A 114,333-nucleotide genomic window follows, 5' to 3' on the forward strand; every position below is an offset into this window, starting at 1 on the left:
GGCCGCGCCGGCGCCATCGGCCTCGTGCTGCGCGGCGCCGATGAGCTTGGGCCCCATATGTCCGAATTCCTCTCCGGCCTTGGCGGCCGCATGGCGACGCAGGATATCGACATCGTCGTCACCACGGTCGCCTCGCATCAGGAAGAGCTCGCCGCCTATCGCCGCCTTGCCGCCAGCCAGCGCGTCGACGCCATGATTCTGCATTCGCCCACCCTCAAGGACGAGCGGGCCGAACTCTTGCTGGATTTGAAAATCCCCTTCGTCCTGCATGGCCGCACCAATGTCACCCGGCCCGTCGCCTGGCTGGACATCGACAATACCGGCGCCCTCGAGCGCGCCACCAGCCACCTGCTCGATCTCGGCCACCGCCGCATCGCACTCTTGAACGGCATCAAGGGCCGCACCTTCGCCGAGCACCGCGAACTGGGCTACATGGCCGCCCTCTCTGCCCGCGGCGTGCCCTTCGATCCCGCACTGATGGGCAATTCGGCCTTCACCGACGAAGTCGCCTTCCGCCTGGCCCAGTCCATGCTCGAACTCCGCCCCCGCCCCACGGCCTTCCTCGCCGGCTCGATGATGACGGCCCTCGGCGTCTTCCGCGCCATCCGCCAGGCCGGCATGCAATTGGGCACCGACGTCTCCATGATCGCCCACGACGACGTCTTCCCCTATCTCAACGCCGACAACATGTACCCCACCATGTCGACGACCCGCTCCTCCATCCGCCAGGCCGGCGAACGCATGGCCGAACTCCTATTGCAAATGCTCGGCGGCAAGCTGGTCGCCGACATCCACGAACTCTGGCCCGTAGAACTGGTCCTGCGCGAAAGCTCCGGCCCCGCGCCGCTGTTCTAGGTCGCACCTCTTGACCTCTCCCGCCTGCGGGAGAGGGGGACCACGCACAGCGTGGTGGAGAGGGGAGCAACACGCACCGGAGCCAAGCTTGCCCCCTGAATCAAACTTTCACGCTCCGAGCCTAAACCCTTTCATCCGCTCATAAAACGGCCGCGCTTCATCCGCGATCTCAGCAAGCCATCCCGGCAGCGGCCCGATCTCGTCCGGCGGCGAAAATCCGCTGCTGTTGTAGACCGCATTGTACCAGTGCGGCCCCCAGACCCCATCCTGCGCGTGCGCCCCCCCGGGCCAATGCAGCATCGCCGGGTCCCAACTGAGCTCCACCGCCGCACAAAGCGCCGACAGCGTCCCCTCCGGATTCCGCCGGATATCATCACTGTCCACGACCACCGGCGCCGTGCCTGTCCGCTGCGCCACGCGGTCGAACAGCATGGCCTGCCCCTCAAACCCGATATCGGCCAGCGTCACGCTTTCCCGTTTCTGCGCATAGGAGGCCAGGACCCGCTCCGGCGAGCGCAGCAGGAACACATTGGTGACCTCATCCATCCAGTCGAGCGGAAAGCCCTCAACCATATGGTGGCTCATATGCTTCTGATACCAGACGTTCTTCCCGCCCGGCACCGGCCCCATGATCTGCCGCACCACTTCATCCGCATCCTGCGGCTGCGACGCCATTACCGCCTCGCGCATCGGGTGATCCAGCCCCGTCGCCTTGAGATAAGCGGCATAAAACGGCTCGTCGCTGACGAAACAATCCGCCCGCGAGGAAAAGCTGCGCATCATCGCCGTGGAGAGGTTCCGCGGCCCCGACCACATGGCGATCCGCCTCACTTCGCTCATGGCCTAAAAGTCTCCGCCTCGATCAGCTCGCGATAGAGCCCGGCCAACCGCGCCGTCATTTCCCCCGGGATCGGTCCGGGCCCCTTGAGCGGATGCCCCATCCGGCGTCCATCGACCTCACGCACGGAAGTCAGCCCCGCAAAGGTGCCCGTGACAAAAGCCTCATCCGCCCCATAGACATCAGTGAGCGAAAAATTCTTTTGCCGCACAGTGATCCCCGCCGCCTCGGCAACCCGAATGATATTCCCCCGCGTAATCCCGCCGAGACAGTAGTCGCCGGTCGAGGTCCACACCTCACCCCGCCGCACGATGAAGAAATGCGTCGAATTGCACGTCGCGACGAACCCCTGCGGGTCCAGCATCAGCGCCTCATCAGCACCAGCCTTGGCCGCCTGGATACACGCCTGAATGCAATTGAGTTTCGAGTGCGAATTGAGCTTCTGATCCTGCATGTCCGGCGCCGTGCGACGGATCGTCGACGTGAACAGCGAAATTCCGTCGGGCTTTGGCGACGGCGCCTTGTATTCGGGAATGATGACAATGGTCGCATCGCCAATCGTCACCCGCGGATCCTGATACGGCGTCGCCTTGATCCCGCGCGTCACCATCAGGCGGATGTGCACGCCGTCGGTCATGCCATTGGCCGCCAGACAATCGAAAATCCGCTTCACCAGCACGTCCGGTGTCAACCCAACGGAAAAATCGAGCGTCTTCGCACCCTCATAAAGCCGCTCCAGATGTGCCCAGAGAAACGGAATGCCACCCTCGTGCAGCCGCAACCCTTCCCACACGCCATCGCCTAAGACGAACCCTGAATCGAAGACCGACACCACCGCCTTGTCGCGCGGCATCAGCTGGTCATTGACGGCAATAAGAATGGAAGCATTGCGCGGATCGTCCGCATAGGCATGGACGCCATAGGCCATGAGGGTAGGCTTTCTCTTGATTAGACGCGGCGAAACCATCTCCTCTCACCGCCGCAAAGTCGAGGCCCACAGAAATTTTTGACCATCTGGACGAAACTGTCACAATTGGGCAATCTCCCTCCGCGGCTGGGAGGACGCGAGCAGATGGGCAAATAGGCGCAATATACTGAGGTTGCGGCAAGTAACGCCCGCTCGCGGGCGACTCCGAGCCGTCATTCAACTGTCATTGCACTGTCATGTCGCCCCTCTACTCCCTCGCCCGTTCGCAGCGGCTATCCCCCTCGGGAAAGCCCGCGACTGCTCATTCAGGGAGACAAAGAATGACGTTCAAGTCTGCGCTGACCACCTCGGTTTCGCTTCTCACCGTGCTCAGCTTCGCGGCTCCGACTTTCGCCCAGACCGATCTGGCAGCGCTTTACGAAGCCGCCAAGACCGAAGGCCAGCTTACCGTGATCGCCCTGCCCCATTCCTGGTGCAACTATGGCGGCGTGATCGAAGGTTTCAAGGCTGCCTATCCGGGCATCACCGTCAATGAACTGAACCCCGACGCCGGTTCGGCCGACGAGCTCGAAGCCGTCCGTGCCAACAAGGGCAATACCGGCCCGCAGGCTCCGGACGTTCTCGATATCGGTCTCGCCTTTGGCCCGCAGGCCAAGGACGAAGGCCTGTTGCAGGCTTACAAGGTCTCGACCTGGGACGAAATCCCGGACGACGCCAAGGACGCTGACGGCTTCTGGTACGGCGACTACTACGGCGTGCTGGCTTTCGGCATCAACAAGGACATCATCACCGGCGACAACCCGGCTTCCTGGGCTGACCTGAACAAGGACGAGTTCGCCAACTCCGTCGCTCTGGCTGGCGATCCGCGTACCGCCAACAACGCCATCATGTCCGTGTTCGCCGCTGGTCTCTCGACCGGTGCCGCTCAGGACGCCGCTGCCCAGGCTGGCCTCGACTACTTCAAGGCTCTCAACGACAAGGGCAATTTCGTCCCCGTCGACGCTGAAGCCGCTGCCATCGCCCAGGGCACGACCCCGATCGCCATCAACTGGGACTACAACCTGCTCGCCGCTCGCGACAACCTCAACGGCAACCCGCCGATCGAAGTCGTCGTTCCGTCCGACGGCGTTGTGGCTGGCGTCTACGTCCAGGCTATCTCGGCCTTCGCACCCCACCCGAACGCTGCCAAGCTCTGGATGGAATACCTCTATTCCGACGAAGGTCAGCTCGGCTGGCTCGCTGGCTACTGCCACCCGATCCGCTTCAACGCCCTCGCCGAAGCCGGCAAGCTCCCGGCCGACCTGATGGCCAAGCTCCCGGCCGCCGAGAACTATGCCAAGGCCGTGTTCCCCTCGATCGAAGAGCAGAACGCCAACAAGGCCACCATCACCGGCGGCTGGGACTCCACCGTCGGCGCTTCGGTTCAGTAACCAAATCAGACCCCCGGGTTCGCCCGGGGGTCACCCCAGTAGACCTCATCCTGAGCCTGTCGAAGGACGAGGTCGTGGCGTTATGACCGCCACACTGCCACGACCTCGTGGTTCGACAGGCTCACCATGAGGTCTACTCTCATAATGACCGACACAGCAGCCAAACCCCACCGCCGCATCCCCTGGGACAGCCTCGCGGTTCTCCCCTTCGTCATCTTCGCGGTAATGTTCCTCTTCCTGCCCACCCTCTCGCTGATGGGCGCCGCCTTCACCGACCGTACCGGCAATTTCACCTTCGAGAACATCGCCGGCCTCTTCACCGACCAGATCCTGGCTGCCTACTGGATTTCGATCCGGATTTCTGGCGCCTCCGCCATTCTCGGCGCCCTGATCGGCCTGGCGCTCACGCTCGCCATTATCCGCGGAAAACTGCCACAGGGCCTGCGCTCCGCCGTCATGACCTTTTCGGGCGTCGCCTCCAATTTCGCCGGCGTCCCCCTCGCCTTCGCCTTCATCGCGACCCTCGGGCGCCTCGGCCTCGTTACCATCATCCTCAAAACCGTTTTCGGTTTTGACATGTACCGCTCGGGCTTCAACCTCTTCTCCTTCTGGGGCCTGACGCTCACCTATCTCTACTTCCAGATTCCCTTGATGGTCCTAACCATCGCCCCGGCGATCGACGGCCTCAAGAAAGAGTGGAACGAAGCCGCCCAGACCCTTGGCGCCAATACCTCGCAGTTCTGGCGCTATATCGGCTTCCCCATCCTCTGGCCCTCCGTCCTCGGCACCCTGTCGCTGCTCTTCGCCAACGCCTTCGGCGCCATCGCCACCGCCTGGGCGCTGACCGGCTCGAACCTCAACATCGTGACCGTGCTGCTCTACAACCAGATCCGCGGCGATGCCCTGCAGAACCCGGGCCTCGGCGCCGCGCTTGCTCTTGGCATGATCGTCATCACCTCGCTCGCCAACGTCATTTACCTGATCGTTGCGGCTCGCGCTGAAAGGTGGATGAAATGAAATCGCAAAAATTCTGGGCCTGGCTGGTCTTCATCCTCGGCGGCGCCTATTTCATCGTCCCGCTCGCCGCCACTTTCGAATTCTCCCTGCGCATGCGCCGCGGCGAATATTCGTTCGACGCCTATGCCTCGGTCTTCGCCGATCCCTACTTTGCCTCGAGCTTCACCTACTCGGTGATCGTCGGCCTCTTCACCATCGTCGTCGGCATCCTCGTCGTCGTTCCGGCGGTCTATTTCGTCCGCCTGCGCATGCCCTGGCTCAGGCCATTCATGGAATTCGTCACCCTCCTGCCGCTGGTCATCCCCGCGCTGGTGCTCGTCTATGGCTATATCCGCCTCTACGGCTCCTCGTCGTTGATCCCCTTCACCGGCTCCGTCCTCGGCACCGACATCCTCCTCACCTGCGCCTATGTCACCCTGGCCCTGCCCTACATGTACCGGGCCGTGGACAACGGCATGCGCACCATCGACATCGGCACCCTCACCGAAGCCGCCCAGATCGCCGGCGCCAATCAGCTCCAGATCATCGGCCAGATCATCCTGCCGAACATTCTCATCGCCATCCTCTCCGGCGCCTTCCTGACCTTCGCCATCGTCATCGGCGAGTTCACCATTGCGAGCCTGCTCAACCGGCCGGCCTTCGGCCCCTACCTCGTCGGCATCGGCACCAACCGTGCCTATGAGCCCGCCGCGCTCGCCATCATCTCCTTCATCATCACCTGGGGCGCCATGGGCATGATCAACGTGCTCGGCCGCTTCGCCCCCCGCACTTCCGCCAGGACCGATTGACCATGGCCGCCTTCCTCGAAGTTTCGAACCTCGTCAAATCCTTCGGCACCAATACGGTCGTGAAGGGCGTCAACTTCGCTTTCGAAAAGGGAGAATTCATCTCGCTCCTCGGCCCCTCGGGCTGTGGCAAGACCACGATCCTCAGAATGATCGCCGGTTTCGAGCGCCCCACCTCAGGCTCAATCCGCGTCGATGGCGAAGACCTCACGCACCTGAAACCCAACCAGCGCAAGCTCGGCATGGTCTTCCAGGCCTATGCCCTCTTCCCCAATCTCACCGTCGGCGACAACATCGCCTTCGGCCTCAAGATCGCCGGCATGCCCGCTGAACAGCGCCGCGCCCGCGTCGAGGAAATGCTCAAACTCATCGGCCTCCCCGGCTTTGAAAAGCGTTTCCCCTATGAAATGTCCGGCGGCCAGCAGCAGCGCGTCGCCCTCGCCCGCGCCATCGCCCCAAAACCGCGCCTCCTTCTCCTCGACGAACCCCTCTCCGCCCTCGACGCCAAAATCCGCGTCTCCCTCCGCGAAGAAATCCGCGCCATCCAGCAGGACCTCGGCATCACCACCGTCTTCGTCACCCACGATCAGGAAGAGGCCATGTCCATTTCCGATCGCATCGTGGTCATGAACGCGGGCAATCTCGACCAGATGGGCTCCCCCCACGAGATCTATAACCGCCCCTCGACCCGCTTCGTCGCGACCTTCGTCGGCCAGCTCAACACGCTTCCCGAAGCAACCTTCGGCCCCAGCCGCGCCATCCGCCCGGAACTGATCTCGCTCGCCCCGCGCCCCGAAACCGACACGACCCTCACCGGCACCATTTCCGATGTCGGCTTCCTCGGCTCCGTCGTCCGCCTCCGCGTCGACGTCGCCGGCACCCCGATCAACATCGACACCTTCAACATCAACACCGCCACCCCACCCCAGCGCGGCGACACCGTCACGCTGCACCTGGCCGCCAAAGATGTGCTGACGCTAGGGGCGTAGCTGCACGACCCACGCGGCGCCCCAACCACCAAACCTCATCCTCGGGCTCGACCCGAGGACCCTTCACTTGGCGGTGCCACAACAAGTACGGAGCCCTCGGGTCGAGCCCGAGGGCGACGACCTCGGAAGAACGCGCCCGCGTCGCCACCTCCCCAAATACCCTTTGACCAGCCCCCCGCCCCGGCCCATTCTCCCGCCAACACAACGGGGAATCGCGCCATGGACAACACCTTCGTCACCACCGAATGGCTCGCCGCCCACCTGAGCGATCTCAATCTCGTCGTGGTCGACGCGAGCTGGCACCTCCCCAACGCGTCCCGCAACGCCCAGGCCGAATATCTTGCCGGTCACATTCCCGGCGCCGTCTTCTTCGATATCGACGGCATTGCCGACACGACGACCAACCTGCCCCACATGCTGCCCTCCCCGGCCGATTTCGCCCACATGGTCGGCGCCCTCGGCATCGGCAGCGACATGACCGTGGTCATCTATGACGAACTCGGCCTCTTCAGCGCCCCCCGCGTCTGGTGGACCTTCAGAACCTTCGGCGCCGAAAAGGTGCACATTCTCTCCGGCGGCGGCCCAAAGTGGCGCGCCGAACGCCGCCCCCTCGAAGCCGGCCTCGTCACCAAGCGCGCCGCCAACTTCGACGTCAAATTCCACCCCAGCAGCGTCGCCGATTTCGACCTCGTCCGCGCCCGCAGCCAGGACGAAGCCGCGCAAATCCTCGACGCTCGCCCGGCCCAGCGTTTCCACGCCGAAGTCCCCGAACCCCGCCCCGGCCTCCGCGCCGGTCATATCCCCAATAGCCGCAATATCCCGGTGAGCCTGCTTTCCGAAAACGGCGTCCTCAAATCCCCCGAAGCATTGGCCGCCATCTTCGCCGAGCGCGGCGTGGACCTTTCAAAGCCCATCATCACCTCCTGCGGCTCCGGCGTCACCGCCTCGACCCTCGCCCTCGCGCTCGACCAGGTCGGCGCCAGGACCGTCGCCGTCTATGACGGCTCCTGGTCCGAATGGGGCGCAAGGCCGGATGCCGAAGTCGAGAGCTGATCCCCAGCGGATCGACAGAGCCGCATATTCCTTTTCGATCGTCATTGCCCGGCTTGTCCGGGCAATCCATCTCGCCCCGGCATGGACCGCCCGGACAAGTCGGGCGGTTACGCGGAGGCGGGAATCCCGTCTCAAGACCAAAGCTGTCTCGTCCTGCGGGTCCCACTCCCTCACATTCCCGCAATCTTACCAGATTTTAATGTAGCCAAACGGCGCAAGCTGTTACGCTCACTTCGATTTTGCGCGCCCCCCGCATTTGAGGTTTTCTTTTGATCCGGCAGCTTGTTGCCTCTATCGCGGTTATCGCCGCGGCCGCCTTTGCCTGGCTCTATTTTGCGCCCGGTGCGCCCCAGGTCTTGACCAATGCCGGCATCGTCCTGCCCTTCGGCCCGCAAGCTGAAGCCGCGTCGGCTCCCGCGCCCCAGGCTGGCGGGCCGGGACAGCGCCCGGGCGGCCAGGTCAACGGTGGTCCGCAGGCATCCGGCGGCCCCGGCGGCGGCGGTCCCGGTGGCGGCCGCCCTGGCGGCTTCGGCGCTCGCACCACCAATGTCATCACCTCAGGCGTCACCCTCGCCCGCATCAACGACACGCTCGCCGCCATAGGCGAAGGCACGCCCGTACGCTCCGTCACCGTCGCCGCTACCTCCGGCGGCGAGCTGACCGAAGTGCTGGTCCGCCCCGGCCAGATCGTAGAGGCCGGCGCCACGATTGCGCGCTTCGATTCAGCCGCCGAGCAGATCGAATACGACCGCGCCCAGCTCGCCCTCGAAGACGCTCGCGCCACCCTCACCCGCACCGAAGGCCTCGCCAGCAACAACGTCGTCGCCGGCACCGCCCTGACGGCCGCCCAGCTCAGCGCCGCCAATGCCGAACTCGCCCTGCGCAACGCCGAAATGGCCCTGGCCCGCCGCACCATAGATAGCCCCATCGGCGGCAAGGTCGGCCTCATCCGCGTCACCCCCGGCAATTACGTGCCCGCCCAGACCACCGTTACCTCCATCGATGACACCTCCTCCATCCTCATCGATTTCTGGGTGCCCGAGCGCTACGCCGCCCAGATCGAGCCCGGCATGGCCGTCACGGTCAACGCCATCGCCCTCCCCGGCCAGACCTTTGGCGGCGACATTTCTGCCATCGATACCCGCATCGATCCGGCCAGCCGCACCCTGCAGGTCCAGGCTGAAATCCCCAATCCCGAAGGCGTGCTGCGCGCCGGCATGAGCTTTACCGTCTCCCTCGCCTTCCCCGGCGAGGAATATCCGGCGGTCAATCCGCTCGCCATCCTCTGGTCGGCAGAGGGCTCCTATGTCTGGAAATATCTCGACGGCAAGGCCACCCGCGTCATGGCCGAGATCATCCAGCGCAATAGCGACGGCGTCCTCGTGCGCGGCGACCTCAAGCCGGGCGATGCCATCATCACCGAAGGCATCCTGCAGCTCAGCGAAGGTGCCACCGTCAACCTGCTCGAAGGCCCAGACGGCACCGGAACCACCCCATCGCAACCTTCAGTCGCGACCAACTAGGGAGGCGCTGCCATGTCCATTGCCAGCAAGAACGAACGGGGCGGCGCATTGGCAACGCTCTTCGTCCGCCGCCCGGTCATGGCCGTGGTCATCAACGCCCTCATCCTGGTGGCCGGCCTCGCCGCACTTCTCGGCATCGAGGTGCGCGAACTTCCCCGCGTCGAAAGCCCGGTCCTTTCCGTCTCCACCAGCTTCACCGGCGCCGCCGCCGAAACCGTCGACCGCGAGGTGACGGCCATCGTCGAAGGCGCCGTCGCCCGCGTTCAGGGCGTCACGGCCATCTCCTCCAGCTCATCCGTCGGCCAGAGCCGCGTCACGCTGGAATTCTCCGAAAGCACCAATCTCGATATCGCCACCTCCGACGTGCGCGATGCCCTCAGCCGCGTCACCCGCCAATTGCCCGACAGCGTCGAAGCCCCCACCATCTTCAAGGCCGATAGCGATGCCCAGCCGATCATGCAGCTCGCCGTCACCTCGGACAGCCTCAGCATTGCCGACCTAAGCGAACTGGTCGATGGCATCGTCACCGAGCGCCTCGCCGCCGTCGAAGGGGTTGCCGAAGTGCAGGTCTATGGCACCCGCACCTCCTCCTTCGAAGTCGATATCGATCCGGTAAAACTCGCCAGCCACGGCCTCACCGTTGCCGATATCCGCAACGCCCTCTCCACCATCGCCTTTGATTCCCCCGCCGGCTCGATCAACGGCCCCAACCAGAACATTTCCGTCCGGGCCATTTCCGAAATCACCGAACCCAGCGATTTCGAAGAGATCATCATCAATGGCCGCACGCGCCTCGGCGATGTCGCCAGCGTCGTCTTCGACGCCGCCGCCAGCACCTCCTCCATCCGCGCCGATAGCCGTCCCGCCATCGGTCTCGGCATCGTCCGTCAGGCCCAGTCCAATTCCGTCTCGATCTCCCACGCTGTCCACGCCGCGGTAGAGAGCCTCAACGACACCCTGCCCGAAGGTGTCACTGTCAAGATTTCCAGCGACGAAGCCGTCTTCATCGAAGGCGCCCTGCATGAGGTCGAAATCGCCCTCGTCGTCGCTCTCGTCGTCGTCATCGGCATCATCTATCTCTTCCTGCTCGATTGGCGGGCCATTATCGTCCCCGCCATTTCCATGCCCATCGCCCTCCTCGGCGCCGTCGCCGGCATGTATCTCGCCGGCTTCTCGCTCAACATCATCACCCTGCTCGCGCTTGTCCTCGCCACCGGCCTCGTGGTCGATGACGCCATCGTGGTTCTCGAAAACATCATGCGCCGCAAGCATATGGGCGCTGGCCCCCGCGCCGCGGCCGTGCTCGGCACTCAGGAAGTCTTCTTCGCCGTTATTGCCACGACGCTTACCCTCGTCGCTGTCTTCGTGCCGCTGAGCTTCCTCGACGGCCAGACCGGCCGCCTCTTCCGCGAATTCGGCTTCACGCTCGCCATCGCCGTGCTGCTCTCGGCCGTTGTTGCCCTCTCCATGGGACCCATGGTCGCCTCGCGCCTCCTCAAGAACGACCACAAGGAACATGCCGGCGGCCCCTTCGGCGCCATCGGCCGCTTCTTCGCCGCCCTCTACCGCGTCACCCTGCGCGTCGCCCTGCGCAATCCCGTGGTCGTCATTCTCCTGGCCCTGCTCTTTGCCGGCTCCGCCTATTACGTCTATGGCGGTCTCCGTCAGGAGATCACCCCCTCCGAAGACCGCTCGGCCATCAACCTGCGCATCAATGCCCCCAATACGGCCAGCCTCGATTTCGTCCGCACCCGCCTCGGCCAGGTCGAATCCATGCTACAGCCCTATGTCGACAGCGGCGAAGTGCGCTCCGTCTTCGTGCTCTCCGGCTGGGGCAATGGCGGCTCCATCACGCTCACCCTCGCCCCCTGGGGCGAGCGCACCCGCAGCCAGCAACAGATCGCCTCCGAAATCGGCGCCCTCATGGCCCAGGTCCCCGGTGTCCGCGCCAATGTCGGCCAGGGCAACAGCCTCGGCATTCGCGGCGGCGGCTCCGGCCTGCAATTCGCCGTGGCCGGTTCCGACTACACCATCCTCGCCGAGACCGCCGACACCATCTCCAAGGCCCTCGAAGCCGATGGCCGCTTCGGCCGCGTCTCGGTCAATTTCGACACCAGCCAACCCCAGCTAACCCTCACTGTCGACCGCGCCCGCGCCGCCTCCCTGGGCATCGACATCAATGGCCTCGCCCCCACCATGCAGGCCATGATCGACGGTTCCGATGTCGGCACCATCTTCATCAACGACGAGAGCTATTCGATCCGCATGCTCTCGACCTCCAATCCGGTCAACGATCCGCGCGATCTCGAAACCCTTTTCGTCCGCACCGGCGACGGCCGCTACGTCCCCATGTCCACCATCGCCACCATCGAGGAAGCCCCGGTCCCGCCCTCGCTCCGCCGCGAACAGCAACGCCGCGCCGTCACGGTCACCGCCAGCCTCGAAGATGGCCTTGCCCTTGGCGACGCCTTCAACGAACTGCAAAAGATCGCCGCTCCGCTCCTCCCCCAGGGCACCTCCATCCTGCCGCTCGCCGAAGCCAAAACCATCGGCGAAGCCAACAACGCCCTCTTCCTCACCTTCGGCTTCGCCCTGGTGATTATCCTCCTCGTCCTCGCCGCCCAGTTCGAAAGTTTCTGGAGCGCCATCATTGTCATGGCCACCGTACCCTTCGGCGTCGCGGCCGGCCTCTGGGCCATCCTCCTCACCGGCGGGAGTCTGAACATCTTCTCCCAGATCGGCCTCGTCCTCGTCGTCGGCATCATGGCCAAGAACGGCATTCTCATCGTCGAATTCGCCAATCAGCTCCGCGATCGCGGCCTCTCCGTGGCCGAAGCCATCGAGCAGGCCTCCAATATCCGCCTGCGCCCCGTTCTGATGACCATGATCGCCACCATCCTCGGCGGCGTCCCCCTGGTCCTCGCCTCCGGTGCCGGCGCCGAAGCCCGCGCAGCGCTGGGCTGGGTCATGGTCGGCGGCCTCGGCTTCGCGGCCATCGCCACCCTTTACCTCACCCCCGTCGCCTATCTCCTCCTCGCCCGCTTCTCGACGCCCAAGGCCGAGGAAGAAGCCAAGCTCGAGCGCGAACTGGACAATTTGGAAACAAAGGCCGAGCCGGCGGAATAAGCTCCGCCGCCACACCCCCGATTGTCACCCTCTGATCCGTCCTGCATGGCAAACCGCTGGAGTGGAGCGGTTTGAGCTGAAGAGGCCATGAGAGCTATGCTCTTATGGCCCCGGCGAAAGCCGGCGCCCATCCTCCGATGCCTCCCGCGCCCGCAACTGCGCCAGATAATCCCGCAGCAAAGCCACCCGCTTTGGCCGAAAGCTCTCCGCCCTCACCTCGGCCCACATAATCCGATCCCCGCGAAAAATCCGAAAATCCTGCCTTAGGCAACACCAGGCCAGCACCGACAGCGTCCGCTCGGTATAGACGATCGCCAGCGGCCAGATCGTCCGCTCCGTCTCCGCCCCATGCTGATCCACATAGCCGATGGCAACCGCCCGCTCCCGCCATGCCGCCTCGCGCAATTTCTCGAGATCAATGCCGAGCGGCGCCCGCTTCTGCGGCCGGTAGACCAGCGACACGGCATGCATCGCCTGCTGCTCCGCCTCGTCAGGCAGCGTCGCCGCAATCTTGGCCAATGCCGAAACCGCCGCGCCCGCCAGCGCCGCATCCCCCATGCCGCGCACTTCCGCCAGCCCCAGCACCAGCGCCTCGATCTCCGCCCGCGTCAGCGTTTGCGGCGGCAGGGCAAAATCCTCCACCAGCCGATAGCCATAACCCCGCTCGCCCTCGATCCGCGCCCCTGCCGCCCGCAGGCTGTCGATGTCGCGATAAAGCGAGCGCAGCGACACGCCCGTCTCCTCCGCCAGCCGTCTGGCGGTCAGCGGCGCGGGCAATACGCGCATCGCCTGCAACAGGCGCAAAAGTCGGTCGGATCGAGCCATGTCCAACTGTCGAAAACTGGCAGTTGCCCCTCGCTACACCACTCCCTGTCAACCGACAAGCAGGAGCCTCAAATGAGCATCGAAACCACGACCCACCTCAATTTCCGCGGCCAGGCCCGTGCCGCCCTCGCCTTCTATCAGTCCGTCTTCGGCGGCCAGCTCACCGCCGTCACCTATAGCGATGCCCACGCCGCCGAGACCCCTGCCGAAGCCGACAACATCCTTTGGGGCCAGGTCGCCTCACCCGAGGGTTTCCGCGTCATGGCCTATGACGTTCGCTCCAGCCAGCCCTACAATCCCGGCGAAAACGCCGTCTTCGTCTCGGTGCGCGGCAAGTCGGCCGATGAACTCTCCGCCTATTGGGCCAGGTTGATCGAGGGCTCCACCATCATTGTCCCCCTCGCCGCCTCGCCCTGGTCCCCGCTCTACGGCATGGTCCGCGATCGCTTCGGCGTCACTTTCGTCCTCGACCTCGCCGTCGAATACACAACCGACTGATCGGGAACGGCGACAGGCCCGCCGCGTTCAGCCAGGAACCCACAAGGAGTTGACCATGCTGGACCACACGGGCCTTGTCGTCACCGACCTCGCAAAGGCGCGCCGCTTCTACGACGCCATCGCCGCAGCGCTGGGCCTCCAGACCATCAGCAACAGCGAAGAAAGCTTCCTCTTCGGCAAGAGCAAGGAAGAACCGATCCCCTATCTCTGGATCGGCACCACCCGCCCCTCCTATTGGGTAGAGGGCTCCCGCCCCGGCATCAACCAGATGCACGTGGCCTTCCGCGCCGAAAACAAAGCCATGGTCGAAGCCTTCTACAAAGCCGCCCTCGAAAACGGCGGCACCGACAACGGCGCCCCCGGCCCCCGCGATGGCGTCCCCGACTACTACGGCGCCTTCGTCCTCGATCCCGACGGCAACAACATAGAAGCCTGCGCCCGCGGCGAGGCGTCGAAGTAGACGCCTAAAAACAAAAAGGGCCGCCGGATCTCTCCGGCGGCCCCAAATCCTTCAGCGTGAAAACTTACGCCGACCGGTTCTTGTTATAAAGATCGAAGAACACGGCCGCGAGCAGCACGACGCCCTTGATCATCTGCTGCCAATCGATGTTGACGCCCATGATCGACATGCCGTTGTTCATCACACCCATGATGAAGGCGCCGATCACGGCACCCGCCACCTGGCCGACACCGCCCAGCGCCGAAGCGCCGCCGATGAACACGGCCGCGATCACGTCGAGTTCGAGGCCCTGGCCGGCCTTCGGGGTCGCCGAGTTGAGGCGCGCCGCATAGATCATGCCGGCAAGCGCTGCCAGCGCACCCATGATGGCGAAGATGTAGAAGGTCGTGCGTTCGGTCTTCACGCCCGAAAGGGCCGCCGCCTTGAGATTGCCGCCGAGAGCATAGATGCGGCGGCCAAAGGTCATGCGCTTGGTGAGGAACACGAAGCCGGCAATCAGCACGCCCATCACGACGAGCACGTTCGGCAGGCCGCGATAGGAAGCGAGCATATAGGCAAAGAAGATGACCAGCGCCGCGATGACGAGGTTCTTCACGACGAAGAGGCTGAACGGCTCAACGTCATAGCCGCGAGCACGACGACGGGCACGGGTGCGGATCGAGAAGAACACCGCAGCGACAACCGCCAGAATTGCAATGACCATGGTGGTCGTGTGCAGCGTAACGTTCTGGCCGTTTTCAGCGAGCCACGGCATCGTCGTCGGCCCGATCACGTCGGGGATGAAGCCTGCGGACAGCAGCTGGAATTCAGCCGGGAACGGACCAACCGACTTGCCGGCGAGAATGGCAAGCGACAGACCCTTGAAGATGAGCATGCCGGCCAGCGTCACGATGAACGCCGGAACGCGGTGATAGGCGATGATATAGCCCTGCGCCGCGCCCACCGCCGCACCGACAACCAGACAGATGGCACCGGCAACGATCGGATTGGCCAGGAAAGCCAGCTCCGGCGGGAACTTCCAGCCCACCATCAGCATGGCGGCGAGAGCGCCGACGAAGCCGGAAACCGAGCCGACCGAAAGGTCGATATGCCCGGCAACGATCACCAGCAGCATGCCCAGCGCCATCACGATGATGTAGCTGTTCTGCAGGATGATGTTGGTCAGGTTCACCGGCTTGAACAGCACGCCATTGGTGAAATACTGGAAAAACAGCATGATGAGGATGAGCGCGAGCAGAAGCCCATAGTCGCGCATATTGGCCTGCAAGGCGCCGAAAAAGCTCAGTTCCTTGGGTTTGGCCTGATCGGCCGGAGCGCCGGTCGGTGCAGTTTGAACGGTCATGATGCCTTTCCTTCAGCGCGCACGATGGAGCGCATGATCTTTTCCTGGCTCGCCTCGCTGGTGGGCATTTCGCCCACGATGCGGCCTTCATTCATAACGTAGAGACGGTCGGTAATGCCGAGCAGTTCGGGCATTTCCGAAGAGATCACGATGATCGCCTTACCCTGGGCGGCGAGCTGGTTGATGATCGTGTAGATTTCATACTTGGCGCCCACGTCGATGCCGCGTGTCGGCTCGTCGAGAACAAGCACATCCGGATCGGCATAGAGCCACTTGGAGAGAACGACCTTCTGCTGGTTGCCGCCCGAAAGGTTGCCAGTCACCTGATAGACGCTCGAAGAACGGATATTCGTCTTTTTGCGATAGTCATTGGCCACGTCGAGCTCGGCCAGATCGTCGATCACGCCCCAACGCGAAATGCCCGGCAGGTTTGCCAGCGTCACATTGTGCTTGATGTGGTCGATGAGGTTGAGCCCGTAGTGCTTGCGGTCTTCCGTGGCATAGGCGATGCCAGCGCGAATGGCCTTCTCGACACTCGATGTGTCGACCTTCTGGCCATTCATGAACACTTCGCCGGAAATCTTCTGGCCATAGGACTTGCCGAAAAGGCTCATGGCGAATTCGGTGCGACCCGACCCCATCAGCCCGGCAATACCCAGAACTTCGCCCTTGCGCAGCGTCACGTCGATATTCTTGATCACCTGACGGTCGCGATGCTGCGGGTGATAGACCGACCAGTTCTTCACTTCGAGAATGGTCTCGCCGATTTTCGGCTCGCGGCTCGGATAGCGGTCTTCCAGCGAACGACCGACCATCGAGGTGATGATGCGATCTTCGGTGATCTCATTGGTGTCCATCGTTTCGATGGTGCGGCCGTCGCGGATCACGGTCACGCGGTCGGCAATGCGGGAGATCTCGTTCAGCTTGTGGCTGATGATGATCGAGGTGATCCCCTGCTTCTTGAATTCAAGCAGCAGTTCGAGCAGCGCCTGGCTGTCTTTCTCGGAAAGCGATGCGGTCGGCTCGTCGAGAATGAGCAGTTGCACCTGCTTGGAGAGCGCCTTCGAGATCTCGACAAGCTGCTGCTTTCCGAGGCCGATATTGGTCACCAGCGTGTCCGGGTCTTCGCTGAGGCCAACCATGGCCAGGAGCTTGCGCGCGCCGTCGCGCGTCTCGTCCCAGTCGATCACGCCATTCTTGGCCTGCTCGTTGCCGAGGAAAATGTTTTCGGCGATCGAGAGCAGCGGCACCAGGGCGAGTTCCTGGTGGATGATCACGATGCCCTTGTGTTCGCTGTCGCGAATGGAGCGGAAGTGCTGCTCTTCGCCGTTGTAGACGATCTGGCCCTCATAGGAGCCGGAGGGATAAACGCCGCTCAACACCTTCATGAGGGTGGATTTGCCGGCGCCGTTTTCGCCGCAAATGGCGTGAATCTCGCCTTCCCGCACGTCAAGATTGACGTCAGACAGCGCTTTCACGCCGGGAAAGGTCTTGGTGATGCTGCGCATCTCAAGAATGGTCTTGGTCATACTGGGCCCTGTACTTAGCGAGCAGGCCACCCAAAGGTTACCCACCCTCGATTGTCACCCCGGCTTTAGGCCGGGGCCCATCTTGAGATCTCGGGATGGCCGCGGCCTAAAGCCAGGTGACATCCATTGGTTTGGGCATCCAAAACAGCGCATACCCAATAACCGCGCCTAAAATCTCGAAAGGGCCCCGCGTCGCCGCGGAGCCCCCAAACTTGCGAAGCCCGAGGCTTACTGGATGTCTTCGGCCTTGAGGTAGCCCGAGTCGATCACGAGAGCCTGGTAGTTGGTGGCATCGACTTCATACGGGGTCAGCAGGATCGACGGCACAACCTTGACGCCATTGTCATAGGTGGTGGTGTCGAGGCCTTCCGGCGTGCCGCCCGAAACCAGCGTGTCGACGAGGTCGGCAGTGGTCTTGGCCAGTTCGCGGGTGTCCTTGTAGATGGTCGAGTACTGTTCGCCAGCAACGATCGCCTTCACCGACGGAGCTTCAGCGTCCTGGCCGGAGATGACAGGCCACGGCAGGTCAGCCGAGCCATAACCAACGCCGCGGAGCGACGAGATGATGCCGCGCGAGAGGCCGTCATAGGGAGCCAGAACGCCCTGAACGGTCGAGCCGTCCGAGTAGTTGGCAGAGAGAATGTTGTCCATGCGAGCCTGGGCAACTGCGCCGTCCCAACGAAGGGTACCGACGGTGTCCATGCCCTGCTGGCCGGACTTCACGACGATGTCGCCAGCGTCGATCATGGGCTGCAGAACCGACATTGCGCCGTCATAGAAGAAGAAGGCGTTGTTGTCGTCCGGCGAACCGCCAAACAGTTCGACGTTCCACGGCTTCACGTCCGGGAAGCGTTCCTTGAGGCCCTTCACGATGGAATTGGCCTGGAGCACGCCGACCTGGAAGTTGTCGAAGGTGGTGTAGAGGTCAACATTCGGCGTGTCGCGGATCAGGCGGTCATAGGCGACAACCTTGATGCCGGCATCGGCAGCCTGCTGCAGAACGGCCGACAGCGTGGTGCCGTCGATCGAGCCGATCACGAGAGCCTTGACGCCCTTGGTGACCATGTTTTCGATCTGGGCAAGCTGGTTCGGGATGTCGTCTTCAGCAAACTGCAGGTCGACGGTGTAGCCCTTGGCTTCGAGAGCCGTCTTCAGTTCGTTGCCGTCCGAGATCCAACGGAGCGACGACTGAGTCGGCATTGCAATGCCGATCTGGCCCTTGTCCTGGGCGTAGGCAACGGTCGCGGCGGTGGCCATCAGGGCACCGGCAGCAAACAGCGTCGCAATTGATTTCAGAACCTTCACGTCTCGACTCCCTTAGATTTTTCGAGGTGATTGATGTGTTCGTCGTGGTTTCCGCCGATCAGGCCAATTGGTTCCTGCATCCAGTCCGGGCGAGGCGAGCCTACCCGAAAAAGGGCGCTCTACTCTGCCCGCCGGCCTGGCGCCGGCAGCTTTCGATGGAACTGCATGATGTCCTCCTGCGTGACGGCTTGAATGCCGCCTTGGCCCTCTCGGGATCCACGGCCCGCAAACTAGGATAATCAGATATGCGTGTAAAGCAGGGCAAAGTGGTGGAAGGTTATTTTTTCGATTGTCGAAGATATAAACTTGCGCGTAGAAGGCCCACTTTCAGGCGGTTGCTGTCCGGTGCGACAGTCGCTAACCTTGAGGAATACGAGGAAACCACCTCGCCAATATGAACCGGAAAACGGTCGGCGAGAGTCAAAGGTATCTGATACCTCGGGAGGAGTTGTGGTGAGTTTGAGTGGAGACGCGCGCTCCGATCACGGCAGTGCTGCAAGCGCTGTGGCCGACGATCTGGCGCAACTGATCCTTGGTGAGCTGGCACCGGGCCAAAGCCTCCCCAGCGAGGCCGATTTGGCAGAGCGTTATTCGGTCAGCCGGCTGACCATTCGCGAGGCCGTAAAACTCCTTGCCGGCCGGGGCCTTTTGGAGCTCGCCCGGGGTCGCCGCGCTATGGTGCGCGAACCCGATGGCTCCGCCTTCACCGACTTCCTGACCTCCATCGTAAGGACCGATCCCAAGGGCCTCTTCGACCTCGTTGAGGTACGTTTGTCATTGGAAGTGCAATCGGCCACCCTCGCTGCCAAAAGAGCGAACCGGGCCGGTATCATCGCCATCGAAAATGCCCTCCAGGGCATGCGCGACTCGATCGGTGATTCCACCGACTTCGCAGACGCCGCCGCCGAAGCCAACTTCCACTCTTTCGACTTCGGCTTCCACGAGGCCGTCGCCCTCGCCAGCGGTAACCGTGTTCTCGGATATCTCTTCGAAGCCATGGCCGTACCGCTGCGCGAAGGATTCTTCATCAGCCAGCGCGGCCATGCCGATCGCGGCCACACCCCGCATGACACCATCGCCGCCCACCAGCGCATTCTCGATTGCATCCGAGAGGGCAATGGCAGGGCCGCCGCCGAGGCCATGCGCATGCACTTGCGCGATACCGAACGCGACATTCGCATGGCCGTAACAAAAATGGCCCAGTCACCCGTTCGAAGCTAACAGTCTGCTAGCGAACTCACCGCCTATCCAAGCCCCTGAATCACCGCTAAGCTCCCTTTCGGGAAGCTGAATATCTGTGGCCATGGAGCGAGCGACGCGTTCGAATGTCGATCAAAGCCGCAATCTATCACCGGACCCATTACAAGTATGATCGCCCCGTTATCCTCGGTCCGCAGATCATCCGGTTGCAGCCGGCGCCCCACTCCAAGACCAAGGTCCTGAGCCATTCGCTCCGCGTCGCGCCGGATCTGCACTTCGTCAATACGCAGCAGGACCCATACGGTAACTTCCTGACCCGATTCGTTTTTCCGGAGCCCGTTACCGAGCTGAAGATCGAAGTCGACCTCATCGCCGACATGACGGTCTACAACCCCTTCGACTTTTTCGTCGAAGAATCGGCCGAGACCTGGCCCTTCGAATATCCCGAAGACATCCGCGCCGACCTCTCGATCTACCGCGTCCCGGAAAAACTTACTCCCGCCCTCCAAACCTTCCTCGATACTATCGACCGGCGTCCACGCAATACCGTGACCTTCGTCACCGAGCTCAACGCGACGCTCCAGCAGAAAATCAACTACATCGTCCGAATGGAGCCCGGCGTCTGGGCGCCCGAGGAAACCCTGACCAATGGTCAAGGTTCATGCCGCGACTCAAGCTGGCTTCTCGTTAACATATTGAGAAACCTGGGCTTTGCGGCGCGCTTCGTCTCCGGCTACCTGATCCAGCTCAAGCCAGACCTCGTCTCGCTCGACGGCCCCGCCGGCACCGACCACGATTTCACCGATCTTCACGCCTGGTGCGAAGTCTACCTCCCCGGCGCCGGCTGGGTCGGCCTCGACCCCACCTCCGGCCTCCTCACCGGCGAGAGCCACGTCCCCCTCGCCGCCACCCCGCATTACCGAAACGCGGCCCCGATTTCCGGCCTAGCCTCCTACGCAGAAGTCGATTTCAACTTCGACATGACGGTCACGCGCGTCGCCGAGCACCCGCGCATCACCAAACCTTTCTCGGACGAAAGCTGGAACCGTCTCAATAGTTTAGGTCACGAAGTCGATTCTATCCTGAAGGCTGAAGACGTCCGCCTGACCATGGGCGGCGAGCCCACTTTCGTCTCCATCGACGACTTTGAAGCCGACGAATGGAATGCCGGCGCGGTCGGCCCCACCAAGCGCCGCCTCGCCGACGACCTGATCCGCCGCCTCCGCTCCCGCTTCGCCCCGCAAGGCATGCTGCATTACGGCCAGGGCAAATGGTACCCTGGCGAAACCCTGCCCCGCTGGACCTTTTCCCTTTACTGGCGCCTCGACGGCAAGCCAGTCTGGCGCGACGAAAAACTCATTGCCCGAGAAGGCGTTAAGACCACCGCCTCGCACGACGATGCCCGCAAATTCCTCGAAAGCTTCGCCCGCAATCTCGGCCTCACCGGCGACACCATCGACGAAGCCTATGAAGACCCCGGTGAATGGCTCCTCAAGGAAGCCAAGCTCCCCGACAACGTCGACCCCGCCAATTCCGAACTCACCGACCCCGAAGCCCGCTCGCGCATCGCCCGCGTCTTCGAGCGCGGCCTCACCAATCCCACCGGCTATGTCCTCCCCGTCCAGCGCTGGAACGCCGCCGCATCCAGTCCCTGGCTGACTGAAAAGTGGAAGACCCGCCGCGGCAAACTCTTCCTCGCGCCTGGCGATAGCCCTGCCGGCTACCGCCTGCCCCTTGCCTCGCTGAAGCACTTGAGGCCGACATCCTATCCCCACGTGGTCCCGCTCGATCCCGGAGCGCCCCGCGTGCCTTTGCCCGATCCGGAGGAACTGCTTTTCCGTGAGAAAGCCGACGCCCGCCCGCAGGCAGCCTCGTCTTTCACCGCCGCGAGCGAACAGCAAGACCGCACCGAGCAGGTCATCAGCGAGATAGAAGGTGAGGTGCGCACTGCCGTCACCGCCGAGATTCGCGACCACCGCCTCTGCGTCTTCCTGCCCCCAGTCGAGCGCCTCGAAGACTATCTCGAACTCATCGCCGCCACCGAAGCCGCCGCGAAGGAAATCGGCCAGCCCGTCCACCTCGAAGGCTACGCGCCGCCACACGATTCCCGCCTCAACGTCATCCGCGTCGCCCCCGATCCGGGCGTGATTGAGGTCAACATTCACCCGGCCTCAAGCTGGGACGATTGCGTCGCCACCACCGCGGCGATTTACGAAGAAGCCCGTCAAAGCCGCCTCGGCGCCGACAAATTCATGCTCGACGGCAAGCACACCGGCACCGGTGGCGGCAATCACGTCGTCGTCGGCGGCGCCACACCGAGCGACAGCCCCTTCCTCCGCCGTCCGGACCTATTGAAGTCGCTAATCCTCCACTGGCAGCGCCATCCCTCGATGAGCTACCTGTTCTCCGGCCTCTTCATCGGCCCCACAAGCCAGGCGCCGCGCTTCGACGAAGCCCGCCACGACAGCCTCTACGAACTCGAAATCGCCATGGCGCAGGTCTTCGCACCTGGCCAGGGCCTGCCGCCCCTGCCCTGGCTCGTCGACCGCTTGTTCCGCAATCTTCTTACCGACGTCACCGGCAATACCCACCGCTCGGAAATCTGCATCGACAAGCTCTATTCGCCCGACGGCCCCACAGGCAGGCTCGGTCTCGTCGAATTCCGCGGCTTCGAAATGCCGCCCAATGCCCGCATGAGCCTGGCCCAGCAATTGCTGGTCCGTGCCCTCATCGCCCGCTATTGGCGCGAGCCAGCCCAAGGCGATCTCGTCCGGTGGGGCACCACCCTCCACGATCGCTTCATGCTGCCCCACTTCGTCTGGCAGGATTTTCTGGGCGTCCTCGCCGACCTAGGTCGCTCCGGCTTCGACTTCGATCCCGCCTGGTTCGAAGCCCAGCTCGAATTCCGCTTTCCCTTCTGCGGCGAAGTCGAGGTGGAAGGCGTTAAACTCGAACTGCGCCAAGCGCTTGAGCCCTGGCACGTGATGGGCGAAGAGGGCGCCATCGGCGGCACCGTGCGCTATGTCGATAGTTCCGTTGAACGTCTGCAGGTCAAGCTGACCTCGCCGAACCCCGACCGCTACGTCGTAACCTGCAACCAGCGCCCCGCTCCGCTTGCCGCCACCGGCACAGCCGGCACATCCATCGCCGGCGTCCGCTTCAAGGCCTGGCAGCCAGCCTCGGGCATGCACCCGGTCATGCCAGTCCACGCCCCGCTGGTCTTCGACATCTACGACAAATGGACCGGTCGCCCCATCGGCGGCTGCACCTATCACGTCGCCCATCCGGGCGGCCGCAATTACGAGACTTTCCCCGTCAACGGCAATGAGGCCGAGGCACGCCGCCTTGCGCGTTTCGTTCCGCACAACTATACGCCCGGCACCTATCCTTACCGCCCGGAGCGGCCAGCGGACGAGTTCCCGCTGACGCTTGACCTCCGGCGACCGCCCCGGTTCACCTGAACGCCATGATCAAGCGGAACTCCGAATCCCGCAGCGCCCCGCCCCAAGGTCCGAGCCTTATTTCGGACTATCGGCTCCTGCCGGGCGTACCCGACGAAATGCTCGACCCCAGCGGCGCCCTGCGCCCCGGCTGGGACCGGCTCATGTCGGCCTTCGATGCGCTGGGCTCGACTGAGCTTGCAGCCCGCTTCGAGCGCGCCGACCAATATCTGCGCGATGCCGGCGTCTTTTACCGCAAATATGACGGCGCCGAAGGCAAGGAACGCGCCTGGCCACTCGCCCATATTCCGCTGCTCATTGACGAAGCCGAATGGCAGACCATCTCCAAGGGCCTCGTGCAGCGCGCCGAGCTCATGGAAAACATCGTCGCCGATATCTACGGCGACAATCGCCTGGTTCAGGAAGGCCTGCTGCCGCCTGAACTCGTGGCGCAAAACAACGAATTCCTCCGCCCCCTCGTCGGCGTCAAACCCGCCAGCGGCCATTTCCTCCATTTCTGCGCCTTTGAACTCGGCCGTGGCCCCGATGGCGCCTGGTGGGTGCTGGGCGATCGCATGCAAGCTCCCTCCGGCGCCGGTTTTGCGCTCGAAAACCGCGTCGCCACCACGCGCGCCCTGTCCGATGTCTATGGCGAGATGAACATCCAGCGCCTCGCCGGCTTCTTCCGCGATTTCCGCGATCATCTCTTCGTCCAGGCCAAGCGCGACGGCGGCCGCGTCGGCATTCTGACGCCCGGCCAGCTCAACGAAACCTATTTCGAACACGCCTATATCGCCCGCTATCTCGGCCTCATGCTGCTCGAAGGCGAAGATCTCGTGGTCGAGGACGGCCAGGTCATGGTGCGCACCGTCGCGGGCCTCAAACCCGTCAGCGTCCTCTGGCGCCGCATGGATGCAAGCTTCGTCGACCCGCTCGAACTGCGCTACGACAGCCGCATCGGTACGCCCGGCATGGTAGAGGCCGTGCGCTCGGGTTCGATCTCGATGATCAATGCCCTTGGCACCGGCATCCTCGAAACCCGCGCCCTCGCCGCCTTCATGCCGCGGCTCTGCAAGCACCTGCTTGGGACTGGCCTCGAACTGCCCGAAATCGCCACCTGGTGGTGCGGCCAGGCCGCCGAGCGCGAATACGTCCTCGACAATTTCGACGACCTGATGATCGGGCCCGCCTTCGCCACTACCCTGCCCTTCGACGATCTGCGCGGCACCGCGCTCGGCGCCAGCATGACGGCGGGACAAAAAGCCCAGCTCAAAGATCGTATCGCTACCCATGGACGCGATTATGTGGGCCAGGAGCCGGTGCGCCTCTCGACGGCCCCTGTCTATGCCGACGGCAAGCTCGAACCGCGCCCCATCACCCTCCGCGTCTTCGCGGCGCGCACGGAGCACGGCTGGAGCATCATGCCCGGCGGCTTCGCCCGCGTCGGCTCGACACCTGATACCACCGCCCTCGCCATGCAGCGCGGCGGCCAGGCGGCCGACGTCTGGGTAGTGTCCTCCGCCCCAGTGGAACAGGTGTCGCTCCTGCCCCAGGAAGGCGACCGGCTCGTGCGCAATTCGCCCGGCAGCCTACCGAGCCGCGCCGCCGACAATCTCGTCTGGCTCGGCCGCTATGCCGAACGCTGCGAAGCGACAGTCCGTATCCTGCGCGCTTACAATGCCCGCCTCGCAGAGCTCTCCAAGCCGGACCTGCCGATCCTAACCCGCTGTGCTGAATTCCTGGAAAGCATCGATGTCGACGCGACGGAAGCCATGCCGCAAGGCCTGCTCATGTCGATCGACAGCGCCGTGCACAGCGCCGGCCAGATCCGCGATCGTTTCTCGCCCGACGGCTGGTTGGCATTAAACGACCTGCAAAAAACCGCGCAGCGCTTCGCAACGCGTATCGCCACTGGCGACGACGCCACCCGCGCCATGACCGTGCTCTTGCGAAAACTGGCAGGCTTTTCCGGTCTGGTGCACGAAAACATGTATCGCTTTGCGGGCTGGCGCTTCCTAGAAATCGGTCGCCGCCTGGAACGCGCCATCCAGATCGCGCGCATCACCGGCTGGCTGACCGACGAAGACGCACCCGACGGCTCGCTGGAAATGCTGCTCGAAATCGGCGACAGCGTCATGTCCCATCGCCGCCGCTATTCGGTGACCGCCGGCACGCAGAGCGCCATCGATCTCCTGGTCCTCGATCCACTGAACCCGCGCTCGGTCCTCTTCCAGCTCACCGAATTGCTCACGCAGCTCGAAACACTGCCCGGCGGCATTCGCGATGGACAGCTTTCAAGCGTCGCCAAGGCCGCGCTGCAATTGCAGACGCGCCTCATCACGGCCGAGCCCCAAACCATGACACCGGAAAAACTCGACGAAATCTCAAGCGAAATCGGCCTCCTCGCCAGCCTCATCGCCGCGCACTATTTTACCTGAACCATGCTCTACGATGTTCGCCTGACCCTCACCTACGACTATGACGCGCCCGTTCACGGCGGGCGCCACCATATTCGCGTCGCCCCGACGACCGTGCCGGGCGTGCAGCGGGTCATCGCCTCGTCGCTCTCCTTCTCGCCAAAGCCGCACCGCCTCACGAGCTTTGTCGACTTCTTCGGCAATACGGTCAGCGATGTCACCTTTGTCGAGCCGCATGAAAAGCTCGAAGTCCGGCTGACGGCGCGGGTGCAGGTGGACGATCTCGGGCAGCCTGCCGACCTTTCGGCTTCGCTTGACCAGCTCGGGCTCGAAGTGGCCCGCTATTGGTCGGTCGAGGCAGATAGTCCCCAACACTTCCTTGCCGCCTCGCCCCGCGTCCAGATCGTGCCCGATATCACCGAATATGCCGAGAACGAGACTGCGGGGGCTGAAACCGTTCTCGCCAAGGCAATGGCCCTCTGCCTCGCCATTCACAAGGATTTCGAATACGACCCCAAGGCCACCGACGTCGAAACCAAGCCGGCGGAAGCCTTCAATCTCAAGAAGGGCGTCTGCCAGGACTTTGCCCACGTCATGATCGCAGGCCTGCGGGGCATGGGCATTCCGGCCGGCTATGTCTCCGGCTTCCTCCGCACCATTCCGCCAGCGGGCCAGGCACGCCTAGAAGGGGCCGATGCCATGCATGCCTGGGTGCGCGTCTGGTGCGGCACCCATACCGGCTGGGTCGAATTCGACCCCACCAATGCCATGATCGCCGGTGGCGACCATATCTCCATCGGCCATGGCCGCGACTATGCCGATATCTCCCCCATCGTCGGCGTGCTGCGCACCCACGGCTCGCACGAAACGCGCCAATCCGTCGACGTCATCAAGGTCGAATAGCCCCGCGTTCGCGCCGCTGGAACCAAATCTGCACCTCGCCGTTTGTCTGTCATGCCGCCCGCGACGGGCAATTTGACTGAGAACTCCGCCACTTGCGGAGTGTTGGAGGCAGAGATGACGCAGGCTGAAATCAGAGCCCTCGAACATGCGGGCCGCTCGACCGCAGTATGGTCAAACGAAGTCTACGACATCTCCCCCCATTTCGGCGACGTTGCCCGGGCCCTCTTTCCGGCAGCGCTGATTCTCGCGACAGCCACCGCGCTGCTTGTTGCCCTGCTCTAGCCTGCCCACAAAGACAACAACAATCGGCCCGCCTAAAGCTCGGCGATAAGGCCAGATAAAAGTCGAGGTAGTTTCATGACACTCGGTACCATCCTAATCATCATCCTGATCCTGCTGCTGATCGGTGCCCTGCCGAGCTGGGGTTATTCCCGCGGCTTCGGCTATTTCCCGTCCGGCATTCTGGGTGTTGTCCTCATCGTGGTGCTCATCCTGGTCCTGATGGGACGGGTCTAGCATCACCGCAATAAAGGCACGCGCTCCAGGCGTTTCGTGCCCCTGCGAACCGACAGACGCCCCCCTTTCGGTTCGCCCCCTCGCCCCGGTGCACAAGTGCATCGGGGCTTTCTCTTTCATCCACAATTCCGGCGGAACCGCCTGCCGTGTCAGGCGTTTTCCGTTCACAAAACAGGAGTGTACCCATGGCTTCGACGACTGATATGGCTCCCACCACGACCCGCAAGAGTGGCAGCACTGCAAGTTCCCGCCGCCCCGCCACCAAAACGCGCGAGCAGGAGCTTGAGGCACAGGTCGCCCAGCTCCAGTCCGACCTCAAGTCCATCACGGAAACCCTGCGCAAACTGACGGGCGAAAAAGCGGGCGAAGTGCGCGACATTGCTGAAGCCGAGTTCCGCCACCTCAAGCGTCGTGGCCAACATATGGTCGAGGAAGCGCAGGATCAGGCCGGAGAATATGAACAGCAGCTCAAGGACACGATCCGCGAAAAACCTCTGACGGCGGTCGCGACCGCTCTCGGCATCGGTTTCGTTCTGGCCCTGCTGACGCGCTGATGCTTGGTCTGTTGATGCCTCTTGCGGGGCTCCTCGGCCTGGAGGTCGAGGGGCTCAGCCAACGCGTGAAGGGCCTCGCGATCGTCTATGCGCTGATCCTCGTCTGCGCAGTGATTGGCTTTGGCTTCCTCATCACTGCCGGATATATCGCGCTTAGCGACGCCATGGGGCCACTGACGGCCGCATTGATCCTTGCGGGCTCTTTCCTCGCCTTGGCGCTCATCGTCTATATCGGCTTGGCCATCAGCGAAAGCCGGCGCCGCAAGCGTCTTGCCGAACGTCGTCGCGCCAGCGACGCAGGCGCCTTCCTGACAACCGCCGCGCTCACCGCGCTCCCCCTTCTCACCCGTTCGCCCATGCTGGTTCGCCTGGGCATTCCAGCGGCCGCCCTTACGGTCCTGGCCCTGCTGCGCGAGAAGGATACACCCGACTCGTGACGGCTTGCCGCCACGAGTTCTCTAAGCGTCTTTGGCTGGGAAAATGACCGACAGCGCCAGCGGCAGAATGGTGAGCTCGACATCGCGCTCAAGCTCGATCAATTCGCCATCGATCACCGCATGCACCTCCCGCTTCCGCTTTGGGAAGTGGAGAACGAGGCTTTCGCTTTCGAGTTCGGTAACCTGCGGATTGGCCCGCCAGCGGCCGACCAGCACGTCGATGACCAGACTGATGAGTTCGCCCGTCGTCACCGTACCCGCAAAATAGACCCCCAGCCGCCCCGTATCGAGGCGCTGCGCCACTGGCACGGGACCATCATCGAGCGGATTGTTGGAGACGGCGATGCCGGACACCATTCGCTTCTGGCGGCCCGAACCATCCTCGAATTCGACTTCGAAACGAGGAGGATTGATCGCCGCCGCCGCAATGGCGCGCAGGCTCGCCAGCATCTTTCCGACGCGGCTGCGATAGACCATGCCATTGCGGATCCGTACGAGGCGCGCATGAATGCCCACGCCGAACTGATGTACGAAGGGTTGGTTATTGGCCGTCGCCAGATCGACCTGCCCCACCGTCCCCTTCGCCACCGCATGCAGCGCCCTCCGAATGTCGGGCGGCACGCCGAGAGCACGGGCAAAAAGGTTCATCGTACCGGCGGGCAGTACGCCGAGCACCTTGCCCGTGCGGTGCGCGATGGCCGCCGCCGAGGAAATGGTGCCATCCCCGCCGGCAGCGATCATCGCGTCGACATCGGGATCGACCGAAAACCGCTCGATCGTGGCGAGCACGTCGCTTCCGCTCACGACATGGCACTGCAACTCGTGCCCAGCCTCGGCAAACACGGCCATGGCCTCGGCGCAAAATGCGTCGAGATCCATGGTGCGCAAGGTGCCGCTGTCGCGATTGAGAATTGCGGCAACTCGCATATGGTTCACTCCATGGCCGACTGGCTGGGCGGAGCCGGCGTTCTATCGAGCGCGGGCAAGGAAACGGAAATGGTGACGCCTTCACCCGGAACGCTGGCATAGACGGGTTCACCGCCGAACTGGCCCGACAACTGGCGGATGATCACAGACCCTAGCCCGCCTTCGTCCTGCCCCTCCGGCAGGCCCACACCATTATCCGAGACCTTCAGCGTCGGCACGCCCGCTTCATTGCGAAACAGCGCCACTTCGACGCGACCGCGGCGGCCATCTGGAAAACCATGCTTGAGAGCATTGGTCACAAACTCGCCGACCAGAATGCCGAGCGTCGTCGCGTCACGCGCGCTGACCTCGATGCTCTCGATCTTGCCTTCGATGGCAATGCGCCCGGAATCGGTCTGGGTCGTCGCAATGTCTTCCAGCACCGCACTCAGAAATTCATCGGCGCTGGCCGATTCCATATCGTCCCCCAGGCGCAGGCGGCGATGAGCGGACGCAATGGCATGGACGCGCAGCCGGGCCGCTTCGAGCGCCGTACGCACCTCGGCGGAACGGGTGCGCATGAGCTGCAGCGCCAGCAGCGAAGAAACCGTCGCCAGCGAATTGCCGATCCGGTGGCTGGTGTCCTGCAGCAGGGCCTCGACGCGCTGCCGTTCGCGCTCGGCATGCGCGCGAGCCTCCTCGATCGCGCGCGTGCGCTCGGCGATCTCGGCCTCCAGCGCTTCATTCTGATTGATAAGGCCGCGATGACGCTGGGCCATGGCGCTGACCTGCTTCTGCGTTCGCGCCATCAGGGCATAGGCAAGACAGACGGCCGCTGCGAGCGCCGCGATGATCGTGCCGACGAGCCAGACTCGGGATCGGTCGATCCCCTCGTTGCGCAAGGCGAGCTTCTGGTTCTCTTCGGCAATGAAATCTTCAAGCGTGGCACGCACTTCGCTCATCAAGCGCGCGCCCATGCCGGTCTCGATCAAGCTCTGCGCTTCGTCCTGCCGCGCCGTGGCAACGAGTTCGACGGTGCGCGCCATTTCGGCCATCTTGCCGGCGATGTCTCCCGTGATGGAGCGCATCCGCTCGGCCTGGGCCGCATCATCCGCCGTCATTTCCAGCAAGGTCTGCACATAGCTATCAACCTGGGCTGCCGCGGCATGATAGGGCTCAAGAAATTGCGCATCGCGGGTCAGCACATAGCCGCGTTGGCTGGCTTCGGCCTGGCTCATCACATTGACCAGTTCCCGCGCCGTATCGCGAACCGCATAAGTATCGGTGATATCCCGAAGCTGACGATCCATGCCCTGCATGAGCAGCAGCGAAACGACCGCCGCGAGGCAAACCAGAACGAGCGACACCCATATGGCAATGCGTCTCGCCGTTCGCCGTCCTAAAACTGGCGTCTGTGCGCCCGCCGCTCGTTGTGCCACGACACTCATCCACACCGTCTCTTTCCGACCCGCGCCAAAAGCCCGACGGCCCCCTATGGTATGTCCACCGCTTGCCATGCTGCAATGGCAGCAATGAGGCTTGAAGCCTATATCAGCGGGCGTTTTCGCTCCTTCGGTTTCTCCCAGTCGGCAAGCGCGCGCAGCCCTTCTGCATCGACGATCTCACAGCTCCGGTCGAGCCACTGGATGAGGCCCCTTTCCGCCAGTTTGCGGAGTGTCTTGTTGGTATGCACGATCGACAGGCCCAGCGTGTCGGCCACATGCTGCTGCGTGACGGGTATGTGGAGGGATTTGTAGGAAATCTTCCCCAGCGCCTCGGCCCGGCTATGGAGAAAGGCAAGGAGATAGGCGGCGCGTTCCACCGCCGTCCGGCGCCCGACGCTCAAGAGGTGTTCGTCCAGCATCCGCTCTTCTCGGGCTGCCAGCCACGTCACATCGAAGCCGAGGCCGGGATAGCCTTCGAAAAGACTGTCGAGCTTGTCGCGCTGGAAGACGCAGAGCACCACCGTGGTGAGCGCCTCCACGGAATGCTCCATCTCCCCCATGATCGAGCCCTGCAACCCCAATAGATCGCCCGGCAGCAGATAGTTCAATATCTGCCGCCGCCCATCCGGCAGCGTCTTGAACCGAAAGGCCCAGCCCGAGAGGACCGTATAAAGGTGGGGGCTGTGAGCCCCTTCGGAGAGGATGGTCGAGCCCGCTTCAGCCACCAGCTCGCCTCGTTTGAAGGACGAAACGAAGCGCAGTTCCTGATCGGTGAAATCCCGAAAACCGGACATGCCGCGCAACGGACATTGCTCGCACGGCACGCGACGGCCGGTGCTGGGAAGAACGAGGCTCAATGGGAAGTCCCAGTCGGTTCATGGCTTGGTGGCTGCTCAACGCCCCATCGCCAAACCCGTTCCACGACATGTCTTTTTTAAATGACACCCAACCTTGGCAGCGCCCACAAGCGGGCTACCTTACCACGGATAGGTGATATGCTTTCTGGCCGCACGGTGCTGATCGTCGAGGCTCAATACCTCATTGCCCTTGATCTGCAGAATACCCTGGACCCACTGGATCCCGGAAAGGTCGTCATCGCCCAGAACCCGGGTCACGCCCGGGAACTTGCCGAGGATTGGGCCAACTGTGCCCTCGCCATCGTCGAAGTCGAACGGGAACTGCCCGAGCACATCGCGCTTGTCGGCGAATTGCAGCGCAAGGGAGTTCCCGTGATCGGACTGACTGCAGATGTCGATCTTCAGCAGCACCTGAACTTTACGGGAACCCCGATCCTGCTCAAGCCCGCGCCTTCCGAGCGCACACTCGCCCTCATTGCTCAGCTTTTTGAGACTCAGAAGGAGTGATTGGTCGTTGTGACCTGCGTTGACAGAGCATCCGGGCCATAGTCGGATTCTCCGCTCACCTTGAGCATGTCCTGCAGGCGCGATCGTGCGCGGCTGACGCGGCTCTTCATCGTTCCCACGGCGCAATCGCAAATCTCGGCGGCTTCTTCATAGGAAAAGCCCGAGGCACCGATGAGAATGATGGCTTCGCGCTGGTCGTCCGGCAGCTCCGCCAGGGCTTTCTTGAAATCCTCCAGATCCATCGCGCCATATTGGGAAGGATGCACGGAGAGGCGTTCGGTGAAAGCGCCGTCGCTATCCTGCACTTCCCGTCCGCGCTTGCGCATCTGGCTGTAGAATTCGTTGCGCAGGATAGTGAAAAGCCAGGCCTTGATATTGGTACCCATTTCAAAGCTGGACTGCTTTGCCCAGGCCTTCATCACAGTGTCCTGCACGAGGTCATCGGCCTTGTCGTGCTTGCCCGTCAGCGAGACGGCAAAAGCGCGCAGGCTCGGAAGTGTGGACAGCATTTCTCGCTTAAACGAGGGGGTCTCGGTCGCCATGCGATCAGTCTCCGCCCTGCGATGTCTGCTTGGTCTGGGCCCGCTCGGCATTATCGAGCTTCTCCAACAGATCGAGGAGCTGGTCTGGAACCCCCTCCTCCTGTACGGCTCCATAAAGAGCCCGCAACCGCGAACCAATATCCGAAGTTGGACCCAGTCCGTCATCCGGCTGAAGCCGCATGCGCTGTTGGCTCGCAAAATTATCTTTCGTCATACCCTAACTCTAGCTTCCCGGGGCTTGCCGCTACCGATCAGAAATTCCGTTCGTCAAAAATAGTTCCAAGGCCACGGAACTTTTCTTTTGCGCGGCGATTTACTCAACTCGTGAAGTCACGATCTTAAGCGTCACTGGAGTTCCTATATGTCATTGTCCACGCGGATCGCGCCGCACCTGCCTTACCTCCGGCGTTTTTCCCGGGCGGTTACAGGGTCGCAGACGTCTGGCGACGCCTATGTCGCAGCCACGCTGGAAGCACTGATCTCAGACATTTCCCTCTTCCCGGAGGCGTCGAGCGATCGGATTGCATTGTACAAGCTCTTCTCGGCGCTGTTTACCTCGTCTTCCGTCGACATTCCGGCTCCCACGTCCAGCTTCGCCTGGGAGCAGCGCGCGGCGCGAAACCTGGCCAACCTGTCGCCCCGCCCCCGCCAGGCCTTCCTGCTTGTCGCCGTCGAGGGCTTTACCCATGCACAGGCCGCCGAAGTGCTCGATGTCAGCGACACAGAGTTCGCAAGCTTCCTCGACGAGGCCTCGAACGAGATTTCGCGTCAGGTGGCGACCGAAATCATGATCATCGAAGACGAACCACTGATCGCCATGGATATCGAGCAGATGGTGGAAAGCCTCGGCCACAAGGTGGTCAGCATCGCCCGCACCCATGCCGAGGCGATCAAGCTGTTCAACCAGACCAATCCGCGCATGATCCTGGCCGACATCCAGCTCGCCGATGGCAGCTCGGGCATCGATGCGGTCAACGATATCCTCAACACCCATTCGGTGCCGGTGATCTTCATCACCGCATTCCCCGAACGCCTCCTGACGGGCGAACGTCCCGAGCCCACCTTCCTCGTGACGAAGCCTTTCAATCCCGATATGGTGAAGGCGCTGATCAGCCAGGCGCTGTTCTTCGAAGATGGCTCCCGCGCTGCGGCGTAACCTCCATCCTCCCATGCAAACTCAAAAGCCGGCTCCGCCGGCTTTTTTGTTGCCTTCAGGAACTTGCCAAGTCGTTCAACGTTTATTCGACAAGACAACTCATGGAGGCACCCATGCTCTATTACGCCCTCGTCTTTCTCGTCATCGCCCTGATCGCCGGCGTGCTCGGCTTCGGCGGTATTGCCGGCGCTTCTGCCGGCATCGCGCAGATTCTGTTTTTCCTGTTCCTGGCATTCCTCGTGGTGTCGCTGGTCATCGGCCTCTTCCGCCGGACCTAGAAATCGGGAAGCTCAAACAAAAGGCGGCCATCTGGCCGCCTTTTTTCATGGTCCGGGGAAGAGCTTACTCGTCTTGCCGGTCCAGTTGTAGATCAGCAGTCCGACCCACTCCTTGATCGCAGCCGTGGTGACATTCACGTTCTGCACGGGGTTGGCGATGTCAAAACCGAAACTCTGCTGCCCGGGCGTACGGTAGTCGGTTGGCCAGGGGATGACCGACAGCCCTGTTTTCTCGAAAATCCCGACCGACCGCGGCATGTGATATGCCGATGTGACAAGAACGATCGTTCCATCGGCGCTCTGCCCCAGCAGTTCCTTGGTATTGGCGACGTTTTCGTCGGTATTGCGCGACTCTCCCTCAAGCACCAGCCGATCCCGAGCAATTCCGAAGGCGAGAAAGAAACGCTCCGCCGTCGTTGCCTCCGCCTCTCCTTCATCTGTCAGGGCTCCGCTGCCGCCACTGATGAAGATCTTTGCAGTGGGATACGCCTGGGCAAGCCAAAGCGTCGTCGTCAGCCGATCGCCTGCATCGTTGAGTTCCGTGATCTGCCGGGCGGAACTCGGCCGTTCCAGCGTTGCGCCACCCAGCATGATGATGGCATCGACGTCGTCGGGCGGCATCGCCGGGACGGCAAAGTGGTCCTCAAGGGGTTGCATGATCAGATAGCCCAGATTGGTGAAGCTCACCGTTCCGTGGATCAGGAGGCCAAGGACAAGTGCCGTCGCCGCCAGCCGCCGCCTTCCCCAAAAGAGTGTCGCTACGGCGATCAGCATCAGCAGGAAGACCACGCTAAGGGGCTGGGCCAGCAACCAGAAGACCTTCGACGCCAGAAAGAACATCCATTTTCCTCATCAGCTTCCGCGCTCGCCTTGTGCCCGCATTCGCGCGCAAGGCCAAGTGCGCTGGGCACTATCGCTTTTTCCCCTTGCCTTATGCCCACCATTTGCTTTTGTTGGAGGCGGTCAAAATTGCCAGCCTCAAAAAAAGGCAATTGCCGTTCAGGAACGCCCGATCCCGGGTGACATGGTGAGCATGCACGAAGCTAGGCCCGCACGGGCGGGGACATCGCCGGTTGTAGAATTACGGGATTTGCACAAGTCCTTCGGCGCGTTGGAGGTCCTCAGAGGCATTTCCTTTTCGGCCCGTGAAGGCGAAGTCATTTCGCTCATCGGCTCGTCCGGCTCCGGCAAATCGACACTTTTGCGCTGCATCAACATGCTCGAAGTTCCCGACGACGGCGACGTGCTGATCGACGGCGAGCCGATCAAGCTGCGCGGCACCGGCCAGAACCGGCACATTGCCGACGAAGCCCAGATCCGCCGCATCCGTTCCGAACTCGGCATGGTGTTCCAGTCGTTCAATCTCTGGGCACATATGACGATCCTCGAAAACGTCATGGAAGCCCCGCTTGTCGTGCAGGGGCGCCAGCGTGCCGAGGTTGAGACCGAAGCCCGCGCCATGCTCGACAAGGTCGGCATTGGCTCCAAGACCGACGCCTATCCGTCGCAGCTTTCCGGCGGCCAGCAGCAGCGCGCTGCCATCGCCCGCGCCCTCTGCATCAATCCGCGCGTCATGCTCTTCGACGAGCCGACCTCGGCCCTTGATCCCGAGCTTGAAGTGGAAGTCCTGCGCGTCATCAAGGTTCTGGCCGACGAAGGCCGCTCTATGGTGCTGGTGACCCACGACATGGAATTCGCCCGCTCGGTCTCGGACAAGGTCATCTTCCTCCACCAGGGCCAGATCGAGGAAGAAGGCACGCCGGACGAAGTGTTCGGCGCCACCAAATCGGCCCGCCTCAAACAGTTCCTAAACGCCGCCAGCCACAGCTAGCGGCTCCATCCAGACCCGGCCAAACCGGGCAGACATGCGACGTCAAACGCAACGGAGACAACATGAAGAAGATTATGCTGGCAGCAGTCGCCGCACTCGCCCTCGGCGGTTCGGCCATGGCGCAGGAATCCATCCGCATCGCCACCGAAGGCGCCTATGCCCCGTGGAATTTCCTCGATGACAGCGGCAAGCCCGCCGGTTTCGAAATCGACCTCGGCAATGCCATCTGCGAAAAGGCAGGCCTCACCTGCGAATGGCTCATCAATGACTGGGATTCCATCATCCCGAACCTGCTCGCCGGCAACTACGATCTGATCATGGCCGGCATGTCGATCACCGACGAACGCCTCGAAACCATCGACTTCACCCAGAACTACTTCCCGCCCGATCCCTCCAAGTTCGTCGCCACGGCCGGCACCGAGATCGACTTTGCCGCTCTCTCCGGCAAGCGCGTCGGCGTCCAGGGCGGCACCATCCAGGCTGCCTATGCCGAAGAAAACTTCGCTTCGGGCAATACCGTCGTGACCTTCGCCACCGCCGACCAGGCCATGGCTGACCTCGCCGCCGGCAATCTCGACACCATCCTCGCCGACGGCGCCTATCTCGAGCCCGTCGTTGCCGCTTCCGGTGGCGCCATCGCCTTCGTCGGCGAAGACGTCCTGATCGGCAATGGCGTCGGTGGTGGCCTCCGTAAGGAAGATACCGAACTCAAGGCCAAGCTCGACGAAACCCTGACCGCCCTCAAGGCTGACGGTACCGTTGATGAGCTGATCGCCAAGTGGTTCGAAGGCCGCGGCCCCTACTTCGCCGAATAAGGCTTTTCCGGGCGAGGAGCCAAACCGCCCCTCGCCCGCCTCCCGAACTGGTGCAAGCCACATGACCGACGACATCGCCTATTGGTTCAGCTATCTGACCAACGGCAAGCATCTGACCTGGTATGCCAGCTTCCAGTTCACAATTTTCGCCGCCTTGATGGGCGGTGCGCTGGCCGTCGTCTTCGGCCTCCTCGGCGCGACCCTCAAGAACTCGCGTTTTCTCCCCCTGCGCCTCATCGGCACGTTCTATTCGTCCATCGTCCGCGGCGTGCCCGATGTTCTCTTCTTCCTCTTCTTCCCGCTGGCCTTCGAGCAGGGCGTTGAGTGGCTCGTCGCCAGCCAGATCTGTACGCCCGAAGCCATCGCTGCCCAGACGGCCGCCTGGCCGCCCTGCAAGGAAGCCAACTGGTTCCTCGGCACCACGGAATATCTGCTGCTCGCTAGCGTTTCGCTCGGCCTCGTCTATGGCGCCTTCGCCACCAATGTCATTCACGGCGCCCTGCGCTCGGTACCCAATGGGCAGCTTGAAGCCGCCCGCGCCTTCGGCATGTCGCCCGGCCAGGTGCTGTGGCGCATCCAAATCCGCCAGATGTGGGTCTATGCCCTGCCCGGCCTCTCCAATGTCTGGATGCTGATCGTCAAGGCAACCTCGCTGCTCTCGCTGCTGCAGATTGCCGATATCGTGCTCTGGGCCGACCGCCTCGGCGCGCCGAACTTCCTGCCCGCTGTGGGCCTCGTGCATGAGGATTGGCGCTGGCGCTACTACCTCGTGCTCTTCGTCTTCTACATCCTCGTCACCTGGCTCTCCGAGCGCGCCTTCGAGGCAATCATGCGCCGAGCCGGCAAGGGTATTCTGAGCGAGGCGCGCGTCTGATGCAGGCCTTCCTCAACGATCTCGCCCTGATGTCGCAGGCGGTCCTGTTCAATATCTACTTCGCCGCTGCCTCCATCCCCATCGGCTTCGTGCTGGCCGTCTTCCTCGCCCTCGGCAAGGCCTCGCCTAACCCGATCATCAACCGCCTCACCCGCGGTTACATCTACGCCTTCCGCGGCTCGCCGCTCTTCATCCAGTTCTTCATGTTCTATTCCCTGGCCCTGTCGCTCAATATCGCGGTGTGGAAGCCACTCGGGATTTCTGGCTTCGTGCTCCACCCGCTCTTCATGGGGCCGCTGGTGCTGGTGCTGAACACGGCCGCCTATACTGGCGAAATCTTCTACGGCGCCCTCCGCGCTGTGCCGCGCGGCGAGGTCGAAGCCGCCCGCGCCTATGGCATGTCCCGCAGCCAGCAGTTCCGCCGCGTCATCTGGCCCAATCTCATTCGCCTGGCCTGGCCGGCCTATACCAATGAAGTGGTTTTCCTCTTCCACGCCACCGCCATCGTCTATTTCGCCCTGCCAGTCGTCGGCGCCCAAGCCGACCTGATGATCACGGCAAAAACCCTTTTCGAACGCGACTACAATGCTTTCCTCCACTTCTCGGTGGCGGCGCTCTACTTCCTCGCGGTGTCGCTGGTGGTTTTCTTCCTCTTCGGTCTCGTCTATCAGCGCCTGATGCGCCACCTGCCGGCGCCGCCGCGCATGCGCTACCGGCCCAAATGGATGCGCTAATAGGAGCGACACCATGAAGATCATCGCCGACCTCTGCATCGTTCCCATGGGCGTGGGGCCATCGGTCTCCGCCTATATCAGGGAAGTCCGCGACATCCTCGCGGGCACCGGCCTCACTCATGAAATGCACGCCAATGGCACCAATATCGAAGGCGAGATGAGCGCGGTCAGCGCCGCCGTCGAAGCCTGCTGCCAGCGCCTCCACGAACTTGGCGTCGAGCGCATTTTCTGCACCATGCATTTCTCGACCCGTACCGACAAACCGCAGACCATGGCCGAAAAGCTCGCCCGTCTCGCCTGAGTTATCCGCACATGACCTTTGCCCAGCACCACCTCGACCTCCCCGGCGACGCCCCCGGCCAGACCACGCGGCTCTATTGGTACACTGTCGGCCCCGAGACCGCTGAAACCAAGGTCCACCTGCAGGCCGCTCTCCATGCCGACGAGCAGCCCGGCACCATGGCCATCCACCACCTCCTGCCCATGCTGCGCGACGCCGATGCCACCGGAAAGCTCCGCGCCCGCTTCGTGCTCTTCCCCTCGGTCAATCCGCTAGGGCTCGCCACTCGCGTGCTGCGCCGCCACATCGGCCGCTATGACCTAGAAAACGGCGTCAATTTCAACCGCCGCTGGCCCGACCTCTACCCTGCCATCGCCGAAAGCGTAAAAGGCAAGCTCGGCAGCGAAGCCAAGGCCGATGTCGCCACCATCCGCGCCGCCGTCGGCGCCTGGATCGACGCCCAAAGCCCCGTCACGGCCGGACAGAAGCTACGCCTCCACATCCTCAAATCCGCGCATGACGCCGACATCGTCCTCGACCTCCATTGCGACGACGAAAGCCTGATGCACATCTTCACCTCGCCCGACCTGATGCCGGGCCTGCAGGACCTTGCCGACCGCATGGGCGTCGCGGCAACCCTCACCGCCGAAGACAGCGGCGGCGGCTCCTTCGACGAAGTCCTGCCCAATCTCTTCCGCAAGGCGCAGCGCGCCAATCCCGATGCCGCCATTCCCATGGCCTGCGAAGCCGCCACGCTCGAATATCGCGGCCAGGCCGACACCCACGACGCATTTGGCATACTCGACGCCCAGGGCCTCTTCGATTTCTTCGTCGGCCGCGGCCTGATCGACCTGCCGCCTTCCGCGCCCGTCACGCCGGCCCCCGGCCCGACGCCCTTCGAAGCAACCGAAGTGCTACGCACCTCAAAACCCGGCCTCCTCGCCTATCGCGTCGAGCTGGGTCAGGAAGTGAAAGCCGGCGATATCGTTGCCGACCTCATCGCCATGGATGGTCCCGAAGCCTTTGTCGGCCGCACGCCAATTCGCGCCGGCACCAGCGGCTTCATCCTCTCCCGCGCCTCGGCAAAGTTCGCTGTCGCCGGTTCCGCCGTCGCCAAGATCGTGGGCAAGGACATTCTGCCCAGCCGCGCCGGGGGCTACCTGCTCGAAGACTGACGGGTAGCAAGTCGGGCCATCGCGGCCCGCACCCCTGCGGCATCGAGAGGCTTGGCGATGACGCCAGCCGCTCCGGCCACGAGCGCCTTGCGGCGCTCGCCCAGCATGCAGATCATCAGCACGGGAATGTCGCTGGTCTCGGGGTCCGCCTTGAGCGCTGCCAGCAGGTCCCAGCCGTCAAATCCGGGCATCAAGACGTCGAGAAAAATGGCGCCCGGCCGCATGGACCGCGCAATTTGCAGCGCAGCCTGCGGCGCCCCGGTCAGGATAGGCACATGCCCGTCCCCGATCAGCAGCCTTTCAGCCACATCGAGGACATTCTGGTCGTCATTGACGACCAGAACACGCATTGGATCGCTTCCTTCGGTCGGCACAGTCTTGCCGGTCCGGTCGGACCGCAACGACGTCACGGCCCGTTGCATCGCTGCTCGAACACCCATCCCACACACCTTCCCGAATCGTCGGGCGAGTGTGGGCGGCGGCCCGTTCACGAGCCATGAACCCGATCGTTACAATCCAACCGACCCATGCTCGAGAGCGGTCATAACCCCCCGCAATTCCGCGAGACCCTTCATCCGGCCGATCGTGGGGTAGCCCGGCTGCGCCCGGCGCCCGAGATCGTCGAGAATGTCCTGCCCATGGTCAGGGCGCATCGGGATGATCGCGTCCTTGCGGCCCTCGGCCTTGCGCCGGCGCTCCTCGCGAACGATCGCCGCAATCAGGGCCACCATGTCGGTATCCCCGCCCAGATGCTCCGCCTCGAAGAACGAGCCGACGATATCGTCATTGTCGCGCTTCACATTACGCAGGTGCAGGAAGTGAACCTTGGACCCGAAGCGCTCCATCATCCCCGGCAGGTCATTGTCCGGCCGCGCGCCGAGGGATCCCGAGCACAGCGTCATGCCATTGCTGGGGCTCTCGACGGCATCGAGAATGTACTTGTAATCCTCTTCCGTCGACATGATGCGCGGCAGGCCCAGCAGAGCGAACGGAGGATCATCCGGGTGGCAGCAGAGCCGCAGGCCCAGCTTTTCCGCCTCCGGCACGACCTCTTCGAGGAAGTGCACAAAGTGCTTCCGCAACTGCTCACGGCTGATATTGCCGTATTCATCCAGATGCGCCTGCACGTCTTCCAGCGACATGGATTCCGTCGAACCCGGCAGGCCCATGGTGACGTTGCGGCCGAGCGTCTTCTTCTCGTCCTCGCTCATCGCCGCGACACGGCGTCCGGCCTCGTCGGCGATGGCATTGGTGTAGTCCGCCGCCGCGCCAGAGCGCTTCAGGATATAGATGTCGAACGCCGCGAAGTCATTGATATCGAAACGCATGCACGAGCCGCCATTGGGCACGGTCCAGCGCAAATCGGTGCGCGTCCAGTCGAGCACCGGCATGAAGTTGTAGCAGATGACCTCCATGCCGCTGTCGGCGAGGTTGCGCATGGAAATCTTGTAATTGGCAATGTGCTCGCGCCAATTGCCCTTCTGCTTCTTGACGTCCTCGCTGACAGGCAGGCTTTCCACCACGTCCCAGGTGAGGCCCGAGGGCGTGCCGTCCTTGCGCGTCGCGATTTCCTTGTAGCGCTTGGCAATCTCCTCCGGCGTCCAGACGACGCCATTGGGCACATGATGCAGCGCGCTCACGACGCCGACGGCACCGACCTGCGTAATATCATCGATGCTGCAAAGGTCCTTGGGGCCGAACCACCGCCAGGTCTGTCGCAAGTCTAAACTCCATTCTTGTATGGTAGATTGGCCCTAGCACATTCGCGCGCTAGAACTCTAGTCGTTTGCCAGCTTTATGAGGGTTTCCACATGGCAGGGCGTCCCCTCGCGGCACCAGCAGGCAAGGTTCTTGCCCGCGAGTTCAGCACGGATCTTTTCGCGCGATGGCCGCGGCCGATCTGCCTCGATCTCGCCGCGCATCCAGCGGGCGTGCCGTACCACTGCTTCGACCTGCGCCGCCGCCCGATCGAGCCCGGCTTCTTCCGCCACGGCATCGATGGTGAAGGGATTTCCCCAAGGTCCGGGCCGCGCCACCGAGTGGGCGGGCAGCCCATTGATTGCTTTGGAAATTGCCTGCAGATCGAAACCCGCCCGCCGCGACAGAACGATCCGAACCGGCCTCATTTTCGCATCTCCCGGTCGAAGACGAATTTCGGCATTTCCCACTTGAACATGATGGATAGCACGCGCAGCGGCAGGCCGACGCCCAGAGCTATCAGCAACGCCAGGTCCGACGGCAGCCCTGCCTTGTTGCCAAGGAAGTAGACGACGCCTGTAACTATCGACACGGTCGCATAGAGCTCGCCGCGAAAAACGAGCGGCACATCGTTGCACAAGACGTCGCGCATGATGCCGCCCACGATCCCCGTCACCATGCCCGCCACGATGACGATGATCGGATGTTCCATGGTTTCCATGGCAATATTGCAGCCGATGATCGTGAAGACCACGAGGCCCAGCGCATCGAGCAGAAGAAATGGCCAGCGCAGCCGGTGGACCACCCGCGCCGTGGCAATAGTGAGTAGCGCCGCGCAGCAGCAGAGCACCAGAATATAGGGGTTGTGCACCCAATAGAGCGGATAGTGGTCGAGAAACACGTCGCGCGCGGTGCCGCCACCCAGTGCCGTGATGCAGGCAATGAGGCAGACGCCGAACCAGTCCATGTTGCGCCGCCCCGCGGCGAGGGCCGCCGACATGGCGTCGGCCGTGATCGCAACATAGAACATCATGGTCAGCATGGAAGAATCCTGGCGGCAGGTCGAAACCGGGTTGTCGCCGCCACGTTACAGAAGCACCACTGGCCGTCCAGACCCGAGAAGGATTTGTCCCATGCGCCAGCCGAAAACCGTCCGTGCCCTCGAAACCTTCGGCCGCGTCCGCCTCTCCGAAAACTTCTTCATGCGCGAATTTTTGTATTCGGAAATCGCCGTCATCAACGGTTTTCAAAACATCCCGAACGATCCAGATCTCGCCATCGCAGCGGGCAAGCGCCTCTGCGAAGAACTGCTCGAACCCCTGCAGCAAAAGTTCGGCCGCCTCTCCGTCCGCTCCTCCTATCGCTCGCCCGAGGTCAACCACTTCGGCAATATCAACAAGCTCAATTGCGGCAGCAATGACAGCAATTTTGCCGGTCACATCTGGGATCGCCGCGATGCCAAAGGCCGCATGGGCGCAACCGCCTGCGTGATCGTCAACCGCTTCATCCCCTACTATGAGCGAACCGGCGACTGGGAAGCCATGGCCTGGTGGGTGCACGATCACTTGCCCTATTCCGATATGGAATTCTTCCCCAAATTCGCGGCCTTCAACCTGCAATGGCGGGAGGAGCCGGAGCGCGGCATCTACAGTTTTATCCCACCCCGCCGCGGCCGCCTCACCGAACCCGGCAAGCCCAATTGGGTTGGCCGGCATGATGAGGCCTATGCGGCAATGCTGGAGGAGTTGGACGCCCGATAGCACCAGTAGACCTCATCCTGAGCCTGTCGAAGGACGAGGTCGTGGCACCCAGGCACCCGACTACCCGACCTCGTGGTTCGACAAGCTCACCATGAGGTCTCAACAGTCAGAGAAAATCCGCCCGATGCGGTGCGAACACGTCGACCAACCGGCCCTTTTCCAGCGCCACGACGCCATGCACCAGACCCGACGGCACGATAAAGCTGCCGCCCTGCCCCACCACCTGCGTCTTGCCGTCGATGGTCACCTCAAAACTGCCCTCGGCGACATAGCTCACCTGAATATGCGGATGGCTATGGAGCGCGCCGACGGCGCCCTTGTCGAAGCCGAATTCGACCTGCATCACCTCCGGCGTATAGATCAGCACGCGGCGGGTATTGCCCGGCGCCAGTTCGGTCCATTCGGTTTCGTTGGGTTGGGCGAAAAACTTCTGTTCAGTCATAAAATCACCTTGCGAGCCAGCCGCCATCGACGGGGATGACGGCGCCATGCATGTAGTTGGAAGCAGGAGCGAGCAGAAACACTGCCGCATCGCCAATGTCGGACGGCACGCCCCAGCGCCCCGCCGGAATGCGTCCGAGAATGGACGCCGACCGATCGGGGTCGTTGCGCAACGCCTCGGTATTGTTGGTCTCGATATAGCCCGGGGCCACAGCATTCACATTGATGCCCTTGGCCGCCCATTCATTGGCAAGCAGCCGCGTAATCCCCAGCACACCACTCTTGGAAGCCGTGTAGCTCGCGACGCGAATACCGCCCTGAAAGCTGAGCATCGAAGCGATATTGACGATCCGCGCCGGCCGACTGGCCTCAATAGCCCTGCGGCCCAGCGACTGGGCAAGGAAGAACATCGTCTTGAGATTGATGTCCATCACCTGGTCCCAATCGGCCTCGGTGAAATCCACCGCGTCGACCCGCTTGATGATCCCGGCATTGTTGACGAGACCATCGATAGGACCATGCTGGTCCCAAGCCCCATCGAACATCGCCTGCGCTTCCTTGGTCGAACCAAGATCGGCCCGCACCTCGGCAAAGTCCGCGCCCTGCCCCACCATCAGCGAGGCTGTCTCTTCCATCGATGAGCGGCCTACACCGATCACGCGCCCGCCAGCCCGACCGATGGACAGGGCAATGCCCTGTCCAATGCCGGTATTGGCGCCGGTGACCATGACCGTCTTACCCGAAAGGCTGAATGCGCCGAGGTCCATCAGCGCAGATCCTCCATCGCCACCTTCTCGGCGTCCGTATAGTCGATATTGTCGCCGGCCATGGCCCAGATGAACGTATAGGACCCCGTACCAGCGCCAGCGTGAATGGACCAGGGTGGGGAAAGGATCGCCTGCTCGTTGCGGACGATCATATGCCTTGTTTCATCCGGCTCGCCCATCAGGTGCACCACAAGGGCGTCGGGCTTGAGATCGAAATAGAGATAGGCCTCCATGCGCCGATCATGCACATGCGCCGGCATCGTGTTCCACACGGAACCAGGGGCGAACTGGGTCAGGCCCACTACCAACTGACAGCTCTTGAGGCTGTTCGTATATTGGTAGATCGACCGCTCATTGGCAGTTTCGGCGCTGCCCATATCGAGGCGTTTTGCGCCCGATTGCTGCAGAAGCGTGGTTGGATGCGAGGCGTGAGCCGGAGCGCTCAGCAGATAGAATTTCGCGCCAGCGCCCGAGAACCGCACGTCTGTCGAACCCATCCCGACATAGAGCATGTCGCGCGGCCCGACTGCATGGTCAGTCCCATCAACCGAAATCGTTCCGGCCTCACCGATATTGACCGCGATCAGCTCGCGACGATCGAGGAAGTTTGCCGTGCCTGTGGGCTTGATCGCTTCGAGTACCAGTTCGCCCGAAGCCGGGACCGCGCCACCAACCGCCATGCGGTCATAATGCGTATAGGTCCAGCGCACCGCACCATCGGCAAAGAGATCATCGATCAGAAAGTTCTCGCGCAGCTCCGCCGTGCCCATGCCGGCAGCGCCAGCGGGATCGATGGCAAAACGGATGTCGAATTCGGTGCTCATGGTTTCTCCGGCAAATATATTGGAGTTGGCAATTCAGTGTTCGCCGCTCTGCTCGGCGAGACGGGCGCGATAGCGATCCTGGCTACGCGAGAGATGCTCGCGCATGGCCTCCCGCGCGCCATCGGCATTCTGGTCCGAGATGGCCAGCATGATGCGCTTGTGCTCTTCGTGGAGGCCTGCCTGATAGTCGTAGGTCAGCACGCTCTCCGTGCCCCAGGGCGAAGCGACGTCGCAGGGAATGGTCCGGCTCCCCAGCGCATCCAGCACTTCGATATAGAAGGGATTATTGGTTGCCGCCGCGACCGCCCGGTGGAAGGCGAAGTCGGTCTTGCCTGTCGGATTGCCCTGCTTCAGCAGGCGACCAAACTCGTTCCACGCCTCATGAATGGCTGCATCCTGGCTGGTGCTGCGCCGCATCGCCGCCAGACCCGCCGACTCGATCTCGATGCCCATGCGCACTTCGAGAACATTGAGCGCTACCGAAATCTTGTTGGAAGTCTCCCCACCAATCGCGGTGAAAGCGCTGGCCGCATTCGCCATCACGAACACCCCCGCCCCTTGCCGCGGCTGCACCGTGCCATCGGCGGCCAGCGCCGCGATGGCCTCGCGCACGACGGTCCGGCTGACGCCGAAATGCACGGTAAGCTGGCTTTCGGTCGGCAGCTTTTCGCCCGGCCCGAACTCGCCGGCCCCGATGCGCTTGCGCAGCGCATCGACGACCATTTCAGCGAGTTTGGGTTTCCGGGCCGGGATGGGGAGATCGACGATTGACATGATGCTTTACCGGAAGAGGCTCGGCAGCCAGAGCGAGAGCGCGGGAATATAGGTGACGAGCCCCAGCACGACGAGACCGGCCCCGTAGAACGGCCACACGCTCTTCATCGCATCCCACACCGATATCTTTGCGACGGCCGCCGCCACAAACTGTACGGGTCCAAGGGGCGGCGTATTGAGACCGATACCGAGATTGAGGATCATGATCACCCCGAAATGCACGGGATCGACGCCAAAGGCGGTGACCATGGGCAGGAAGATCGGCGTGGTGATGACGATCAGCGGCCCCATATCCATGAAGGTACCGAGCAGCAACAGCAGCACATTAATGAGCAGCAGCACCATCAGCGGATCGCTGGTCAGGTGCGAGATCGCCTCGGTCAGGATCGGCGCAACCTTGAGATAGGCCATGAGCCAGCCGAAGGACGCCGCCGCACCGATGATGAACAGCACCATGGACGTCGTGCGTACGGCGCCGGTGACGCAATGCACGAATTCTTTCCACCCCATGGAGCGGTAAACCAGCAGCGTCACCAGCAGCGCATAGAGCACGGCGATGCAGGAGCTTTCCGTGGCCGTGAAAATCCCCGAGCGCACCCCGCCGAAGATGATGACGATCAGCATCAGGCCGGGGATAGAGGTCAGGAAATACTGAAACGCCTTGGCAAATCCGGGGAACGGCTCCGTCGGATAGCCGCGCTTCACGGCGACGAAATAGGCCGTGACCATCAGCGCAGCCGCCAGCAGCAGGCCCGGAATGATGCCTGCGGTGAAAAGGTCGGCGATGGAAATACGCCCGCCGCCCGACAGCGAATAGATGATCATATTATGGCTGGGCGGCAGCAGCAGCGCGATGAGCGCCGCCATCGAGGTCACATTGACCGCATAGTCAGCGCCATAGCCTCGCGCCTTCATCTGCGGGATCATGATGCCACCAACGGCTGCAGCCTCGGCCACGGCCGAACCGGAAATGCCGCCGAACAGCGTCGAAGCAGCCACATTGACCTGCCCCAGCCCGCCGCGCACATGGCCGATGATCGACCCGGCAAACTGGATGATACGGGCGGCAATGCCCCCGCGCATCATCAGGTCGCCGGCAAAAATGAAGAACGGGATGGCCATCAGCGTAAAGGCCGAAACGCCGGAATTGAGCTGCTGGAACACAACGATAGCCGGACGGCCGATATAGATGACCGTCGCAAAACTCGCGATGCCGAGGCAGAAGGCGATGGGCGTGCCCACCAGCATGAGCGCCGTGAAGACGCCGAAGAGAATCCAGTATTCCATATTGTCCTCAGTCCGCCGTCATCGTGGCATCGGCTTCGATGTCGTCCACATTCTCGCCGGCAGCACGCAACAAGATGCGCTCGAGCGAGAACAGGCACATGAGGGCGCCGGAAATCACGATCGGAAGATAGGTAAAGGTCTGCGGCAGGCCGAGAACCGGAATCCGCACGCTCCATCCGCGCAAGGCCAGTTCGCCGCCGTAAAACACCATGCCCGCAGCGAAGGCCAGTATGGCCACGTCGCTGATGGCGCGGAGCCACGGCTTGCCGGCGGGTGGCAGGAAATAGAGCAGAACGTCAAAGCCCATGTGGAAATTTTCCCGCACGCCGACCGCGGCGCCGAGGAAAATGAACCAGCTCATGATCATGATCGAACCGGACTCGGTCCAGGCCGGCGACGAATTGACGATGAAGCGCATATAGACCTGATAGGCGACGATCGCGGTCATGGCGACGAGACCAAAGCCGGCAACCCAGAGCGACGCATCCGAGAGCCCGCGCAGAACCGCGCTGATCTTTTTGAGCCGGTCTTTCATGGTGGATACTCCTGCAGGAAAACCGGGCCGATCGAAACCGGCCCGGTTTTGCGTCAGCCTTCAGTGGCCTGGATGCGGGCCACGAGATCCTGCAGCTTCGGATCGGTGACATACTTTTCGTAGACCGGCTTCATGGCCTCAATGAACGGAGCCTTGTCGACTTCGTTGATGACGGCGCCGAGCGCTTCCACCGCAGCCTTGGATTCGACTTCCTTGGCAACCCAGAGTTCGCGCTGAGCAGCAACGGATTCCTTGGCGGCTTCGCGGAACAGCGCCTGATCTTCGGGGGTAAGACCATCCCAGACGACCTTGGAAATCACCAGGACTTCCGGCACCATCAGGTGCTCGTCGAGCGAGTAGAACTTGGCGACTTCGGCGTGGCCGGCCGTGTCGAAGCTCGGATAGTTGTTTTCCGCGCCTTCGATAACGCCGGTCTGGATGGCCGAATAGACTTCGCCATAGGGCATGGGCGTGGCATTGGCGCCCAGGGCGCCGACCATGTCGACGAAAATGTCCGACTGCATGACGCGGAACTTCAGGCCTTCCATATCAGCCGGCGACGTGATCGGCTTTTCACTGTTGTAGAAGGAGCGCGCGCCGCCATCGTAGAAGGCGAGAGCCACGACATCCACGGCGTCGAAGGCCTTGAGGATTTCTTCGCCGATCGGGCCATCGAGCACATTGTGGAAGTGGTCGGCCGAGCGGAAGATATAGGGCAACTGGGTAACCGTGGCTTCCGGTACCTGGGTACCGAAGGCGCCGATCGAGATGCGGTTCATGTCGATCACGCCGAACTGGGTCTGTTCGATCGTGTCGGCTTCCTGGCCGAGCTGGGCCGAGTGGAACACTTCCACGGAATAGCGGCCATCGGTCTTCGCGCTCAGCAGTTCGCCGAACTTCTTGACCGCTTCGACGGTCGGATAGCCATCGGGATGGGTATCGGAAGAGCGCAGCACCGTCTGGGCGCTGGCAGCCGAAACCATAAGCGAAGTCGCGATGACGGCGACAGCCGCCATCTTTGGCAGATGAAACATTGGTGTCCTCCCAAAATCCAACACGGCGGCTCCTCCACGAACCGCGCATGCCTGGCCGATCCAGCCGGCCCGCGACGCCGCCTCTTGCATGAGCCAGCGCCATGGATAGAACTGGTATGGAAGGACAAGTGACAAGTCAACATACAATTCATTGTATGTTGTATGATGACTTTGAGGGGACGACGAAGGTGCCGCGATTGGCGGCGCCTTGTGGTTGTTACTTGGCTGTTTGAGCCCTCTCCGGCCGTCATCCCGGCGAAGGCCGGGATCCATCTTGAGATCTCAGGATGGGCCCCGGCCTCCGCCGGGGTGACAAACGAGTTCTTGAGAGCAGCAAACCGAAGAGACTAAATGTGGATCGCCCCGTCGCCCAGAGCGAGCGCAGCTTCGCGCACGGCTTCCGACAGGGTCGGGTGGGCATGGGTGGTGCGTGCCAGGTCTTCGGCAGCGCCGGAGAATTCCATCAGCGTCACGAGTTCATGGATCATCTCGCCGGCATTCTTGCCCACGATATGGGCGCCGAGCACGCGGTCGGTCTCCACGTCGGCGAGGATCTTCACAAAGCCCTGAGTTGCCAGCATAGCCTTGGCACGGCCATTGGCGGTGAAGGGGAACTTGCCGATCTTGTAGTTGACGCCGGCTGCCTTCAGTTCGTCCTCGGTCTTGCCAACGGAAGCGACTTCCGGATTGGTGTAAACGACCGACGGGATAGCGGCATAGTTCACGTGGCCAGCCTGGCCAGCCAGGACTTCGGCAACGGCAATACCTTCGTCTTCAGCCTTGTGCGCCAGCATCGGGCCGGCAATCACGTCGCCGATGGCATAGATGCCGTCGACCGAGGTCTTGTAGTGGCCATCGACATGCACGCGACCGCGCTCGTCGAGCGCCACGCCGGCGAGATCGAGGCCCAGGCCTTCGGTGAACGGCTTGCGGCCGATGGCGACCAGCGCCACGTCGGCATCGATCAGTTCGACTTCGCCACCCTTGGCAGGCTCGACGCGCACCTTGAGCGAGCCGTCTTCCTGCTTGTCGACGCCCGCAACCTTGCTCGAGAGCTTGAATTCCATGCCCTGCTTCTGCAGCATGCGCTGGAACTGGCGGGCCACCTCGCTGTCCATGCCGGGCAGGATGCGGTCGAGATATTCGACCACGGTCACCTGCGAGCCAAGGCGCGCCCAGACCGAACCGAGCTCAAGCCCGATCACGCCGGCGCCGATAACAAGCAGACGCGCCGGCACCTTGCCCAGCGTCAGCGCGCCGGTCGAGGTAACGACGGTCTTCTCATCGATCTCGATGCCCGGCAGGTTGGTCGAAACCGAACCCGTGGCGATGACGATGTTCTTGGTCAGGACTTCGGTCTGCGGACCGGACTGCGGTGTCACCAGCACCTTGCCGGCGGCCGGGATGGAACCAATGCCGCGGAAGACGGTGATCTTGTTCTTCTTGAACAGATAATCGACGCCGCCAACGTTGGAAGCGACCACGTCAGCCTTGTGGTTCATCATCTGCGGTAGGTTGAGAACCGGCGCCGGAATGTCGATGCCGAGCGTCTTGAAGCTGTGGCCGGCTTCTTCAAAGAGCTCGGAAGCGTGCAGAAGTGCCTTGGAAGGAATGCAGCCGATATTGAGGCAGGTGCCGCCCAGCGTCGGCCACTTCTCGACCACGGCAACCTTGAGCCCGAGCTGCGCGGCGCGAATGGCGCCCACATAGCCGCCGGGGCCGGAGCCGATAACTACTAGGTCGAATTGGTCTGCCATGATCTTCAAAGCCTCAGAAAAGTTTAGCGCTGCTGTGCCAGCGCGACGCGAACGGCCAACGCCAGGAATGTAATGCCGGTCACCCGATTAAACCACCGGCCGACTCGGAAAAAGCCCTGTCGCACCGAAGGGGTCGTAAAGAAAACCGACACCAATGCGAACCAGGCAAAAAGCATAAGGCTCATGCTGCCCACGTAGATAACTTTTATTTCGCCCGGCGTGTGGATCGACACCAGCGAAGTAAAGAGCGCGAGGAAGAAGAGCACCGCTTTTGGATTGAGCAGATTGGTCAGGAAACCGAGCGCGAATGCGGTCATGTCACCACGTCGGGCGTCGGATGCATCCATCTCGACGGGCGGCTGCGGAGGCGGGCTGCGCAGGGCGGCAATGGCGAGCCAGACGAGATAAGCGACGCCCAACCACTTCAAAATGTTGAACAAAAGCAGCGACTGCCCGACGATGACGCCCACTCCAAGCAGCGTATAAGTGCCGTGAACGAGGATCGATGTCGCTATGCCTGCAGAGGTGAAGAGCGCGGCGCGGCGGTTGTGCACCACCGACTGTCGCAGCACCATGGCGAAATCGGCGCCGGGAATGACCGCATTGATGCCGAAGGCCAGCATGAGGCCTGCAAATTCGAGCCAGGGAAAATCCATGATTGCACCGCAAGGTTAAGCGCGGCAAGCGTTACACCACTGGCTGCCGGGCGGCAATGCGGCGCCCGGCAAGGCCCCCTGCCCCCGGCGGAGGAGACCGCCGGCCCGGTCGGCTTAGAAGGCTACGCCGACAAAGAGCAGGAAGAGACCGATGGCCGACACGAACCATATGCTGGATCGCAGGAACGGAATGTCGATGAAATAGGCGGGCAAATAGGCAAGGCGCGCCCAGAACCAGATTTGCGCGCCCCATTGGGTGAGCCCGTCGGAGCGCCCGGCGAGTTCGGTAGCCACGGCAAGCGCAATGAAGATGCCGTAGGTTTCGAGAAAATTGCGCAGCGCCTTTTCGCCGCGCGCGGTCCACTTGTTCGGAGCGCGCTCATTGTCTCGCGGCGTACCGGCAAAGATCACACCATAGTCCATTCGATAAAGTGTTGATTGTACAACGATATAGGCCACGGCCAGCGCCGCGCTCCAGATCAGCAAAGTGAGTTCGATGCTCATGCAGAATTCCCTGGTGAACTATTTTCTAAACGAAACGGGGCTGCGGTCGGATCAGCTTGCGCAACCTGAAAAGCTGAAGACATCACCCGGATCGCCATCGAACTCGGTCTCGCGATAGAACGAGTACCAGAGCGATGACGCGAGCCGCGGCAACAGCACCTGCCGTGCCGGCGCTCCATCCATTTCTTGTGGCATCATTTCGATGCCGCTGTCGGTGAGCACATAGGCCGTATTGTTCGTCTCTTCGGCAAACCGGCATGTCTTGCTTCCACCCGGCTCGCACGGCCCCTCCACGCTCCATAGCGGCGTCGAATAGCCATTGGGCCACATGATCGCGCCGGTGAGTGTACCACCCGATTTGAGCCCGAGGATAAATGAGGCCGTCTGGTTGCCTGGCGCGTCGCGCGGCACCGGCTGGAACTGCAGCGTCCAGCCATCCGCCTGCGCGTATGTCGCCCGCTCGAAGGGACAATCGGGCGCTGCCATGGCGGCAGTCGAACCCAACAAAGTCGCAAATACCGCTAGCCAGCGCATGCCCAATCTCCCCGCAATACGAGGAGTTTAGGCGAGCCATCGGCCATGGCAAGACGGATCAGGAGGAGGCGATTTCCTGAGCGCGCTTCAGCGGCGCTGGTAGCTGGTTGTTGATGTCGAGCGCGCCGGAATCGACCTGTTCGAGGAAAGCCCGGCAAAAGCTGTTCTTGTCGGCCGCCTGGTTGTAGGCGGTCATGATCTGCGAGCCGCCATAGGTTTCGGCCGCCTGCTGCTGGCCTTCGGCGGCACCGCCGAGGCTGATGATGACGCGATCTGCCAGGTCCAAAAAACCGATATTCCTGAGATACCAATTGTCTGCGGCGGTTTTGTAGGCGCCGTCGAGGCCGGTGGTTTCGTAGCAATGGGTGGTCATCACCTGCACGATGGCCTGGGAGCCATGGAAGGCCATGAGCTCGCCGATGAGCTGGCTATTGGCGGCGGAATCGTCCTGGGCCTGAGCGGGGATAACCAGGCTCACGAGGGAAACGACCAGGGCCAGACAGGAACGCAAACCACATCTCCGGTGGGTATGACAATGATACGACAGCGCTATGCTTAGGGGGTGTATGCGCTAACAGACTGTTAACGTCGAGCGTCACCCACAACACGCTTTGGTTAGCTCATGTAAAAAGGCCCGCCGAAGCGGGCCTTTTCATGAAATTCGTGAAGAGAGATGTCTTAGAGATCGAGCACGAGACGCTCGGGAGCCTCGAGGCTTTCCTTGACGCGGACGAGGAAGGTGACCGCTTCCTTGCCGTCGACGATGCGGTGATCGTATGAGAGCGCGAGATACATCATCGGGCGGATGACGATCTGGCCGCCGACGACGACCGGGCGTTCCTGGATCTTGTGCATGCCGAGGATACCCGACTGCGGTGCGTTGAGGATCGGGGTCGACATCAGCGAGCCATAGACACCACCGTTGGAGATGGTGAAGGTGCCGCCCTGCATGTCGGCCATCGACAGCTGGCCGTCGCGGGCCTTCTTGCCGAGGTTGCCGATTTCCTTTTCGATCTCGGCAATGCTCATCTGGTCGGCATTGCGTACGACCGGGACCACGAGGCCCTTGTCGGTACCGACGGCAACGCCGAGGTGGGCATACTGCTTGTAGATCAGGTCATCGCCATCGATCTCGGCGTTGACGGCCGGGATTTCCTTGAGGGCGTGGACCACGGCCTTGGCAAAGAAGCCCATGAAGCCCAGCTTCACGCCGTGCTTCTTCTCGAACAGTTCCTTGTAGGAATTGCGCAGGTCCATGACCGGCTTCATGTCCACTTCGTTGAACGTCGTGAGCATGGCAGCGGTGTTCTGCGCGTCCTTGAGGCGACGAGCAATGGTCTGGCGCAGACGGGTCATCTTGACGCGTTCTTCGCGCTCGGCATCGCCTGCAGCGGTCGGGGCACGCGGAGCGGCCGGCTTGGCAGCAGGAGCGGCGGCAACCGGTGCCGGAGCAGCGGCCGGAGCGGGAGCCGCCGGACGAGCGAGAGCTGCCAGCACGTCTTCCTTCAGCACCTGACCGGACTTGCCCGAACCGGCGATATTACCGGCTTCAAGACCGTTCTCGGAAATCAGCTTCTGGGCCGAGGGAGCCGGAGCGCGGTCCGTGGCCTGGATCGGCTCGGGACCGGCAGCGTTGGCGGCAGGCACTTCCGCCTTGGCCGGGGTCGGCGCTGCGGCGGGAGCCGCAGCAGGAGCCGAGGCAGCGGCGCCAGCGCCGGCAGCGATGACGCCGAGCAGCGCGTTCACATCAACGGTGTCACCGGGGTTGGCAGCAATGGCTTCGAGCACGCCTGCGGCCGGGGCCGGAACCTCGATGGTCACCTTGTCGGTTTCAAGCTCAACCAGGGGTTCATCGGCGTTGACGGTGTCGCCAACCTTCTTGAACCACTGGCCGATGGTTGCTTCGGTAACGCTTTCGCCCAGCGTCGGCACACGGATTTCTGTCGACATTGTTTGATCCTTTTATCTTGCGCTTACTTGGCGAAGGCTTCGTCGAGGAATGCCTGGAGCTGAGCCAGATGCGTGCGCATCAGGCCAGTCGCCGGCGAGGCAGCGGCCGGACGGCCGACATAACGGACGCGCTGATATTCGCGGCCCATCTGGTCGAACACCCATTCAACATAGGGCTGGATAAAGGCCCATGCACCCATGTTCTTCGGCTCTTCCTGGCACCAGACCACTTCCGCATTCGGGAAGCGGCTGAGTTCGTCGAGAAGCGCCTTGGCCGGGAACGGATAGAGCTGTTCGACGCGCAGCAGATAGACGTCGTCGAGGCCCTTCTTTTCGCGGTCTTCGAGCAGATCATAGTAGACCTTGCCGGTGCACAGCACGACGCGACGGATCTTGTCATCCGAAGCGAGCTTGATCGTGGTCTTGGGCAGGCCCGGAGCCTCGGCATCGTCCCAGAGGAGACGGTGGAAGACGCTGTCGGGGCCGAGTTCCACCAGGCCCGAAACGGCACGCTTGTGGCGCAGGAGGCTCTTGGGGGTCATCAGGATCAGCGGCTTGCGGAAGTCACGCTTCAGCTGCCGACGCAGGATGTGGAAGTAGTTGGCCGGGGTCGTGCAGTTGGCGACCTGCATGTTGTCTTCGGCGCAAAGCTGCAGGAAGCGCTCTGGACGTGCGGAGGAGTGCTCCGGGCCCTGCCCTTCATAGCCGTGCGGCAGAAGCATCACGAGGCCCGACATGCGGAACCACTTGCGTTCGCCCGACGAAATGAACTGGTCGATGACGACCTGTGCACCGTTTACGAAGTCGCCGAACTGGGCTTCCCAGAGGGTCAGAGCGCGCGGCTCGGACAGCGAGTAGCCATATTCGAAGCCGAGCACGGCTTCTTCCGAAAGCATCGAGTTGATGACTTCGTAGCGAGCCTGGTTTTCCGGATCGAGATTGTTGAGTGGGGTATAGCTCTTGTTCTCGACCTGCTGGTCGTTCAGCACCGAGTGACGCTGGCTGAAGGTGCCGCGTTCGCAATCCTGGCCCGAGAGGCGAACCGGGTGGCCTTCGGTGACGAGCGTGCCGAAAGCGAGCGCTTCGGCGGTTGCCCAGTCGATGCCCTCGCCCGACTCGATCGCGCCAAGGCGATTGTCGAGGAAGCGCTTGACCGTGCGGTGCACGTTGAGGTCGGCGGGGACCTGGGTCAGCTTGGTGCCAATCTGGATCAGCTTGTCGAGGGCAACGCCGGTTTCACCGCGGCGCGCGCCATCATCGGCGGCGGGCTTGAAGTTCTTCCAGGCGCCATCGAGCCAGTCGGCCTTGTTCGGACGGTAGTCCTGGCCGGCTTCGAATTCGGTTTCGAGCTTGGCACGCCAATCGGCCTTGAGCTTTTCGACGTCGTCAGCCGAAAGCACGCCTTCGCTGACGAGCTTTTCCGAATAGAGCTCCAGCGTGGTCTTGTGGCTCCGGATCTTGGAGTACATGAGCGGCTGGGTGAAGCTCGGTTCGTCGCCTTCGTTGTGGCCGAAGCGACGGTAGCAGAACATGTCGATGACGACAGGCTTGGCGAACTTCTGGCGGTATTCGACCGCAACCTTGGCCGCAAAGACCACGGCTTCCGGATCGTCACCGTTGACGTGCAGAACCGGGGCCTCGATCATCTTGGCGACGTCAGTCGGATAGGGCGACGAGCGCGAATACATCGGCGAGGTGGTGAAGCCGATCTGGTTGTTGATGACCAGATGGATCGAGCCGCCGGTGCGATGACCCTTGAGACCAGAGAGACCGAGACATTCGGCAATGACGCCCTGGCCGGCAAAGGCCGCATCGCCATGGATCAAGAGCGGCAGGACCATGGAGCGGTCCGGCTTGCCATCGGTGGCGATGTTGACGAGCTTGCCATCGGGAGAGATGTGCTGGTCCTGCTTGGCGCGCGACTTGCCGAGCACGACGGGATCGACGATCTCGAGATGCGAGGGGTTGGCCGTCAGCGAGAGGTGAACCTTGTTGCCGTCGAATTCGCGGTCCGAAGAAGCACCGAGGTGGTACTTCACGTCGCCCGAACCTTCGACGTCGTCGGGGTAGAAGGCGCCGCCCTTGAATTCGTGGAAGAGGGCGCGGTGCGGCTTCTGTAGCACCTGGGTCAGGACGTTGAGGCGGCCACGGTGGGCCATGCCGAGCACGACGTCCTTGATGCCGAGGGCGCCGCCGCGCTTGATGATCTGCTCAAGCGCCGGAATGGCGGCTTCACTGCCATCGAGGCCGAAGCGCTTGGTGCCGGTGTACTTGACGTCCAGGAACTTTTCGAAACCTTCGGCCTCGACCAGCTTGTTGAGGATCGCCTTCTTGCCTTCGGCAGTGAAGGTGATTTCCTTATCCGGACCTTCGATGCGTTCCTGAATCCACTGCTTGGCTTCAGGATCGGAGATGTGCATGAACTCGATGCCGACCGTACCGCAATAGGTGCGCTCAAGGATCGCCAGCATTTCCGGGATCGTGGCGTATTCAAGCCCGAGATAGTTGTCGATGAAGATCTTGCGGCTGAAATCGGCGTCGGTGAAACCGTAGCTGCGCGGATCGAGTTCCGGCGCTGGCTCATCGGCCTTCATCTTCAGCGGGTCGAGATCGGCATGCAGATGGCCGCGCATGCGATAGGCGCGGATCATCATGATGGCACGGATCGAGTCGCGCGTTGCCTGCAGCACATCGCCGGCGGTCGGCGCGGGTTTGCCTTCGGCAGCGGCCTTCTTGGCCGTAGCCTTCTCGGCCTTTATGGCGACTTCACCCCAGTTGCCATCGAGCGCCGAAACCAGATCGCCGCTCGCGGACTGTGGCCAGTCCTTGCGGCCCCAGCTTGGGCCAGCAGCATTCTTCTCGGCGATGCCATCGCTGTCATCGAGCCGGGAGAAGAAGCTGGACCACGTCGAATCGACGCTGTTGGGGTCCGTCTTGTAACGGGAGTAGAGTTGTTCGATGTAGTCGGCGTTCCCCCCATAGAGGAACGAGGTCAGCAAGAACGTGTCGTTCTTTTCCTGTCGTGTCATCGCTTTTTGTGCAGGACCTTGCGTCCTGCCATCCTTCTCAACAAACCGGCGGAGAGCCGGCTCTAAATGCGGCCGCCCAAAGTGGGGGAATATTGACCGCTTTTCCTTTGTATCTTGTTAAGACTTGCGGCGCCCGTGGGAGGCGCCGCGGCTCACACTACAATTTTTCTCGTCCACAAGCAGGCTTAACACCGAACCGTGACTGAAGCGCGACCGACATTGGTCGAAGACCGCTGCCACGTCCTCGTGGTTCGAGGGGCGCTACGCGCCCACCTCACCATGAGGACTACTCAAAACGCCTTGCACCAGTAGCCCTCATGGTGAGGTGCGAAAGTCTCGCGAGCCTCGAACCACGAGGGCGTGGCACAATTAGCCCTTGAGGACTTCAGCCAGGGTCTTGCCGATACGGGCCGGGGAGCTCGACACCTTGATGCCGGCAGCTTCCATGGCCGCGATCTTTTCTTCAGCGCCACCCTTACCGCCCGAAATTACGGCGCCAGCATGGCCCATGGTGCGGCCAGCGGGAGCGGTACGGCCAGCGATGAAACCAGCCATCGGCTTCTTGCGGCCGCGCTTGGCTTCGTCGATCAGGAACTGCGCGGCTTCTTCTTCAGCAGAGCCGCCGATTTCGCCGATCATGATGATCGACTTGGTGGCTTCGTCAGCGAGAAACATTTCGAGCATATCAATGAATTCGGTGCCCTTGACCGGGTCGCCGCCGATGCCGACGGCCGTGGTCTGGCCGAGGCCTTCATTGGTGGTCTGGAACACTGCTTCATAGGTAAGCGTGCCCGAGCGCGAAACAATACCCACCGAACCCTTGGAGAAGATCGAGCCCGGCATAATGCCGATCTTGCATTCTTCCGGGGTCAGGACGCCGGGGCAGTTCGGCCCGATGAGGCGCGACTTGCTCTTTTCGAGCTTTGCCTTGACGCGGACCATGTCCATGACCGGCACGCCTTCGGTGATGCAGACGATGAGCGGGATTTCCGCATCGATTGCTTCTTCGATGGCAGCAGCAGCGCCCGGAGGCGGAACATAGATGACCGAGGCATTGGCGCCGGTCTTTTCGCGGCCTTCGGCAACCGAAGCGAACACCGGCAGCGAGGCCGAGCCATCAAGGCCCGAGGTCCAGGTTTCGCCGGCCTTCTTGGGGTTCACGCCACCAACCATCTTGGTGCCGTAGTAGTTCAGAGCCTGTTCGGTGTGAAAGGTACCGGTCTTGCCGGTAAGGCCCTGCACGAGAACCTTGGTGTCTTTGTTGACGAGAATAGACATTGGTTTTTCTCTTCTGCAGTGCGCTTAGGCGGCTTTGGCGACGGCGGCGACGATCTTCTGCGCAGCGTCGTCGAGGTCATCGGCGGAAATCACGTCGAGGCCCGAATTGTCGAGGATGGCTTTGCCTTCCCTAACATTGGTGCCTTCGAGGCGAACCACCAGCGGCACCTTCAGGCCGACTTCCTTGACTGCAGCGATCACGCCTTCGGCGATGACGTCGCAGCGCATGATGCCGCCGAAGATGTTGACCAGGATCCCCTTCACGGCCGGATCGGCAGTGATGATCTTGAATGCAGCGGTCACCTTCTCCTTGGAGGCGCCGCCACCAACGTCGAGGAAGTTCGCGGGCTCGGCGCCATAGAGCTTGATGATGTCCATGGTGGACATGGCAAGGCCCGCGCCATTGACCATGCAGCCGATATTGCCATCGAGGGCAACGTAGGCGAGGTCATACTTGGAGGCTTCGATTTCCTTGGCGTCTTCTTCCGAGAGATCGCGAAGGGGCTTGAGCTCTTCGTGACGGAAGGAAGCGTTGTTGTCGAACGAGACCTTGGCGTCGAGAACACGCAGGCGACCGTTTTCCATGACGATCAGCGGGTTCACTTCGAGGAGGCTCATATCCTTCTCGGTGAAGGCCTTGTAGAGGATCGGGAACAGGTGTTCACCGTCCACGGCGGCCGTGCCGTCGAGCTTCAGCGCGCTGTTGATCTTGGCGATATCGGCAGCGGTGACGCCGGCGACCGGATCGATACCGACAGTGATGATCTTTTCCGGCGTGTCATGAGCAACGGCTTCGATGTCCATGCCGCCTTCAGTCGAAACGACGAAGGACACCTTGGACGTCGCGCGATCGACCAGCAGCGAGCAGTAGAGTTCGCGGGCGATATCGGCGCCGTCTTCGATATAGAGGCGGTTGACCTGCTTGCCGGCTTCGCCGGTCTGCTTGGTCACGAGCGTATTGCCCAGCATTTCCTTGGCGTTCTTGACCACGTCCTCAACGGACTTGGCCAGACGCACGCCGCCCTTGGCATCGGGACCGAGTTCCTTGAACTTGCCCTTGCCGCGACCGCCGGCATGGATCTGGCTCTTGACCACATAGAGCGGGCCGGGCAGCGACTTGGCTGCAGCTTCAGCTTCGTCGGCCGAGAAAATGGCGACGCCAGCAGCAACGGGCGCGCCATATTCCTTCAGCAGCGCCTTGGCCTGATGTTCATGGATGTTCATTGAATTCCCCTTGGGTGGGCAGAGATGATCCGGCCAATTCCAGAGACCGGAAAAGGGAGAAGCCGCTGGGGCTGCCAGCGGCTTTTCTTAGTCTTACGCCAGCTTCGGCGCGATTTTCTTACACGCCGCGATCAGGCCCTCAACGGCCTCCACGGACTTGTCGAAGGCCTTTTGCTCGGCCGAGTTCAGCGAGATCTCGATGACCTTTTCTGCGCCACCGGCGCCGATCAGTACCGGCACGCCGACATAGGTGTCCTTGACGCCATATTGGCCGGAGAGGAACGCGGCAGACGGCAGGATGCGCTTCTTGTCCTTGAGGTAGCTTTCGGCCATGGCAATGGCGGAAGCAGCCGGAGCATAGAAGGCCGAACCGGTCTTCAGGAGCGAAACGATCTCGGCGCCGCCATCACGGGTGCGCTGGATGATTTCCTCGAGGCGTTCCTTGGTGATCCAGCCCATCTTGACGATGTCGGTCAGCGGGATGCCGGCAACGGTCGAGTAGCGGGCGAGCGGCACCATGGTGTCGCCGTGGCCGCCGAGCACGAAAGCGTTGACGTCTTCGACCGACACGCCGAGTTCGTCGGCGATGAAGTGCACGAAGCGCGAAGAGTCGAGAACGCCGGCCATGCCGATGACCTTGTTGGTCGGCAGGCCCGAGAACTTCTGCAGGGCCCAGACCATGGCGTCGAGCGGGTTGGTGATGCAGATAACGAAGGCGTTCGGAGCGTACTTGGCAATGCCGGCGCCGACCTGTTCCATCACCTTGAGGTTGATTTCAAGAAGGTCATCGCGGCTCATGCCCGGCTTGCGCGGCACGCCGGCAGTGACAATCACGACGTCAGCGCCTTCGATGTCCTTGTATTCGGACGTGCCCTTGATGACCGCGTCGAAGCTCTGGCTGGGAGCGGACTGGGCGATGTCGAGGGCCTTGCCCTGCGGAACGCCGTCAACCACGTCGAACAACACGACGTCGCCAAGCTCCTTCTGGGCTGCGAGAAGGGCGAGAGTACCGCCAATCTGACCCGAGCCAATGAGTGCGATCTTCTTACGCGCCATAAGTCTTCATCCCGGACTGCGTTGATTTCGGGCACGTCTTAACCCTCCCGGGCAAGAGGGGCAAGTGAACCCTTCGTCGTAAAGGCGCAAATCGCCTTGCCGATGAGCGATGGGGGTATGCCAAACCGGCATGCTGGGTGACCAAGCCTACAGCGTCACTATTTTATGTAACTACATATTTTCTTGACGCCTGTATTTTATGTCATTACAAATAATCCATGCAGATCACCTGGGATGAGCCCAAACGTCTGAGCAATATCGCCAAGCATGGCTTGGACTTTGCCGACCTCACTTATGAGTTCTTCCTGACCGCCGACGTAAGGCCCTCCCGAAACGGACGCTTCCTCAATGTAGGGCTGCTCGGGGAGACATTGATGATCGCGGTTATATCTCGCCCGCTCGGATCGGAAGCAATTTCGGTAATATCAATGCGACCGGCGAATCCAAAGGAAAGGGATCACGCAAATGGCTAGAAAATGGCCCGAGTTTGTCACCAAGGATCTTGGCGACAGCCCCGAAGACAACGCCGAAATGCAGCGCCGCTGGGAGCAGTACGACCGCGACATGCGGGCACTGATCGCCGCGGGCGGAGTCCATCAGGACGAAGATGGCTGGTGGGTTGATGACGCCACAGGTGAGCTAATCGGCCCTGACCCGGAGATCGAGCGACCGTCCACCGACGAGGAACTGGCGCAATTTCGTCCCTTCACTGAGGTCTTCCCTGATTTGGCTGAAAGCATCAGACGCGGCCGGGGCCGCCCCCCGCTCGAAAGTCCGAAGCAGCAGGTCACCTTGCGCCTCGATGCAGATGTGCTTGAGCGTCTGCGCGCATCAGGAAAAGGCTGGCAGGGGCGCGTGAACGACGTGCTGAAAAAGGCAGTCGGCCTTTAGCGCCCTCAGAGCGGCTCTAAGCCCCCTCCTCCGCCGGCACGGCATCCCGCAGACCCTTGGCGAGGTACTCTTCGGACTGCATCTCGTTCAGACGCGAAATGGTACGTTGGAATTCAAAGGCGGTCTTGTCGTCGCGGCCGAGTTGTTCGAGCGGCACTTCGAAACTGGCGGCGAGCTTCACGCCGCGATCGTAGAGGCTGTCGATCAGGAGGATGAAGCGCTTGGCGGCGTCGGACTTGGTGCGGTCCATCTGCGGAATACCGTCGATGACGAGCGAATCGAAGTGATGCGCGATGCGGACGAAATCCCGCGTGCCGAGCGGCTTTTCGCAGAGGTCGGAAAAATTGAAACGCGCGGCGCCCATCGATTGCAGCGGCACGGGGATCTGGCGGCCGATGCTCTCCACGACAGCCGGACGGCCCGGCTCGCCGCCGGTGATCCGCAGCCACAGCTTGTCCATGGTAGCGCGCGTATCGGCGCCAAAGGCATAGACCTGCTGGCCAGCAAATTTCAGCCGGCGATAGTCTTGGCTTGAGAGCAGTTCGACAACCTCTGTCTCTTCCTTGAGCCGCGCGATGAAGGGCAAAAAGAGCTGACGGTTGAGGCCGTCCTTGTAGAGCTGGTCGGGCACGACATTGGAGGTGGCAATCAGGGTGACGCCGCCAGCGAAGAGCTTTTCGAATAGCCGGTCGAGCAGCATGGCATTGGTGATGTCGTGGACGTGGAACTCGTCAAGACAAAGCACGCGCAGGCCCGACTTCAGGATGGGTTTTGTAACCGCCTCGACCGGATCGGCATCCTCGTTCTTGCCGCGCACCACCTTGCGGAAAGCAGAAATGCCGGCATGCACTTCGTCCATGAACTCATGGAAATGGACGCGCCGCTTGTGACGCGTCGGCAGGGCGGCGAAGAACAGGTCCATGAGCATGGTCTTGCCGCGGCCCACCTCGCCCACGAGGTAGAGCCCGCGCACCGATTTGTGCCTGGAGCGCAGACCCAGAAAACTCTTGGGCTTTGTGGCAATGAGATCGTGCAGCACGCGATCGAAATACGCCGTTGCCTCGAGCTGCGCCGGATCGCTCGTCAGCGCGCCGCGCGCGACAAGGTCGAGATAGGCTTTGTGGACGGGACCCTGGAGGGAAGAGGTCATAGGCAGAGTTCCGATACCAAAGCCACCAAAACGCCATTCCCGCGGACGCGAAAAACTCCGTTGGAAACAGAGGCCCCCGCTTTCGCGGGGGTGACATGGTGGGGAGGCTGGACCGCAGGAGGTCAAGAAAAGGCCGGTCGCTAAGGACCGGCCCAAAAATCAACGCGACATCGAGATCGCCTGGCCGCCGCTCACGGTGCCGATGTAACGGCCGCCCGAGGGAGCGAGGAAGGCCGCGATATTGCCGTTATCATCATAGAGCTGCAACTGGCTGCCAACTTGCTGCCAGCCGGTAACCGAAGCGATCTGCGGCACAGCACAGCCGGGAGACGAAGCCCGATAGTAGTTCGTACCGGTCTTGGCGGTCATCGGCAGGTTGAGCTGGCAGGTGCCGGTGCCGGCCGAAACCGTCCACACGCCTTCCGGACCTGTCGAGAAGCCGGTCGCCGGGGCGCCGACATTGACGATCGAGCTATTGGTGCCGAGCTGGCCGGGGGCGGTCGCCGTGGCCGTGGTCATGGCCGGCGCACCGCCGAGAACCGGCGTGCCCGAGAGACCCGGGGCCGGCGTACCGGTCGCACCGATTGCGGGCAACGTGCCCTGCTGCACTGAGGACGACTGCACCGGCTGCAACTGCTGCGGTGCGCGCACGACGTTGAGATCGGCCGTGTTGGACCGAGCGGTCGACGAACAACCGGCCAGCGCCAGCGCGACGAGGCCCAATCCAATCACGGAGCCGGCTCCGCGCATCCAAACCTTCATTGGTCACTCCTGCCCGAAGGCTTAAAGGAAATTAACTCATTAGGCGGCTTATTAACCGAAGCTGCCTCTGGGTTCAACGCCCGACCCGCACAGAAAATCTCTCATTCCTTTATGGCAGTTTTAGGTGTTGGGCCCAGTCATGTCTTTCAACAACTCCTGGAACAGAAGCGTTGCATCGGCCGCTTCATCTTCCGGCACATCAATACCCACACCCTCGCGGCCAAAAAGGTTTGGCACGCCGGGCAGGCCGCCATCGCGCGGCTCGAGCGGATGAAAGCCATGGGCCCTCAAGGCCACGAGAATGATCCGCGCCACGCCTTCGTCGCGCACCTGGCCAATGGTAACAAAATCCATATCCGCTCCTCTTCTCGCTCAATTGTGACCGGCTGACCGCTCGGCGGCAATGCCAATCCATGTTCAATCGAACGACTCAGCGTGCTTGTGACATTGCAAAAGCGGCGCGCAAATGATGCAGTGCGGCTAAAGCCCCGCAGGCGCAAGGCGATTTGCCTTACGACCAGAGAGGGCCCGAACAGGGAACGAGATGGGCGCCTATATCATCCGCCGTCTACTGCTGATGATTCCGACGATCTTCGGCATCATGGCCGTTTCCTTTCTCATCACCCAGTTCGCCCCCGGCGGCCCCGTGGAGCAGGCGCTGGCCAATATGTCGGGCCAGAATGTCGACCTCAGCGAACGTGTGACGGGCGGCGGCGACGAAACGTTGTCCCAGCCGCCACAGGGCGCTGGCCAGAAAGGCGGCGAATATCGCGGCCGTCAGGGTCTGCCGCCCGAACTCGTCGCGCGCATCGAAAAGCAGTTCGGCTTCGACAAGCCACCGCTCGAACGCTTCGGCGCCATGCTCTGGAACTATCTGCGCTTCGACTTCGGCGAGAGCTATTATCGTGACATTTCGGTGATCGACCTGGTGAAGGAGAAAATGCCGGTCTCGATCTCGTTGGGACTATGGATGACGCTTATCGCTTATGGCGTTTCTATTCCTCTGGGGATCGCCAAAGCCCGCCGCGATGGCTCGCGCTTTGACGTCTGGACGTCCACGGTCGTCATCATCGGCTATGCGGTGCCCGGCTTTCTCGTCGCCATTGCGCTGGTCGTACTTTTTGCTGGCGGCAGTTTCTGGTCGGTATTCCCGCTGCGCGGGCTGACCTCGCCCGGCTTTGCCAATTTCCCGCTCTGGCGGCAGGTGCTCGACTATTTCTGGCACCTGGTCCTGCCTATCACCGCAATGGGGCTTGGCGCCTTTGCCACGGCGACGCTCCTCACCAAGAATTCCTTCCTCGATGAAATCTCCAAGCAATATGTGGTGACGGCCCGGGCCAAGGGGCTGACGGAAAATCGCGTGCTCTATGGTCACGTCTTCCGCAATGCCATGATGCTGATCATTGCCAGCTTCCCCGGCGCCTTTATCGGCGCTTTCTTCGGCGGCTCGCTGCTGATCGAAACCATCTTCTCGCTGGATGGCCTCGGCCTCCTCGGTTTCGAAGCCATTTCCACCCGCGATTATCCGGTGGTCTTTGCCACGCTCTACATCTTCTCGCTGCTCGGCCTCGTCATCGGGCTGATTTCCGACCTCGCCTATATGTGGGTCGATCCGCGGCTCGATTTCGAAAGCCGCGACACATGACCATGTCGCCGCTCAACCAGCGCCGCTGGGCCAATTTCCGCGCCAACAAGCGTGGCTGGTGGTCGCTCTGGATTTTCCTCGTCCTCTTCGTAGTGACGCTTGGTGCAGAACTGGTCACCAACGACCGGCCCATCCTCGTGTCCTATAAGGGCGAACTGCTGGTGCCGGCCGTGGTCACCTATCCCGAGGCAAAATTCGGCGGCTTCCTTGCCACCACCGATTATCGCCAGCCCTTCATTGCCGATGAGATCGCTGCCAACGGCTGGGCCATCTGGCCGCCGGTGCGCTTCAGCCACGATACGGTGGATGGCTACCTTCCCGCCTCCGGCACCAATCCGCCAAGCTGGATGCAGAGCTGGGACCAGTTCTGCTCGCGCTATCCGCTGGGGGTGGCGGACCCGAACTGCAACCTCGGCAATTACCACTGGCTCGGCACCGACGATCGCGGCCGCGATGTGCTGGCGCGGCTGGTCTACGGTTTTCGCATTTCCATCCTCTTCGGGCTCATCCTCACGTTCTTTTCGTCCATCATCGGCGTCTTCGCCGGGGCCGTGCAGGGCTATTTTGGCGGCTGGATCGACCTCATCGCCCAGCGCCTGATCGAAATCTGGACCTCCGTGCCGGCGCTCTATCTGTTGCTGATCATTTCGAGCGTCATCGCGCCCAGCTTCTGGGTGCTGCTGGGCATACTTCTGCTGTTCTCCTGGGTGTCGCTCGTGGGCATCGTGCGCGCCGAATTCCTGCGCGCCCGCAATTTTGAATATGTGAACGCGGCGCGGGCGCTGGGCGTCTCCAACGGCTTGATCATGTGGCGGCACCTCCTGCCCAACGCCATGGTGGCGACGCTAACCTTCATGCCCTTCATTCTCTCCGGCTCGGTGACGACGCTGACCTCGCTCGACTTTTTGGGATTCGGCCTGCCGCTCGGCTCGCCTTCGCTTGGTGAACTGCTGGCCCAGGGCAAGCGCAACCTGCAGGCGCCATGGCTCGGGCTCACCGGCTTTTTCACCATCGCCATCATGATGACTCTCCTGGTCTTCATCGGCGAAGCCGTCCGCGACGCCTTCGATCCGCGGAAGACGTTCAAATGAGGTGTGATATGATAAGGGCCGAAGGAGACCTGCGATGAACAAGATTGTTCTCGAGCACTATCCCTTGGAGAAACTTCCCGAGGATATCCAGAAGGCTGTTGGTAGCGCGGGTTCGGTTACTTTGACCATCGAAACCGAACGCCCTGTGCCGCTCGATCGCGACAAGCTCGTGGCCGAACTAAGAGCGCTGAAATTGGGGATGCTGCCTGACAAGGGGCTAAGCCTTGAAGAAGCCACAAGGCAGGTACGGCAAGTGCGCGATGAGTGGGAGGACTGATGCGGAAATTTCTTCGCATCTATGTCGACACGAATGTGTTCATAGCCCTCAAGGAAACGGGCGGGAACCTGGGTTTGAAACTAGTCGAACTATTGGCCCGGGCGCCGATAGGTCCAAACCCGCTATTGGCGACCAGCGAACTGACACTAGCGGAGCTACTGACCAAACCGTATGCCGAAGGGCGTGATGACCTCATCGATCAGTACGACAACTGGATTGTCCGCAGCGATTGGTTGGAAGTTGGACCGGTAACGCGTGACGTCCTTTGGTACGCGGCCGTTCTTCGGTCAAACTACCGAGGTCTGAAACTCCCGGACGCAATTCACATTTCCACTGCCATCGGACTTGGTTGTTCGCACTTCCTGACGAACGACATGGGCATCAAGGACAGCTACAAGGTGCTGCACAAGCGCTATGGCTTGACGAAGATATCGGAACCTCTGGAGGTTGTCCGTCCAACCGTCGACGTGCTCGACGAAATCCTCTCCGACTTAAGAGCAGATCGCTAGTGCTTCCCCTCCTCTCCGTCCGAGACTTGACCATCCGGTTCGGCGCCTTCGAGGCGGCAAAGAAGGTCAGCTTCGATATCGCGCCGGGCGAAACGCTGGCGTTGGTGGGCGAAAGCGGCTCGGGAAAGTCGGTGACGGCGCTGTCCATCCTGAAACTCCTGCCGCCTTCGGCCACACTCGAAGGCACGATTGCGCTCGATGGGCAAAACCTCGTCAGCGCCTCCGCCACGCAATTGCGCGGCGTGCGCGGCAACGAAGTCGGCATGATCTTTCAGGAGCCGATGAGCTCGCTGAACCCGGTGCATACAGTAGGCAAACAGATCGGCGAAATCCTCGAGACCCATCAGGGCATGCGCCAGACGGCGGCACGCAAGCGCACGCTTGAACTGCTGGCTGAAGTCGGCATTCCCGACCCGGAACGGCGCGTAGATGATTATCCACACCAGCTTTCGGGCGGCCAGCGCCAGCGTGTCATGATCGCCATGGCGCTGGCGAACAATCCAAAACTTCTTATAGCCGATGAGCCGACCACGGCGCTCGACGTGACGGTACAGGCGCAGATCCTGGCGCTGCTGAAAAAGCTGCAGCGCCAGCACGGCATGGCCATGCTGTTCATCACCCATGACCTGACCATCGTGCGCAAGATTGCCGACCGCGTCTCCGTCATGACCCAGGGCGAGGTCGTCGAGAGCGGACCGACGGCGGACATCTTCGCTAACCCCAAGCACGCCTATACGCAAAAACTGCTGGCGGCCTCACCGAGAGGCGCGCCGGTGCTACCCAAATCCGCGTCGCCCGTACTGGTCGAGACCAAAGACCTGAAAGTCTGGTTCCCGATCAAGCGCGGCCTGTTGCGCCGCACGGTCGGGCATATCAGGGCCGTCGATGGCGTCGATATCGCCATCCACAAGGGCGAGACTCTGGGCGTCGTCGGCGAAAGCGGCTCGGGAAAGTCGTCGCTCGGCTATGCCCTGCTGCGGCTCATTCCCTCAGACGGCAAAATCGTCATACTGGGCCAGGACATTGCCGGGCGCTCGGGCCGCGCCATGCGCCCGATGCGGAAGCATATGCAGATCGTCTTTCAGGACCCGTTCGGCTCTCTGAGCCCCCGCATGTCGGTGGGCGAGATCGTCGAAGAGGGCCTCAAGGTCCATATGCCGCGGCTGAACGTGGCCGAGCGCGAGGCCAAGGTTGTCGCCGTGCTCAACGAAGTCGGGCTCGATCCCAAGGCGGCCAATCGCTATCCGCATGAATTCTCCGGCGGCCAGCGCCAGCGTATCGCCATTGCCCGCGCGCTCGTGCTGGAGCCCGATTTCCTGGTGCTCGACGAGCCGACCTCGGCACTCGATATTTCCATCCAAGCGCAGGTCATTGACCTCCTGCGCGATGTGCAGCGCCGCCGCGACCTGACCTACCTCTTCATCAGCCACGACCTGCGCGTGGTGAAAGCGCTGGCCCATTCGGTCGTCGTCATGCGCAATGGCAGGATCGTAGAAGCCGGCCCCGCCGCAGCCATTTTCGCCCGGCCGCGCGATCCCTATACGCGCCAATTGATGGCCGCGGCCTTCGATATCGAAACCACAACCGACGGGTTGTTCCCGGCGGAAGAAACCGACTAACTTCAGCGCTAGACAAAAGCGGAGCCAGACAATGAAGCTCTCGACCCTCCTCGCCTCCGGCCTTCTCGCGCTTGGCCTTGCCGCGCCAGCCCTGGCGCAGACCCCGACCGGCGTCTGGGTACATGCCGATAGCCTCACCGAGGCCCCGAAATATGCCGAGGGCTTTGCCCATTTCGACTACGTCAATCCCGATGCGCCCAAAGGCGGCACGGTGCGGATGGGCGATCGCGGCGGCTTCGACACGTTCAATCCCCTCCTGCCCAAGGGCGAAGTTGCGAGCGGCATCGGGCTCATCTACGAAACCCTCCTTACTGCGTCGCTCGACGAGGTGAACACCTCCTACGGCATGCTGGCCGATGCCATGAAGGTGGCCGACGACTATGGCTCGGTGACCTTCCGCATGGATCCCAAGGCGCGCTGGCACGATGGCGAGCCGGTGACCGCCGAAGACGTCGTCTGGTCGTTCGAAAAATCCAAGGAACTGAGCCCGATCTACGCCCAGTATTACGCCAATATCACCACGGCGGAAGTGACGGCAGCAGGCGAAGTAACCTTCACCTTCGACATGACCGGTAACCGCGAACTGCCCCATATTCTCGGCCAGCTCCTCGTTCTGCCGCAGCATTGGTGGGAAGGCACCGATGCCAATGGCAAGCAGCGCAATCTCGGCGAGTCCACACTCGAGCCGCCGCTAGGCTCCGGCCCCTATAAGCTCGCGAGCTTCGAAGCCGGCCGTTCGGTGACCTATGAGCGCGTCGACGACTACTGGGCCAAGGACCACCCGACCCAGGTGGGCACCAACAATTTCGACGAAATCCGCTACGAATATTTCCTCGATGAATCGGTCTGGTTCGAAGCTTTCAAGGGCGATCAGTTCGATTTCTGGAGCGAATACACTGCTCGCCGCTGGGCCACGGGCTTCGATTTCCCCGCCGTCGCCGATGGGCGCGTGATCAAGGAAGAGTTCCCGCAGGACTATAATGGCCGCGGCGAAATGGTGGGTTTCATTCCGAACCTGCGCCGCGAAAAGTTCCAGGACCAGCGCGTGCGCCGGGCGCTGAACTATGCCTTCGATTTCGAGGAGTTGAACAACACCATTTTCTATAACCAGTATGCCCGGGTGAACTCCTACTTCTTCGGCCTGCCCTTCGCCGCCAAGGGCCTGCCGCAGGGCGAGGTGCTGGATATCCTCGAAAGCGTCAGGGATCAGGTGCCCGAAACGGTCTTCACCGAGGAATATGTCAATCCGGTCAACGGCGACCCGACCAAACTCAGAGAGAACCTGCGCAAGGCGCTGGGGCTCCTTACAGAAGCGGGCTACACGCTCAACGGTACCCAGCTCGTCGACGCCAATGGCCAGCAACTCACCTTCGAAATCCTGATGCACCAGCCGACGCTGGAGGCCATCGCCGCCAATCTGCAGCGCAATCTCGGGCAGATCGGCATCGCGGTGAATGTCCGCATGGTCGACACGCCGCAATATATCAACCGCCTGCGCAGCTTCGATTATGACATGATCTATGCGAGCTGGGCCCAGTCCTATTCGCCGGGCAATGAGCAGCGCTATTTCTTTGGTTCGTCCAGCGCCAATGAAGAAGGCTCGCGCAACTATGCCGGCATTGCCGATCCGGGCGTGGACGCGCTGATCGACCAACTGATTGCGACGCAGGATCGTGACACCCAGTTGGCCGTCACCGAAGCGCTCGATCGCGTTCTGCTCTCGCACGATTTCGTCGTGCCGGGCTATTCCCTGCGCTATTCACGCACCGCCCGCTGGGACCGTTTTAGCCGCCCGGAAACGCTGCCGGAATTTGCCAATGGTTTCCCCACCATTTGGTGGTGGGACGCGGAAAAGGCAGCAAAGACCGGAGGCGCGGGCCAGTAATCCTGTCACGACAGTGTCGTCGGCCCTGTGCAGTTATCCGCCCGCCGTATGGGCGATATTTCTACAAGGACTTTGGGCATGACGAACACCATCACCCGCCGCTTGGCTTTGCAACTCCTCGGCTCCGCCGCAGCCCTGCCCTTTATCGCCTCGGCCATTCCGGCCGTGGCGCAGGAAACTGCCGGCCGCATCATCGTCCTGTCCGACCTGCACTCGGCCTATGAGCGCACCGCGGAATTGCTGGCGATGCTCGAAAGCGAAGTCGCCAGCAACCCGGTCCCCCACATCATCCTGATCAATGGCGACGTCTTCGAACTGGGCAATGTGGTTGCCGTGCGCTCAGCCGGCATCATCGACTGGACCTTCCTCGAAGCCGTCGCTGCCCTCGCCCCTACCGTCCTCAATATCGGCAATCACGAGCCCGACCTCGATAGCAACCTCGCCAATGTCATCGCGCAGGCCGAGGAAATCGGCATCACCGTCGTCAGCAACATCACCGACACACGCACCGGCGCGCTTTATGCCAGCACGGATACCGACCTTGCGCTGGGCGACCTGCCGGTCCGCGTCGTCGGCATCGCCACTGACAAGCTCACCACCTATCCCAAGGATAGCCGCGAGGCCCTGACCATCCCCGAGCCCGTCGGCTGGGCCACGGAAAACCTGGCTGGCCTGCTCGAGGGCGATGTCCTGCCCGTCGTCCTCAGCCATGCCGGCGTCGTCGCCGACCGCGCCATCCTGCCGCTCCTCGCCGATGGCACGCTGCTGGTCGGCGGCCACGATCATCTGACCTTCACCCATGACGAAGGCAAGACCCGCTACGTCCATACCGGCTCGTGGAGCAGCACCTATACGGTTGTCACGGTCGGCGCCGACAAGTCGATGACGGTCGAACAGTCCCCCGTCCGCGGCGACGTTGCCGCCAACGAAGCCCTCGCCACCCTGATTGCCGACACTCTCGCCGAGCACCTCACCACGGAAGAACTGGCCGCGATCGGCACCAGCCCCGAGGCGATGACCCTGGCACAGACCGGCCGCTTCGTTGCCGAAAGCATGGCGGCAGCGGGCGAAGGCGATATCGGCTTTATCGGCCACACCACCCTGGGCAATGGCCTGCCGCAGGGCGACGTCAGCAAATATACCTTCGACTCCGTCGTCCGCTTCGATGGCAAGCTGATGGTCGCCGATGTCGATGCCAAGACGCTCGCCGAAATCCTCGCCGTGGTGAACCAGGATGAAGCCCAGACGCTGGAACAGCGCACCGGCGACTTCCTTTACGCCGCCCCGACGGGCCTGCCGACCAAGGACGTCTATCGCCTCGTGACCAATGACTGGTCGGCGACCAACCAGAAGTCGTATTTCGGGCGGGAAGACCTGGTATTCACGCCGGGTCCGGAAGTGGGCTTGAAGGCGCTGGTTGTTGCGGCGTTGAAGTAGAGCCGCGAGACCTCCTCAACTACGCGACGTCATCCTCGGGCTTGACCCGAGGACACTTCACTTACTCATTTTCCTGTAAGTACAGAGCCCTCGGGTCAAGCCCGAGGGTCACGTCCTGTGATAGTGAGAAACTCCACCCAGCGCGGGAAACCTACCCCGCCTTTCGCCCCACCAGATCCACCACATGCGACCTGCCGACATGGGTCAGGCCCTCGGCCAATTCTCTGTCCTCGTCCGCAAGGTGCAAAATCTCCAGTGCCGCAAACTTCTCGGCCAGCAACGCCTCGGTATAGAGGTTTTCCAAAATCCCCGGCCCGCCGGTCTTGTACTCAAGCTGCCGCGGGCCATAGCCCTGCAAGATCAGCAAACCACCAGGCTTCAGCGTCTCGATCATGCCGGCAAAGATTTCGTCGCGCAGTTCCGGTCCCGCGAACTGGAAGAAGATGCCGGCCACAACGTCAAAGCGCTCCGCCGGCCAGTCGTAATCAGCGATATCGAGCAAGTGCGTCTTGAGCGAAACGCCCCGCTTGTCAGCGAGCTTTTTCGCCTTGTCGAGGCCGACCGGCGAAGCATCCATCGAGACCACATCCAGCCCCTGTTCCGCGAGCCACACGCCATTGCGGCCTTCGCCATCGGCGATCGCAAGGGCCTTGCCGGACGGAGGCAGGAGAAGGTTCTGGGCGGCGAGAAAAGCGTTGGGCGCTTCGCCGAAAACATACTCGTCACGGCTGTAGCGATCGTCCCAAAAGCTCATCAGTAGTCCTGTTCGTAGAACACACCCACGCTTGAGTCACCATTCTGCCCGGCAGTGCCACGCACCACAAGGTCATTGGTCACATCGAGGTTGATCGTCACCTTGGACTGTCCATTGGCCCCAGCCGTGACGCCCAAGTAGATATTGTCCTGCAGATAGGTGCCCGCCTGCACGCCGACATTGCCCTCGGAGTCGGTGACGACATCGAGATCGGCGAGACCGGCCGCGCCACGCAGGCCATCGACGAGACCGCCGCCACCGCCACCGACCAGTTCGGCGGCTGCGCCGGCAAGCTGCGCCAACTGCAACGGCGTCAATTCACCCATGGAGCGCTTGAAGATCAGGCGGCTCAAAACTTCATCCTGCGGCAGGGTCGGGTTGGAGGTGAAGGTCACCTCAGGCGCCGAAGCACGGCCGGCAATGGTCACGAACACCGTAATGCCGTCGCCCTCGGTCCGCGCCACGAAATAGAGCTGCGGATCGAGATCGCCGAGCATGGTCACAGTGCCGGTCTCGAAATCGAGTCGCTGGCCGAGGACAGACAGTCGACCGCGATTGAGCGAGAAGGCGCCGACGGGCTGGATATTGTTGAGTGGCCCGGCAAGACGCACCGAACCGCCGACCTCGGCATCAAGACCACGGCCGCGAATGAAGATCTGGTTGGGCGCATTGATGGTCACGTCAAGCAGCAGGCCCGACGAACGGGTCTGCGGCACCGGAGCGCCAGCCGCGTCGATGCGGGCACGCTGCAGGGTCTGCTGAACCGCGGGCGGCGTGTCTATGTGGGTGACATCGATCAGCGGCGTGCCGCCACCAAAGCCTTCCGGCACTGTGATATTGGCGTTCTCGATATTGAGCGTGCCGGCAAGCAACGGCGTGCCGGTGATATTGCCGGTAAGCGTCAGGCCTCCCGAAACCGTGGCGAGGAAGATTTCGCCGTCCGAATAGCGGGCCGAATTGAGCGCGACGCGCAGATCGGCCGGGAACTGGCCGGAGAGGCCAACCGTTCCCGAGGCGGAAACACTGCCGCCGGTTGCGAGATTAGCCGTAAGGCTCTCGATGCGCGCCGAGGTGCCGGCGAGCGTCGCCCGGCCGGTAATGTCGGTAAGACGCAGGTTGAGCTCGGGATCGACATAGCCGGCGCCATTGACCGACACCGAACCACCGAACTGCGGCGCGGCAATGCTGCCCGACACATCGGCATTGAAATTGGCCGTGCCGGAAAGCTGCCCGCCCCGATCGATGAGGAAGCGATTGGCGAGGGCCAGCGGCGCCGAACCCGTCAACGTGACGGCAAGCCCGCCACCCGAAAGCGGCACGCGGCCCGAACCGGTGACATTGAGACCACCCGCGCCATTGGCGGCGAGGCGCTCGATGGCGACACTATTGCGGGAATAGGAACCAGCAACGGTGGCGCTGATCGGGGCAATGCCGAAGGACTGGATCGCGGCGGCATTGATACCGCTGCCGCGCGCATCGAACCGCACCTGCGGATTGGAAGCCGAACCCGAAACCACCGCCGTGCCATCGAGCGTACCGGCAAGGCCGAGGCTGGGCACAATCGTATTGGCGATGGAGAGCGGCAGAGAGGCGATAGTGACGTTGAGCGCCAGCGTTTCGCCGGCCGTGCCCGAGGCCGTTATGCTGCCCGAGCCGACATCGAAGCGCAGGGCGTCGAGCGCGATGCTATTGCCCTGCACCAGCAAGGTGGTGGGATTGGCGAGGCGAGCAGCAATGCTGCCCTGGGCGAGGTTGGCGCGATCGAGCGATACGCGATAGCCGCCCTCGACTGGGGCAAGGCCACCAGCGACATCGACATTGGTACCGGTGGCGAGCGCAGCCTGTGCGTCAAAGCTCGTCGTATCGCCGCTCTGGCTGGCGCGGGCATTCAGCGTGTTGACCGTGGTGCCTGCGGCAACGACGTTGCTTGCCATGACCGTACCATTGAGCGCGGGAACGCCGAAAAGGTCGACCGCCGTCGCACTGATCTCGGCGCGGCCCACGGCAATATCGTTGATCTTGAGGTTGGTGGCATTGGCGGTCAGCCCCGCCTGCTGCACGCCATCGACCGGCGACAGGGCTAGTGCAGCATTGATGCTGCCCGAGGCTTCGGTGAGCAGGAGCGCGGCGGCCAAAGAGACATCGGAAGCGGTGACGTCGAGCCGGCCGTTCAGCAATTGCGTATCGACCGCGCGGCTCACCGAGCCGAAAACGCGCGTCCCGGCGATCTCGAAATCGAGATTGTTCAGCGCCTGCTGCGCCGTGTCGGAAACAACCTGCGAGGAGAGAGTGGCGCGATGGCCATCGAGCATGGCTTCGCCACTGATGCGGCCGGTAAGGTTGCCCTGTAGCAGCGAGAGATCGAGCCCGACCTGCGCATCGCGGAGATTCCGGCCGACGAGATTGCCATTGGCGACCGTAGCATCGAGCACCAGATCAACCGGCGCTTCGGCCGAAGCCGACTTGGCCGTGCCGCGCACGACGAGGGCGCCGGAGGCCTGGTCGGTAAGAAGACCAAGATCAGAGAGATCAAGCCCGATGGCGAAATTGGCTTCGCTGGTGCCATAGACACCATCAGCGGTGAACTGCACCTGTGGATTAGTCACGGCGAAATCGTCGGCGACAATGCCGGCTTCAGTGCGAGCGAGACGACCGGAAAGAGCCACATTGCCGGCCAGCAGTTTGTCGGCGGTTTCATCGTCTATGGTGAGGTTGTTGCCTGAGCCTTCAAAGGTCAGGTCAAAACCGCCGCCAACAAAGGCAACGGAGCCCTCGGCATCGAGCGAGAGGCCGCCCGTCAATTCGCGACCGGCAAGACCCGAGAACGGCGCGATACTGTCGGTCTGCACACCAATGCGCCCGCGGAACGCGCCGCCATCGATGACACCCGACAGGCCCGCGGTCAGCGCTTCGCCAACAACGCGGAGCTGCGCTAGCTCGATCGGCTGACCGGCATTCCACAGCCCGGCAATACCAAGGCCGACGCTGTCGCCAAGCGCGGCTTCCACCGCCTCGTCGCCGGCAATGCCGGACAGCGTGCCGTCACCATTGAAGGTGATCATGCGGGTCGCTGGATCGGCGAGATTGCTGGCCACACCATTGATGGCGAGACCGACACGATTGGCGGAAAAATCGCCGGTGATCAGGTTGTCGATACCGAGATCGGCGCGCCAGTCTTCCGAACCATCGCGCCCGAAGTCGATCGTGAGTTGCGCTGCGCCCACCTGCGGCGCGCCCGGCGCCGGCAGGATGACGAGCCCGCCAGCCGGGTCGGCAATGGAGGCCGTCAGGTCGAGGCGGGAGAGGAAATTGTCGGCCGTTGTGCTGGCATTGGCCTCCAGCGCCAATTGCCCACCGGTCAGGGTCAGATCATTGAGCTCGACGCCGCCGGCGCTGCGCACCAGGGCGTTGAGCGAGAGCCGCGTATCTTCGCCGAAGAACGGGCGATACTGCTCGGCCATGAGCATGGAGAGCGGCCCGCCGAGATCGGCGTCGATGGCAAAACCTTCGGCCGTCTGGTTGATGGTCGAAACGCCAGCCAGTGCCGTCTGGCCATTGGCGAGCAACGTCAGGTCGGCGCGCAGGTCGGCCACCGGCCCCTGCCCCGCCAGCGTCAACTGCATGGCCGGCCGCCCCTCGATATTGAGGAGATTGGCGAGAACGCCATTTTCCGGCTCGTTGAGATCGAACTTCAGGTCGATCTCATTGGTGTCGCGCACATAGGACACGTCGAGATTGAGCGTGCCGCCCGGCCCGTCGAGGCGCACGATATCGAGCGCCGTGTTGAGATTGCCGCCTTCGAGCGCCAGGTTGCCGGCGAGCGAAATTTCCGAGCCGAGGCCAAAGACACCGTCCCCGAAGGTGACGCGCGGCACCGAAAGTTCGCCGATATTGATGGCCACCGGGAATTCCGGCACCGAAAAGCTGCCTGCTTCCGGCGGCGGCAGGTCGACACCCTCGGCCGGAATGGCATTGCGGATATAGTCGATCGACTCGGCCTTGAGCGAATTGACCTGCAATCGGCCGGTAAAGAGCGCCGCCTGGCTCCAGTTGAGGCTCGCATTATTAACGCGCAGCCAGACGCCCTGCTGGTCGGCAATGGTGATCTCGCGGATCGACACATCCGAGCCGAGCGCGCCGTCGATATTGGACAAGCGAATCTGCCGCTCGGGCGTCGAAAGCTGCCCTTCGACGAAGCCTGTCAGCCAATCCTTCTGCGCTTCATCGGAATTGTCCTGCGCAAACAGAGCGACGGGCACGCCGATCAGCGGCACGAGAACGAGCGAAGCCAGGGCAACGCGGCGGTATTTTTGCTTCACAATCGGCATCATCAGAAAGCCTGCCCGATGCCGACATAAAGCGCATAGTCCGGATCGCCGGCCCGCTTATTGAGCGGAATGGCCACGTCGAGCCGCAGCGGCCCGAGGCCGGTATAGTAGCGAACGCCCGCGCCAACCCCGAGACGCAGGTCTTCGAGACCGGGGAAGGTATCAGCCGCGACATAGCCGCCATCGACGAAACCGACGACGCCGATGGATTCGGTCACCTTCGCCCGCGCTTCAAGCGAAGCTTCGAGGAGGTAGCGTCCGCCGGTCACGCCGCCCTTGCCATCGTCGACGCCGATGGATTTGACCGCATAGCCGCGCACCGAGCCACCGCCGCCGGCAAAGAACAGCTTGTCCGGCGCGATTTCATTGAGCGCCGGCCCGAGCAGCGCACCAGCCTTGACGCGGCCGGCCAGCACGAACTGGTCATCTTCGGAGAACCCGAAATAGGTGCGGGCTTCGGCGGTGAGCCGCAGACCCATCTTGTCGAAGGAGAAGTCGTAATAGGGCTCGGCATTGCCCGAGAGATACCAGCCCTCGGTCGGATCGACCGTGCTATCGCGCCCGTCGAAGGTCGCGCCGGCATAGATGCCGAGGGTCGAGAAGTCGCGGGTACCAAAGACGTCGTCGAAGCGCGCCCGCTCATAGACCACGCCGCCTTCGGCCGTCAGCTCATCCGAGAAATAGTGCGTCAGGCCCAGACGCGCCTGCGCTGAGGTTTCCGTATAGGTCGGATAGATCGTGCGCTCAGCCGCGATGGCGGCAACGAGATCGGTATCGGGGGTAAGAAAGCCCGGCTTGGTAAAGGTGCCGCCGAACATGTAGTCGAACTGGGCGGTATCTATGGGCCAGGCGATGCTGGCGACGCGCGCATCGAGCCGCAGCCTCTCGGCCTGACCAAAGAGATTGCGCCAGAGGTGGAAACCTTCGACGCCGAGACCGTCCACGGTGGAATAGGTCGCGCCAGCACCAAAGCGGCGGCCGGGCAGTTCTTCGACCAGCAGCTCATAGGGGAGCAGGCCGTCTGGCGAAATGTCCTGCGCTGCCTGGAAGCGGGCCGCGCGGAAGACTTCGAGCCGGTCGAGACGCTTTTGTGCGCGCGTCAGGTCGTCTGGATCATATTCCTGGCCGACGGCAAGCCCGGTCTGCTGGCGCACGAATTCCGGGTTCATGTTCTGCGTGCCGGTGACGGTGATGTCGCCAAAGGCCGCGAGGCGGCCCGGATTGACGTTGATGGTCACATCCACGGTGTTGTTGGCGTGATTGGCCACCACATCGCGGCCGACAATCTCGGCCTTGGCATAGCCCTGCTGCTGCCAGGCCTGCACGGCAAGCTGCTCGGCCGCAAGGATCACCGAAGAGCGCGCCACCAGGCCGGCACCAAAACCGCGCAGCACCGGCAGATCGACCTGATCGTCGGGATCGCTGGTCGCGGGCGCCTGGTTGGCAATGTTGACGCTGTTGAAGGTAAAGAGCGGGCCGGGATCGACCGAAACACTCACATCGACCGGATTGGGCAGCCGCGCATCGGGCGCCAGCTTGGAGGCCTCTACGCCGCCGATGAGAATGCTGATCGCAGCGCCGTAGTGGCCTTCATTATAGAGAGCCGCGATGATGCGCCTGTAGTCGCCGCGTGCCTTGGCAAGGAGGCCGGCGACGCCAGAAGCAGGCTCGCCCTGATCGGCGACAAGCGAGGAAGCATTGCGCGCCGCATTTTCGACCGCGCCAGTCTGGGTCGAGGCGAACGTGACGACATAGTTCTGCGGATCAATGATCACCGCATCCTGAGTCTCGTCCTCGAAAAACTTGAAGCCGAACAGTTCAAAACCATGCGCAGGAGCCGCCACAGCCAGGGAGGCCGCGGCGATGCACAAGGCGCCAATACTCGATACCCAACGCGCGCTTTGCAGTGAACCAGTTCCCGACCGTTACGCTTCAACCAATAGGTCAAAGCTGAGAATAGCTTGGCGCTCGGAAAGATTGGGTTAACCCTCCCCCCGCCTGCCCAAAGGGCGTCCTCTTCATGGCGAGTTTAGGGCGACCCTGCCGCAAAGGGCAAGCTTGGGGCCGGAAGGTGATGGTTTTGAAGAAGAATACGTGGCCGATAGGCAACGGTTTCTAGAGGTCAGGAACTGGCGGCGGCGAGCCACTGTCTCCCTTCTCCCCTTGCGGGAGAAGGTGCCCAAAGGGCGGATGAGGGGTACTACGATGTTGTCCCCAACTCCTCTGCGGAGGCGAGAACACCCCTCACCCTGAATAATCTGCTGAACGCAGATTATTCTGTCCCTCTCCCGCAAGGGGCGAGGGAAGGGTCAGCGTACGGCCCTACTCCCGCGCCAGCGCCTCCACCGGATCGAGCCTTGACGCCGACCGGGCCGGCATGAACCCGAACACAATCCCGATCAGGCTCGCCGAGACGATCGCCAACACGATCGATTCCGTCGAATAGACCAGCCGTGCCCCCGAAACGAGGACGGACAATCCCTGCCCGAGCGCGAAGCTCAAGCCGACTCCGGCCGCGCCGCCGACAAAGCAGACCAGCACCGCTTCGATCAGGAACTGCCTCAAAATATCGCCGCGCCGCGCGCCGACGGCCATACGGATGCCGATCTCCTTGGTCCGCTCGCTCACCGAAACCAGCATGATGTTCATCACCCCTATACCCCCCACCACCAGCGAGATCACCGCGATGGTCGAGATGAGCAGCGTCAGGGTTTGCGAGGTCGACTGGATGGTCGTGCGGATCGTGTCGGTGTTCTGGAGGAAAAAGTCCTGCGTGCCGCCGTGGAGCCGGGTAAGAAGTTCGGTGATTTCGGCCTCGGCCGTATCCATGTCGTAGTCGTCGGAAATCCGCACGGCGACCGAACTCAGATAGGATTGTCCGAGGATGCGATCCATCACCGCCGTATAGGGCATGTAGACATTGGCCGAATTGCCGCCCGGCCCGAAGCCGGACTGGTTGGCGACGACACCGATGACCCGCACCGGCACCTTGCCCAGCATGATCACCTGACCGATCGGGTTTTCCCCATTGGTGAAAATGGCTGATGCCGCGTTCTGGTCGAGCACCGCTTCCTGCGCCCGCGTCGTCACGCTGGTTTCGGTAAAGCCCGAGCCCGACGAAAAACTGCGCCCATTGACCTGGAAATAGTCCTCGCCCACGCCGGTGATGGAGGCATTGGACGCGGTATTGCGATAGCGAACCGTGGCCTGGCTCGACACTTGCGGCGAAACGCTATCGGCATAGGGCTGGCCCGCCAGGGCATCGGCATCCGTCGGCTTCAGCGTCCGCACCCTGCCGGAGCGCATGTCGCCAAAGCCGGAACCGGGATAGACATTGATCGTGTTGGTACCGATGGACGAAATGTTCTCCAGGACACTCTGCTGACTGCCTTGTCCCAGCGCCACAACTGCCACCACCGAGGCAATGCCGATGATGATGCCGAGCATGGTGAGGAAGGTGCGCAGCTTGTGCGCCCCCATGGCCCGCAGCGCCATCGCCAGTGCTTCGCCCATGCGGTCGATCCCCATGCGCCAGCCGGGCTTGCGCCGCACCTTTTCGACGCGATTGGACGCGGTGTCCCGCTCGCCGATATAGCGATCGTCCACAATCGACCCATCGGCGATCTCGATCACACGCTGGCACTGCTCGGCGATCTTGGCATCGTGGGTCACGATGATGATCGTGTGCCCATCGGCGTGCAGCTCCTTGAGCAGCGCCATCAGCTCCTTGCCCGAATGCGAGTCGAGCGCGCCGGTCGGCTCGTCGGCGAGGATCACTTCGCCACCATTCATCAGCGCCCGCGCCACGCTGACACGTTGCTGCTGCCCGCCCGACAGCGCATTGGGCCGATGATGCAGTCGTTCGCCGAGACCGAGCCGCGTCAGCAGCTCCGTCGACCGCTTCCGCCGCGCCGTCGCATCGGCGCCAGCATAGACCGCCGGCACTTCGACATTTTCGAGCGCATTGAGATCGGGCAGCAGTTGGTAGCGCTGGAAAATGAAACCAAAATGCTCGCGCCGCAGAGCCGCCAGCTCATCGGCGTCAAATTTGCTGACATCCCGGCCATCGAAGAGATAGGTCCCTTCACTGGCCCGGTCGAGGCAGCCCAGAATGTTCATCAGCGTCGACTTGCCCGAGCCCGACTGGCCGACAATGGCCACCATCTCGCCGCGATGGATATCGAGGTCGACACCCTTCAACACAGCCACGCTCTCTCCGCCGGCCGCAAAGCGGCGGACGAGGTTGCGGATAGAGATGATGGGCCCTGAGAGTGTAGACGTTGCCTCATTGGTCCGCGAAGCACCCGAAAGCACCGCGCTTCCCTCGGGCTTGACCCGAGGGCCACCCTCGGCGTGTTCTAGATTCTCCGTGGCTTCCGCATCGGCCCTCGGGTCGAGCCCGAGGGCAGCGTCGGGCGTATTCAAAACATCGTCGACTGCCGGCTCGGAGGAATCGCTGCGATCTTTCAGCGTCGAGTACATGGAAAGCCTCACCGCATCAGGATCATCGGGCCACCGGGACCACCCATGCGCCCCGCGCCCTGCCCGCCCGAAGGCCGCGACACCGTAACCATCCCGCCGCTGACGACCTCCTCGCCGTCTTCGAGGCCTGAAACCACCTGCGCATTGATATTGTTGTTGAGCCCGACTTCGATCCGGCGCGGCCGCGTTTCCTCAGTCTTGGGATCGTAGACCATGACCGTGACTGCCCCGTCGGGCCCCTTGCGGGTCACGAGGCTCGACGGCAGCGTCAGGGCATCCTTGGCCTCATCGAGCACGATAGTGACCTCGGCCGTCATCGAGATACGCAGGCGATGGTCGGCATTGGGCACGTCGAACAACCCATTGTAATAAACGGCGCTGCTCGAACTGTCCGATGCCGTATCGCTGCTGATCGAAGTCGGCGCCGGCTCGACCTCGCGCAACGTCGCCTCGATGCGATTGTCGGGTTCGCCGAGAATGGTGAAATAGACCTTTTGGCCCGGCACGACCTTGACCACGTCAGCCTCGGAAATCTCCGCCTTGATCACCATGGTGTCGAGATTGGCGATCTTGGCGATGGTCGGCGTGGACGAATTGGCATTGAGCGTCTGCCCCTCCTCGACCACCAGCGCCACCACCGTGCCATCGCTCGGTGCGACGATCTTGGTTCGCGCCAGATTGAGTTCAGCCGATTCCACCGTAAGATTGGCCTGATCGATCTGCGCGCTCAATTGGTCGATCTGCGCCTTGGACTGCTCTACCGCCGCCTGCGCCGTCTCAAGATCGGTTTGCGACACGAGGCTCCCGGCGCTCAATTGCGTATTGCGCGCCAAAGCCGCTTCGGCCTTGACCAGCACCGCTTCCTGATTGCGCTTCTGCGCCTCGATACCGGCCAGCGCTGCCTGCGCCGATTTCACCGCGTTTTCCTGATCGAGACTGTCGATCTCGGCGATGAGGTCGCCCTTTTTCACATCCTGCCCGAGCGCGACGTGAATGGCCTCGATGCGGCCCGACACCTCAGCGCCGACGCTGACCAGCGAACTGGCTTCCAGCACGCCCGTCGCCAGCACCGTCGTCTCGATATCGGCCTTGGTGACCACGGTCGTTTCCGGAACGGTTTTCGCTTCCGGCTGGCCCATGAAATACCACCAGGCCGCGCCACCACCTGCGGCGAGCACCAGCAATACCGCAATTGTTTTGGCCACGCGCTTCAATGGTTTGCACCTCGAACAGGATTCTACATCTGAGAAATACAGACTCCCGAGGTAGACTTCACGTTAGCTCTTGGCAATGCAGCCTTAAACTTTGGAAAGGTTGACGCGGCCGGCCGACCGGTCCACCTTGCCGGCCTCCCTTTCTGACCTTCCTCCAGGACCTGAAATGTACCAGCTGCTCGACCCCAGCCGCTTTGTCGTCTTCATCACCGGCGCTACTTCTGGCTTTGGCGAAGCAGCCGCCCGCCGCTATGTCGCCGCCGGTGGCAAGGTGATCGCGACCGGCCGCCGCAAGGACCGGCTCGAAAAGCTGCAAGCCGAACTCGGCGCTGACAATTGCTACATCATCGAGCTCGACGTGCAGGATCGCGCCGCGATGGAAAAGGCCATCGCCGAAATCCCAGCGCCATTCAGCGAAATCAATATCGTCCTCGCCAATGCTGGCCTTGCCCTCGGCCTGCAGCCCGCCGCCGAAGCCGTGCTCGATGATTGGGAGACAATGATCTCAACCAATATTTCGGGCCTGGTCTACACCGTGCGCCTGCTGCTGCCCGGCCTCATCGCCCGCGGCGGCGGCCATGTCGTCACCCTCGGCTCGGTGGCCGGCGAATATGCCTATCCCGGCGGGTCGGTCTATGGCGCGACCAAGGCGTTCGTAAAACAGTTCGCGCTCAACCTGCGCTCGGACCTGCAGGGCAAGAATGTCCGCGTCACCAATATCGAGCCGGGCCTGACCGAAACCGAATTCTCGCTCGTCCGCTTCAAGGGCGACGAGGGCAAGGCATCAGCGCCCTATTCGAGGACCAAGGCCATGAATGCCGACGACATCGCCGAGAGCATTTTCTGGTCGACCACCCTCCCGGCCCACGTCAACGTCAACAAGATCGAACTGATGGCGACGACCCAGGCCATCGGCCCCTTCGACATTTTTCGCGAGGGCTGACAGCCTCTTTTGAAATGGGCAGTATGGGGACAGTTGTGGAGGTCCTCATGCTGCCCCGTCTGCTTGTTCCCGCCCTCGTAGCCGCTCTCCTGCCCGGCGCCGCCCTCGCGGCGCCCGTGTCGCTAAAGTCGCTCGGCGATACCTGCCTCGAAACCACCCTCAAGAATTGCACCGTGGCCGCGGCCGGCTATGTCGCCCCGCGCGATACGAGCCGGCTGGCCTATCAAATTCAGTCCGGCGTCGATGAATATGAAGGCGTGGCCGGCGGCGTGGTGGTCTTCGTCGAAACCGACGGCGCCTGGGAACTGCTGGCCAGCGATTTCAACGGCGTCTGGTATAAACTGCCGCGCCTCTCCGAAGCCGACCCGATCCTCTTCCACCTGCCCGGCGTAACCGCCGGCACCGGCTCATTCAATGCCGACGTGCTGTTCGAATTCTCGGCAGACGACAAGGAATGGCGCCGCGTCGACATGGATAGCTGGTGGGAAGGCGTTGAAGCGAAACTTCCAAAAGGCCTCGAAATCTGGAAGGGCGTCACCTACGATTTCGGCGAGGATTATTGGGGCGAATACGTCGCCCGCACCAGCCTCTGGCAGGAAACCGACGCCAATTGCTGCCCGACTGGTGGCTCGGCGGTGATCCATTTCACCGTGGAAGACGGAGCGCTGAAGGCCGGCGATGTTGAGTATGAGGAGCCAAAGGCAGAGGCCGAGTAGCCGCCGCCAACACCGGCCTTCCCTTCTCCCCTTGCGGGAGAAGGTGCCCGAAGGGCGGATGAGGGGTATTCTTGGTGTGGCCTTCACAAGCTCCTCTGCGGAGGATGGATACCCCTCACCCTGATTTTCTGCTGAACGCAGAAAATCTGTCCCTCTCCCGCAAGGGGCGAGGGAAGGTCCTGCGCTCGGTTCTAAAGCCCCAAAAACCGCACCGTATCCGGATCAACCGGAATCCCCTCCGCCTTCCGCCGATCCATCTCTTCCCATTCCCGATCCCCCGGCGCCATCACGCGGCCGCCGTCCCGCACGCGCGATCCCCGCAGGCTTTCGAGATAACTCCCGATCGCCGCCGCAAACACCGCGCGCCCGGCGAACTTGTCGGGATCAATCACCAGCACGAAATGCCCCATATTCCGAGGCGTCGAAATATCGTCGCCGCCATACATGGGGATAAAATCGGGATCGAGCGTCGTGCCCGTAAGCAAGGCCGAGAACAGTGTCGCCACCCCCGCCAGCGCCGCGCCCTTATAGCCATAATCCACCCCGCCCAGCGGCAGCAGCATATCCGCCTCATGCGGATCGGTCGTCGGCTCGCCATCGGCAGTCGCCGCCACGCCTTCGGGCAATGCCTTGTCGAGCGATCGATGCAGCAGCACGCGATTGAGCGGAATGGACGAGGTCGCCATGTCGAGTAGCCACGGCCGCGCATTCGGCACCGGCGCGGCAAAGGCCAGCGGATTGGTGCCGTGGAATTTCTGCGCCCCATCATAGAGCGCCACCATGGAATCGGTATTGGTCGTCGCAAAGGTCACAAACCCCTGCTCTGCGCCCGCCAGCGCATAAGCGCCCGCCGCACCGAGATGCGACGAGTGCTTTATGCCCACCGCCCCGACACCTGCCTGCCGCGCCAGCTCAATCCCGACTTCGACCGCCCTATAGGCCGCATAATGCCCGAGCCCATCGTCACCGTGGACCATGGCGCTACCCGCGCCCCGGCTTTCGACCTTCAACTGCGGGTTCTTGTTGAGCCGCCCGCCACCCAGCATCTTGCAATAGTGTCCGGTCAACCGCACGCCATGGCTATCGACGCCCACTAGCGAAGCATGGATCATCGCCTTGATAGCGGCCGCCCGCGAAGCCTCGCTCGCCCCCGCCTCGGCCAATCGCGCCTCGACGCGAGCCCGCACCAGATCCTCGGCAAAGCGCGGCGATAGTTCGTCAGTCATTGGTTTCTCCCTCACCCCGTTTTAGCCAGCGCATCCGCGAGACGAAAGCCGAAACCTCCCCGTTGTCGTCATTGCCCGACGTGTTCGGGCAATCCACCTCTCCGCGCGCGCCGCACCATCGCATGGATCACCGGGACAAGTCCGGTGATGACGACGACGGCGATGTGGATTTGCACTGCCCATGCTTTAGCCGCACATCACCCACACGCACTTTTTGTTGGCACTCGCATCCCGTCTCGCTATTCTTGAGCCAAAGTTGAGACCAGCCCCATGCCCAAAGCCCCCGATCAGACTACCAACGACCTTTGGCACGTCGTCGCCGCGACCGAAGAACTCGCCATCGGCCTCGTCGAAACGACACTCCTCCTCGATCGCCGCATCGCCCTGACGCGCGGGCTGGATGGGGAACCAGTCGTATGGCTCGCGAGCGACGAGGAAAACGGCGACGAGATTGACGCCGAAACCGTGCTCGACCGCCTCCCCGTCCGTACCGCCTATGGCTACACCTGGACCTGCCTCGGCACCCCGTCGGCCGAACTGTTTCCGATCCCGGAATATGCCGAGGCCGACCGCACCAATATGAGCTGCGGGTCCATAGGCATCCACGTCTCCGCTCCCCGCGCCGTCGAAAACTTCCTAGACATGGGCCACTTCCCCTATGTCCACACCGACATCCTCGGCTCAGAACCCCATACCGAGGTCAAGGAATACGACGTCGAGGTTTCCGAAGAACGCGACGAGGTGCTGGCCACCAAGTGCAAGTTCATCCAGCCGATGGCGGCCAAGTCCGCGACCGGCGCGATGGAAGTCGAATACGTCTACCGCGTGCCGCATCCCTTCTGCTCGGTGCTCTACAAGTCGTGCCCCGAGGATGAGAGCCGCCGCGACGTCATCGGGATTTTCCTCCAGCCCATGACCGAAGAAACCTGCCGCGCCCACCTCTTGCAGTCGATGATCGACTCCTATTCGACCGTGACCGACCTGCGCCGCTTCCAGCAGACCATCTTCGGCCAGGACAAGCCGATCCTCGAAAACCAGTACCCCAAGAAACTGCCGCTCGACCCGCGCTCGGAAACCCCGATCCGCGCCGATAAAAGCGCCATCGCCTATCGCCGCTGGCTGAGCCAGAAGGGCATTACCTACGGCGTGATCCCGCAGGCCTCGTAAGGCCCACTACCAAACCGCCCCGTACGCCAGGGCGGTTTGCGACTACTATTTCGATCGTGGCGCGATCCTCAAACTTTTGGATCTGATCGACATGCCCCTGTCCCTCTCAGACCCCACCTGGTACCCCATCGCATCGAGCGAGGACCTGCCGTTCCGCCACGTCTATCAGGGCCAGTTGCTGGGCCGTGAACTCGCCGTCTGGCGCGCCGATGATGGCAATGTAAACGTCTGGGAAAACCGGTGCCTGCATCGCGGCGTGCGCCTCTCCATCGGCATCAATGAAGGTCAGGAACTGAAGTGCCAGTACCATGGCTGGCGCTATGCCAACCAATCGGCCGGTTGCACCTATATCCCGGCGCACCCCGCCGACGCCCCGGCCCGCCGCATCGAAAACCGCAAATACCCGGTCAAGGAAGCCTTCGGCCTCATCTGGTCCGCCGCCAATGACGACCAGAAGTTTGCGCCCTTTGCCGGCGCCGAAAGCACCGACTGGTTCCCGCTGCGTCCCATGCCGGTCAATGCCGCGCCCGAAGACGTGCTCGCAGGTCTTGCCCGCCTCGCGCCCGATGACCAACCGGCCGATCTCCTCCCCGGCATGGCCCTGCGCCTCGGCACCACGGTCTATTTCGTCCAGCCCGTCGATGCCGGCCGCTCTGTCATCCGTGGCCTGATCGAAAAGCCCGCCGATGAAGTCGCGACCCTCCGCCACTACAACGAGACCCTGACCAAGCTCCGCGACCGCCTCGAACGCGCTGCGGCCAAGAAGCCCGCGCCCGAGCCGCTGCAGCCGGTGTTCGAAAAAGTCTCGGCCGACCTCGCCTCCATGCCCGACATCGCCATTCCGCGCGGCAACACCATGCCCGTCGTGGTCAAGCGCAAGTGGCAATCAGCGGATGGCGTGATCGGCTTCGAACTGGCCGACCGTGACGGCAAGCATCTGCCGACCTTCCAGCCCGGTGCCCATATCGACGTGCACCTGCCCAATGGCCTGATCCGCCAATATTCGATCACCAACGGCCCCGGCGATCTCTCGAGCTACGTCATCGGCGTCAAGCAGGAGAGCGCCAGCAAGGGCGGCTCGAAGGTTCTCGTCGAAACCGTCCGCGAAGGTGACGTCCTCGCCATTTCCGAGCCGCGCAACAATTTCCCTCTGCGCCGCGACGCTACCCGCACCGTGCTCATTGCCGGCGGCATCGGCATCACGCCGCTGCTGTCCATGGCCCGCTTCCTCGACAAATCGAGCCTCAACTACGAGCTGCACTATTTTGCGCGCACCGGCGACGGCCTCGCCTTCCAGAGCGAACTCGCCGCACTCCATGGCAAAGTCGACCGCCACATCGGCCTCGCTCGCGAAGCCATCAAGGCCAAGGTGGCCGAAGTCCTCGGCCAATATCAGTTCGCCAACCACGTCTATATCTGCGGCCCCGGCGCTATGCTCGAAATGGTGCAGGAAACCGCCGCTTCGCTCGGCTGGCCCGACGACGCGATCCATTTCGAATATTTCCAGAACGACAAGGTGATCGATAGTTCGTCGGCCTTCGACGTCGAACTCGCCCGCTCGGCCATGACGCTCCATGTCCCGGCCGGCAAGACCATCCTCGAAACCATGCGAGAGGCCGGTTTGACGGTTCCCTCCTCCTGCGAGCAAGGCGCCTGCGGTACCTGCCTCACCACAGTCATGGAAGGCGAAGTCGACCACCAGGACGTCTATCTCAACAAGACCGAGAAGGCCTCTAATACCTGCATGATGACCTGTGTCAGCCGCGCCAAGTCTGGCCGCCTGGTCTTGGACATCTAGCGATGCGCAGTCTCCCCCATTCCATCGTCATCACCGGGCTTGTCCCGGTGATCCATCTCTCCACGCGCTCTGAGTCTGCCGCGTGGATTGCCCGGACAAGCCGGGCAATGACGACCGCTATGAGTGCCCGCTGATGACCATAACGCTTTACGACTTCGAGCTCTCGGGCAACTGCTACAAGCTGCGGCTGCTCATGAACATTCTCAACCTGCCCTACGAGATCGTGCCGGTGGACTTCTTCCCTGGCCGCCAGCACAAGGCCGACTGGTTCCTTCGCATGAACCCGTTCGGCCAATTGCCGGTTCTCAAGGACGACGATCTCACCCTTTCGGACTCCGGCGCCATCCTCGCCTATCTGGCCAAGAAGTACGACACGTCCGGAAAATGGTTCCCCGACGACCCGGCCGTCACCGCCGAAGTGCTGCGCTGGCATTCGGTCGCCGACGACATCACCTCGACCTCCTCGGCCGCCCGCCTCGCGCTCGGCTATGGCTACGCCTTCGATATCGAAAAGTCGCAAAAAGGCGCCCATCGCATCTTCCGCCTGATGGACGAGCACCTGTGGTTCGGCGAAAAATCCGGCCGCGATTGGCTCTGTTCGCCCGCGCATCCGACCACCGCCGATATCGCCTGCTTCCCCTATGTGATGCTCAGCGAAGAAGGCGGTATATCCCGCCAGGATTATCCGGCCCTCCGCCGCTGGACCGACCGGGTCCGCCGCGTGCCGGGCTTTACGGTCATGTCGGGTATTTTCCCGGCAGGCCGCGCCAAGGAATAAAAGAAGGGCGCCTCGCGGCGCCCTTTCTCATTTCACCTTGCTCGCGGTCTTGGCGACCTTCCAGCTCACATAGTCATCGGCCGTGCAACCATAGGGCGCATTGCCATCGCCGAAGCGCGCATAAAGCTGCTCGCAGCCCCAGGTGTTGAGCGGCTCGGGCATGATATTGTTGATCTCGATGCCGACGGCGTCGAAGGCATCCGGCGCCACCATGACGTAGTAAAGCCAGAAGCCGAAGAACGCGACCACCGCCAGCACCAGAACGGCGCTACCCGCCAACAGCCCACGCACGATATTGGGCCCGCGCTTGGCCTTCGGCGCCGGATTGGCCGCTAGCCGCGCGCCGCGCTGCTCCTGCTCGGCTTCGAATGCAGCCAGCGCTTGCTCGCGCTCGATGTCGGTCAGTTCCACGCGCTCGAGATTGCGGTCGAGCAGCACCGGTATCGCCACATGCTCGAGCTTGACCGCGACGCCAACCGGCTTGCCCGTCTCATCAAGCCCGATCAGCGGCTCCTGCCCCTTGGCAAAATGCGTCCGCGTCGTGCGCTTCGAGCGCCCCTTGAGATGATCAACATAGGAAACCACCCCATTCTTCACCTCGACCACATCAACCGGCACCACCGTCAGCCGCCCCGGCGTCGCGGCGGCACGATTGGCCCCCGCTGCCTTCAGCGCGGTAATGATGGTCGCGATCGCACCGCCGCCGAACAGCAGCATGAACACGCCAAACACCGCCAGCCGGTTCCAAAGCATGTCGAGCCCGAGGCTCAACGTCGCCAGCTCCGGGTCATCCCGCGAAATCACCACATCGACCATGTAGTCGCCGCTCGAAAAATCGAGAAAGGCGAGCGAGATATGCTTCTCGTAGCTCTGCCCATCGACGCGATAGGTGATGTCGGCCTCGCAATCGGTAAGGCCACGGCGCGAGCTGCAATCGCCATCGCGCAGATCCCAGTCTTCCACAGTGCGCGGGGCCTGGTTGATCTGCCAGTCGCGCCACAGGCCCGGCCCCTGCCACCAGACAAGGCCGACCGCCAGCGCAGTCAGCATGACGACCGTAAACAGGAACGCCGCCGGCATGGAGAACGGCCGCTTTGCTATTGCAAGCGATCGATTGGGCAGCGGAAGGGTGACCTGGGACATGAAGTGCCTCTTCGGAATGTCAGCTTTGGGGCCCGACTCGGCTCGAATAGGACAGCAGAGGCCGATCACGAACCAGCCTTGAACGCACCGCAATTGTGGAAAAGCCTGCTGCCTGAGCACAAACCCGGTGGAGGTATCCCCCTGTCGAACGGGCAAAACCTGACGCACCGGCTGGAACTCGGCCGCCAATCCCGCTATTGGCTTCTTAAGATCGAGGAGAAATTCCCATGATTATCGAGCCCAAAATCCGCGGCTTCATCTGCGTCACCGCCCACCCCACGGGCTGCGCCGCCAATGTGCAGCACCAGATCGACCATGTTGTCATCAAGGGTGCCATTCCCTCGGATCGCAAGCGCGTGCTCGTGCTCGGCTGCTCGACGGGCTATGGCCTCGCCTCGCGCATCGTCACCACCTTCGGCAGCGATGCCGATACCGTCGGCGTGTCCTTCGAACGCGAGCCGGCCGAAAACCGCCCGGCCTCCGCCGGCTGGTACAATAACCGCGCCTTCGAAAACCGCGCCCGCGCTGCCGGCCGCAAGGCCGTCACCATTGAAGGCGATGCCTTCTCCGACGCGATCAAGGCTGAGACCATCGAGGCGATCAAGGCCAATCTCGGCCAGGTCGATCTCATCGTCTATTCCCTCGCCTCCCCGGTCCGCACCGACCCCAAGGACGGCGTCACCTATCGCTCGGCCATCAAGCCCTATGGTCAGCAAGTGACCTCCAAGACCCTCAACACCGCCACCGGCGAAGTTTCCGAAATCACCGTCGAACCGGCGACCGAGGAAGAAGCCCAGGCGACCATCAAGGTCATGGGCGGCGAAGATTGGGAACTCTGGATCAAGGCCCTGTCAGATGCCGGCGTTCTGGCCGACGGCTTCCGCACGCTCAACTACACCTATCTCGGCTCCGAGCTGACCTGGCCGATCTACCACAAGGGTACGCTGGGCAAGGCCAAGGGCGACCTCGACCGCGCCGCCAAGGCGATCCGCGCCACCCATGGCGAAAACTCCGCCAATGTCGTGGCATTGAAAGCCGTCGTCACCCAGGCGAGCTCAGCCATCCCCGTCGTGCCGCTCTATGGCACGCTGCTGATCAAGGTCGAGGATGAAATGGGCCTTGGCGAAGGCCCGATCCACCAGATCGACCGCCTCTTCCGCGAAAAGCTGCAGGGCGAAGTGACCCTCGACGACGAAAGCCGCATCCGCGTCGACGATTGGGAACTCTCTGCCCCGATGCAGAAGGAACTCGAAAAGCGCTGGGCACAGTTGACCACCGAGACTCTGCCCGCTCTCGCCGACCTGCCAAAGTACCGCGAAGAATTCATGCGCCTCTTCGGCTTCGCCGTCGGCGGCGTGGATTACAGCAAGGATGTCGACCCCCGCGTGGTCGAATAAGGTTTTGAAGGGGCGCCGCTGGCGCCCCTTTTCGTTTATGCGTTGCACTATTTGGTTGGAGCTGTCTGCTCCAGTAGGCCTCATGGTGCGGTGCTTTGCAGAGCAAAGCCTCGAACCACGAGGGCGTGACGCTAAACTATCCGGGCACGCCCCCGTGGTTCGAGGCTACGCTGCGCTGCGCACCTCACCATGAGGGCTACTGTTACTTCAGCCAAAACGTGAAGCGATCAGCCCGGCGGATAGGCGTGCTCTTCGCCCTGCCAGTCGCGCACCCTGAAACACCCGTCGCCCGCCGAAACCGTCGCCGCCCCAATATCGGCCTTGCCATAGCCGCCGGGAATATCGAGCACATAGGTCGGCTGGCACAGCCCTGAAATCCGACCGCGCAAGGCGGCGACCAATTTCTGGCCTTCCTCGATACCAATGCGAAAATGGCTCGTGCCGGGCGCCAGATCGGGATGGTGCAGATAATAGGGCTTTATGCGGTTCTCCACGAACCCCCGCATTAGCGCCGCCAGCGTTTCGACATCGTCATTGACGCCGCGCAGGAGCACGGACTGGCTGACCAGAACCACCCCGCCTTCCACCAGCGTCTTGAACGCCGCCCGAGCAGCCGGAGAAAATTCGCGCGGATGATTGGCATGGACCGCAAGATACGTGGTCTTCCCGCTCGATGTCAGCGCCGCCACCATTTCCGCATCGATCCGCTCCGGCTCGACCACCGGCACGCGGGTATGAAACCGCACGATTTTGACGTGCTCGATCTTGGCCAACCGCTCCATCAGCCCGGCCAACCGCCGGGGCGAGAGCACCAGCGGATCGCCGCCGGTCAGGATCACTTCCCAGATTTCGGTGTGATCAGCGATATAGTCCATCGCCACATCGAGCTCAGCCGACGTCAGCGTCCCCAGCCCCTGCGGCCCCACCATTTCGCGACGGAAACAGAAGCGGCAATAGACCGGACAGACATGCACGGCCTTCAGCAGCACCCGATCGGGGTAGCGATGCACAATCCCCTCGACCGGAGAATGGGAGAGATCGCCAATCGGATCGTCCCGCTCTTCCGCCGTGGTGTGCAGTTCTGCCGTAGACGGCACGAATTGCAGCGCCATCGGATCAGCGGGGTCATTGCGATCGATCAGGTCGAGCACGGCCGGCGTAATGCCGATGGCGTATTTTTCGGCGACGGGGTCAAGGCCAGATTGAACCGAAACGAGCTTGGCCCCCTCAAGATCGGCGACGGTTTTGATCGAACGCGAAACCGCGCGAAGAGACCCCTCATCCGCCCTTCGGGCACCTTCTCCCGCAAGGGGAGAAGGGGGTTCGCTGTTTGCCATGAGAGTGGAGCCCCCCCTCGCCCCTTGCGGGAGAGGAACAGGAATTTCTTCGTTCAGAAGAAATTCCAGGGTGAGGGGTACCGGCGCACCGGCCCTTGCACGATTGCTCATTCAGCCACCGGCGCCCAAAGCACCGCCTCGATCCGCGGCGCGCCCGTCGCCAGCATCAGCAGACGGTCAAAACCCAGCGCCACCCCACTCGCCTCCGGCATCAATTCCAACGCCTTCAGAAAATCCTCGTCCACCGGATAGCGCTCGCCATAAATGCGCTGCTTCTCAGCCATCTCGGCCTCAAACCGCGCCCGCTGCTCGGCCGGGTCCGTCAGCTCCCCAAAGCCATTGGCCAGCTCCACGCCACAGGCATAGACCTCGAACCTTTCGGACACGCGCCGATCCCCCAGCACCCGCCGCGCCAAAGCCGCCTCGCAGGCGGGATACCGATCCAGAACCGTAACCCGCCCATTGCCCAATTGCGGCTCGACCTTTTCGACGAGTATCCGGCTGAAGAGATAGCTCCAGCTCCGATCCTCCGGCACCTCGAGCCCTACCGCCAGCATCTGCGCCGCCAGGGCATCGCCATCCGGCACACCGTCCTCGTCCATGGTCGCGAGGAGATCAATCCCCGCATGCGCGAGAAACGCATCGGCAACGCTCACCCGCTCCGCCCCGACGCGCGGATCGCAGACCCGCCCCCGGAACTCGAACCGCGCAATCCCCGTCACCTCAGCCGCTAGCGCAATGATCGCCAATGTATCGGCAATGACCGCATCATAAGCCTCACCCACCCGATACCACTCGAGCATGGTGAACTCAGGATGGTGCAGCGCCGAGCGCTCGCGATTCCGCCAGACATGCTGAAGGCTCGCAATCCGCCGCTCCCCCGCCGCCAGCAGCTTCTTCATGGTGAACTCTGGCGAGGTATGCAGATACATCGCCTGCCCCAGTCCATCGTTCCCGATCATCGTGGTGCCAAAGGCATGCAGATGCGTCTCGTTGCCCGGCGAGCGCTGCAGTCCCGGTGGATCGACCACCAGAAAATCGCGTTCCGCCAGCCAAAGCCGCACCGCAGCATCGAAGCGACTGCGCGCGACGAGGATCGGCCGTCGGTCGGCATGCCGCTCTGGGGCCCACCAGGGGGAGGGATCGGCGATGTCAAACGAAGTCATGCGGGTTTCTTGCCGTGCGGACTGGCGAAATGGCGCGGAATAGGGTATCGGGCGCTCGACAATAGCTTATCGGCGCGAGACGGCTTGCCTCTATTACGCGCCAAACGATCGAACAAGGAAGAAAAATGGTCAAGGTCATCGCCTCGTCCCTGCGCAAAGGCCATGTGGTCGAGCAGGACGGCAACCTGCACGTCGTCCTCACGGCTGAAAACGTTCACCCCGGCAAGGGCAACTCGGTGACCAACGTCACCATGCGCCGCATCTCCGATGGCGTGAAGGTGCTCGGCCGCTGGCGCACCGTTGAAATGGTCGAAAAGGCCGACGTCGATGACCGCGTCTACGACTATCTCTATTCGGACGGTGAAGGTAACCACTTCATGGAGCCGGAAACCTACGAGCAGCTCGTGGTTCCCGACGACGTTATCGGCGACCAGAAGGCCTACCTTTCGGACGGCATGAAGGTTCACCTCATGACTCACGAAGGCATTGCGCTCTCGATGGAACTGCCCCAGCGCATGACCTTCGAAATCGTCGAGACCGAGCCGGTTGTGAAGGGCCAGACGGCCTCGTCCTCCTACAAGCCTGCGACCCTCAACAACGGCCTCCGCGTCATGGTGCCCCCGCACATCGACGCCGGCACTCGTATCGTCATCCTCACGGAAGACAATTCCTACGTGGAACGCGCCAAGGACTGATTTCTCAGTAGCCCTCATCCTGAGGTGCGGAGCAACGCGCAGCCTCGAAGGACGAGGGCGTGGCACCAGCTCAGAGTGCCCGACCTCGTGGTTCGAGGGTCGGCTTTGCCGCCCACCTCACCATGAGGTCTTCGATACTAAAAACGGGCCCCTGCGGGCCCGTTTCATTTCCCCTCGATCTCTCGCCCCGCCTCGTACCAATAAAGCTCCGAGCGATCGGGCGGCGTGCCGTCGGCCAGCCAGCGGTCATAAGCGAGCTGGCGCTGCTGCATCTGCTTGGCGCGCAGCCAGTATTCCATCGCCCTGCCCTCGGGCCGTCCGTCCTGTTCCCAGAGAAAATAGGCCGTGTCGCGCACGCGCTCCGCCAGCGCCGAATTCTTGTGCATGAGTGTACCGGAGTAAGAAGATGGGTGGACGCTTGCCCGTCCACCCGATCGGCCTCAAGCGGCCTTCTGGTTCACCACGGTCGTCGCCAATTGCGTCAGCTTCTTGTCCGTCGCTTCTTCCTCGGCCAGCGTCTGTCCGAAGAGATCGGCGGCCTCCGTATGGCCAAGCTGCTTGGCCCAAGCGCGCAGAGTGCCATAGCGGGCGATTTCATAGTGTTCCACAGCCTGCGCCGCCGCCGCGAGCCCGGCATCGAGCGCCTGGGTGCCCTTGAACTCGTCCATGATCGACTTGCCCTCGTCCAGAATGCCGAGGATAGCGTCGCAGGTCTTGCCGCGAGCCGGCTTTCCGAGAATCTCGAAAACGCGTTCGAGGCGTTCGACATGGCCTTCGGTTTCAGCATGGTGCTGTTCGAAGCCGGCCTTCAGGTCCGGCGAGGTGGCAGCCTTGGCCATCTTCGGCAGCGCTTTGAGGATCTGGCGTTCGGCATAATAAATGTCTTTGAGGGTATCGAGGAAAAGATCGTCAAGTTGCTTTTCAGCCATTTATCGTCTCCAGAATTGTGTGGGGGTGACGCTGCGTCTGCAACGGCGCGTTTGCCGTAAGGTTCCGATGGCACGATCACGATCTGGTCTGGCCGTCGCGCCTCGCTTAGACTTGCGCCGAGGAGAATCCGCCCCATGTCGACTTCGCTCTATCCGGCCGATTTCTACGCCAATCGCCGGGCCCACACCGCCCATGCCGCCACCCGCATTTTTGCCGCCCTGCCCACGGGACTGGTGCGCAATCGCGTCGCCGATATCGGCTGCGGCACCGGCACCTTCCTCGTCGCCTCTGGCGCCAGCTATCAGTTCGGCATCGAGGGCGATTGGGTAAAGCCCGACATGCTCGACGATCCCGGCATCGTCTTCGAAAGCCGCGATCTCGAACAGCGCTTTGCCGGTCCTCAGGTCGACCTGGTGCTCTCCCTCGAAGTCGCCGAGCACCTCACCCCCGAGCGTGCCGAAAGCTTCGTCGCCGACCTTGTCGCCATGGCGCCAGCGGCATTGTTCTCCGCCGCCATCCCAGGCCAGGGCGGCGTCGGCCATCTCAACGAGCAATGGCAAAGCTATTGGGCCGCGCACTTCGCCACCCATGGCCGCAAAGCCTACGACGTCGTGCGCGACAAGATCTGGACCGACGAAGCCGTCCCCGCCTGGTACCGCCAGAACGCTGTTTTGTACCTGAATGACGCGACGGCATCAGCCCTCGGCCTGACCGCCAGCGACCCGGCCCTGCTCGACCGCGTCCACCCCGCCTTCTGGGTCCGCGCCAATCGCGAACTCAAATACGCCAACGCGCTGCCAGAGTCCGAAGTGCTGCGGCGGCAGGCGCAGCAACAACAGTAGAAAGCCCCCTCACCCTAGCCCTCTCCCCGGAGGGGCGAGGGGACGCATCGAGTGTGAGGCACTGTCTCGTCACAACCACCAGCCGTATCCCCTCGCCCCTCCGGGGAGAGGGCTAGGGTGAGGGGTATACGGTCGCGTCTACCGCGCCGCCCACAACAACCCGCGCTTCAGAATCGTCCGCACCTGCGGAATTTCCAGTTCGTCCGCCGTGTGCCCGAGCGAGGAATAAAACACCCGCCCCTGGTCATGCGTGGTCGTAAACACCACCGGCATCACCACATCCTTTCGCCAGGGATGAAACTCCCCCGAGAACCTGGTTGTCGCCAAGACCTCAACAGCCGGATCATAGTTCAGGTAATACTGCTCCGAGGTGTGCTCAAAGCTCTCGATCCCGGCCATGATCGGATGATCGGACCGTGTCACGTCCACCGTGTAGGTGATGATATTGCCCGGATGCTGCACCCAATAGACGCTGGCTGCATAGCGGAAGGGCACACTGGCGCGAAACGTCGTCGCCAGCCCCATATGATAGCCCGCCAGCCCCGTCCCGGCCCGAATGGCGGCGATGAGATTGTTCATCTTCTCAGGCGCCAGCGAGCCATCGGTGATAACAGGCACGACGAGGTCATTACTGCCGACATCCTCCGCGCCGAGCGCCTCATAATCCGGCGTCACGGTAACGGCAAAGCCCTCTTCCTCGAGCAATTGCCTGACGACATTGGCGCCGCGCTCCGGCGTATGCAATTCCATGCCGCCCCAGACGACGAGTGCTTTTTTAGTCATAGTCCCAATCCCACTGCCTCGGTGCGATGCACACCCTTGGGCACGAAAGCGAAGGCATCTTCAATGCCCAAGAGTTTCGCCGAAAGATGCACCACCGATAGCCACATTTCCGTCCCCTGCAGGCCCGGCACCTGCCCATCGGCAAAGGCAAAGCCCTTCCCGTCGATCCAGCGCTCCCCCGCCCGCGCGATGACGGAGCGCGCAATCTGCTCCGCCTCTGCCCGCCGATGGTCGGTCTGCTGCAGACAGAGCAACAGCGGGTGAATGGTGTCGAGCAGGTTGCACGCCGTATAGGTCCGGTCCGAAAACCCACCATAGTTGCGATAGTTGAGCAGCACGGAGTCGATCGCCGCTTCAGGCCGCGGCACTGCAACGCCGAACTGGGCATAGGTGCCGCGCGTCAGCCGGTAAAACCCATTGACCGGCTGCAACAGCCCTTCGGCCGCCGTCTGCGAACCCCAAAGCCCCGTGCCGCGATCCTGCTTCATCGCCAGCCAGCCAAATAACGTCTCGCGCGAGGTGCCGGTCGCAAAATACCGCGCATTGAAATAGAGCGCCGTGCCGATGGCATCCACCGCCGCTCCCGCCCCCCAGGCTCGCTCGCGCCAGCTCAGCCCTTCGAGCCAGAGCCGCAATTCCGTCGCCGGTATCTCCACCGCCTCGACCCGATGCAGCGGCCGCCCGCCCAAAACCTCGATTGCATAGCCCGTCGAGAGCACATTATAGAGCGCCAGCCCGTCGTCGCGCTGGGCCATGCCCGGCTTAGGTGGCTGGAATGGATCAGGGAACAACCCGGTTACCCTATCCTGCACCGCCTGCAACCGCGCCAACGTCCCGGGCACATCAAGGCCCGGCGGCAATTGGCCGAACGAGGTCGCAATCTCGATGGCGTCGCAGAGATGCCGATTGCTTTTCCGCGCCTGATTGTCGTTCTCGCGCGACACATATTCGGTGCCGTCAAAATTCTCGGCCAGTACATCGCGCCACTGTTTCGCGGCCCGGTCCCCCAGTGCCTCAAGCTGCTTTCGCGCCTCGTCCTTGCGACCCCGCCCGCGGAAACGCAGCACTTTTGCCGGCACGCCGCCGACAATAGCCATATCAGGCACATCCTTGCTGACCACGGCGCCCGCGGCGATCACCGCCCCGCGCCCAATCGTGACACCATCGACGATAACCGCATTGGCCCCGACCCAGACATCATCCTCGATGGTGATGCCCAGGCTCTCATGCTTCTGAAGATAAATCGGCACCTCGGGATCGTCATAGCCATGATTGAACCCGACCAGCGATGCGTGGCTCGCAATTCGCACCCCATCCCCGCAGCGCACTTTTCCCGAAATCATCGCATAGGGATTGACCGTGCAATGGGCGCCGAATTCGACATCTCCCCGCACGAGCGCATGTCCGCCGATCCAGCTCTGCTCGCCCAAAACCAGATGCGTCGTAAAAATAGCCGCATCCGCCGCCACATAGGCACTGGGCGCAAAGCTCGCTCCGGCCCGCAGCGCCAGCTCTGCCTGCCGCGCCCGGTGCTCTGCACTATCGACATCCTGGGGCCTGCGATCCCAGGTGAGGAACTGCAGCCGGGCGGTCCACCAGTCTTCGTCCTCGCCCGGCAGCGGGCCAATGCTGTTCATCACGCCAGCCTTTCAAGCAGTTCCGGCTGCACTTCATAGAGCATGGGCTTGCCCTCGATGAAGCGCTCGATTTCCTCCGCCGCCATCAGGCCCAGCCGCAACCGCTCGGTGCCGATAGCGCCAGCCACATGCGGCGTCAGAAACACATTGGGCAACGTAAAGAGCGGCGAATCCACCGGCGGAATTTCCGGATCAGTCACGTCGATGACACCAAAAATCCGGCCGGTCTGCAATTCGGCAACCAGTGCCGCCTCGTCGATCAGCGCCCCGCGCGCTGTATTGATGAAGGTCGCACCATCCTTCATCAGCTTCAATTGCCGCGCCCCGATCATCCCCCGTGTCGAGGGCAGAGACGGCGCATGGATGGAAACCACGTCCGATCGCGCCATCAGCGCATCGAGCTCCACCAGCTCAACCCCGGCAAGGTCCGGATCACCCGGCTGCACGAAGGGATCGTAGAGCAGCACGGAAAAATCGAAATTCCGCAAAAGCTCGATCACCCGCCGCCCGATGCGCGAAGCCCCGACAATGCCGACCGTGCGCCGGAAATTGCCGATTTCACTATCTCCCAGCGCATAGCTCGAACGCCGGCTGGGGTCGGCACGATAAAGGTCCCGCAGGGTAAAGATGTGCTTGGCAGAAAAGAGGATCGAAGCCAGCGTGAACTCCGACACCGGTACGGCATTGGCCTCAGCCGAATGCGTCACACGGATACCGGCCACATAGGCGGCCGGATCGACGGTGAATTTCACCGTGCCCGCCGCATGGGCGATGAGCTTCAGGTTCGGCGCGGCGCGCAAAACCTCCGGCGTGATCATCGGGCAGCCCCAGCCGGTGACCAGGATTTCGGTATCGCCCAATAAGCGCCGCGCTGCCGGATCGTCAAAATTCTCGACCGGCTCGCGCTGCAAGAGGTCGCAGCTCTGTTCGAGGCGGTCGATTGTCGCGGTGTCGAAGACGTGCCGCGTCTTGTCTGCCGCCATGGCAAAGAGAAGTTTTGGACCCATCAGAACCGCTCCGGCACCAGGATAGCGCTGACATCAACGCCCTCGCGGGCAAACAGCGCCTCAAGCGCGGCGAGATCAGGCGCATGCGGCGGCGTGGCCAGCGCGGCCTCTGCCTCCGCGCCTGCCGGCAGCGCCATGGCAGCCGTCACCAGCACCGTCGTTCCGGCAGCAATCTCACCGCGCAATTGCGGCACGATGGTCTTCGAGACGATCAGGTTGGTATTGGGGAAAGCCCGGAATGCCCTGCCCTCGCGCTTGCCGCCGAGATCGAGAATGGCGCTGACATCGGTCTTGCTCTTGGCCACAGCGCGGCCGGCCTCATCGATATAGGTGTCGGCATTGAGATCGGCCCGCGCAATGGCAAAGCCGCCCTCGGTCGCGTGCAGGGCTCGCGGCGTGTTGATGCGATGGAGGCGCACATGCCAATGATGCGCCGGAATGAGCCAGGTCTCGACCTCGACATCGCTCCACGGCTTCCACCGCGCAAACAGAACGTTCTCGGCAATCTGCGCCACTTCATTGCTCTCGCGCACCCGGTAGTGGCGGCCGTCATCCGAGAAGGCCAGCGCACCGTCGAAGGCGCCGTTGTGATAGGCCCGCTCGTCCACCTCAACCGAGAAGCCGTAGCGGCTCGAATAGACGAACTTTGCGTATTTCTCGGTGCCCGCCCGCATCTGCCAGTTCTGCTGGCCGCTCGACAGGGCCACCACATTGCCCTTGGTGTGCTGCATCACCATGCCCGGGTGCTTCAGCGGCACCGGCTTGGCGTGGAAATCTGCCTCCACCTCCTCCGCCGTCCAGAAAGGATGGTCCGCCGGCAGCGCCAGCGGCAGGAAGGCTTTCAGCGCCCAATAAGGCGAGCCGGCCGAATTATAGCTCTCGGACATGAAGAGGTTGGGATAGCCATAGCCGATCGACAGCACGCCATCGCCATTGGCGATCGGCAGCTTGCTCCACCAGCGCAGATGTCGCAGGAAGTGCCCCTTGATGACACCCCAGGGCAGCGCCTCAACATCGGCAAAGGCCAGCGCCCCCCAGAAGCCGCCACAGGCAAAGCGATAGGTGAGGCTCCGGCCAAAGGCCAGCGTGCCACCATCCTCGTCGAACCAGTGCTGGATATCTTCGGCGAACAGCCGCGCCCGCTCCTTGTAGTCGGCCACGCGCTTTTCATCGCCATTGGCGAGTTTTGCGTAGATCAGCCCATAAAAGTGCATGGCGAAGGGAATGTAGTGGTCGATCCGTCTGACATTGCCGTCGCGATACCAGCCGTCACCGAGGTAAAAGCCCTCCAGCTCCTTGAGGAAGGTATCGGTATAGGAGCGATCGAATTCGACGCCGCACTGTTCGAGCCCGAGATCGACGAGGATGCGGAAGAACTTCCAGTTATTGTCGGCATATTCGAATTTGCGCGTGTGCTTCAAATAGGCGGCCAGATTGTCCTTCGCCCTTTGCGGCAGCGGATCCCACACCAGATGCGGCAGCATCTTCATGGTGAAGCCGATGGCCGCCAGTTCCACCATGCGCTGGTCGATGCCGTTCACCGTGCCCCAATATTCCGGATGCTCGGGATCGGTGCCATTGGCGAGACCCTGGCGATAAAGCTCCCAATGCTCGAAATCCCCGCCCCCCGCCGCCAGCGGCGTCAGCCCCCAGAGCGGACGCGCAAAGCCTTCAAGGTCAGCCGCCGCCCGATCAAAATGCGCCCCGGCCCCATCGAGCCGCACGCGCGCCGAGCCCTCGGAGAAATAAGGCAGCAACGGCGTGAAAAGATCGCGAAGCCCTTTTTCGACATCGTCACGCGTCTTGAGCGGGTTACCGAAGAGCGGATTGGCTGTAGCCGGATCGTAAGTCATTTCAAGCAATAACCTTTTGCGGCGCCGCATCATAAGCGCCCTTGAGATTGAGTGTTTCGGCAAAGTGGCAGGCGGCCATCTGGGCCGTACCATTGATCGGGCGCAGCACCGGCTTTTCGGCCCGGCACTTGTCCTCGGCATATTTGCAGCGCGTGTGGAACGGGCATCCCTGCGGACGATTGCCCAGATAGGGAATTTCGCCCTTCAGCTCCTTGTTCCGCCCCTTGCGCCGCGTCGGGTCTGCAATGGGCAGCGCTTCGAGCAGCATTTCCGTATAGGGATGCCGCGGCCGCTCGAACAAAAGCTCGGTCGGCGAGGTCTCGACCACATGGCCGAGATACATCACCACCACCCGGTCGGCGATGTAGTTCACGACGCCGAGGTCATGGCTGATGAAGATATAGGTCAGCCCGAACTCTTCCTTGAGATCGTCGAGCAGGTTCAGCACCTGCGCCTGGATCGACACGTCGAGCGCCGACACGGCCTCGTCCGCAATCACCAGTTTCGGATCGAGCACCAGCGCCCGTGCAATGCCGATGCGCTGCCGCTGCCCGCCCGAAAAGGCGTGCGGATACCGCCCGATGGCATCGGCCGGAATACCCACCTTGGCGAGCGTCGAAACCACCCGCTCCTCCAGTTCCCGCCCCTTGCAAATCCTGTGGACGCGCAGCGGCTCGGCGACGATATCGAACACCCGCATATTCGGGTTGAGCGAACTCATAGGGTCCTGGAAGATCATGCGGATATCCCGCCGCCACGGCTTGATGGCCCGCTTGTCGAGCGAAGTCAGCTCGACCTTCTGCCCGCCATCCTGGTGGTAAAAGACCTTACCTTCGGTCACCGGCTGCGCCTTGATGATGCAGCGCCCGAGCGTGGTCTTGCCGCAACCGCTCTCGCCCACGATGGCCAGCGTTTCCCCCGCCTCCACCGTCAGGTTGATATCGTTGAGCGCCACCAGCTCCCGGCTCTGTTTGAAGAGCCCGCCGCCAAGCGTATAGACCTTTGAGAGATTTTCGACGGAAAGCAGCGTCGTCATACGAGCGCCTCCTCTTTCGTATGCGTGAGGAGATGGCAGCGCGCCATATGGCCTTCGCTGACCTGTGTGCGCTCCGGCCGCGTCCCGGCACAGGGCCCAAAGGCATGCGGGCAGCGGCTGGTGAACGAGCAGCCAACCGGCCGATCCTTCGGCGAGGGCACCGTGCCCTTGATCGGCTGCAGCCGCACGCGATCCGCCTTGCGCTGCAATTGCGGCACCGAGCTCATCAGCGCCTGCGTATAGGGATGTTTTGGAGTCTTGAAGACTTCAAACACATCACCCTGCTCCACCACATCGCCGAGATACATCACCGCAATATCGTCGGCGATTTCGGCCACGACCCCGAGGTCATGGGTGATGAACAGCATGGCCATGCCAAAATCGTCCTGTAGCTGCCGCAGGAGGTCCAGAATCTGTGCCTGCGTCGTAACGTCGAGTGCCGTCGTCGGCTCATCGGCAATGAGCAGTTTCGGGGTACAAGCGAGCGCCATGGCGATCATGGCGCGCTGCCTGAGCCCACCCGAAAGCTCGAATGGATAGGCATTGGCCCGATCCCGCGCCCCCGGTACGCCCACCTGGTCGAGTAGCGCAATCGTGCGCTCCCGAGCCTGCTTGGGCTTGAGCCCTTCATGTAGCACGATGATCTCGTCGATCTGGTTGCCGATCGTGTGGACCGGCGAAAGCGAGCTCATCGGCTCCTGGAAGATCATCGAAATCTGCGCACCGCGAATAGAGCGCATGGCGGTGCTGTCGGGTTTCAGCCGGGCAATATCGACCTGCCCGTCGCGCCCGTCATAGACGATCTCGCCGGTCCGAATATCGGCATTCTTGTCGAGGAGCCGCAACACGGCCCGCGCCGTCACCGATTTGCCGCAGCCGCTTTCACCCACAAGCGCCAGCGTCTTGCCCGGCGTGAGGGTCAGGTCCACCTGCCGCACCGCCTCGATATCGGGCTCGTCCGGCGAGGTGAAGACGATGGACATGTCATTGATGGAAAGGAGGGGCTTGGTCATGCCAGGCACTCCTGAAGTTGGAAAATTATCGGCCATGAGGATCAGCGGCGTCACGAAGGCCGTCCCCGAAGAAGTTGAGCGAGAGGATCACGATCACCACGCAGACACCCGGAGCCAGCAGCCACGGCGCCGTCGCCAGCGTGCGGATATTCTGCGCTTCCTGCAGCAGCGTGCCCCAACTCACGATCGGCGGCTGCAGCCCGAGCCCGAGGAAGGACAGCGCCGTCTCCGCCAGGATCATGCCGGGAATAGCCAGCGTCGCCGCCGCAATGATGTGGCTGGTAAAGCTCGGCACCATATGCCGCGTCACGATGCGCCAATCGCTGGCCCCATCGAGCTGCGCCGCGGTGACAAAATCTTCCGTCCGCAGCGACAGGAAGCGCCCGCGCACCACACGCGCCAGCTCGGTCCAGCCGATCAGCGAGAGAATGATGGTGATGGCAAAGTAGGTCTGGAGCGCACTCCAATCCTTCGGCAACGCCGCCGCAAGGCCCAGCCAGAGCGGAATGGTCGGCATCGAGCGGATGAATTCGACCACGCGCATCACCGAGCTGTCGAACCAGCCGCCATAATAGCCGGCGAACCCGCCGATCACGATGCCGAAGAAGAGGCTCAGCGTCACCCCGGCAAGACCGATGGACAGCGAAATGCGCGTGCCATGGATGAGACGGCTCAGCATGTCGCGGCCCAACCGGTCAGCGCCCAGCACATAGAAGGGATCGCGCGGATTCTCGACGCCCATGAACTTTATCGACATCGGAATGAACCCGGCGAGATAATAGGGCTCGGACGGGGCAAAGAACTGCACCGGAATGATCACTTCCGGATCAATCACGAAACTGCGGCGCATTGCCTTGGGATCGACCTCGGTCTTGTAGCCGTTCACATGCGGCTGGAAGGCCCAGCCGCCATCTTCCGTGGCCACGATGAACTGCAACCCCTGCGGCGGCGCATAGGTATAGCGCGCGCTATAGGCCGACGGATCGGTCGGCGCGAGGAACTCGGCAAAGGCCGCCACCAGATAGAAAAACACCACGATCCACAGGCTGACCACCGCCAACTGGTGGCGCTTGAAGCGCCGCCACATCAGGGCAAGTTGGGATTCCCGCTTGAGCTTGGCCGGCGCGACATGCCCCGCCGGAACAACCGTATCGACGGCCATGTCACTTACTCCCATAGCGAATTCGGGGGTCGATCCAGGCCAATAAGAGGTCCGAGATCAGGGTGCCGATGACGGTGAGCACACCGAGCAGCATGATGATGGCGCCTGCCAGATACATGTCTTGCGAGGTCAACGAGCGCAGCAGCAGCGGCCCGGCCGTCGGCAGGTTGAGCACCACCGACACGATCACCGAACTCGACACCAGCGCCGGCAGCAGCCAGCCAATGGTGGAGACGAGTGGATTGAGCGCCACGCGCACGGGATATTTGAGGACGACCTTCCATTCCGGCAGGCCCTTGGCCCGGGCCGTCGTCACATAGGGCTTTTTCAACTCATCGAGCAGATTGGCGCGCAGGATGCGGATCAGTTCCGCGGTGCCTGCCGTCGCCAAAACCAGGATCGGCGCCCAGGCATGCGAGAAGAAGTCCCAGAGCCGCGGCAGGCTCCAGCGCGCATTCTCGAATTCGGAGGAAAAGAGCCCGCCGATCGTCGTGCCGAACCAGACGAAGCTGAGATACATCAAGAGCAGCGCGAGCAGGAAATTGGGAATGGCGAGGCCGATAAAGCCGGCCACGGTCGCCAGATAATCGCCCAGCGAATACTTCTTCACCGCCACATAGATGCCGATGGGCAGGGCGATGAACCACATCACCAGCACGGCGAGGCCCTCGACGAGAATGGAATTGCCCAGGCGTCCCCAGATCAGGGTCGTCACCGGCGCTTTCCATTCAAAGCTCTGGCCGAAATCGCCGCGGCCGAGAATGCCGGAAATCCACTTCCAGTACTGGACGATATAGGGTTCGCCGAACCCATATTGCTGGCGCAGGGCCTCGATGGTCGCCGGGTCTACCCGGTCACCATTGGAACTGAGGGTCGCAAGATAAGTGGTGAGATAATCGCCCGGCGGTAGCTGGATAATGGCGAAAGCCACGAAGCTGACGGCCCAGAGCGTAAGGACCATGGCGATGAGACGCCGGAAAACGAAACGCAGCATGGGCGTCTCCTTGGTATTACGAACTCGGTGCCCCCTTCCCTCGCCCCTTGAGGGAGAGGGACAGGATTTTCGCGTTCAGCGAAAATCCAGGGTGAGGGGCTTCGAACCGTCCTCTGGCAAATCGCTCCGGCGGAGTGATTTGAGGTGAAAAGGCCATGAGAGCTACGCTCGAATGGCCCTCCGCAGAGGAGCCTTTTAAGCGCCCCCGCGGCCCTGGGGAGGGGTCGCGAGGGGCCGGGAGGGACCCTATTCCTGGGCGAAATACCACTGGAACGGGTCGTAGGGCGCCGGGGTCGGGAACAGATAGGCGTGCAGCATCGGTTCTGCGATGTTCCGCATATTGTTCTTGGCGATGTAGTAGCCATTGCCGGGCAGGCTGACACCGATCACCGGAAAGTTCTCCTTGGCGATGGCGAGGATCTGCTTCATCAACTCGTTGCGCGCTTCGGGAGCACCTTCGCTGCGCAGCTGGTTATAGAGGTCCATCTGTTCCTTGGCCCAGTCAGCCGGCTCTTCGGCGATTTCCGGATTGGAGCCATTGTACCAGGCCTGCCAGCGGAAGGCCCAGACGCTTTCCGGATTGGCCGGGAAGTAGTAGCGCGGCTCCTGCACCACATCGAGGCCACCATCGCCCTGCCAGATCTGGGCATCGTAGTCACCCAGCGGCCGCTTGTCGTAATAGAGCGTGCGGTCGATATTGTTGAGTTCGATATCGAGGCCACCGGCTTCGAGCTGGAGCTGCAGCAGCTCCATCATGTCCACCCATTCCGAACGGAACGAGGAGATGATGTCGATGGTGATCTTGAGCGGTGTGCCGTCGGCAAAGGTATAGAAGTCGCCACTCCTAACGAGGCCCGCCGCCTCGAAGGCAGCAGCGGCTGCATCGGCGTCGAACTCGGCATATTGCTTGGCCATTTCCTCGTCATAGAACGGGGATTCCGGGCGGGGCGCGGCCTGGAAGGGTTCGCCCTGGCCGGTAAAGATCACGTCGATGATTTCCTGCCGGTCGATCAGGTGGCTGACCCCGATACGGAAATCCTTGTTCTGGAACAGCTCGCGACGCTTCTCGTCCACATGATTCATGTTGAACTGCAACATGAGCGTGTTCATGGTCGAGGGAATGTTTTCGCCGAGGCGATAGTCGCCAGCCTCCTGCCCATCGAAGAAGATCGGCTGGTTGGCAACGGTGGCGATATGGCGATCCTGGAAGTCGATCTCGCCATTGAGCGCCATGAGCGTGATTTCTTCGAGCGAGTCCGAAACACGCATTTCCAGCCGGTCGATATAGGGTAGCTGATTGCCCTCGGTATCGACCTTCCAATAGTAGGGGTTGCGCACGAACGTGGTGCGGGTCGCGTCGCCGGTCAGCGGCTCCTCGATCATCCAGGCACTCATGAAGGGCAGCTCGGGATTGGCGAAGCGGATGGTTTCCGTCGCCCAGGAGCAGCGATTGCCCATCCACAGTTCCCAGGTCTCAAAACCGGCAGCCTTGGCTTCCTCGGCCGCATTCGGATTGTACTTGGGGTAGAACTGGCTGCAATAATCCTTGCTGAGAGACACCAGCGTCAAGCCGTTGATGCTGGCCAGCTCGTCCATGATCACGCCATTGGGCTTCTCGAAGACCAGGCTGAACGAGGTGTCGTCGATGACTTCGACCTTCACCGGATTGTTCGGGTTCTTGATGAAAGTGCCGGCGCCATAGGTCGGCTCGCTCATCAGTTCGACCGCGAAGGCAATGTCGGCACTGGTAAAGGGCGTGCCATTGTTCCACTTCAGCCCTTCACGCAGCTTGAACGTGAAGGTGCGGGAATCCTCGCTGACTTCCCAGCTCTCGGCCAGGTTCGGAATGATTTCTTTCCATTCGCGGTCATAGCGAACGAGCCCGTCATAGGCGACGGTGCGGCCGATCCAGGCATTGTCGAGGCCGCCGCGCAGGGCGCTGTGCCAGGTGCCGCCATAGGTGCCGACGCTTTCGACCGGCGTGATGACAAGCGGATTGGCTGGCAGGCGCTCGGCAACTGGCGGCAATTCACCGCTGGCAACCGCCGCGTCCAGCACGGGCGATTGCTGCTGCGCCCATACCGGTCCGGCCGCGGCCATCATGGCCGCAATGGCCACGGCTCCGGTCAAACCAAGAGAAAAGTTCTTTCCCATACATAGTCCTCCCATTTCCGGGGTCATCCCCGGCAATCACATTCGGCCGGCCGCTTCCTCGGCAGCTCGACCACGATTGTATTCCGCCCAAAGGACGGCACTCCCGCTCAGGCGAGCGGCGAGATAGCGATGGCAGGGCTCACGCTCCGGCAGCGATGCCGAAAGCCAAAAGCCTTGCCCATGAGTCGATTTCCGGGATGCGACCAAGCAGTGAACGGCCCGCTGGCGGATGCTGCCAGCAGCACCTCCCGCACCGGTTCCGCATGCCACTGCAAAAGAGTCACCAATTCCCCTCCCAGGTTACGCTCGATGCCAACAGTCTGCTAACCGCAGCCGTCCTTTGTGTCACCGAACGCATGCAACGCTATGCACAATCTTGCGCAAATTCAAGTAATTTGCGCATTTCATGCAAATTACGCAATATTGCGGGAATTGCATTGTAGAACGAAGCGGATAGCCCCGGCTGAACCGCGCAAAACTGCGTATTTTCCGACATGGCAGGAGAAAAAGTTTCGCGTGGGAGGCTTTACCGCCGGGGCCGAGCGGCACCCAAAACCATCCCGACGATCGTCACCACCGGATTTGTTCCCGGTGGTCAATGCCATCCGCAGGATGGCTGGCCGTCCCGAGAAGGATTGCCGGGACAAGCCCGGCAATGAGGCCACTCGCGGTCAGCTATGAGCTTGGCCCTGAAGGCTCACTCAATCCGATGAACCGTCTCGCCCTCGACCAGCGTCAGCCCGATCTCCAGGTGCTGCACCGCCCGTTCGCCGTCCATCTGCTGGGACAGCAGACGCACGACGCCACGGCCGATCGCCTCGCGATCCACCCGCACCGTGCTGAGCCGAGGGCTGGCCATGCCGGCAATGGGCAGATCGTCAAATCCCATCAGCGAAAAATTCTTCGGCAGGGGAGAGTCCTGCCCCAAAAGGGCATCGACCATGGACACGGCTACGCTGTCGTTCCAGCAGAACACGGCCGTCGCGTCGTACTTGCCGCTCAAGAGGCCGGACAGCAATTCCTTGCCGGAATTTTCATTGGAGATCACCACCGTGCCCATGGCATCGGGCATTGCCGCCATGGCGGCCTCGAAGCCGCGCCGCCGCTGCAGGATCGTGTGGCGGTGCCTGAACGTATAATGCACGATCTTGCGGTGCCCCGCGTCCAGCAAGTGCTGCGTCGCCATATAGGCGCCGTAGAAATTGGCCGGCGCCACCGAGCTCAGCCGCATCTGCGGGTCGACGCCATTGGCCAGCACCAGGCTGATATCGGCATCCAGCGCCCATTGCACCAGAGTATCGTCGGGGTCGATACCGGCCAGCACCAGCCCACCAGCGCCTGATTTCGCCATGTGCCGCTGCACGAAATCGAGCGTCACGTGGTCCTCGTTGACCAGCCGCACGTCGAGCACGATGCCCGCCTCCGCCGCCTGGCTGCGCATGCCTTCGACAATGCCGTGATAAAAGCTCGCAAGGCTGCCAATGGCGCCGTTGAGCGGCACCATGGCTACGGCGCGCTTGTCGAGACTGCCCACCGCCGGCACATGCTTGCTCTTGTAGCCGAGCATGCGCGCGACGCGCTGAACGTCGCGCCGCACCGCATCGCTGATACCGATTTCATTGGCCAGCGCGCGCGACACGGTCGATACGGACACCCCGAGTTTTTCGGCGATATCGGCTTGACTGGCGCGCTTGCTGGGCATCTGAGAAAATCCTACTTACCCTCAATGCAATATTTGCATTTTTTGAGTAACGCAAGTTTTCTCAAGTGTTAACGCATCCCGAAGCGTTCCCCGAGCCATTTCATCTGCTCGCGATCTTGGAATGGCCCGCCGCCTTCGTGGTTGTTAAACTCATATTCCACAATGGTTTTATCGGTGCCAGCGAAGGCCTGATAGGCGCCATAGACGGTGGAGGGCGGGCAAATATCGTCCATCAGTGCCACCGAGAACAAAGCCGCTGCCTTGCTCTGCCGCGCAAAATTGACGCCGTCGAAATACCTGAGCGTTTCGAAGACCTTGGCCGACTTATCCCTGTGCTGGGCCAGATAGCGTACAATCTCGAGATAGGGATCGCGGCCGGCCGTACGCACGGCCCGCGGAAAATCGCAGAGGAATGGAACATCCGGCATCACCGCCTTGACCCGGCTATCAATCCCCGCGACCGCCAGCGCGATGCCGCCACCCTGGCTGCCGCCGCAAACGGCCACGCGCTCGGGATCGACAAAATCCTGCGCCAACAGCATGTCGACAGCCCGCACCCCGTCGGTGAAGAGGCGGCGATAGTAATAGTCGTTCCGATCCAAAATGCCCTTGGTCATCACGCCCGGAATGGACGAGGTCGAGCCGATCGGGTCGGCCGTCGCGCCCATGCTCCAGCTACTGCCCTGCCCGCGCGTATCCATGCGGAAATAGGCATAGCCCGAAGCCGCCCAATGCAGCAGTTCATGCGGAAAGCTGCGCCCGCCGCCATAGCCGATGAACTGCACCACCAGCGGCAGTTTTCCGTCCCGGTTCTTGGGCAGCACCAGCCAGCCTTTGACGGGATGTCCACCAAAGCCCGGAAAGGTCACGTCGAAGGCCTCGACGAGTTTCAGCGTCGTTTCGACCGGTTCAATGTGCACCGCCCCGCCAATGCCGCGCGCCTCGCCCAAGGTCTCGGCCCAGAATGTTGAAAAATCGGCGGGAATTTCCACCGCGCTGCGATAGGCACCGAGCGCAGGGTGAACGAGATCGGGGAATGGCACGGAACGATCCTGGTATGGAAGAAACTGCCCGAGACTGCTCCCGCTGCGCGCAAATTTCCAGCCATGGCCGCACTTTGCCACAGCAATCGCGGCCATTTATCCTAGCGATGGAAGCGAGCGATCGTAAGCCGATGAAACTGCAGGTTTTTCGCCACCGGCCTGAACATCGGCTCCGATGGAACGAAGAGCACCCGGCCAGCGACCACGTGCTGTCGCTGCTCTTCCGCCAGCGCTTCCGGTCGCGGCACGATCACCTGCCAGTCGTCGCTGGCGGTGATCAGCCCGCGCGCAAAAGCATCCGCCATGCTGGCCTCAAGCACCAGCGCATTGCCGATCTCCAGCGCACCGCCGAGTTCACGCGGATGGATCGGCACGACCTGGAGGTGCTCATGCAGAATCAGAGCATCAGGAGCAAATTTCAACCCACTGATAGCGCAGCGAAAATTATAGGCCGTCAGTGCAAAGCGGTAAAACGCAAGGTGATTGTCGATCGAATGGGTGAACCCGGCCAAGGGCCGTTCGCCAAACCCATCCGGATCGTTTTCGTCGATCATCGCCACCCATCTCCGCAATAATCTTACGGAGATTTTACGATAGTGAAAACCACTAAGAAGAACTCACACAACAGCGTGTGCCGAGCCGGTCGTCACCGAAATGACATTTCAAAACTCCGGCCCCCGGCATAGACTGTCGGAACGCATTTCCATTTCCTTTGCCTCAGAGGAAACGAAATGCCTGAATGCGCCCATGCGCGGCACAAGATTGTCGATCAGGCCGGTAGAGATTTATCCCGGCCAGAACTAGATTGAAGCCAACCATAACTGGAGCGTCTCATGACCACGAAAACCCTCCTCCTCGCCGCCCTCCTGGCCGGCGTCGCCCTGCCCGCCTCCGTCCTCGCGCAGGATTTCGATCCGAACGCCTCCATCCGCATTGGCTCGCTCTATGAGCCGCAGAACCTCGACAACACCGCCGGCGCCGGCCAGGGCATCAACGAAGCCTTCAATGGCAATGTCTACGAAGCCCTCTTCCAATTGACCGATGCCGGTTCGGTCGAACCAAAACTCGTCGAAAGCTACGAAGCCAGCGAAGACGGCCTGACCTATACCTTCACGCTCAAGGACGGCGTCACCTTCCACTCCGGCGATCCGCTGACCTCGGCCGACGTAAAGTACTCGATCGAACGCGTCACCGCCGAAGCTTCCAAGAGCTCGCGCAAGCGCAGCCTGTCCACGATCACCGGTATCGAAACGCCCGATGACAAGACCGTGGTGATCACCCTTTCGGCTCGCTCGATCTCGCTGCCCTACAACCTCTCCTATGTCTGGATCGTCAACGACGCCGCCGCTGACATCACCGCAGTCGAAGACGGCACCGGCCCGTACCTCTTGGGCGAATGGCGCCGCGGTTCCGCTCTCGCGCTCGAGCGCTATGACGGCTACTGGGGCGAAGCCCCGACCAATGGCGAAGTTGTTTACACCTACTTCACCGACGCCACCGCGCTCAACAACGCGCTTCTGACAAACGCCGTCGACGTGATCACCTCGGTCCAGAGCCCGGATTCCCTGGCCCAGTTCACCGGCAACCCGGCCTTCACCGTCACGGAAGGCGCTTCCACCACCAAGGAACTGCTCGCATACAACGACCGCGTCGCCCCGTTCGACAATGTGAAAGTGCGAAAAGCCCTTGCCCGCGCCACCGACAAGGCACGCCTTCTCAACTCCATCTGGGGTGACTATGGCACGCTGATCGGCTCCTTCGTGCCGCCGACCGACCCGTGGTATGTCGACCTCACCGGCGTCGATGCCTATGACGTCGAAAGCGCCAAGGCGCTCCTCGCCGAAGCCGGCTATCCCGATGGTTTCGAATTCACCCTCGACACGCCCGACTACGATCCGCATCCGATCGTGGCGCAGTTCCTGCAGTCCGAATATGCCAAGATCGGCGTGAAGGTGAATATCAACATCATCACCGCCAACGAGTGGTACACCAAGATCTACCAGGAGAAGAATTTCGAGGCGACGCTGCAGGAGCACGTCAACCACCGCGATATCGTCTTCTACGGCAACCCCGACTTCTACTGGGGCTATAACAACCCCGACGTCGTCAAGCTCGTAGCCGACGCTGAATCCGCCGGTTCGGAAGCCGAACAGGTCGAAAAGCTGACGGAAGCCAACAAGATCATCGCGGAAGACGCAGCCGGCAACTGGCTCTACCTCTACCCGCAGATCGTCGTCTCGGCCGCCAACGTCACCGGCTACCCGATCAACGGCCTGAACTCCCAGTTCTTCGCCTACGACATCCAGAAGAGCGAATAGAGCTTAAACGCCTTAAATCTCTGATTGTGAACACTCTGTCCACCGGCCTTGCGGCCGGTGGCTTTGCCTTTCTGGCCCCGTTATTGTCTGCCGGACAAAGCGCAAGGAATTCGATCATTCTCGCCTATACCATCCGCCGCACGCTGATCCTGATCGCCTCGCTGTTCATCGCGGCCGTGGTGCTCTTTGTGCTTCTGCGCCTGCTCCCCGGCGATCCCGCAAATGCCCTTCTCGGTGTTGGCGCCACCGAACAGCAGATCGCCGCCGCCCGCGCTCAGGTTGGTTCCGACCAGCCGCTTTATGTTCAGTTCGGCGGCTTCATCGGCAATCTCGCACGGCTCGATCTAGGCACCTCCTTCGTCAGCCGCGCCTCGGTTCTCGAAGAGATCGGCAACCGCATGGCCGTCACCCTGCCGCTGACCTTCTTCGGCTTCGTCGTGGCCCTCGCGCTCGCCATCCCTCTCGGCATTCTGGCCGCCGTCCGCTCCAATAAATGGTATGGCGCCGCCATCTCCGTCATCTCCCAGCTTGGCATTGCCATTCCCGTCTTCTGGGTCGGCATTCTCCTGGTGACGCTCTTTTCCATCAATCTGCGCTGGCTTCCCTCGGGCGGGTTCTCCTTGAAAGGCTGGGCCAATTTCGGTGAAGCCATCACCGGCATGATCCTGCCCTCGCTCACCATCGGCCTCGTCATGGGCGCCTCGCTCCTGCGCTATGTCCGCGCCGCGACCCTCGATGTGCTCGGCAGCGATTTCCTCCGCACCGCCCGTGCCCTCGGCGCCAGTTTCCCCGAAGCCCTCATTCGCCACGGCATGCGCAATGGCGCCGTGCCGGTGATCTCAATCCTCGGCATCGAGCTCGCCAGCACCTTCCTCGGTGCCGTCGTCATCGAGCGCGTCTTTTCGCTGCCCGGCCTCGGGTCCATGCTGCTCCTCGCCATCCAGCAGCGCGACTATCCCAATGTGCAGGGC

The 114,333-nt window shown here is 62.3% G+C and carries 106 protein-coding genes (1 of these 106 only partly in view); 47 read left to right on the forward strand and 59 right to left on the reverse strand.

The window, feature by feature from the left end:
- Nucleotides 1–855: substrate-binding domain-containing protein (locus JP75_RS14015; protein ID WP_035084000.1), on the forward strand; the 855-nt coding region annotated here is incomplete at its 5' end.
- Nucleotides 856–963: 108 nt separating this feature from the next.
- Here the strand turns inward: JP75_RS14015 and JP75_RS14020 are convergent.
- Both JP75_RS14020 and JP75_RS14025 read right to left on the reverse strand, forming a co-directional pair.
- On the reverse strand, nt 964–1,695 hold the full coding sequence (locus tag JP75_RS14020; RefSeq protein ID WP_201772941.1) for a sulfotransferase-like domain-containing protein: 732 nt from the start codon (nt 1,693–1,695) through the stop codon (nt 964–966).
- Nucleotides 1,692–2,621, reverse strand: coding sequence for an aminotransferase class IV (locus tag JP75_RS14025; RefSeq protein ID WP_035084001.1), 930 nt, complete (start codon nt 2,619–2,621; stop codon nt 1,692–1,694). The genes JP75_RS14020 and JP75_RS14025 overlap by 4 nt, the downstream gene beginning before the upstream one ends.
- 320 nt (nt 2,622–2,941) lie before the next feature.
- On the opposite strand from JP75_RS14025, the gene JP75_RS14030 reads away from it, so the two are divergent.
- From JP75_RS14030 to JP75_RS14060, 7 genes are all read left to right on the forward strand, one after another.
- The gene (locus JP75_RS14030) at nt 2,942–4,051 is read left to right on the forward strand and encodes an ABC transporter substrate-binding protein (RefSeq protein ID WP_035084002.1); all 1,110 of its coding nucleotides are present in this window, start codon (nt 2,942–2,944) and stop codon (nt 4,049–4,051) included.
- Nucleotides 4,052–4,192: 141 nt separating this feature from the next.
- Complete coding sequence (locus tag JP75_RS14035; RefSeq protein WP_425277285.1) at nt 4,193–5,068, forward strand: ABC transporter permease; 876 nt, start codon at nt 4,193–4,195, stop codon at nt 5,066–5,068.
- Nucleotides 5,065–5,856, forward strand: a complete 792-nt coding sequence (locus JP75_RS14040) for an ABC transporter permease (protein ID WP_035084006.1) — start codon at nt 5,065–5,067, stop codon at nt 5,854–5,856. Before JP75_RS14035 ends, JP75_RS14040 begins: the two co-directional genes overlap by 4 nt.
- A 2-nt stretch (nt 5,857–5,858) precedes the next feature.
- Nucleotides 5,859–6,842, forward strand: a complete 984-nt coding sequence (locus JP75_RS14045; protein WP_035084008.1) for an ABC transporter ATP-binding protein — start codon at nt 5,859–5,861, stop codon at nt 6,840–6,842.
- Between the two features lie 219 nt (nt 6,843–7,061).
- Nucleotides 7,062–7,895 (forward strand): 3-mercaptopyruvate sulfurtransferase, encoded by an 834-nt coding sequence (sseA, locus tag JP75_RS14050; RefSeq protein ID WP_035084011.1) that lies wholly within the window; start codon nt 7,062–7,064, stop codon nt 7,893–7,895.
- A gap of 269 nt (nt 7,896–8,164) precedes the next feature.
- Nucleotides 8,165–9,418, forward strand: coding sequence for an efflux RND transporter periplasmic adaptor subunit (locus tag JP75_RS14055; protein ID WP_035084013.1), 1,254 nt, complete (start codon nt 8,165–8,167; stop codon nt 9,416–9,418).
- 12 nt (nt 9,419–9,430) lie between these two features.
- Nucleotides 9,431–12,544 (forward strand): efflux RND transporter permease subunit, encoded by a 3,114-nt coding sequence (locus tag JP75_RS14060; protein ID WP_035084014.1) that lies wholly within the window; start codon nt 9,431–9,433, stop codon nt 12,542–12,544.
- A gap of 102 nt (nt 12,545–12,646) precedes the next feature.
- Here the strand turns inward: JP75_RS14060 and JP75_RS14065 are convergent, their stop codons facing one another.
- Complete coding sequence (locus JP75_RS14065; protein ID WP_035084017.1) at nt 12,647–13,369, reverse strand: helix-turn-helix transcriptional regulator; 723 nt, start codon at nt 13,367–13,369, stop codon at nt 12,647–12,649.
- Nucleotides 13,370–13,441: 72 nt separating this feature from the next.
- Between JP75_RS14065 and JP75_RS14070 the strand changes: the two genes are divergently transcribed.
- Together JP75_RS14070 and JP75_RS14075 are read left to right on the forward strand one after the other, a co-directional pair.
- Complete coding sequence (locus JP75_RS14070) at nt 13,442–13,867, forward strand: VOC family protein (RefSeq protein ID WP_035084018.1); 426 nt, start codon at nt 13,442–13,444, stop codon at nt 13,865–13,867.
- A gap of 55 nt (nt 13,868–13,922) precedes the next feature.
- Entirely contained in the window at nt 13,923–14,327 is a 405-nt protein-coding gene (locus JP75_RS14075) for a VOC family protein (RefSeq protein WP_035084021.1), read from the forward strand.
- Between the two features lie 64 nt (nt 14,328–14,391).
- On the opposite strand, the gene mmsB is transcribed toward JP75_RS14075, so the two are convergent.
- From mmsB to chvE, 3 genes are all read right to left on the reverse strand, one after another.
- Nucleotides 14,392–15,669, reverse strand: a complete 1,278-nt coding sequence (mmsB, locus tag JP75_RS14080; protein ID WP_035084023.1) for a multiple monosaccharide ABC transporter permease — start codon at nt 15,667–15,669, stop codon at nt 14,392–14,394.
- Nucleotides 15,666–17,198, reverse strand: a complete 1,533-nt coding sequence (gene mmsA / locus JP75_RS14085; protein WP_035084025.1) for a multiple monosaccharide ABC transporter ATP-binding protein — start codon at nt 17,196–17,198, stop codon at nt 15,666–15,668. Before mmsA ends, mmsB begins: the two co-directional genes overlap by 4 nt.
- Before the next feature lie 228 nt (nt 17,199–17,426).
- Nucleotides 17,427–18,494, reverse strand: a complete 1,068-nt coding sequence (gene chvE / locus JP75_RS14090) for a multiple monosaccharide ABC transporter substrate-binding protein (RefSeq protein ID WP_035084242.1) — start codon at nt 18,492–18,494, stop codon at nt 17,427–17,429.
- A 462-nt stretch (nt 18,495–18,956) separates the two neighbouring features.
- Between chvE and JP75_RS14095 the strand changes: the two genes are divergently transcribed.
- From JP75_RS14095 to JP75_RS14120, 8 genes are all read left to right on the forward strand, one after another.
- On the forward strand, nt 18,957–19,724 hold the full coding sequence (locus tag JP75_RS14095) for a FadR/GntR family transcriptional regulator (RefSeq protein WP_152565853.1): 768 nt from the start codon (nt 18,957–18,959) through the stop codon (nt 19,722–19,724).
- Nucleotides 19,725–19,828: 104 nt separating this feature from the next.
- Nucleotides 19,829–23,164 carry a transglutaminase family protein gene (locus tag JP75_RS14100; RefSeq protein ID WP_035084028.1) on the forward strand — a complete coding sequence of 1,112 codons (3,336 nt, stop codon included), beginning with the start codon at nt 19,829–19,831 and terminating at the stop codon, nt 23,162–23,164.
- Between the two features lie 5 nt (nt 23,165–23,169).
- A complete protein-coding gene (locus tag JP75_RS14105) occupies nt 23,170–25,581 on the forward strand; it encodes a circularly permuted type 2 ATP-grasp protein (protein WP_035084030.1) in 2,412 nt (803 codons plus the stop codon).
- Between the two features lie 3 nt (nt 25,582–25,584).
- A complete protein-coding gene (locus JP75_RS14110; RefSeq protein WP_035084032.1) occupies nt 25,585–26,463 on the forward strand; it encodes a transglutaminase family protein in 879 nt (292 codons plus the stop codon).
- A gap of 114 nt (nt 26,464–26,577) precedes the next feature.
- The gene (locus tag JP75_RS26585; RefSeq protein WP_160194693.1) at nt 26,578–26,745 is read left to right on the forward strand and encodes a hypothetical protein; all 168 of its coding nucleotides are present in this window, start codon (nt 26,578–26,580) and stop codon (nt 26,743–26,745) included.
- 75 nt (nt 26,746–26,820) lie between these two features.
- Nucleotides 26,821–26,979 (forward strand): DUF3309 family protein, encoded by a 159-nt coding sequence (locus tag JP75_RS25905; protein ID WP_084587687.1) that lies wholly within the window; start codon nt 26,821–26,823, stop codon nt 26,977–26,979.
- Between the two features lie 185 nt (nt 26,980–27,164).
- The gene (locus tag JP75_RS14115) at nt 27,165–27,533 is read left to right on the forward strand and encodes an ElaB/YgaM/YqjD family protein (protein ID WP_051960716.1); all 369 of its coding nucleotides are present in this window, start codon (nt 27,165–27,167) and stop codon (nt 27,531–27,533) included.
- Nucleotides 27,533–27,970, forward strand: coding sequence for a hypothetical protein (locus JP75_RS14120; protein WP_051960717.1), 438 nt, complete (start codon nt 27,533–27,535; stop codon nt 27,968–27,970). The genes JP75_RS14115 and JP75_RS14120 overlap by 1 nt, the downstream gene beginning before the upstream one ends.
- Before the next feature lie 21 nt (nt 27,971–27,991).
- On the opposite strand, the gene JP75_RS14125 is transcribed toward JP75_RS14120, so the two are convergent.
- From JP75_RS14125 to JP75_RS14135, 3 genes are all read right to left on the reverse strand, one after another.
- Nucleotides 27,992–28,897 carry a diacylglycerol/lipid kinase family protein gene (locus JP75_RS14125; protein ID WP_035084034.1) on the reverse strand — a complete coding sequence of 302 codons (906 nt, stop codon included), beginning with the start codon at nt 28,895–28,897 and terminating at the stop codon, nt 27,992–27,994.
- 5 nt (nt 28,898–28,902) lie between these two features.
- Nucleotides 28,903–30,324 (reverse strand): sensor histidine kinase, encoded by a 1,422-nt coding sequence (locus JP75_RS14130; protein WP_160194694.1) that lies wholly within the window; start codon nt 30,322–30,324, stop codon nt 28,903–28,905.
- A 98-nt stretch (nt 30,325–30,422) separates the two neighbouring features.
- Nucleotides 30,423–31,178, reverse strand: coding sequence for a Crp/Fnr family transcriptional regulator (locus tag JP75_RS14135; protein WP_051960719.1), 756 nt, complete (start codon nt 31,176–31,178; stop codon nt 30,423–30,425).
- Between the two features lie 138 nt (nt 31,179–31,316).
- Here JP75_RS14135 and JP75_RS14140 point away from each other — a divergent pair, with 138 nt between their 5' ends.
- Nucleotides 31,317–31,685 carry a response regulator gene (locus JP75_RS14140; protein WP_035084036.1) on the forward strand — a complete coding sequence of 123 codons (369 nt, stop codon included), beginning with the start codon at nt 31,317–31,319 and terminating at the stop codon, nt 31,683–31,685.
- Here the strand turns inward: JP75_RS14140 and JP75_RS14145 are convergent.
- Nucleotides 31,673–32,227: an RNA polymerase sigma factor gene (locus JP75_RS14145; RefSeq protein ID WP_035084038.1), complete on the reverse strand. Its 555-nt coding sequence runs from the start codon at nt 32,225–32,227 to the stop codon at nt 31,673–31,675. The two genes, JP75_RS14140 and JP75_RS14145, sit on opposite strands and share 13 nt — an antisense overlap.
- A gap of 4 nt (nt 32,228–32,231) precedes the next feature.
- On the reverse strand, nt 32,232–32,441 hold the full coding sequence (locus JP75_RS14150; RefSeq protein WP_035084041.1) for a NepR family anti-sigma factor: 210 nt from the start codon (nt 32,439–32,441) through the stop codon (nt 32,232–32,234).
- 147 nt (nt 32,442–32,588) lie between these two features.
- On the opposite strand from JP75_RS14150, the gene JP75_RS14155 reads away from it, so the two are divergent.
- Complete coding sequence (locus JP75_RS14155; protein WP_035084042.1) at nt 32,589–33,383, forward strand: response regulator; 795 nt, start codon at nt 32,589–32,591, stop codon at nt 33,381–33,383.
- A gap of 113 nt (nt 33,384–33,496) precedes the next feature.
- Nucleotides 33,497–33,661: a DUF1328 domain-containing protein gene (locus JP75_RS25910; protein ID WP_035084044.1), complete on the forward strand. Its 165-nt coding sequence runs from the start codon at nt 33,497–33,499 to the stop codon at nt 33,659–33,661.
- A 45-nt stretch (nt 33,662–33,706) separates the two neighbouring features.
- On the opposite strand, the gene JP75_RS14165 is transcribed toward JP75_RS25910, so the two are convergent.
- Entirely contained in the window at nt 33,707–34,501 is a 795-nt protein-coding gene (locus JP75_RS14165; RefSeq protein ID WP_035084046.1) for a YdcF family protein, read from the reverse strand.
- Between the two features lie 193 nt (nt 34,502–34,694).
- Between JP75_RS14165 and JP75_RS14170 the strand changes: the two genes are divergently transcribed.
- From JP75_RS14170 to JP75_RS14195, 6 genes are all read left to right on the forward strand, one after another.
- The gene (locus JP75_RS14170) at nt 34,695–35,492 is read left to right on the forward strand and encodes an ABC transporter ATP-binding protein (protein WP_035084258.1); all 798 of its coding nucleotides are present in this window, start codon (nt 34,695–34,697) and stop codon (nt 35,490–35,492) included.
- Nucleotides 35,493–35,554: 62 nt separating this feature from the next.
- Nucleotides 35,555–36,307, forward strand: coding sequence for a transporter substrate-binding domain-containing protein (locus tag JP75_RS14175; protein WP_051960720.1), 753 nt, complete (start codon nt 35,555–35,557; stop codon nt 36,305–36,307).
- Between the two features lie 61 nt (nt 36,308–36,368).
- Nucleotides 36,369–37,181, forward strand: a complete 813-nt coding sequence (locus tag JP75_RS14180; RefSeq protein ID WP_035084048.1) for an ABC transporter permease subunit — start codon at nt 36,369–36,371, stop codon at nt 37,179–37,181.
- The gene (locus JP75_RS14185) at nt 37,181–37,915 is read left to right on the forward strand and encodes an ABC transporter permease (RefSeq protein WP_035084051.1); all 735 of its coding nucleotides are present in this window, start codon (nt 37,181–37,183) and stop codon (nt 37,913–37,915) included. The genes JP75_RS14180 and JP75_RS14185 overlap by 1 nt, the downstream gene beginning before the upstream one ends.
- A 13-nt stretch (nt 37,916–37,928) precedes the next feature.
- Nucleotides 37,929–38,216: an MTH1187 family thiamine-binding protein gene (locus JP75_RS14190; protein WP_035084053.1), complete on the forward strand. Its 288-nt coding sequence runs from the start codon at nt 37,929–37,931 to the stop codon at nt 38,214–38,216.
- Nucleotides 38,217–38,227: 11 nt separating this feature from the next.
- Nucleotides 38,228–39,370, forward strand: a complete 1,143-nt coding sequence (locus JP75_RS14195; RefSeq protein ID WP_035084055.1) for a succinylglutamate desuccinylase/aspartoacylase family protein — start codon at nt 38,228–38,230, stop codon at nt 39,368–39,370.
- On the opposite strand, the gene JP75_RS14200 is transcribed toward JP75_RS14195, so the two are convergent.
- The 4 genes from JP75_RS14200 to JP75_RS14215 form a co-directional block, all read right to left on the reverse strand.
- Entirely contained in the window at nt 39,352–39,720 is a 369-nt protein-coding gene (locus tag JP75_RS14200; protein ID WP_035084057.1) for a response regulator, read from the reverse strand. The genes JP75_RS14195 and JP75_RS14200 overlap by 19 nt on opposite strands.
- 159 nt (nt 39,721–39,879) lie before the next feature.
- Nucleotides 39,880–41,091, reverse strand: coding sequence for a mannonate dehydratase (gene uxuA / locus JP75_RS14205; protein WP_035084059.1), 1,212 nt, complete (start codon nt 41,089–41,091; stop codon nt 39,880–39,882).
- A 57-nt stretch (nt 41,092–41,148) separates the two neighbouring features.
- A complete protein-coding gene (locus JP75_RS14210; RefSeq protein ID WP_035084062.1) occupies nt 41,149–41,496 on the reverse strand; it encodes a DUF4326 domain-containing protein in 348 nt (115 codons plus the stop codon).
- Nucleotides 41,493–42,110: a trimeric intracellular cation channel family protein gene (locus JP75_RS14215; RefSeq protein WP_035084064.1), complete on the reverse strand. Its 618-nt coding sequence runs from the start codon at nt 42,108–42,110 to the stop codon at nt 41,493–41,495. The genes JP75_RS14210 and JP75_RS14215 overlap by 4 nt, the downstream gene beginning before the upstream one ends.
- Before the next feature lie 91 nt (nt 42,111–42,201).
- On the opposite strand from JP75_RS14215, the gene JP75_RS14220 reads away from it, so the two are divergent.
- Nucleotides 42,202–42,828, forward strand: coding sequence for a hypothetical protein (locus tag JP75_RS14220; RefSeq protein WP_035084067.1), 627 nt, complete (start codon nt 42,202–42,204; stop codon nt 42,826–42,828).
- Nucleotides 42,829–42,934: 106 nt separating this feature from the next.
- Here JP75_RS14220 and JP75_RS14225 read toward each other — a convergent pair whose 3' ends face one another.
- The 17 genes from JP75_RS14225 to mdh form a co-directional block, all read right to left on the reverse strand.
- Complete coding sequence (locus JP75_RS14225) at nt 42,935–43,270, reverse strand: cupin domain-containing protein (RefSeq protein ID WP_035084264.1); 336 nt, start codon at nt 43,268–43,270, stop codon at nt 42,935–42,937.
- 4 nt (nt 43,271–43,274) lie between these two features.
- Entirely contained in the window at nt 43,275–44,036 is a 762-nt protein-coding gene (gene kduD, locus JP75_RS14230) for a 2-dehydro-3-deoxy-D-gluconate 5-dehydrogenase KduD (RefSeq protein ID WP_035084069.1), read from the reverse strand.
- The gene (gene kduI, locus JP75_RS14235) at nt 44,036–44,860 is read right to left on the reverse strand and encodes a 5-dehydro-4-deoxy-D-glucuronate isomerase (protein WP_035084071.1); all 825 of its coding nucleotides are present in this window, start codon (nt 44,858–44,860) and stop codon (nt 44,036–44,038) included. Before kduI ends, kduD begins: the two co-directional genes overlap by 1 nt.
- 33 nt (nt 44,861–44,893) lie before the next feature.
- Nucleotides 44,894–45,634: a FadR/GntR family transcriptional regulator gene (locus tag JP75_RS14240; RefSeq protein ID WP_035084073.1), complete on the reverse strand. Its 741-nt coding sequence runs from the start codon at nt 45,632–45,634 to the stop codon at nt 44,894–44,896.
- A gap of 6 nt (nt 45,635–45,640) precedes the next feature.
- Nucleotides 45,641–46,921 carry a TRAP transporter large permease gene (locus JP75_RS14245; RefSeq protein WP_035084075.1) on the reverse strand — a complete coding sequence of 427 codons (1,281 nt, stop codon included), beginning with the start codon at nt 46,919–46,921 and terminating at the stop codon, nt 45,641–45,643.
- Between the two features lie 7 nt (nt 46,922–46,928).
- A complete protein-coding gene (locus JP75_RS14250) occupies nt 46,929–47,456 on the reverse strand; it encodes a TRAP transporter small permease (RefSeq protein ID WP_035084078.1) in 528 nt (175 codons plus the stop codon).
- 53 nt (nt 47,457–47,509) lie between these two features.
- Entirely contained in the window at nt 47,510–48,490 is a 981-nt protein-coding gene (locus JP75_RS14255) for a TRAP transporter substrate-binding protein (RefSeq protein ID WP_035084081.1), read from the reverse strand.
- 347 nt (nt 48,491–48,837) lie between these two features.
- Complete coding sequence (gene lpdA, locus JP75_RS14260; protein WP_035084084.1) at nt 48,838–50,247, reverse strand: dihydrolipoyl dehydrogenase; 1,410 nt, start codon at nt 50,245–50,247, stop codon at nt 48,838–48,840.
- Nucleotides 50,248–50,270: 23 nt separating this feature from the next.
- Nucleotides 50,271–50,903: a LysE family translocator gene (locus tag JP75_RS14265; RefSeq protein WP_035084086.1), complete on the reverse strand. Its 633-nt coding sequence runs from the start codon at nt 50,901–50,903 to the stop codon at nt 50,271–50,273.
- Nucleotides 50,904–51,017: 114 nt separating this feature from the next.
- Nucleotides 51,018–51,407, reverse strand: coding sequence for an MAPEG family protein (locus JP75_RS14270; protein ID WP_035084088.1), 390 nt, complete (start codon nt 51,405–51,407; stop codon nt 51,018–51,020).
- 51 nt (nt 51,408–51,458) lie between these two features.
- Entirely contained in the window at nt 51,459–51,941 is a 483-nt protein-coding gene (locus JP75_RS14275) for a hypothetical protein (protein ID WP_035084090.1), read from the reverse strand.
- Nucleotides 51,942–51,999: 58 nt separating this feature from the next.
- Nucleotides 52,000–52,452, reverse strand: a complete 453-nt coding sequence (locus tag JP75_RS14280) for a hypothetical protein (protein ID WP_035084092.1) — start codon at nt 52,450–52,452, stop codon at nt 52,000–52,002.
- A 167-nt stretch (nt 52,453–52,619) separates the two neighbouring features.
- Entirely contained in the window at nt 52,620–53,891 is a 1,272-nt protein-coding gene (gene odhB, locus JP75_RS14285) for a 2-oxoglutarate dehydrogenase complex dihydrolipoyllysine-residue succinyltransferase (RefSeq protein WP_035084094.1), read from the reverse strand.
- Nucleotides 53,892–53,914: 23 nt separating this feature from the next.
- Entirely contained in the window at nt 53,915–56,920 is a 3,006-nt protein-coding gene (locus tag JP75_RS14290) for a 2-oxoglutarate dehydrogenase E1 component (RefSeq protein ID WP_035084095.1), read from the reverse strand.
- A 369-nt stretch (nt 56,921–57,289) separates the two neighbouring features.
- Nucleotides 57,290–58,198 (reverse strand): succinate--CoA ligase subunit alpha, encoded by a 909-nt coding sequence (sucD, locus tag JP75_RS14295; RefSeq protein ID WP_035084097.1) that lies wholly within the window; start codon nt 58,196–58,198, stop codon nt 57,290–57,292.
- A gap of 24 nt (nt 58,199–58,222) precedes the next feature.
- A complete protein-coding gene (gene sucC, locus JP75_RS14300; protein WP_035084099.1) occupies nt 58,223–59,422 on the reverse strand; it encodes an ADP-forming succinate--CoA ligase subunit beta in 1,200 nt (399 codons plus the stop codon).
- 93 nt (nt 59,423–59,515) lie between these two features.
- Complete coding sequence (gene mdh / locus JP75_RS14305; protein WP_035084101.1) at nt 59,516–60,478, reverse strand: malate dehydrogenase; 963 nt, start codon at nt 60,476–60,478, stop codon at nt 59,516–59,518.
- A gap of 218 nt (nt 60,479–60,696) precedes the next feature.
- Between mdh and JP75_RS14310 the strand changes: the two genes are divergently transcribed.
- Both JP75_RS14310 and JP75_RS14315 read left to right on the forward strand, forming a co-directional pair.
- Nucleotides 60,697–60,951: a BrnT family toxin gene (locus JP75_RS14310; protein ID WP_035084103.1), complete on the forward strand. Its 255-nt coding sequence runs from the start codon at nt 60,697–60,699 to the stop codon at nt 60,949–60,951.
- Entirely contained in the window at nt 60,944–61,369 is a 426-nt protein-coding gene (locus tag JP75_RS14315; RefSeq protein ID WP_035084104.1) for a BrnA antitoxin family protein, read from the forward strand. Before JP75_RS14310 ends, JP75_RS14315 begins: the two co-directional genes overlap by 8 nt.
- A gap of 16 nt (nt 61,370–61,385) precedes the next feature.
- On the opposite strand, the gene zapE is transcribed toward JP75_RS14315, so the two are convergent.
- The 3 genes from zapE to JP75_RS14330 form a co-directional block, all read right to left on the reverse strand.
- Nucleotides 61,386–62,519: a cell division protein ZapE gene (zapE, locus tag JP75_RS14320; protein WP_035084106.1), complete on the reverse strand. Its 1,134-nt coding sequence runs from the start codon at nt 62,517–62,519 to the stop codon at nt 61,386–61,388.
- Nucleotides 62,520–62,678: 159 nt separating this feature from the next.
- Nucleotides 62,679–63,281 carry an AprI/Inh family metalloprotease inhibitor gene (locus tag JP75_RS25370; RefSeq protein WP_051960721.1) on the reverse strand — a complete coding sequence of 201 codons (603 nt, stop codon included), beginning with the start codon at nt 63,279–63,281 and terminating at the stop codon, nt 62,679–62,681.
- Nucleotides 63,282–63,401: 120 nt separating this feature from the next.
- Nucleotides 63,402–63,635: a hypothetical protein gene (locus tag JP75_RS14330; RefSeq protein ID WP_035084107.1), complete on the reverse strand. Its 234-nt coding sequence runs from the start codon at nt 63,633–63,635 to the stop codon at nt 63,402–63,404.
- A 190-nt stretch (nt 63,636–63,825) separates the two neighbouring features.
- Between JP75_RS14330 and JP75_RS14335 the strand changes: the two genes are divergently transcribed.
- The 7 genes from JP75_RS14335 to JP75_RS14365 all read left to right on the forward strand — a co-directional run bounded on the left by JP75_RS14335 (nt 63,826) and on the right by JP75_RS14365 (nt 71,744).
- Nucleotides 63,826–64,926: a microcin C ABC transporter permease YejB gene (locus JP75_RS14335; protein ID WP_035084109.1), complete on the forward strand. Its 1,101-nt coding sequence runs from the start codon at nt 63,826–63,828 to the stop codon at nt 64,924–64,926.
- Nucleotides 64,923–66,017 (forward strand): ABC transporter permease, encoded by a 1,095-nt coding sequence (locus JP75_RS14340; protein WP_051960722.1) that lies wholly within the window; start codon nt 64,923–64,925, stop codon nt 66,015–66,017. Before JP75_RS14335 ends, JP75_RS14340 begins: the two co-directional genes overlap by 4 nt.
- 34 nt (nt 66,018–66,051) lie before the next feature.
- The gene (locus JP75_RS14345) at nt 66,052–66,294 is read left to right on the forward strand and encodes a hypothetical protein (RefSeq protein WP_035084114.1); all 243 of its coding nucleotides are present in this window, start codon (nt 66,052–66,054) and stop codon (nt 66,292–66,294) included.
- On the forward strand, nt 66,294–66,803 hold the full coding sequence (locus tag JP75_RS14350; RefSeq protein WP_035084116.1) for a type II toxin-antitoxin system VapC family toxin: 510 nt from the start codon (nt 66,294–66,296) through the stop codon (nt 66,801–66,803). The genes JP75_RS14345 and JP75_RS14350 overlap by 1 nt, the downstream gene beginning before the upstream one ends.
- Nucleotides 66,804–66,829: 26 nt before the next feature.
- A complete protein-coding gene (locus tag JP75_RS14355) occupies nt 66,830–68,422 on the forward strand; it encodes an ABC transporter ATP-binding protein (RefSeq protein WP_244446317.1) in 1,593 nt (530 codons plus the stop codon).
- A gap of 31 nt (nt 68,423–68,453) precedes the next feature.
- Entirely contained in the window at nt 68,454–70,307 is a 1,854-nt protein-coding gene (locus JP75_RS14360; protein ID WP_035084122.1) for an extracellular solute-binding protein, read from the forward strand.
- Between the two features lie 78 nt (nt 70,308–70,385).
- Entirely contained in the window at nt 70,386–71,744 is a 1,359-nt protein-coding gene (locus JP75_RS14365; RefSeq protein WP_035084125.1) for a metallophosphoesterase, read from the forward strand.
- Between the two features lie 151 nt (nt 71,745–71,895).
- Here JP75_RS14365 and JP75_RS14370 read toward each other — a convergent pair whose 3' ends face one another.
- The 5 genes from JP75_RS14370 to JP75_RS14390 form a co-directional block, all read right to left on the reverse strand.
- The gene (locus JP75_RS14370) at nt 71,896–72,498 is read right to left on the reverse strand and encodes an SAM-dependent methyltransferase (protein WP_035084128.1); all 603 of its coding nucleotides are present in this window, start codon (nt 72,496–72,498) and stop codon (nt 71,896–71,898) included.
- Entirely contained in the window at nt 72,498–76,829 is a 4,332-nt protein-coding gene (locus tag JP75_RS14375; RefSeq protein ID WP_051960723.1) for a translocation/assembly module TamB domain-containing protein, read from the reverse strand. Before JP75_RS14375 ends, JP75_RS14370 begins: the two co-directional genes overlap by 1 nt.
- On the reverse strand, nt 76,829–78,697 hold the full coding sequence (locus JP75_RS14380) for an autotransporter assembly complex protein TamA (protein ID WP_244446318.1): 1,869 nt from the start codon (nt 78,695–78,697) through the stop codon (nt 76,829–76,831). The genes JP75_RS14375 and JP75_RS14380 overlap by 1 nt, the downstream gene beginning before the upstream one ends.
- 451 nt (nt 78,698–79,148) lie before the next feature.
- Nucleotides 79,149–81,308, reverse strand: a complete 2,160-nt coding sequence (locus JP75_RS14385) for a MacB family efflux pump subunit (RefSeq protein WP_084587691.1) — start codon at nt 81,306–81,308, stop codon at nt 79,149–79,151.
- An 8-nt stretch (nt 81,309–81,316) separates the two neighbouring features.
- A complete protein-coding gene (locus JP75_RS14390; RefSeq protein WP_244446323.1) occupies nt 81,317–82,513 on the reverse strand; it encodes an efflux RND transporter periplasmic adaptor subunit in 1,197 nt (398 codons plus the stop codon).
- A 175-nt stretch (nt 82,514–82,688) separates the two neighbouring features.
- Here JP75_RS14390 and JP75_RS14395 point away from each other — a divergent pair, with 175 nt between their 5' ends.
- Together JP75_RS14395 and JP75_RS14400 are read left to right on the forward strand one after the other, a co-directional pair.
- On the forward strand, nt 82,689–83,465 hold the full coding sequence (locus JP75_RS14395; RefSeq protein ID WP_035084134.1) for an SDR family NAD(P)-dependent oxidoreductase: 777 nt from the start codon (nt 82,689–82,691) through the stop codon (nt 83,463–83,465).
- 47 nt (nt 83,466–83,512) lie between these two features.
- On the forward strand, nt 83,513–84,181 hold the full coding sequence (locus tag JP75_RS14400) for a hypothetical protein (protein ID WP_035084136.1): 669 nt from the start codon (nt 83,513–83,515) through the stop codon (nt 84,179–84,181).
- Nucleotides 84,182–84,372: 191 nt separating this feature from the next.
- Here the strand turns inward: JP75_RS14400 and JP75_RS14405 are convergent, their stop codons facing one another.
- Complete coding sequence (locus JP75_RS14405) at nt 84,373–85,407, reverse strand: Ldh family oxidoreductase (protein ID WP_035084139.1); 1,035 nt, start codon at nt 85,405–85,407, stop codon at nt 84,373–84,375.
- 270 nt (nt 85,408–85,677) lie between these two features.
- On the opposite strand from JP75_RS14405, the gene JP75_RS14410 reads away from it, so the two are divergent.
- The 3 genes from JP75_RS14410 (at nt 85,678) to JP75_RS14420 (ending at nt 89,150) form a co-directional block, all read left to right on the forward strand.
- Nucleotides 85,678–86,574, forward strand: coding sequence for an aromatic ring-hydroxylating oxygenase subunit alpha (locus tag JP75_RS14410; protein ID WP_035084142.1), 897 nt, complete (start codon nt 85,678–85,680; stop codon nt 86,572–86,574).
- A 91-nt stretch (nt 86,575–86,665) separates the two neighbouring features.
- Complete coding sequence (locus tag JP75_RS14415; protein ID WP_035084277.1) at nt 86,666–88,372, forward strand: Rieske 2Fe-2S domain-containing protein; 1,707 nt, start codon at nt 86,666–86,668, stop codon at nt 88,370–88,372.
- Nucleotides 88,373–88,505: 133 nt separating this feature from the next.
- The gene (locus JP75_RS14420) at nt 88,506–89,150 is read left to right on the forward strand and encodes a glutathione S-transferase family protein (protein ID WP_035084279.1); all 645 of its coding nucleotides are present in this window, start codon (nt 88,506–88,508) and stop codon (nt 89,148–89,150) included.
- 27 nt (nt 89,151–89,177) lie between these two features.
- On the opposite strand, the gene JP75_RS14425 is transcribed toward JP75_RS14420, so the two are convergent.
- Nucleotides 89,178–90,293 carry a hypothetical protein gene (locus JP75_RS14425; RefSeq protein ID WP_035084144.1) on the reverse strand — a complete coding sequence of 372 codons (1,116 nt, stop codon included), beginning with the start codon at nt 90,291–90,293 and terminating at the stop codon, nt 89,178–89,180.
- 227 nt (nt 90,294–90,520) lie between these two features.
- Between JP75_RS14425 and fabV the strand changes: the two genes are divergently transcribed.
- On the forward strand, nt 90,521–91,690 hold the full coding sequence (gene fabV / locus JP75_RS14430) for an enoyl-ACP reductase FabV (protein ID WP_035084147.1): 1,170 nt from the start codon (nt 90,521–90,523) through the stop codon (nt 91,688–91,690).
- A 227-nt stretch (nt 91,691–91,917) separates the two neighbouring features.
- On the opposite strand, the gene JP75_RS14435 is transcribed toward fabV, so the two are convergent.
- Both JP75_RS14435 and epmA read right to left on the reverse strand, forming a co-directional pair.
- Complete coding sequence (locus tag JP75_RS14435) at nt 91,918–93,027, reverse strand: lysine-2,3-aminomutase-like protein (protein WP_084587692.1); 1,110 nt, start codon at nt 93,025–93,027, stop codon at nt 91,918–91,920.
- A 107-nt stretch (nt 93,028–93,134) separates the two neighbouring features.
- Nucleotides 93,135–94,193, reverse strand: coding sequence for an EF-P lysine aminoacylase EpmA (gene epmA, locus JP75_RS14440; RefSeq protein WP_035084150.1), 1,059 nt, complete (start codon nt 94,191–94,193; stop codon nt 93,135–93,137).
- 125 nt (nt 94,194–94,318) lie between these two features.
- Here epmA and efp point away from each other — a divergent pair, with 125 nt between their 5' ends.
- On the forward strand, nt 94,319–94,888 hold the full coding sequence (gene efp, locus JP75_RS14445) for an elongation factor P (RefSeq protein ID WP_035084153.1): 570 nt from the start codon (nt 94,319–94,321) through the stop codon (nt 94,886–94,888).
- A gap of 164 nt (nt 94,889–95,052) precedes the next feature.
- Here the strand turns inward: efp and JP75_RS26870 are convergent, their stop codons facing one another.
- Both JP75_RS26870 and JP75_RS14455 read right to left on the reverse strand, forming a co-directional pair.
- Nucleotides 95,053–95,274 carry a DUF2934 domain-containing protein gene (locus JP75_RS26870; protein WP_051960725.1) on the reverse strand — a complete coding sequence of 74 codons (222 nt, stop codon included), beginning with the start codon at nt 95,272–95,274 and terminating at the stop codon, nt 95,053–95,055.
- 54 nt (nt 95,275–95,328) lie between these two features.
- Nucleotides 95,329–95,817 carry a YciE/YciF ferroxidase family protein gene (locus JP75_RS14455; RefSeq protein WP_035084156.1) on the reverse strand — a complete coding sequence of 163 codons (489 nt, stop codon included), beginning with the start codon at nt 95,815–95,817 and terminating at the stop codon, nt 95,329–95,331.
- Nucleotides 95,818–95,952: 135 nt separating this feature from the next.
- Between JP75_RS14455 and JP75_RS14460 the strand changes: the two genes are divergently transcribed.
- Nucleotides 95,953–96,660, forward strand: coding sequence for a class I SAM-dependent methyltransferase (locus tag JP75_RS14460; protein ID WP_051960726.1), 708 nt, complete (start codon nt 95,953–95,955; stop codon nt 96,658–96,660).
- 138 nt (nt 96,661–96,798) lie between these two features.
- Here the strand turns inward: JP75_RS14460 and JP75_RS14465 are convergent, their stop codons facing one another.
- From JP75_RS14465 to JP75_RS14520, 12 genes are all read right to left on the reverse strand, one after another.
- Entirely contained in the window at nt 96,799–97,443 is a 645-nt protein-coding gene (locus JP75_RS14465; protein WP_035084159.1) for a ThuA domain-containing protein, read from the reverse strand.
- A complete protein-coding gene (locus tag JP75_RS14470; RefSeq protein WP_051960727.1) occupies nt 97,440–99,080 on the reverse strand; it encodes an acyltransferase in 1,641 nt (546 codons plus the stop codon). Before JP75_RS14470 ends, JP75_RS14465 begins: the two co-directional genes overlap by 4 nt.
- Nucleotides 99,080–100,090: a hydroxyacid dehydrogenase gene (locus tag JP75_RS14475; protein WP_152565854.1), complete on the reverse strand. Its 1,011-nt coding sequence runs from the start codon at nt 100,088–100,090 to the stop codon at nt 99,080–99,082. The genes JP75_RS14470 and JP75_RS14475 overlap by 1 nt, the downstream gene beginning before the upstream one ends.
- Nucleotides 100,087–101,940, reverse strand: a complete 1,854-nt coding sequence (locus tag JP75_RS14480; protein ID WP_035084164.1) for a DUF2264 domain-containing protein — start codon at nt 101,938–101,940, stop codon at nt 100,087–100,089. The genes JP75_RS14475 and JP75_RS14480 overlap by 4 nt, the downstream gene beginning before the upstream one ends.
- A gap of 1 nt (nt 101,941) precedes the next feature.
- Complete coding sequence (locus JP75_RS14485; protein WP_035084166.1) at nt 101,942–102,976, reverse strand: ABC transporter ATP-binding protein; 1,035 nt, start codon at nt 102,974–102,976, stop codon at nt 101,942–101,944.
- A complete protein-coding gene (locus JP75_RS14490) occupies nt 102,973–103,989 on the reverse strand; it encodes an ABC transporter ATP-binding protein (protein WP_051960728.1) in 1,017 nt (338 codons plus the stop codon). Before JP75_RS14490 ends, JP75_RS14485 begins: the two co-directional genes overlap by 4 nt.
- A 25-nt stretch (nt 103,990–104,014) precedes the next feature.
- A complete protein-coding gene (locus tag JP75_RS14495; RefSeq protein WP_035084168.1) occupies nt 104,015–105,151 on the reverse strand; it encodes an ABC transporter permease in 1,137 nt (378 codons plus the stop codon).
- Nucleotide 105,152: 1 nt separating this feature from the next.
- On the reverse strand, nt 105,153–106,145 hold the full coding sequence (locus JP75_RS14500) for an ABC transporter permease (RefSeq protein ID WP_035084170.1): 993 nt from the start codon (nt 106,143–106,145) through the stop codon (nt 105,153–105,155).
- Between the two features lie 246 nt (nt 106,146–106,391).
- Nucleotides 106,392–108,263 carry an ABC transporter substrate-binding protein gene (locus JP75_RS14505; RefSeq protein ID WP_160194695.1) on the reverse strand — a complete coding sequence of 624 codons (1,872 nt, stop codon included), beginning with the start codon at nt 108,261–108,263 and terminating at the stop codon, nt 106,392–106,394.
- A 733-nt stretch (nt 108,264–108,996) separates the two neighbouring features.
- A complete protein-coding gene (locus JP75_RS14510) occupies nt 108,997–110,001 on the reverse strand; it encodes a LacI family DNA-binding transcriptional regulator (RefSeq protein WP_035084172.1) in 1,005 nt (334 codons plus the stop codon).
- 68 nt (nt 110,002–110,069) lie between these two features.
- The gene (locus JP75_RS14515) at nt 110,070–111,044 is read right to left on the reverse strand and encodes an acetylxylan esterase (protein ID WP_035084290.1); all 975 of its coding nucleotides are present in this window, start codon (nt 111,042–111,044) and stop codon (nt 110,070–110,072) included.
- Between the two features lie 101 nt (nt 111,045–111,145).
- Nucleotides 111,146–111,598, reverse strand: coding sequence for a hypothetical protein (locus JP75_RS14520; RefSeq protein ID WP_035084174.1), 453 nt, complete (start codon nt 111,596–111,598; stop codon nt 111,146–111,148).
- 279 nt (nt 111,599–111,877) lie between these two features.
- Between JP75_RS14520 and JP75_RS14525 the strand changes: the two genes are divergently transcribed.
- Together JP75_RS14525 and JP75_RS14530 are read left to right on the forward strand one after the other, a co-directional pair.
- Nucleotides 111,878–113,362 carry an ABC transporter substrate-binding protein gene (locus tag JP75_RS14525; RefSeq protein WP_035084177.1) on the forward strand — a complete coding sequence of 495 codons (1,485 nt, stop codon included), beginning with the start codon at nt 111,878–111,880 and terminating at the stop codon, nt 113,360–113,362.
- A 131-nt stretch (nt 113,363–113,493) separates the two neighbouring features.
- A protein-coding gene (locus JP75_RS14530; protein ID WP_280113996.1) for an ABC transporter permease crosses the window boundary here: on the forward strand, nt 113,494–114,333 show its 5' portion. The gene runs 108 nt beyond the window's last position; only the first 840 of its 948 coding nucleotides appear in the window; its start codon is at nt 113,494–113,496; its stop codon lies beyond the right edge, outside the window.

Origin of the sequence: Devosia riboflavina (assembly GCF_000743575.1) — a bacterium.
Classification (GTDB): Bacteria; Pseudomonadota; Alphaproteobacteria; order Rhizobiales; family Devosiaceae; genus Devosia; species Devosia riboflavina.

Excerpts from the sequence above, each read along its gene's own strand:
- JP75_RS14435 (WP_084587692.1), bottom strand. The coding sequence starts at position 93,027 with ATGGCAAACAGCGAACCCCCTTCTCCCCTTGCGGGAGAAGGTGCCCGA.
- mmsB (WP_035084023.1), bottom strand. The coding sequence starts at position 15,669 with ATGACCGTTCAAACTGCACCGACCGGCGCTCCGGCCGATCAGGCCAAA.
- JP75_RS14400 (WP_035084136.1), top strand. The coding sequence starts at position 83,513 with ATGCTGCCCCGTCTGCTTGTTCCCGCCCTCGTAGCCGCTCTCCTGCCC.
- odhB (WP_035084094.1), bottom strand. The coding sequence starts at position 53,891 with ATGTCGACAGAAATCCGTGTGCCGACGCTGGGCGAAAGCGTTACCGAA.
- JP75_RS14310 (WP_035084103.1), top strand. The coding sequence starts at position 60,697 with ATGCAGATCACCTGGGATGAGCCCAAACGTCTGAGCAATATCGCCAAG.
- sucC (WP_035084099.1), bottom strand. The coding sequence starts at position 59,422 with ATGAACATCCATGAACATCAGGCCAAGGCGCTGCTGAAGGAATATGGC.
- JP75_RS14170 (WP_035084258.1), top strand. The coding sequence starts at position 34,695 with ATGCACGAAGCTAGGCCCGCACGGGCGGGGACATCGCCGGTTGTAGAA.
- JP75_RS14455 (WP_035084156.1), bottom strand. The coding sequence starts at position 95,817 with ATGGCTGAAAAGCAACTTGACGATCTTTTCCTCGATACCCTCAAAGAC.
- JP75_RS14020 (WP_201772941.1), bottom strand. The coding sequence starts at position 1,695 with ATGAGCGAAGTGAGGCGGATCGCCATGTGGTCGGGGCCGCGGAACCTC.
- JP75_RS14405 (WP_035084139.1), bottom strand. The coding sequence starts at position 85,407 with ATGACTGACGAACTATCGCCGCGCTTTGCCGAGGATCTGGTGCGGGCT.
- JP75_RS14075 (WP_035084021.1), top strand. The coding sequence starts at position 13,923 with ATGCTGGACCACACGGGCCTTGTCGTCACCGACCTCGCAAAGGCGCGC.
- JP75_RS14365 (WP_035084125.1), top strand. The coding sequence starts at position 70,386 with ATGACGAACACCATCACCCGCCGCTTGGCTTTGCAACTCCTCGGCTCC.
- JP75_RS14185 (WP_035084051.1), top strand. The coding sequence starts at position 37,181 with ATGCAGGCCTTCCTCAACGATCTCGCCCTGATGTCGCAGGCGGTCCTG.
- JP75_RS14370 (WP_035084128.1), bottom strand. The coding sequence starts at position 72,498 with ATGAGCTTTTGGGACGATCGCTACAGCCGTGACGAGTATGTTTTCGGC.
- JP75_RS14500 (WP_035084170.1), bottom strand. The coding sequence starts at position 106,145 with ATGCTGCGTTTCGTTTTCCGGCGTCTCATCGCCATGGTCCTTACGCTC.
- JP75_RS25910 (WP_035084044.1), top strand. The coding sequence starts at position 33,497 with ATGCTCTATTACGCCCTCGTCTTTCTCGTCATCGCCCTGATCGCCGGC.
- JP75_RS14250 (WP_035084078.1), bottom strand. The coding sequence starts at position 47,456 with ATGAAAGACCGGCTCAAAAAGATCAGCGCGGTTCTGCGCGGGCTCTCG.
- JP75_RS14525 (WP_035084177.1), top strand. The coding sequence starts at position 111,878 with ATGACCACGAAAACCCTCCTCCTCGCCGCCCTCCTGGCCGGCGTCGCC.
- JP75_RS14215 (WP_035084064.1), bottom strand. The coding sequence starts at position 42,110 with ATGCTGACCATGATGTTCTATGTTGCGATCACGGCCGACGCCATGTCG.
- JP75_RS14130 (WP_160194694.1), bottom strand. The coding sequence starts at position 30,324 with ATGAGTGTCGTGGCACAACGAGCGGCGGGCGCACAGACGCCAGTTTTA.
- JP75_RS14375 (WP_051960723.1), bottom strand. The coding sequence starts at position 76,829 with ATGATGCCGATTGTGAAGCAAAAATACCGCCGCGTTGCCCTGGCTTCG.
- JP75_RS14345 (WP_035084114.1), top strand. The coding sequence starts at position 66,052 with ATGAACAAGATTGTTCTCGAGCACTATCCCTTGGAGAAACTTCCCGAG.
- JP75_RS25370 (WP_051960721.1), bottom strand. The coding sequence starts at position 63,281 with ATGAAGGTTTGGATGCGCGGAGCCGGCTCCGTGATTGGATTGGGCCTC.
- JP75_RS14045 (WP_035084008.1), top strand. The coding sequence starts at position 5,859 with ATGGCCGCCTTCCTCGAAGTTTCGAACCTCGTCAAATCCTTCGGCACC.
- JP75_RS14420 (WP_035084279.1), top strand. The coding sequence starts at position 88,506 with ATGACCATAACGCTTTACGACTTCGAGCTCTCGGGCAACTGCTACAAG.
- JP75_RS14465 (WP_035084159.1), bottom strand. The coding sequence starts at position 97,443 with ATGACTAAAAAAGCACTCGTCGTCTGGGGCGGCATGGAATTGCATACG.
- JP75_RS14330 (WP_035084107.1), bottom strand. The coding sequence starts at position 63,635 with ATGGATTTTGTTACCATTGGCCAGGTGCGCGACGAAGGCGTGGCGCGG.
- JP75_RS14460 (WP_051960726.1), top strand. The coding sequence starts at position 95,953 with ATGTCGACTTCGCTCTATCCGGCCGATTTCTACGCCAATCGCCGGGCC.
- JP75_RS14415 (WP_035084277.1), top strand. The coding sequence starts at position 86,666 with ATGCCCCTGTCCCTCTCAGACCCCACCTGGTACCCCATCGCATCGAGC.
- JP75_RS26585 (WP_160194693.1), top strand. The coding sequence starts at position 26,578 with ATGACGCAGGCTGAAATCAGAGCCCTCGAACATGCGGGCCGCTCGACC.
- JP75_RS14200 (WP_035084057.1), bottom strand. The coding sequence starts at position 39,720 with ATGCGTGTTCTGGTCGTCAATGACGACCAGAATGTCCTCGATGTGGCT.
- JP75_RS14270 (WP_035084088.1), bottom strand. The coding sequence starts at position 51,407 with ATGAGCATCGAACTCACTTTGCTGATCTGGAGCGCGGCGCTGGCCGTG.
- JP75_RS14175 (WP_051960720.1), top strand. The coding sequence starts at position 35,555 with ATGAAGAAGATTATGCTGGCAGCAGTCGCCGCACTCGCCCTCGGCGGT.
- JP75_RS14070 (WP_035084018.1), top strand. The coding sequence starts at position 13,442 with ATGAGCATCGAAACCACGACCCACCTCAATTTCCGCGGCCAGGCCCGT.
- JP75_RS14395 (WP_035084134.1), top strand. The coding sequence starts at position 82,689 with ATGTACCAGCTGCTCGACCCCAGCCGCTTTGTCGTCTTCATCACCGGC.
- mdh (WP_035084101.1), bottom strand. The coding sequence starts at position 60,478 with ATGGCGCGTAAGAAGATCGCACTCATTGGCTCGGGTCAGATTGGCGGT.
- JP75_RS14105 (WP_035084030.1), top strand. The coding sequence starts at position 23,170 with ATGATCAAGCGGAACTCCGAATCCCGCAGCGCCCCGCCCCAAGGTCCG.
- JP75_RS14255 (WP_035084081.1), bottom strand. The coding sequence starts at position 48,490 with ATGTTTCATCTGCCAAAGATGGCGGCTGTCGCCGTCATCGCGACTTCG.
- JP75_RS14110 (WP_035084032.1), top strand. The coding sequence starts at position 25,585 with ATGCTCTACGATGTTCGCCTGACCCTCACCTACGACTATGACGCGCCC.
- JP75_RS14180 (WP_035084048.1), top strand. The coding sequence starts at position 36,369 with ATGACCGACGACATCGCCTATTGGTTCAGCTATCTGACCAACGGCAAG.
- JP75_RS14150 (WP_035084041.1), bottom strand. The coding sequence starts at position 32,441 with ATGACGAAAGATAATTTTGCGAGCCAACAGCGCATGCGGCTTCAGCCG.
- fabV (WP_035084147.1), top strand. The coding sequence starts at position 90,521 with ATGATTATCGAGCCCAAAATCCGCGGCTTCATCTGCGTCACCGCCCAC.
- kduD (WP_035084069.1), bottom strand. The coding sequence starts at position 44,036 with ATGGACCTCGGCGCATTCAGCCTTTCGGGTAAGACGGTCATGGTCACC.
- JP75_RS25905 (WP_084587687.1), top strand. The coding sequence starts at position 26,821 with ATGACACTCGGTACCATCCTAATCATCATCCTGATCCTGCTGCTGATC.
- JP75_RS26870 (WP_051960725.1), bottom strand. The coding sequence starts at position 95,274 with ATGCACAAGAATTCGGCGCTGGCGGAGCGCGTGCGCGACACGGCCTAT.
- JP75_RS14360 (WP_035084122.1), top strand. The coding sequence starts at position 68,454 with ATGAAGCTCTCGACCCTCCTCGCCTCCGGCCTTCTCGCGCTTGGCCTT.
- JP75_RS14210 (WP_035084062.1), bottom strand. The coding sequence starts at position 41,496 with ATGAGGCCGGTTCGGATCGTTCTGTCGCGGCGGGCGGGTTTCGATCTG.
- JP75_RS14485 (WP_035084166.1), bottom strand. The coding sequence starts at position 102,976 with ATGACGACGCTGCTTTCCGTCGAAAATCTCTCAAAGGTCTATACGCTT.
- JP75_RS14030 (WP_035084002.1), top strand. The coding sequence starts at position 2,942 with ATGACGTTCAAGTCTGCGCTGACCACCTCGGTTTCGCTTCTCACCGTG.
- JP75_RS14265 (WP_035084086.1), bottom strand. The coding sequence starts at position 50,903 with ATGGATTTTCCCTGGCTCGAATTTGCAGGCCTCATGCTGGCCTTCGGC.
- sucD (WP_035084097.1), bottom strand. The coding sequence starts at position 58,198 with ATGTCTATTCTCGTCAACAAAGACACCAAGGTTCTCGTGCAGGGCCTT.
- JP75_RS14410 (WP_035084142.1), top strand. The coding sequence starts at position 85,678 with ATGCCCAAAGCCCCCGATCAGACTACCAACGACCTTTGGCACGTCGTC.
- zapE (WP_035084106.1), bottom strand. The coding sequence starts at position 62,519 with ATGACCTCTTCCCTCCAGGGTCCCGTCCACAAAGCCTATCTCGACCTT.
- JP75_RS14385 (WP_084587691.1), bottom strand. The coding sequence starts at position 81,308 with ATGTACTCGACGCTGAAAGATCGCAGCGATTCCTCCGAGCCGGCAGTC.
- JP75_RS14470 (WP_051960727.1), bottom strand. The coding sequence starts at position 99,080 with ATGAACAGCATTGGCCCGCTGCCGGGCGAGGACGAAGACTGGTGGACC.
- JP75_RS14510 (WP_035084172.1), bottom strand. The coding sequence starts at position 110,001 with ATGCCCAGCAAGCGCGCCAGTCAAGCCGATATCGCCGAAAAACTCGGG.
- JP75_RS14040 (WP_035084006.1), top strand. The coding sequence starts at position 5,065 with ATGAAATCGCAAAAATTCTGGGCCTGGCTGGTCTTCATCCTCGGCGGC.
- JP75_RS14195 (WP_035084055.1), top strand. The coding sequence starts at position 38,228 with ATGACCTTTGCCCAGCACCACCTCGACCTCCCCGGCGACGCCCCCGGC.
- JP75_RS14480 (WP_035084164.1), bottom strand. The coding sequence starts at position 101,940 with ATGACTTACGATCCGGCTACAGCCAATCCGCTCTTCGGTAACCCGCTC.
- JP75_RS14495 (WP_035084168.1), bottom strand. The coding sequence starts at position 105,151 with ATGGCCGTCGATACGGTTGTTCCGGCGGGGCATGTCGCGCCGGCCAAG.
- JP75_RS14340 (WP_051960722.1), top strand. The coding sequence starts at position 64,923 with ATGACCATGTCGCCGCTCAACCAGCGCCGCTGGGCCAATTTCCGCGCC.
- JP75_RS14520 (WP_035084174.1), bottom strand. The coding sequence starts at position 111,598 with ATGATCGACGAAAACGATCCGGATGGGTTTGGCGAACGGCCCTTGGCC.
- JP75_RS14155 (WP_035084042.1), top strand. The coding sequence starts at position 32,589 with ATGTCATTGTCCACGCGGATCGCGCCGCACCTGCCTTACCTCCGGCGT.
- JP75_RS14275 (WP_035084090.1), bottom strand. The coding sequence starts at position 51,941 with ATGCGCTGGCTAGCGGTATTTGCGACTTTGTTGGGTTCGACTGCCGCC.
- JP75_RS14335 (WP_035084109.1), top strand. The coding sequence starts at position 63,826 with ATGGGCGCCTATATCATCCGCCGTCTACTGCTGATGATTCCGACGATC.
- mmsA (WP_035084025.1), bottom strand. The coding sequence starts at position 17,198 with ATGACCAAGACCATTCTTGAGATGCGCAGCATCACCAAGACCTTTCCC.
- lpdA (WP_035084084.1), bottom strand. The coding sequence starts at position 50,247 with ATGGCAGACCAATTCGACCTAGTAGTTATCGGCTCCGGCCCCGGCGGC.
- JP75_RS14100 (WP_035084028.1), top strand. The coding sequence starts at position 19,829 with ATGTCGATCAAAGCCGCAATCTATCACCGGACCCATTACAAGTATGAT.
- JP75_RS14290 (WP_035084095.1), bottom strand. The coding sequence starts at position 56,920 with ATGACACGACAGGAAAAGAACGACACGTTCTTGCTGACCTCGTTCCTC.
- JP75_RS14350 (WP_035084116.1), top strand. The coding sequence starts at position 66,294 with ATGCGGAAATTTCTTCGCATCTATGTCGACACGAATGTGTTCATAGCC.
- JP75_RS14315 (WP_035084104.1), top strand. The coding sequence starts at position 60,944 with ATGGCTAGAAAATGGCCCGAGTTTGTCACCAAGGATCTTGGCGACAGC.
- sseA (WP_035084011.1), top strand. The coding sequence starts at position 7,062 with ATGGACAACACCTTCGTCACCACCGAATGGCTCGCCGCCCACCTGAGC.
- JP75_RS14145 (WP_035084038.1), bottom strand. The coding sequence starts at position 32,227 with ATGGCGACCGAGACCCCCTCGTTTAAGCGAGAAATGCTGTCCACACTT.
- JP75_RS14065 (WP_035084017.1), bottom strand. The coding sequence starts at position 13,369 with ATGGCTCGATCCGACCGACTTTTGCGCCTGTTGCAGGCGATGCGCGTA.
- JP75_RS14060 (WP_035084014.1), top strand. The coding sequence starts at position 9,431 with ATGTCCATTGCCAGCAAGAACGAACGGGGCGGCGCATTGGCAACGCTC.
- JP75_RS14140 (WP_035084036.1), top strand. The coding sequence starts at position 31,317 with ATGCTTTCTGGCCGCACGGTGCTGATCGTCGAGGCTCAATACCTCATT.
- JP75_RS14115 (WP_051960716.1), top strand. The coding sequence starts at position 27,165 with ATGGCTTCGACGACTGATATGGCTCCCACCACGACCCGCAAGAGTGGC.
- JP75_RS14165 (WP_035084046.1), bottom strand. The coding sequence starts at position 34,501 with ATGTTCTTTCTGGCGTCGAAGGTCTTCTGGTTGCTGGCCCAGCCCCTT.
- JP75_RS14120 (WP_051960717.1), top strand. The coding sequence starts at position 27,533 with ATGCTTGGTCTGTTGATGCCTCTTGCGGGGCTCCTCGGCCTGGAGGTC.
- efp (WP_035084153.1), top strand. The coding sequence starts at position 94,319 with ATGGTCAAGGTCATCGCCTCGTCCCTGCGCAAAGGCCATGTGGTCGAG.
- JP75_RS14125 (WP_035084034.1), bottom strand. The coding sequence starts at position 28,897 with ATGCGAGTTGCCGCAATTCTCAATCGCGACAGCGGCACCTTGCGCACC.
- JP75_RS14220 (WP_035084067.1), top strand. The coding sequence starts at position 42,202 with ATGCGCCAGCCGAAAACCGTCCGTGCCCTCGAAACCTTCGGCCGCGTC.
- JP75_RS14425 (WP_035084144.1), bottom strand. The coding sequence starts at position 90,293 with ATGTCCCAGGTCACCCTTCCGCTGCCCAATCGATCGCTTGCAATAGCA.
- JP75_RS14225 (WP_035084264.1), bottom strand. The coding sequence starts at position 43,270 with ATGACTGAACAGAAGTTTTTCGCCCAACCCAACGAAACCGAATGGACC.
- JP75_RS14245 (WP_035084075.1), bottom strand. The coding sequence starts at position 46,921 with ATGGAATACTGGATTCTCTTCGGCGTCTTCACGGCGCTCATGCTGGTG.
- kduI (WP_035084071.1), bottom strand. The coding sequence starts at position 44,860 with ATGAGCACCGAATTCGACATCCGTTTTGCCATCGATCCCGCTGGCGCT.
- epmA (WP_035084150.1), bottom strand. The coding sequence starts at position 94,193 with ATGACTTCGTTTGACATCGCCGATCCCTCCCCCTGGTGGGCCCCAGAG.
- JP75_RS14490 (WP_051960728.1), bottom strand. The coding sequence starts at position 103,989 with ATGACCAAGCCCCTCCTTTCCATCAATGACATGTCCATCGTCTTCACC.
- JP75_RS14190 (WP_035084053.1), top strand. The coding sequence starts at position 37,929 with ATGAAGATCATCGCCGACCTCTGCATCGTTCCCATGGGCGTGGGGCCA.
- JP75_RS14025 (WP_035084001.1), bottom strand. The coding sequence starts at position 2,621 with ATGGCCTATGGCGTCCATGCCTATGCGGACGATCCGCGCAATGCTTCC.
- JP75_RS14240 (WP_035084073.1), bottom strand. The coding sequence starts at position 45,634 with ATGTCAATCGTCGATCTCCCCATCCCGGCCCGGAAACCCAAACTCGCT.